Origin of the sequence: Agromyces archimandritae, assembly GCF_018024495.1 — a bacterium.
Classification (GTDB): Bacteria; Actinomycetota; Actinomycetes; order Actinomycetales; family Microbacteriaceae; genus Agromyces; species Agromyces archimandritae.
Genome location: NZ_CP071696.1, coordinates 1427135 through 1542477, shown reverse-complemented (window position 1 = coordinate 1542477; position 115343 = coordinate 1427135). Strand labels below are relative to the sequence as shown.

The window sequence follows — 115343 nt, the reverse complement described above, 5'->3', positions numbered from 1 at the left end:
CGACGAGGGCCGCCCACTCCGGCTGCGAGTAGATGTCGATGACCTTGATCGGCGAACCGTTCGACCGGGCCAGCAGGGCCGCCGATCCGGCCGTCGAACCGACATCCACCGCGCCGGCGCGCAGCGCCTCGTTCGCCTTGTTCGAGCCCGCCGACTGCACCCATTCGACCTCGAGGCCGGCGTCTTCGAGCCAACCCTGGTCCTTGATGATGAGGCTCAGCGGGTTGTAGGTCGCGAAGTCGATCGCGAGCGACTGGCCCTCGAGGCCGTCGCCGGGGTTCTCGGCGGCCGGCGCGTTCTCGCCGGCGACGCAGCCCGTGAGCAGCAGGGCGGATGCGGCGGCGCCGGCGGCGAGCGCCGTGCGGAAGGTCGTGCGGGACATGGGACTCCTCGTGCTGGTCTGGGCTGTTCTGCGGTGGGTACTCGGGTGGTGGTGCGCGGTCAGGAGGCGAGCCGGGCGTGCTCGGGTGCGGATGCCCCGGCGCGCCGCCCGCCGGAGGCGACGCCGCCTGTGCCGTGTTCATGCCGGTCGACGCCGAGCCCCTCGAGCAGTTCGGCGCGGAGCTCGGCGAGCTCGGCCGAACCCCGGTCGCGGGGCCTCGCGCCCGGCACCTCGACGATGCGGCGGATGCCGGCGCCCGCCCCGTCCTCGTTCGCGCCGCTCTTGCTCGCGCCGCTGTTGTTCGCACCGCTCTTGTTCGCGCCGCTTTCGTTCGCACCGAGCAGCACGACGCGGTCGGCCAGCTGCAGCGCTTCGTCGACGTCGTGCGTGACGAGCAGCACCGTCGTCGGTTCGGTGCGGTGCACGTCGAGCAGGAGGTCCTGCATGCGGAGGCGCGTCAGCGCATCCAGCGCCCCGAACGGCTCGTCGAGCAGCAGCACGGCGGGGGTGCGGGCGAGCGCCCGGGCGAGGGATGCCCGCTGCGCCATGCCGCCGGAAACCTCGCGCGGCCGGTGCCCGGCCGAATCGGCCAGGCCCACGAGCTCGAGCAGCCGCCCGACGATCGCCTCGGCGTCGCGCCGCGAGTGCGCGCCCCGCGGCAGCCCGAGCGCCACGTTGTCGGCCAGGGAACGCCACGGCAGCAGCCGCGGCTCCTGGAACCCGATCGCCGAACGGTCGTCGTAGGCGGCGACCGGGGTTCCGTCGATCGCGATGCGGCCCTCGCTCGGCTCGTCGAGCCCGCCGGCCAGGCGCAGCAGGGTCGACTTGCCGCATCCGCTCGGCCCGATGATCGCGACGATCTCGCCGGCGGCGACGTCGAGATCCACACCCCGCAGCACGACCCGTTCGCCGCCTGCGACCGTGAACGTGCGGCCCACGCCCGCGAACCCGATCGGTGCGGCCCGGCGCAGCGCATCGGCCGACGGCCGCGCCGCGGTGGATGACGATGCCATGACGGCTCCTCGGCGGTGGTGGTGTGGATGCCGGGACGAGCCCGACGGGGTTCCGACGCTAGCCAGGCGCACCGGCTCTTGTCAGCGCCCGCCGACCCGCGGCGTAACACTCCGGTGCGCAGGTGCGCGAAGATGGTGCGATGACGAGAACCGTGCGTGGCGCGAACGTGCTCATCACCGGCGCGGCTGCCGGAATGGGGCGGATGTACGCCGAACTCGCCGTCGAAGAGGCGGCGGCATCCGTCGTGCTGTGGGATCGGGACGCGGCCGCGCTCGCGCGCGTCGCCGACGAGCTCGGCGAGAAATCGCGGGGCCGCACCGGCATCCGCTCGTACGTCGTCGACGTCTCCGACCTCGGCGGCATCGCGAAGACCGCCCAGAAGACCCGCAAGGAAGTCGGCACCCCCGACATCCTCTTCAACAACGCCGGCATCGTGCGCGGCAACGCCTACTTCTGGGAGTCCGACTCGGGCGACGACACCCGCCCCACGATGCAGGTCAACGCGCTCGCGCCCATGTACATCGCCCGCGAGTTCCTGCCCGGCATGATCGCCTTGGGCCGCCCGTCGCGGATCGTCAACATCGCCTCGGCCGCCGGCACGCTCGGCAACCCCCGCATGGCCGTGTACGCCGCCTCGAAAGCGGCCCTCATCGGCTGGAGCGACTCGCTGCGCATCGAGCTCGAACAGGCCGGCCACGACCACGTGAAGGTCGTCACCGTCACGCCCAGTTACATCTCTACCGGCATGTTCGCCGGAGCCCGCGGCCCGATGCTGACGCCCATCCTCGAACCCGAGGTCGTCGTCGAACGCGTCTGGCAGGCCATGCTCGACGGCCGCCCCCTCGTCGAACTGCCCGCCTCGGTGCGCCTCGCACGCATCCTCCGGGCCGTCCTGCCGACCCGCGTCTTCGACCGCGTCGTCGGCGACGGCATGGGCGTCTACCGCTCCATGGAACGCTTCACCGGGCGGCCGGCGCAGCCGCCGGTCGCGTAGCGAGGAGGTCTCGATACGGCGCCGGCGCGCCTACTCGACCGACGGGGTGGCGCCCTGGCGCCGGTCGAGTAGCGAGCACAGCTCGCGTATCGAGACTCTCGACTGGTCTCGATACGGCGCCGGCGCGCCTCCTCGACCGACGGGTGGCGCCCTGACGCCGGTCGAGTAGCGAGCACAGCTCGCGTATCGAGACCCTCGACTGGTCTCGATACGGCGCTGGCGCGCCTACTCGACCGACGGGTGGCGCCCTGGCGCCGGTCGAGTAGCGAGCACAGCTCGCGTATCGAGACCCTCGACTGGTCTCGATACGGCGCTGGCGCGCCTACTCGACCGACGGGGTGGCGCTCTGGCGCCGGTCGAGTAGCGAGGCACGAGCGTATCGAGACCCTCCGCCGAGCCGGACTCCGGTCTCGCACCGGCGCTCGAGAGCGCCCGGCGAGGCGCCGCGAGCAGCGGCTACGGTGGGCGGATGGAGGACAGCCTCGGGCGGTTCGCGCCGTACGGAGACGCCGCCGGCCCGCATCCGGATGCCGCGCTCGCCGCGATCCTCGCGCGCCACGGCGTCCCCGGCGCCCAGATCGTGCACTCGCGGCCCGGCAGCACCGACGCCTTCGCGTTCGGCGTGCGCGACGCCGGAACCGGCGACCCCGTCACGCCGCGCACCCGTTTCGAGGCGGCATCGCTCACCAAGGTCGTAGCGGCATACCTCGTCCTCAGGCGAGTGGATGCCGGGCGCCTCGACCTCGACGAGACGCTGCACTCCCGGCATCCATCGCCCCGAACCGACGCCCGCGCCCGCCGCATCACCGCACGCCACGTGCTCGCGCACACGACCGGGCTGCCCGACTGGGCCGGGGATCCCGGCTCCGACGAGGCGCCGCTCACCCCCGCGTGGGAGCCCGGCGAGCGGTTCGGATACTCGGGCGACGGCTTCCAGGTGCTGCAACGCACCGTCGAGGCGATCGACGGGCGCCCGTTCGCGCGCTCCCTCGCCGAGGAGGTGTTCGGCCCCTTCGGCATGGCCGACACGAGCCTCGTGTTCCGGCTGCCCGACGCGGCGCACCTCGTCGCCGGGCACGACCGGGCCGGCCGGCCCGGCATCCCGAGCCGCTACACGCGCGGCAGCATCGCCTACACCCTGACGACGACCGCGACCGATTACGACCGCTTCGTGCGCCGCGCCCTCCTCGGCGGCGAGGGCCTCTCGCCGGCCGCGCACGCCGCCTGGCTCGCCCCGGCCTCCGACGCGCGCGGATGGCCGGCGGCCGCCGCCGCCGACACCGTCTCATGGGGTCTCGGCGTCGGCCTGGAGCACCGCGCCGACGGCGACTGGGCCTGGCACTGGGGCGATAACGGCATCCGCACGGCGTTCTTCGCCGCTTCCCCGGCGCGGGGCGAGGCCGTCGGCATGTTCTTCAATAGCTCCGAGGGTCTTCGCGCAGTGGATGCCGTCCTGCACCGCCTCCTCGGCGCCCCGCGCTTCGCCGCGCTCGATTGGCTCGGCCTCCCCGCCGCCCCGCGCCCCTGACGCCCCTCCCTGAAGTGCCGATCTCCCGCAGGAGTGCGGATCTCCCGAATAGCGACGCGGAGAAGTGCCGATCTCCCGCCGGAGTGCCGGGAAGCGGGCACTCCGGCGGGAGATCGGCACTCCTGCGTCGCCGGGCGCCGTACACCGGGCCGGGCGTGCGCCCGGCGGGGCGGTGACCCGCGGCATCCACTCTCGATGGAGGTCGTGTCTCCCGTTGGAGGTTCCGGATTCGCGACCTCCAACGGGAGCAGCGACCTCCAACGGGCGAGTCCGGGCAGTGGATGCCGCCCGCGCCGCTCGGCGGGCGGCAGCACTCGCAGGAGTGCGGATCTCCCGAATAGCGACGCGTAGGAGTGCCGATTTCCCGCCGGAGTGCCGGGAAGTGGGCACTCCTGCGTCGGCGGGCGCTGGACACCAGGCCCGGTGCGCGCCCGGCGGAGCAGCGACCCGCGGCAGTGGATCGCGCCCCGGCGGTGCTCGGCGGAGCGCCGCGCCGGCGCCGCTAGCGTGGGCGGATGGACGACAACCTCGGGGAGCTCGCGCCGCACGGAGACGATGCCGGGCCGGAACCGGCGCCGCACCCGGCAGGCACCGCGGTCGCGTTGCGGAGTCTGAAACGCATCCCGCGGCACGGCCTCGCGGTGAGCTTCGCCGTCGCGGGCATCGTGCTGCAGGACGACGCCGAGTTCGCGGTCGTCGCAACGCCGTCGGGTTCCGGGCGGGCATCGCGGGCGGGGCGTCGGACGGGGCCCCGCGGCCGCAACATCGCGGTGGATGACTGGGACGGTTCGTACGACCTCGCCGAGTGGGAGGGCGAGGCGGTCGTGCGCGTCCACCCGCGGGGGCGATGCTGGTCGCTGTGGCGGTGGCACGACGGCCGGGACTGGACGAGCGACTGGTACGGCAACCTCGAAGCACCGTGGCGGCGCACCCCGATCGGCTTCGACACCCGCGACTGGGCGCTCGACGTCGTCGCCGAGGGGCGGCCCGGCACACCGGGGTGGCGGGTGGGATTCAAGGATGAGGACGAACTGGCGTGGTTCACCGAACACGGCTTCTTCACCGCCGCCGAGGCGGCGCGCATCCGCCGAGCGGGTGACGAGCTCGCCGGGCTGCTGCGCGCGGGCGATGGGCCGGCCGCGATGGACTGGTCGCCGTGGGTGCCGCCGGCGGTGGGGCCGGTGCCGCTCCCGGAGGAGTGGGCGTCCGTCCACCCGGAGCGCCCGGCGGGTCGGTGACCTCGCGGGGAAGTGCCGATTTCCCGCCGGAGTGCCGGGAAGTGGGCACTCCTGCGGGAGATCGGCACTCCTATGTCCCGGCGGGTCGGTGACCCGCGGCATCCACTCGCGATGGAGGTCGACTCTCCCGTTGGAGGTCGCGAATCCGGAACCTCCAACGGGAGAGTCGACCTCTATCGAGTGGGAATCGAGCCGGGGGGCGAGCGCGGGCGCCTGTATGTGCGGGTTGGGCTGCGTCTTACCAACAGATAGAGCCCTATGTGTGGGTAGGCTCGGCGTATGCCCACAGATGGAACGAACGCGGACGAAGGACGCGTCGACGTGCCGGCGACCGGCACGTCGCGACACGAGTGGCGCCCCCGGCATCCCGAGATCTTCTCGCGCGCAGAAACGCTCCGGCAGACCGGGCCCTACGATTCCGCGGTGCCGTCCGCCATCTCCGCGTGGTCGCCCCGGTTCCCCGCCGCGCTGATCACCGACCTCGATGAAGCATCGCGGGCACTCCTGGAGTTCGACCGGTATGCGCTCGACCGCCTCGGCGCCGGCAACCCGGCGCTCGGCCCGATGTCCGCGATCCTGCTGCGCACCGAGAGCGCGTCGAGCAGCCAGATCGAGCAGCTCACGGCATCCGCACGCCAACTGGCCCTCGCCGAGATCGACGAGGGCGACCGCGCGAACGCCGGCGTCGTCGTCGCGAATGTGCGAGCGATGGAGGCGGCGCTCGCGCTCTCCGAACACCTCGACCTGGATTCCATCCTCGCCATGCACCGTGCGTTGCTCGCCCGCCAACCGGGCCTCGAGGGCGAAGCCGGGCGGCTCCGCACCGAACTCGTGTGGATCGGCGGGCGCGACAACGCAGGCCCGCGCGGTGCGGACTTCATCGCCTCGCAGCCTGGGCTGATCCGGCCCGCCCTCGACGACCTCGTCGCCTTCATCGACCGCGTCGACCTGCCGGTGCTCGCCCAGCTGGCGGTTGCGCACGCCCAGTTCGAGACCATCCATCCCTTCGTCGACGGCAACGGCCGCACCGGTCGCGCGCTCGCGCAGGCCATGCTGCGGAACAAGCGACTCGCGACCCACACGACCGTTCCCATTTCGGCGGGTCTGCTCATCGACACCCCGCGCTACTTCGACGCGCTCGGCGCGTATCGCGAGGGCGACGCGGGGCCGATCCTGCGGAGCTTCGCCGATGCGGCGCGGTTCGCCGCGGTATCGGGTCGCGGGCTCGTCGAAGCCCTCGCCGGGGTGCTCGACGAATCCCGTGCGAAGCTCGCCGGAGTCCGCTCGGTCTCGCGGGCGTGGGATGTGGTGCCGCATCTCATCGCCCAACCGGTCGTCAATACGCGGCACCTGCGCGAATCGCTCGGCCTGACCGAGATGACCGCGCTGCGCGCCGTCGAGACGCTCACCGAACGCGGGGTGCTCGTCGAGCGCACGGGTCGCGCGCGGAACCGGGTCTGGCAGCATCCGGGCGTGCTCGACGCCCTCGACGGGTACGCGGCCGAGATCCGCCGGTCGACCCGGCATCGATGAACGGCACACGGGTCGCCCGAAGATATGAAACATAACACCGGGTGCGGATGCCCGGCGGCATCCACACCGCCACGCGCGACCGGCCTATTGTGCCCGGTGTAACCGATGGGTAAATTCCTACGATAAGCGGCCGTCTCGACTTGACGCGGGGCCGCCTCGAACGCTGCACTGACACGAGCGCACTGCTCGTGTGACCCGTACTCACAGCGAAGGAAATGAATCGTATGGTCGTTCCACCCCGCACCAGTCCACGTTCGTGGCGGGCCCCGGCGGGCATCGTCGCCGCCGGGCTCGCCGCATGTCTCGCGCTCGTTCCGGCGTCGGCGTCGTTCGCGAACCCCGCCCAGGCGCAGGGCGTCGCCGCCGAAGCATCCGACGCCGCAGACCCGAGCATCTTCCGCATCGCCACGGCGGGCTTCGTCGACACCTTCAACCCGTTCATCTCGATCTACCTGACGCCGACGAACATCATCCGGTACATGTACGAGAGCCTCGTGCAGAACGCCTCCGAAGACGGCGAGCCGACCGCGGGCCTGGCCGAGGACTGGGAGTCGAGCGAAGACGGCACCGAGTGGACCTTCACCCTGCACGAGGGCCTCGAGTGGTCTGACGGCGAGCCCATCACCTCCGAGGACCCGAAGTGGACCTACGAGCAGATGATGCAGGATCCGGTGCTCGGCACCGCCAACGGCAGCCTCGTCAGCAACTTCGAGAGCCTCGAGGCGCCCGACGAGCGCACCCTCGTCATCCACCTGAAGTCGCCGCAGGCCTCCAACCCGGGCTTGGAGATCCCGGTCGTGCCGAAGCACGTATGGTCGGAGATCGACGACATCGCCGAGTATCCGAACGACGCCGATGTCGTCGGCTCGGGCCCGTACCTGCTGAAGAGCTATTCGGCGAACCAGTCGATCGAGCTCGTCGCGAACCCGAAGTTCTGGCGCGGCGGCCCGAAGATCGACGGCATCCAGTACATCTACTACACGAACCCCGACGCGCAGATCCAGGCGTTGCGGGCGGGCGAGGTCGACTTCGTCACGGGCCTCACGTCGACGCAGATGGAGGCGCTCGAGGGCACCGAGGGCATCACGACCCACGCGGGCCAGGGCCGCCGCTTCACCTCGATCAGCATCAACCCCGGCTCCGAGACGCCCGACGGCGTCGCCTACGGCACGGGCAGCGCGGCACTGAAGGAGGTCGAGGTTCGCCAGGCGCTCCGCCTCGGCATCGACGTCGAGACCCTGATGAACCAGGTGCTGGACGGTCAGGGCACGGTCGCGACGAGCTTCATCCCGGCCGCGTTCCCGACGTGGCACCTGCCCGACGACGACGAGGCGATCGTTTCGTACGATCCGGATGCCGCGACGGCGCTGCTGGACGGTGCCGGCTGGGTTCCGGGTGCCGACGGCATCCGCGAGAAGGACGGGCAGCGGCTCACGATCCGCCTGCTGGCCGACGCGGAGGACATCACGGAGACCGACGGCGCCGAGTACATCGCCGGCTGGCTGAAGGAGATCGGCGTCGAGATCGACGTCGAGGCCACCGACTCCGACACGATCGACGCCCGCACCTCGGTCGGCGACTACGACATGTACTTCTCGGGCTGGAGCGTGAACCCCGACCCCGACTACCAGCTCGGCATCAACCTGTGCTCGACCAGGCCCGACGCCGAGGGCAACGGCGGTACGAGCCAGGATGCCTGGTGCAACCCCGAGTTCGACCGGCTCTACGCCGAGCAGCACTCCGAGCTCGACGTCGACAAGCGCGCCGAACTCGTGCACGAGATGCTGCGCCTGCACTACACCGATGTCGCCCAGATCACCCTCTGGTACGGCAAGTCGCTCGAGGCGTACCGTTCCGACCGTTTCGACGGCTTCACGCTGATGCCGGAGCAGGACGGCATCATCGCCAACCAGGCCGGCTACTGGGGGTACCTGACGGTCGAACCGGTCGCCGAGGTCTCGGATGCGGCTGCGACCGGCGACGGCGGGATGACGGGGGTGTGGATCGGGATCGGTGCGGTCGTCGTGCTCGGTGCGGTCGCGGCGATCCTCATCGTCCGCCGCCGCAAGTCGGCCGACGAGCGGGAGTGATCGCGGCGCGATGACCGAATTGCTCACGCCCGAGGAGGCGGTGCGGGAGGAGGAGGACGGGCCCCGCGGGGGCTCGTCGTTCTGGCGGTATCTCGCGACGAAGATCGGCGGTTCGGCGATCAGCCTCGTCATGGTCGTCGTGCTCGGGTTCTTCGCGTTCCGGGTGCTGCCGGGCGACCCGGTGCGGAAGATCGCGCAGGAACGCCCGATGAGCCCCGAGCAGATGGATGAGCTCCGCCGCCAGTACGGCCTCGACAAGCCGCTCATCGCCCAGTTCTGGGACTACCTCGTGAACATCGTCACGGGCAACCTCGGCGAGAGCTACGTGTACCGCGAGTCGGTGAGCACCCTGATCGGCCAGTACCTGTGGCCGACGCTGCTGCTCACCGGCACCGCGGCGATCCTCGCGATCACGCTCGGCCTGTGGCTCGGGCAGCGGGCGGGCTGGAAGCACGGCTCGCTGTTCGACAAGATCGCCTCGGGCACCTCGCTCGTGCTGTGGTCGGTGCCGACGTTCTGGCTGGCGCTCATCCTGCTGATGGTGTTCGGGGGCACCTTGCGGTGGTTCCCGACGGGCGGCATGGTCACGCCCGGGATGCGGCCGGGCGATCCCGGCTATGTGCTCGACGTCGCCATGCATCTCGTGCTGCCGGTCGTCACGATGGTCGCGGTGGTGTTCGCCCAGTACCTCATGGTGATGCGGGCGTCCCTGCTCGACGAGAAGAGCGCCGACTACCTCACGACGGCCCGTGCGAAGGGCCTGCGCGACGACCTCGTGCGCCGCCGCCACGCCGTGCCGAACGCGCTGCTGCCGGCGGTGACGCTCGTGTTCATGCACATCGGCGGCCTCATCGCCGGGGCCGTCACGGTCGAGACGGTGTTCTCATGGCCGGGCCTCGGCAAGCTGACCTACGAGGCGATCTCGGGGCCGGATCTGCCGCTGCTGCAGGGCACCTTCGTCGTGTTCTCGGCGATCATCATCGTCTTCAACCTCATCGCCGACCTCATCTACCGGCAGCTCGACCCGAGAGTGAGGCGCGCATGAGCACCGCACCGGCATCCACTCGCAGCCTCGCCGCACGCCGCCGCCTCGAGGCGGCCGCCGGCGTCTGGAACGCGTTCCGCCGCAGCCGTTCGGGCATGATCGGCGCGGCGATCCTCGTCGTCATCATCCTCGTGGCGGTGTTCGCGCCGCTCATCGCGGACCGCTCGATGCTCGACCTCACGAAGCTCGTCGGCCAGCCGCGGTTCGCACCGCCCTCGTTCGAGCACCCCCTCGGCACCGACCACCAGGGCCGGGAGATCTGGGTGCGGATGGTGTGGGGCGCCCGCACGACCCTCATCGTCGGCGTCGCCGCGACGGCGATGTCGATGATCATCGGCACGATCATGGGCATGGCGGCCGGGCACTTCACGGGCTGGGCGGGCGGCGTCATCATGCGCTTCGTCGACTTCTTCCTCGTGCTGCCGTCGCTGGTGCTCGCGATCGTGCTGAGCGCGGCGCTGTCGCGCAGCATCTGGACGATCGTGATCGCGATCGGCCTGACCTCGTGGGCCGGCACCGCCCGGCTCGTGCGCGCGCAGACCCTGAGCGTCGAGGCGCGCCCCTACGTCGAACGTTCCCGGGTGCTGGGGGCGGGGCACTGGCACATCATCGGCAAGCACCTGTTCCCGGCGGTGCTGCCGCTCGTGCTGGCGAACACGACCCTCACGGTGGGCTCGGCGATCATCGCCGAGTCGACCCTCGCCTTCCTCGGTCTGGGGGCGGGGCAGCAGTCGTGGGGCACGATCCTGAAAGACGCCCTCGACGTGTCGGCGGCCACCAGCGGGTACTGGTGGTACGTCATCATCCCGGGCGTCGCGATCGTCGCCGTCGTGCTCGCCTTCACCCTCGTCGGCCGTGCCCTCGAGACCATCGCGAACCCGACCCTGAGGAGCCGCTGATGCCCGATCTCGTCTTCGAGGACGTCTCGATCACCTACCGCACGAGCGACCGCGACGATGTGGCGGCCGTCTCGCATGTGAGCCTCGATCTGCCCGCCGGCGGCACCCTCGGCATCGCCGGCGAGTCGGGTTCGGGCAAGTCGACGCTCGCGATGGGCGTGCTGCGCCTGCTGCCCGGCAACGCCCGGCTGGAGGGGCGCATCCTCGTCGGCGACGAGGATGTCGCCGGGCTCAGCTTCGGCCGCCTGCGGGCGTTGCGCTGGGCGGAGGCGTCGATCGTGTTCCAGGGGGCGATGCACTCGCTGAACCCGGTCCGCACGGTCGGCCAGCAGATCCTCGAGGCCCTCGAACTGCATGTGAAGGATGCGTGGAAGACGCCCGAGGCCCGCAAGCGCCGCCTGGCCGAGCTGCTCGGGCAGGTGGATCTGCCGCCCGAGAAGGCGAAGTCGTACCCGCACGAGCTCTCGGGCGGGCAGAAGCAGCGCATCATGATGGCGATGGCGCTGGCGTGCGAGCCCGACATCGTCATCGCCGACGAACCGACGACGGCGCTGGACGTCATCGTGCAGGGGCAGATCCTGGAGGTGCTGCGCGATCTCGTGACCCGGCGCGGCATCTCCCTGCTGATGATCTCGCACGACCTCTCGGTGCTCGCGACCGCGTGCGAGCGGATCGCGGTGATGCGGGGCGGATCCCTCGTCGAGGTCGGCCCGGCCGCGGAGGTGTGCAACACGCCGAAGGAGGCGTACACGAAGCAGCTCGCCGATGCGTTCCCGCGGATCGGCGACCCGGCATCCCGCCGCCGCCCGGTCTCGCGGAAGTCCGACCCGAACGCGCCGGCGACCGAGGCGATCGACTTCTCGGCCGCCGCGCCGATCCTCGAGGCGCGGAACCTCAGCGTGACCTATCGGGCTCGCGGCAAGACGGTGCAGGCCGTTCGCCGAGTGGATCTCGCGTGCCGGGAGGGCGAGATCGTCGCCCTGGTCGGCCAGTCGGGGTCGGGCAAGACGACGCTCGCGCGCACCCTGCTCGGGCTCGAACAGCCGGATGCGGGCGGCGAGGTCCGCTTCCACGGCGAACCGCTCGCGCGGAAGGGGACGGGGTTGCGGGCGTTCCGTTCGGAGGTGCAGCTCGTGCTGCAGGATCCGGCGGCGGCGCTGAACCCGAAGATCAGCGTGTACGAGTCGGTCGCCGAGGGCTTGCGCGTGCAGCGTTTCGCGGGCGACGAGCGGGCCCGCGTGTTCGAGAGCCTGGAGGCGGCGGAGCTGTCGCCGCCGGAGCGCTACATCCGTGCCATCCCGCAGGAACTGTCGGGTGGGCAGCGTCAGCGCGTCGTGATCGCCGGTGCCCTCGCCGTCGACCCGCGCATGATCATCGCCGACGAACCGGTCGCGTCGCTGGACGCTTCGGCGCGCGGCGAGATCCTCGCGCTCATCCTGCGGTTGCGCGATGAGCTCGGCCTGTCGGCGCTCGTCATCACGCACGACCTCGGCCTCGCCTGGAACATCGCCGACACCGTCGCGGTCATGTACCACGGCGAGATCGTCGAGCGCGGCACGGTCGAGGAGGTGCTGCTCGACCCGCAGCACGCATACACGAAGCGGCTGCTGGCGGCGGCGCCGAGCATCGCCGATGCGGGCATGGCCGAGGGTGCGGGTGCGGATGCCCGGGCGCGCGCCACGGCATCCGCACCCGGCCCGTCGGTCGGCGGAGCGGGCGACCCGGCTCCCGGCGACCCGGCCCCGGTCTCGGCCTCCGCCGAGGCGGCCCCGTGATCCACGAGAACGAGCCCGTCGCGGGCCTGGCCTGGACGGTGTTCGCCGGCGACCGCGAGACCGTCTTCCACGAGCTGGGTGCGCGCTTCGCCGCCGAGATCCGCGAGGCCCGCGAGCGGCCCGGCGGGCAGTGGGAGCGGCTCGTGGCCCGCACCGACGGCACGGCGGCGGGCGAGCGGGTGGATGCCGTGATCGCGGCGACCCGCCGGCACTGCCCCGTGGAGTCGGCCGAGCTCGACGCGATGGCGGCGGGCGCCGGCATCCGCACCCGGGAGCTCTGGACGTACAACCTGCGCGGCGACTTCGGCCGCGACGGCACGGGCTGCAGCGATCTCGTGCTCGGGGGAGTGGATGCCGCGGGCCGCCCGCGTCTCGTGCTCGGCCACAACGAGGACGGCGACGGCGACCTCGCCGGCACGGTGCGGCTCGTCACGCTCCGCATCGAGGGCGACCCCGATGTGACCGCGGTCTGGTACCCGGGTTTCGTGCCGGCGAACGCCTTCGTCGCGACGTCGGCGGGCGTCGTCTGGGGCATGGACCATCTGCCGGTCGTCGCCGCCGAGCTCGCCGGCGCGGGCCGGCATCTGCTCGCGCGGCATGCGCAACGGCAGCCGACGGGGGCGGCCGGGCTCGACGCGGTGCGGCGCATCCCGTGCGCGGGCGGGTTCGCGTTCAACGTCGCCGGCGCCGGGTTCGCGACGACGGTCGAGAACGCGGCGGGGGTCATCGGCGAGGCCGAATCCGCGAGTGGATGCCGGTGGCACACGAACCACCTGCGCTACGTCGGGGCGGGCGCCGCCGGCCTCGAACCCGGCGGCGACGACCCGTGGCTCGCCGAGAGCCGCACCCGGGGCGCGGCGCTCGCCACGGCGGCGGGGCACGCGGCATCCACACCCGAGGTGCTCTCGGCCCTGCGCTCGCCGGGCGTGCTGAACCGCTCGGCCGACATCTTCACCTTCGTCACGGCCGTCGCAGACCTCGTCGGCGACCGCATCGCCCTACAGGGCGAGGGTGCGGCGTGGACGGGCGAGCTCGGCGCCTTCGCGTCGGGGGAGGCGCGGGCCGCGTAGCCCGCGAGACAGGAGGAGACATGGAGTTCCCCGAACACGACGGCCTGGTGTGGTCGGCGACGGCGTTCGACCTGGACGACGGCGAGGTGCTGTTCGCGCACGAGACGGGCCGGGTGCTGAAGACGGCGAGCATCGGCAAGGTGTTCCTGCTGCACACGGTGCTCGAGGAGGAGCTCGCCGGCCGGCTGAGCCTCGACGAACCGGTCACGCGCCGCCCGAGCGACTGGATGGACGACTCCGGCCTCTGGTACCTCATGCAGGCATCCACCCTGTCGATCTACGACCTCTGCGCCCTCATCGGCGCCGTCAGCGACAACCATGCGACGAACACCCTCGTGCGCCGCGTCGGCATCGAGGCGGTGCAGGCCTCGACCGAGGCGCTCGGCTACCGCGATTCGGCGCTGCACGACATGATCCGCTGGCCGCGGCCGCCCGGCGCCCCGCAGACCCTCTCCTCGGGCACGGCGGCCGAGCTGTCGGACTTCGTCGCGCGCCTGGCCCGCAAGGAGCTGCTGACGCCGGAGGCGTGCGACATGTTCCGCCGCTGGCTCGGTGCGGGCATGGACTGCTCGATGGTGCCCTCCGGCTTCGGCCTCGACCCCCTCGCGCACGACTTCTTCGACCGCGGCCTGTGGGTGTGGAACAAGACCGGCACCATGTCGACCGTGCGCGCCGACATCGGCGTCGTCATGTCGCCGGAACGCCGCGTCGCCTACGCCGTGCTCGCCAACTGGGCGCCGGGGGAGGACCGCCGCGACGAGGCCCTCGCCGTCATGCGCGAGGCGGGCCTGGCGATCCGGGAGCACGTGCTCGCGTGAGGCATCGCTTCGACGCGGTGCGCGCGTTCGCGGGCGGCCGGCACGACGGCACGGCGGTGGATGCCGCGGGCGCCCTCGTCTTCGGTGCGACGCCCGCCCGGGAGTCGCGCACCGATCCGCTCGATCCCGACGCCCGCGTCCGCGAGCTCGACGTCGCCTGCTGGACGGGGCCGGTCGTGGAGCTCGGCTTCCCCGCGGCAGAGGCGATCCCCGGGTGACCCTGCTCGGCGCGGTCGCCTCCGAACCGCCCACCCAGGTGACTGGACAAGAATGCAGGGTTGCGGAGCCCCCGGACCCTGCATTCCTGTCCACTCACGGCTGGGCCGGGGAGATCGCGGTGCCGCGGTATGCGCAGTATCCGCACCGGGGCGAGTACCCCGAGTACGGCGGGGGCGGCGAGGCCTGGTGCTCGCCGAGCTCGGTCGCGATGGTGCGCGCCGCGTGGGGGCGTGCGCCGGGTGCGGCGGAGCTCGCCGGCATCCACGCCCCGAACGGGGATGCGCAGGTGCCGTACACGGCGATCCGCGCCTACGATCACGCCTATCGCGGCACGGGAAACTGGGCGTTCAGCGCGGCCGCGGCCGCCGGCGACGGGCTCGAGGCCTACGTCGACCGTTTCGCCGATCTCGCCGAGGCGGAGCGGATGCTCGCGGCCGGCATTCCGCTGATCGGCTCGGTGTCGTTCACCCGGGAGCAGTTGCCGGAGGCCGGCTATGCGACGGCCGGGCACCTGCTCGTCATCCGCGGCGTCACCGAGGCGGGCGACGTCATCGTGAACGACCCGGCGGCCGCCTCGAACGAGGGGGTGCGCCGTGTCTACCCGCGCGCCGCCTTCGAGGCCGCCTGGCGGCGCGGCAGCGGCGGCGTCGCCTACGTGGTGCGCCCCGCAGCGCCGGGCGTCAGCGGGCGAACAGGAGCGTGACGAGCGCGATGCGCTCCTCGAAGGAGGCGAGGCTCATGTGCTCGCCGGGTGCGTGCGCGCCGCCGCCGCGGGGGCCGAGGCCGTCGACGGTGGGCACGCCGGCCGCGCCGGTGAGGTTCGCGTCGCCGGCGCCTGCGGCGGGCCTGCCCCCGAGTGGATGCCCGAGCGCGCTGGCACAGGCCTCGAGCCCGGTCAGCAGTGCGCGGTCGGCATCCGTCGCCGCCCATGCCGGCCTGCGGCTCAGCGTCTCGACGTCGAGCCGGGCGCCCGCGCGCACGGGGGTGAGACCGGCGAGTGCGGTGAGCACGCGCTCCTCGGTGTCGCCGTCGAAGAAGCGCAGCCCGATCTCGGCGGCGGCCTCGTCGGGCACGACGTTCGCGCGGGTGCCGCCGGTGATCGTGCCGATGTTGCAGAGCACACGGCCGCCGGCGGCATGGGTGTCGTCGACGATGCGGCGCACGGCGAGCAGCTGGTCGACGAGTTCGTCGATCGCCGAGATGCCGGCTTCGGGGTCGAGGGCGGCGTGCGCGCTGCGACCGTGGACGGCCAGGCGCACCCGGGTGCTGCCGGCCCGCCCGACCTTCAGGGCGCCGTCGGGGTGCGGCGATTCGAAGGCGATGACGGCGGATGCGCGGCGGGCTTCGGCGACGACGAGCTCGGCCGAGCTCGGCGAGCCGATCTCCTCGTCGCAGTTCAGCACGAGGCGCACGGGGCGGCGGGGCCGGTCGGCGAGGAGTTCGAGCGCGGTGAGGGCGACGACGATGCCGCTCTTCATGTCGAAGACGCCGGGGCCGGTGACGGTGTCGCCGTCGACCGACCAGGGCAGTTCGCCGTCGAGGGTTCCGGCCGGCCACACGGTGTCGGTGTGGCCGACGACGAGCAGGGGCGCCTCGGTGGATGCCCCGGCGCGCCCGGCATCGGGTGCGGCGCCGGCCGACCCGGCGGCGCCCTCGGCTGCCGCGCCGGCATCCACCCCCGGCACGTCGATCACGAGGTGCACGCCCGCCTCGACCTCGATGCGCTGCACCTCGCCGAGCGGGGCGAACCAGTCGGCGATGAGCGCCGTGATGCGTTCGCTGGCGGCTCGGTCGCCGGTGGGCGACTCGATGCCGACGAGCGTGCGCACGCGCTCGAACGCGCTGGGCCGCGCCGCGGCGGCGAGGGTTGTCGCCTCTTCAGGGGTCACGGTTCCTCCCAATGATGTGCCGCAGATCATTCCACCAGATTTCGCACGAAACCGCACCGAGGCATCCATTGTGCGTAAAGATATGCGTCATATGATTGATCATGTGAGTGATGCCGAGCCCGCCCCCCACCGTGCCGAGGAGCTCGCCGATGCCGCCGATTTCGTCGCGGCCGGCGAGCTGTACCGTCGGGTGTTCGGGTACGACCCGGCGTCGTTCGCCCTGAACGCGAACCTGCTGAGCGCGCTCGTGCGCAACGGCGGCTCCGCCGTGGGCGTGCGGGACGCCGGCGGGCGGCTCATCGGCTTCGCCTACGGGTTCCCGGCGAGCGACGGGCACGGCGCGTACCACTACTCGCAGGCCGCCGTCATCGACCCCGCCCACCAGGGCCGCGGAATCGGCCGCCTGCTCAAGGAGCGGCAGCGGCTCGTCGCGCTCGCCTCCGGTGCCACCCGTATGCGCTGGGCCTTCGACCCGGCGCTCGCGCGCAACGCCCACTTCAACTTCGACGTGCTGGGCGCCCACGGCGCCGCCTTCGTCGAGGACTACTACCACCGCCCGGGCAGCGACCGCATCGTCGCCGAATGGCCGATCGCCGTGCCCGACCCCTACGCCGCCGTGCGCGCCGTCGAACCGCCCGCGGGGCTCGCCGCCGCCGAGGTCGCCGTGCCCGTCGAGATCGAGGGCCGGCGGTGGATGCCCGTTCCCGCCGACCCGGCCGTCGCCGCCGTGCCGCGGCTCGCCGAACGCGTGCGGGGCGGCATGCGCGCCCTCTACGAGGACGGCTTCGTGCTCGTCAGCTGCGTGCGGCTCGGCACGGCGACCTCCGCCTACCTCGCGGTGCCTGCGGCATCCGCACCCGCCGCTGCGGCCTCCGAACCCGGCCCCGACGCATCCACACCCGGCACCACGGCATCCACCCCCGGCACCACCCGGGCCGGCCACGGCCCGGCATCCACCCCCGGCGCGCAGCGCCCATCCACCCCGGGAGGCACCACGTGACCGAGAACCGCGCCCTCTCCTCCCCGCAGGCCCGCTACGGCGAACGGCTGCGGCGCAACGTCTCGGCGACGGCCCTGCAGGAACGGGTCATGGATGCCGAGACCGCATCGCTCGCGCACACCTTCGAGCGGCTGCGGGCCGATGCCGCGCTGCCCGATGCGGCCGCGATCCTGCTCGGCGCCCGCCGGAAGTACATCGCCGGCGAGGGCAAATCGGCCGCCTATGCGGCGCTGCTGAACGCCGACCTGGCCAGCACCGTGCCGAACGTGTACTTCGTCGACGGGCACGCGCTGACGACCCTCACCGTGCTGAGCGATGTGCGGCCGAGCGATGTGCTCGTGCTGTTCTCGATGCGCCGCTACCGGCGCGAGACGGTCACCCTCGGCCGCCTCTTCCACGAGGCCGGCGGCAGCCTCGTCGTCGTCACCGACCGCGAGGACGCGCCGCTTGCCGAATACGCCGACTCCCTCATCGTCGTCGACACCGGGTCGGCCTCCTACGCCGATTCGCCGACGGCGATCGCCGCCGTCTGCCACCTGCTGTCGGCGCTCACCACGGCGAGCGCGAAGGGCGCCCGCCGCCGCCTCGCCGTCCGCGACGAACTCCTCGACGACCTCGCCCTGTACGAATAAGGAACGCGCATGAGAATCACCCGCATCGAGCTCCACGAGGTGCGCCTGCCGCTCGTGCACGGCTTCGAGACCAGCTCGCACCGCAAGACGAGCCTGACGCACATCCTCGTCGAGGCCCACGACGCATCCGGCGTCGTCGGCTGGGGCGAGATCGCGAGCCCGAGCGGTCCGTACTTCACCTCGGAGACGAACGAGACGGCGTGGGAGGTCGGCAACCGCTATCTCGCGCCGGCCGTGCTCGGCACCGAGTGGGGCTACCCCGACGAGCTCGAGGCGGCGTGGGCGAAGATCCGCGGGCACGAATTCGCGAAGGCCGGCTTCGCCGGTGCCGCCTGGGATCTGTGGTCGCGTGCCGAGGGCGTGCCGCTCGCGCGGGCGCTCGGCGCGACCCGCACGGAGGTCGAGGCGGGCGTCTCGCTCGGCATCGAGCCGACGTTCGACGAGCTGCTGGCGCAGGTGCAGCGGCAGGTGGATGCCGGCTACGGCCGCGTCAAGCTGAAGATCGCCCCCGGGTGGGATGTCGAGCCGGTGCGTCTGGTGCGCGAGGCGTTCCCGGATCTCGTGCTGCACGTCGACGCGAACGGCGTGTACCGCTCCGACGACGAGACGATGGCGCATCTCTCCTCGCTCGACGCCGACGGCCTTGCGATGATCGAGCAGCCCTTCGCGCCGCGCGACTTCACGGGTCACGCCCGCTTCCAGTCCCGCATCGAGACGCCGGTCTGCCTCGACGAGTCGGTCGTCGCCCTCGACGATCTGCGCACGATGCTCGCCCTGGACGCCGGCCGGGTGCTGAACATCAAGGTCTCCCGCATGGGCGGCCCCGGCGTGGCGCGCGCTGCGCACGACCTCGCCCGCGATGCCGGCGTGCCGGTGTGGTGCGGCGGCATGCACGAGTTCGGCATCGGCCGTGCCGTGAACGTCGCCGTGTCGGCCCTGCCCGGTTTCTCGTACCCGTCCGACGTGTCGGGCTCCGACAAGTACTACGCGCGCGACATCGTCACGCCGCCGATCGTCGCCCACGGCGGCATCGTGCAGGTGCCGACGACGCCCGGCATCGGGCACGAGGTGGATGCCGGCTTCCTCGCCGAGCAGCGGCTGCGCCACGCGCGAGTGGATGCCGCGGGCGAGGCCGCGGCCGGCGCCGCCCCGGCGGCCGCGCCCACCGATGCCGCTGCCGCGGCCGCGCCCACCGATGGCGGCGCCGCCCCGGACGGGCGTCCCGCGGCATCCACCCCCCGCATCGTCGTCGTCATGGTCGACGACCTCGCCGAGGGCGTGCCGCCCGTCGCCGCCGAGTTCCGCGAGGTCGACCCGGCCGAGCCGCAGCTCTCGGTGCAGGACCTCGGGCCGACCCGCGGCGACGGCGTCTTCGAGACCGTCGGCGTGAAGGGCGGCCGCCTGTTCGCCCTCGGCCCGCACCTGGCGCGGTTCGCGAAATCGGCGCGGATGCTCGAGCTGCCCGCGCCGAAGCTCGAGGTGTGGGAGCGGGCGATCCGCCACGCCGTCGCGGCCCACGGCGGCGAGGACATCGCCGCGAAGTTCGTCATGACCCGCGGCATCGAGGGCACCGGCGTCCCGGTCGGCTGGGTGACCGTGTTCGAATCCGGCGACTTCGCCCGCCCCCGTACCGAGGGCGTCTCGGTCGTCACCCTCGACCGCGGCTACCGCAGCGACGTCGCCGAGACCTCGCCGTGGCTGCTGCAGGGTGCGAAATCCCTCTCGTACGCCGTCAACAAGGCGGTGCTGCGCGAAGCGGCCCGCCGCGACGCCGAAGACGTCATCTTCGTCTCGAGCGACGGATACGTGCTCGAAGGCCCCAGCTCGACCGTGCTCATGCGCTTCGGCGACGAGTTCGTGACGCCCGCTGCCCGGCAGGGCATCCTCGAGGGCACGACCCTCGGCACGGCGATCGCGTTCCTCGCCGGCGAGGGCTTCGAGGTGCGCCACGAGCAGGTGCCGGTGTCGCGGCTCGCGGATGCCGAGGGGCTCTGGTTGCTGTCGAGCACCCGCCGCGCGGCGCCGATCAACCGGCTCGACGGCGAGGCGCGGCCCGTCGACCGCGACCTCACCGAACGGCTGCAGTCCGCGCTCGCCGACGCACCGGAGGGCATCGGATGAGCCGAGCGATCGCGCCGCCCATTCGCCGCTCGAGTAGCGAGGCGCGGCGCTGGCGTGCTCGTTCGCCGGTCGAGTAGCGAGGCACGAGCGTATCGAGACCCTCTGCTGGTCTCGATACGGCGCTGGCGCGCCTACTCGACCGACGGTGGCGCTCCTTCGCCGGCCCGCAGGCATCCATGCGTCGCCGCGGGTGAAGAATGGTCTGAACCGCACGAGACGAGGAGCTCCGATGACCGACGCGATCCCCGTCTTCGACGGGCACAACGACCTGCCGTGGACGGCCCGCACCGAGCGCGGATACTCCGTCGAGGGCATCGACGACACTCGCCTCACGGTGCACACCGACATCCCGAAACTGCGCGCAGGCGGCGTCGCCGCGCAGTTCTGGTCGGCGTACGTGCACACCGACCTCAGCGGGCCCGGCGTCGTGACGGCGACCCTGGAGCAGATCGACTTCATCCACCGCATGGCCGCCCGCTACCCCGAGGCGTTCCGCATCGCGGCGACGGCGGATGCCGCCCGCGCCGCCATCGCCGACGGCCGCATCGCCTCGATGATCGGCGTCGAGGGCGGCCACCAGATCGACGACTCCCTCGCCGTGCTGCGCAGCTACGCCCGCCTCGGCGCCCGCTACCTGACGCTCACCTGGAACGCGCACACCTCCTGGGCCGACACGGCCGCCCTCCCGCCCGAGCACGGCGGACTCACCGGCTTCGGCCGCGAGGTCGTCGCCGAGATGAACCGCATCGGCATGCTCGTCGACCTCGCGCACGTCTCGACCGACACCGCCCGCGACGCCCTCGACGCATCCACCCTGCCCGTCATCGTCAGCCACTCCGGCGCCGCCGCCCTGAACCCCCACCCCCGCAACCAGCCCGACGACGTCATCGCCCGCGTCGCCGCCGGCGGCGGGGTGTACATGGTCGCGTTCGTGCCATCGTTCCTCACGGTCGAGCGTTACGAGTGGGTGCTCGCCGGCGAAGACGGGCCCGCGCCCGTCGTCACGATCGCCGACGTCGCCGACCACGTGGACCATGTCCGCGAGGTCGCCGGCATCGACGCCGTCGGCCTCGGCGCCGACTACGACGGAACCGACGCCATGCCCGAAGGCCTCGGTTCCGTCGCCGACTACCCGGCGCTCTTCGACGAGCTGCGCCGCCGCGGCTGGAGCGACGCCGAACTCGTCAAGCTCGGCAGCGGCAACGTGCTCCGCGTCATCGACGCCTCCGACGGCGCGTACCGAGCCTTCCTCGCGGAGGGGGCGGCGTGAGCGCGGGTGTGGATGCCGCGGGCGGCGCTGCCGCGGGCGCGGGCGCTTGCGCCGCAGCCTCGGAGGGGCGCGCCGCGGCATCCGCTGCGCCGCCCCGCGTGCTCGTCGTGCAGAACAGCCCGTCGAGCGGGCCGCGCCGCCTCGCCGGCTGGCTCGAAGAGGCCGGCCTCGACCTCGAGGTGCGGCACGGGGCCGACGGCCTGCCGGCATCCATCGCCGGGTATGCGGGCCTCGTCATGCTCGGCGGCGGATTCATGCCCGACGACCTCGCCCGCGCCCCCTGGCTCGCCGCGGAGCGTGCGCTCGCGGCCGAGGCGATCGCCGCCGACCTGCCGACGCTCGGCATCTGCCTCGGCGGGCAGCTCCTCGCCGACGTCGCCGGCGGGCAGGTGCGCGCCGCCCATGGCATGCCCGAGCGCGGCGCGACCGAGATCCGTGCGACGGATGCCGGTGCAGCCGACGCCGTGATCGGCGCCCTCGCGCCGGCCGCGCACGTCATCGAGAATCACCAGGACATGATCACCGCGCTGCCGGCGGGCGCCGTGCTGCTCGCATCGAGCGCGGCCTGCGAGGTCCAGGCGTTCCGGCTCGGGCGCCACGTGCGGGGCCTGCAGTTCCACCCGGAGGCCGGCGCCGAAGACCTGCTGCGCTGGGACGAGGCGGCGCTTTCCGCTGAGGGCATCTCCCGCGATTCCCTGGTGGATGCCGCCCGCGCCGTCGAACCCGACTCCGCCGCCCGCTGCGCCGCGCTCGCGGCGGCTTTCGCCGCCGAGGTCCGCGCCGCCTGAGGCGCACTGATATCATCATCGCCGTGGTGTGCATGATCATCGGCGAGACCCTCGCCCTGTTCGGATAGGCCGCTGGATGCGGGCCGAAGGGCGGCGACACCCCTGGAGACAGCGGCCTTTGATTGCTGCAAGCGCTGTTGCCCTAGCCGCCCTCGTTGTCACCGGTGGCGTCTGGTACGCCATTGGAAATCAAGAGCTGGTGCCACCCATCCTTATTGGCACGCCATCAAATGTGACTCCGCCTCCGAAAGAAGATCAGCTTCCGATTGGGTGTTCTGGAGGAGATTCGCGCGACGCCGCAATGGTACTCGCGGCCCAAGCCGAAGCACCCCGCACCGGTACCGGCGCAGTCGAGTTTGCGGCATCGTTCGGTCGCTGGGCTGAGCAATACCCGGTGCCGGCACCGGGTGAAGCACTGCAGCTGCAAGCAGCCGTGATCTCACCGGGATCGAGCTACGACCTTGTGTCGTATCTGGAGGGTGAACCCAATCTATCGGACGGGCTCGTGCCGAATGGGACGGAGTTCCATCTGTCGACTGTGCCCGGAGTCTGGAACCTTGAGTCGTACTCGTACGACGGGGCCGTGGTTTCGGTTGGCATGGGTATCGTGGTCGGGGGTGCTCTGCACTCGACTTTCCGCGTCTCATCGATGTACAGGCTCTCCTGGACCGACGACGGCTGGACGGTCGAGGACGCGATGCAGCCTCGTGCCGCTGAACAGCTGTTCTCGATGGGAACAGAGTTCACCGAGGGCTGTTGATACGGGCAGCGATTCCAGCGCGCGCACCTGCCTCATCGGAGCGGCTCGTCCCGGCACGGCAGTCAGCCATGCGTGGAACGATGACCTCGCGATCTCGGACAACCGCTCCGCGCCGTAGGCGTCCTTGTGGTCCTCGACAAACAGGAAGAGGTTCGCCAGTTCGTCTCCACGGCGGACTACCTCGCCACCTGGCGCTGATGGCGCTCACTGGTTTTCCGGCTCTTCGGATTTTAGGTGGGGGCGGGGGTATCGAGGCCGCCGGCGATGAGGAGCATTCTGAGTCTGTAGTTGTCGTAGTTGCGGAATCCGCGGGCGACCCGGCGGGCGAGCTCGATGAGTCCGTTCACGGCTTCGGTGCCACCGTTGGATGACCGGTTCGTCGCCCAGTACGCGAGGAATGCGTCACGCCACTGGTTCAGTGTCTTCCCGAGCCGGGCGATCTCCGGGATCGGGCACGAGGGGAATGATCCGAGAACGGCCAGCGCGATCTTGCGTCCCTCCGTGAGGTCTGGGTGCTTGTAGGCGTCGCGGAGTTGCTGAGCGGCGTGCCAGGCGACTTCGACCTCGATGTGCTCTTCCTGTCGGGCGAACGCGGTTTCGAGTCGGCTCCTTTGCTTGTCGGTGAGTCGGTCTCTTCCGGCGCGGAGGATGTTGCGGATCCCGTAGAGCGGGTCGCCCTTGCGGCCGCGGTGTCCGAGGGTGTCCTGCTGGACTCGGCGGCGGACCTCGTCAACCGCAGCGGTGCCGAGCTTGACGACGTGGAACGCATCCAGCACAGCGGTGGCATCGTCGAGCTCGTCGTCGAGGGCCTTCTTGTATCCGGCGAACGGGTCAAGAGCGGCGATCTTGACGCCGGTCCGGAACTCCGGCGTGCGTTCCTTGATCCAGTCGGCGTATGCCTTCGAGGACCGGCCCGGCACCAGATCGAGCAGCCGCGCCCTGACGTGACCGGACGCGTCGCGGGTGAGATCGACCATCCCGGTCAGTTCTTTCGGGCCTCGGCCGCCCTCGGCGACGGGCTTGGTGGAGACGTGGTGCCAGAGGTGCTCGTCCACGCCGAGCACCTCGACGCCATCGAACCGGCCCGGGTCTTTCTCGCGCCGCTGCAACTCGGCTTCCACGTGCGTCCAGACGGTGCCCCACGCGACCCGCAGCTGCCGAGCGACACCGCGCACCGACGCGTTCTCACGTCGCATCTGCGTCACCGCCCAGGCCACCGCGCGGGCCGTCAAGATCGCGTTCGGGGCGGCAACAGCCGGGTTCTGCTCCGTGAACGCGCGCACCTCGCATCCGTCCTGGCGACACCGCCAGCGGCGCTTTCGCCACCTCACCCGCACCGGCCGAGTGCCCATCGGGGCGTCCTTCAGAACAAGTGCCTTCCGTCCCGCCGATTCCGCGACCACCCCGCACCCCGGGCAGCCCACCGGCCCCGGCGGCGACTCGACATCGATGACGAGTACACCGTCACTGCGGTGCTCGACCCCGGTGACGCGGAGCCCGTCGAGCCCGACGAGCAGGTCGCAACGATCACAGTAAGCAGCAGAGGAACCTGGGCGCGCATCAGCGCAGTGGGTAGCATCGGGCACGGGTCGAGGTCTCCGGACAGACAGGCAGTTTGGTCGCTACCGATCCTCCGGACCTCGACCCGCCTCACCACGCCACAACACGCCCGCCAAACTCACCCGCCCCCACCCAGACTGCGCAGAGCCGGTTTTCCTCGTAGTTGCTCATCGAAGTTCCTCAGGTCGCGGGGTCACGTTAGCGCAGGTTGGTGTCGGTGGTGGCGTGGCGGAGTTCGTTTGCTGCGGTGGTGTGGTGGCGGAGCCGATAGGAGGCGCCGTCGAGGGTGATGACGACGCTGCGGTGTAGGAGTCGGTCGAGCATGGCTGCGGCGACGGTGGAGTCGCGAGGATCTCGCCCCATGCGATGCGTTCCGTGCGACGGTGCGGACGTCCGGGCCTCATCGCCCGTGGGCACCGCATCCGAGCCAACTGCCAGCAACGCACGCTCTTCGCAGGAGGCGAACTATGACATCCCCAGCACAGATAGCACAAGCCGCCCACTTTGGGGGGAGCGACTCTTTCAGGTTTGTTGCTAGTTTCAGGTTCAGACCTGAGCGAGACCCGTGCTCTAGCTAGTGTCGTGTTCCGGAAGTTGGTTGACGGTTGGCTTTCGTGAGGATCTGCTCGGAAGTCTTGGTCCAGACGAAGGGGTGTTTCCGGTCGTTCCAGCCGGTGATGAATTGCCGGATCTTCGCGTTGAGGTCCTTCACGGAGGTGAAGATGCCGCGGCGGATGGCCTGTTTGTCGATGATCCCGAACCAGACCTCGACGAGGTTCAGCCAGGATCCCGAGGTCGGCGTGAAATGGACATGGAACCGCGGGTGCTGGCGAAGCCAGGCCTTCACTTCCGGGGTCTTGTGGGTGGCGTAGTTGTCCATCACCAGGTGCAGCGGGACGTCGGGGTAGGCGCGGTCGATCTGCCGAAGAAACGATAGGAACTCTTGCCGGCGATGCTTCGGTTTCACCGCACCGGTGACGTGCCCGGTCGCGATCTCCAGCGCGGCGAACAGCGTCGTGGTGCCGTGGCGTTTGTAGTCGTGGGTGCGTTTCTCGGCATCCCCGATCCGCATCGGCAGCATCGGCGCGGTGCGGTCCAGTGCCTGGATCTGGGACTTCTCGTCCACGCAGAGCACGACCGCGTTCTCCGGCGGCGCCAGATAGAGCCCGACGACGTCGGTGACCTTGCCGACCAGCTCCGGGTCGGTGGAGAACTTGAACGTCTCCGACTTCCACGGCTGTACCCCGTACTCCCGCCACGCCCTGGCTACCGTCGCGTTCCCGACCTTCAAGTGCGACGCCAGCAACCGCGACGACCAGTGCGTCACACCGAGCTTCTTCGGTGGCGGAGTCAGCGTCGCCGCCACGATGTCCGCATGATCAAGACGACGCGGACGGCCAGTCCGCTCCGCATCACGCAAACCCGCCAGACCCTGCTCCGCGTACCGGCTACGCCATTTCAGCACCGTCACCACACTCGCGTCCGCGAGCTCGCTGATCCGAGTATTCGCAACGCCTTCAGAGGCCAGCAGCACGATCCGGGCCCGCTTCACAGCCCCCGCGGACACCGTCGTCGACCTGAGCCAGCCACGCAGCTTGGACTCATCGCCCTCGAAAAGACGCAACGCGGGAGCCGGAGAATTCGCCATACCCAATCCTCCCAACCAACCAACCAGTTAGGAACTAACGACACGCGACACTAGACCTGAATGGGAGAACGTCTTGAACCCGAAACGATTTGGCGTGAGCAAGGGTGCTCGCTTGCTGCGTCTGCCTGAGATATTCGCCGCAGCTGCAGCCCTGATTGTTCTAGGGATTCCCACCGCATCGGTGGCAACAGAGGTCGAATCGCATCCGGAAGTCAAGGACTCTCAGACCAGGGTGGTCGAGGTCAGCGACTTCACTCTGCCCGAGGGCCATCAAGTCGCCGACCTCAGCAAGTACCCCGACGACGGGATGACCACTGCCCAGAATGAGGCAATGAACCGACTCGTACTCTCGGAATTCAGTGATGAGATTGTGACTTTCCGGTGGAACAAGGACACGAAGCTCATCGAGGTCATCGCTGGAGGGAATCTGAAACCGATCGAGGCGGCGCTCGAGGTGCAGCTTCATGGAAATGGATACAAGATCGTGCCGAGCAGGTTCACTGGCGATGAGCTGCGCGCCGAAGCCACTCGTGTTGCCAAGGAAGGCGCCGGCAAAGGGGTCGGTTGGGCCGCTGCTGCAAATGACGGCTCTGGAATCGTTGTCGGCGTTACCGACGCCTCGACGGGAGAACAGGCGCGTCTGCGAGCGGCGCCTGTCGTTGATTCAGACTATCCGCTGACCTTCGAACCCTCTGGCGGTATTGAAGCCGCCTACACGCGCTACAATGGTAGCGATCCAGCGATGGGCGGGTCGGTCATCAACGGTGAGAACGATCAGACCTGTTCTGCTGCATTCTATGTCCTTCGGCCTGAAAATCCACCAACTTTCAGCAGGTCTCTGCTTACCGCCGAACATTGTGGGAATCCGGGAGAGCATTTCAGGGGCGGATGGGGATGGGAGCCAAACGGTAGCCGCGGAATCGCCAATAATACGAATGGCGCACACGACACAATGGTACTCACCCAGACGACTGGAAGCATCGGCCCCTATATGTTCCTCGGTGGCCCAATGACAAGCGACCTTGCGGCGATCAAGGGGTGGGCTTACGCGGCTCTCGGCAGTGAGGTCGTGCCGAGCGGCGCTTACTCCGGGGCGACCACATGGGGCACAGTGACCCAGAGCAACATCACGGTGTGTGTCCTGGGATATATGTGCTGGGAGAATCAAGTTCGAGTGAAGTCCTCGACGCCCGCCACTCAGGCGATCTATGGTCAGGGCGACAGTGGCGGGCCCGTCATCCGCATCGTCGATGGCCAGGCCCTGGCTACGGGAGTGATCAGCACGATAGATACGTCCAAATCATCAGCATGTATGGGGTACGACTGGTCGGGTCGCCAGTGCGCAACTGAAGGCACGTTCCAGACAGTCTCCAGCTGGTTGGCCGGCAACCCGACTTGGGCAGTCGCAACTGCGCCGTAGCTGTTGACTGACTGGGCAACGATATCGGTGCCCCCAGGCACTAGAAAGAGGCTTTTCGCGAACGATGAAGCGCCCTGGGTTCGGTGGAGGCTCTGATCTCACGGAGGAGATCCGCGCGACGGATGCTGGTGCCGTCGACGCCGTGATCGGCGCGTTCGCGCCGGCCGCGCACGTCATCGAGAACCACCAGGACATGATCACCGCGCTGCCGGCGGGCGCCGTGCTGCTCGCATCGAGCGCGGCCTGCGAGGTCCAGGCGTTCCGGCTCGGGCGCCACGTGCGGGGCCTGCAGTTCCACCCGGAGGCCGGCGCCGAAGACCTGCTGCGCTGGGACGAGGCGGCGCTTTCCGCTGAGGGCATCTCCCGCGATTCCCTGGTGGATGCCGCCCGCGCCGTCGAACCCGACTCCGCCGCCCGCTGCGCCGCGCTCGCGGCGGCCTTCGCCGCCGAGGTCCGCGCCGCCTGAGGCGCGGCCCTGCCGCGCCCGCCCGCGCCGCCACCATCCCGGTGATCGCCACGAATTCGGATGAATCCAGCTCTCTCCATCCGATTCCGTGGTTTTCTCCGAATCTATGGTGTCTCGCGAGTGGATGCCGCGCTGCCACCATCCCGGAGATCGCCACGAATTCGGATGAATCCGGCTCTCTCCATCCGATTCCGTGGTTTTCTCCGATTCCATGGCGTCTCATGACGATTCCATGGCGTCTCCTGAGTGGATGCCGCCGCGCGTTCCGATGGCGCCGCGCGGCCGAAGGCGCGCGGCCGCGCGCTCAGAGCGCGTTCGAACCCAGCCAGTCCGCGAGCACCGCGTCGAACTCGGTGCGCACCTCGAGGCTCGGCAGGTGCGCCGCACCGCCGAAGACGTACCCGGTCGCATTCGGCAGGTGCTCGACGAGCCAGCGCTGCTGGGCGAGCGGCGCCGTCAGGTCGTGCGCGCCGACCATTGCGAGCACGGGCATCTCGAGGGAGGCGGCGCGCTCGTAGGCGGGCGGGTCAGGGCGCGTCTCGGGGGCGTCGAAGGCGATGACGTCGAGATTGCCGCGATGCATGCGGCGCACCTCGTCGAGGAAGAGCGGGCTCACGGCATCCGCACCCCGCCCGAGCCCGACCGCCCACAGCTCGGCCTCGAGCTCGATGACCTGCGCCCAGTCGCCGGCCTCTTCGGCGTCGTCGATGCGTCGGTACGCCTCGACCTCGTACGGCGTCATCTCGACGTGCGGGAACCCGCCCGGCCCCGAACCGACCGTGACGAGCCCGGCGACGCGCTCCGGGGTTTCGACGGCGACATCGAGGGCGAGCTTGCCGCCGAAGCTCGCGCCGATGAACGTCGCCCGGGCGATACCGAGGTGGTCGAGCACCGCGCGGATGTCGTCGGCGTGCTCGAAGGGCGCATCGGGTTCGGCGCGCGTGTCGCCGAGCCCGCGATAGTCCATCCGCACCACGAAGTGCTCCTCGGCGAGCATTCCGAGCTGCGGATCCCACATCCCGAGATTCGTGATGCCCGCCGGCAGCATCATCAGCGCCGGCGCGCTGCTGCGCCCGTCGACCTCGAAGCGGAGCTCGGCACCGGGAACCGCGAGATGCGTCATGGCCCGAGCCTATGGCCGCGGGGCTGCGCCCGCACGTGTCGGTGTGCGGATGCCGACGGCGACGCGCCTGTGAGGGCTTCAGCTGAAGGCGGGCCGCGCTATCAACTGCCATCGTGCACGTCGCGACCTGCGTCGATGGCCCGTGCCGCTTCCGGTGCGACCGAGGGGCGTCCGCGCCGTCCGGACGCGTTCAGGGGACAGCAACTGCCCTGACCCCCAGCGCTGGATCAGACGTTCGCCGCGTGCGGCAATCAGGCTGCCGGAACATGAAAAATCCGCGTCTTCGTGCCGATCCACCTGCCCAACCTGTGCCCGGCAGTGGATCGGAGGCAGCCGGGACCGCGCCCCCAAAGCGAGGGCTTTGCACTGATCGGCACCTCTTTTTTACTCGACTGATTCATATGCTCATGCCTGCGGCCAGCATCGCCCCCTGCTGGCCGTTCTCGCACATCCAACTCGAGGAAAGGTAGTACGTGAAACGCCAGACGAATGCGCTCCTGACCGCTCTGCTCGGCGGAGGAATCGCCCTGCTCGGCGCGGCAGCCCCGGCCGTCGCAGCCGATGAACCTCAGGTGCAGGTCACCGATGACTGCACGCTCGAGCTCGCCCTCAGCGGCTACACCACCGACCCAGGCACGGAGGCCACCCGGGTTCTCGTCGAGGCTGCACAGCCGGCGATCAAACACTGGGACTGGGTGTATGTCCATACCGAGCTCTTCCCGTTCGAGGTGACTTACCACACCTCGCATGGCGGAGCCATGTTCGACCTGTTCGACGAATACACGTTCTCGCACGTGTCCTTCCACCGCGAGGCTGCCAAACCAGCCGTGTACGCCGACGTTCCGGCCATCCCGGGCGATGAGTCTCCGAACACGGTCAGCGTCCACGTCGACGGCGTCGAGGCGCTGAGCACCCAGTTCGGTCAGGCTCACGTTTCGTCTCACGATCTGGCCGGCGCCTCAACGTACCGAGTCTTCGTCGATGCTTTCGACCCCGAATCCTCCTTCGACACCGGCCCGGTCCAGTTCGAATGCGTCGACAGCACCGATCCCGGCGACGACGGTGAGAACCCGGGCGGCGGTGACGACGACGGTGAGAACCCGGGCGGCGGTGACGACGACGGTGAGAACCCGGGCGGCGGTGACGACGACGGTGAGAACCCGGGCGGCGGTGACGACGACGGTGAGAACCCGGGCGGCGGTGACGACGACGGTGAGAACCCGGGCGGCGGTGACGACGACGGTGAGAACCCGGGCGGCGGTGACGACGACGGTGAGAACCCCGGTGACGACGCCGCCGCCGTCAAGACCACCGGCAGTGATGATGGCAAGGCATCGGCAGGCGCCGGACAGCTCGCGCCGACCGACGGCACTCCGACGGCCAAGGCCACCACGGCTGCGGAAAAGAGCCTCGCCCACACCGGCGTCGACGTCGGCAGCACGGCGCTGATCGCGCTGGGTCTGATCGCGATCGCCGGAATCGGGATCTTCGGTGTCAGACTGGTGCGCTCGCGCCCCTGAGCGCTCTCTCGCGAATGGCCCCGCCTCGGCGGGGCCATTCGTGCGTACCGGGCCGAACGTCGAAGGATCGTCTCCGGCTCGGGGCGGGATGCGCTTGAACGCCCAGATGTGCGCCGAGCATGATGCGCCCGGCACGGCTACCTTCCCCGGGGTCAGGTCTCTGCCCGGTGCTCTGAGGGAACGGCCGGCTCGGCTGCCTCTTCGTCGGGGTCCGGGACCCGCGTTGATGCGAGCTTGTGCGGGTCGAGGAGGTATATACCGCTGCGAGGGTCAGGAATACGCCGCCGATGCCGAGGAGCCGGTTGCCGTTCTGGAGGAAGAGGGCGAGATGCCCCAGGCCCGGAACGTGGAATACGCTCCGCCAGACGTCGTCGACAGGGTAGGGCTCGGGGTCTGCGGTGCGGTTGCGTCGCCTTTCAACTCGAGGGTCGGCGAGTTTTCGACGGTGGTCTTGGCGATCACACGGTGGATGATCGCCGCTCGGCCTTCGTTGGGTGTCACCGTTCCGGGGTCCACCACCGGTCCTCGCAGGCGCCCCCTGACCGCGGTCGAAGCCGAGCCCGTTCCGGCCGGAGCGGCCGGGACCCGCGCGCCCGGACGGTGGGCGCAGAGGCGGTGGCTGCCGCACTCGGAGCCGGATCCGCGGCTCACGAGCCCGGAAGGTCGGCGTAGCGTCGTAGTCCTTGAAGAAAGGAAGCGAATGCAGTTCTTCGGTGACCAAGTCTCCTATCGTCCGGTGTTCTTCGTCCGGGCCCTGCGGGGCGGCCTCAGTCCGTACGTCCAGACGCACCTGCGCCGGCCGCGCCTCGGCCGGTCGCTGTGCGGGGTGCGTACCGATCCTGGCGGGCAGGGCGAGGCGCTGACCGATGTGGGGTCTGCCCTGGCCGAAGCCGAACTCGGCTGGCTCTGCCGGGCGTGTGTGGACATGGCCCAGGCGATCGCGGTCGACCGGAACCGGCGCCGGCCGCGAATACTCCAGCCGTGACTCGAAACGAGACTTCATCACGGCCGGGGTGACCGAAGAACGTACGCGCCGAATCCGCCGAAGGCACCGCCACCGGTTCACATGACACCCGACTCGAAGCAGGAGCACATGCCCATCGTCCTCACCCGCGGCATCCCCGGCAGCGGCAAGACCACTATGTCCACCGCCCTCGTCGCAGACCACTCCAACCGCTTCATGCGCATCAACCGCGACGATATCCGCCGGATGTGCTTCGGCGGCGACGTCTATGCCGACCCCGGCCGGGCCCGTGATGAGGGCGAACGGATGGTTTCCCTCATCGAAGTCGCCTCCGCCCGGTATGCCCTCGAGCAGGGCTTCATCCCGGTCATCGATGCGACGAGTCTGAACCCCGGCTACCTGGTCCGGTGGACGGGCATGGCCGGCCTCCTGCAGACCCCGCTGGTGGTCTGGGATTTCCCGATCGGCATCGAAGAGGCCATCCGCCGCGACGCGGCTCGCCCCCATCCGGTCGGTGCGGACGTCATCCGCGCCATTGCCGGCGCTCACCTCGATGAGGGAGGCGCCTTGCCGGCGGTGCCGGCGGGTGCCCTCCGGGCCTCCGGTATCGAAGAGGTCATGGCGCTGGTCTCCGACACGGTCGGCGAGCCGGTCTGACCGGACCGAAACCGGTGAGGTGCCGGCAGGCGGCCCGTACGTCCCCGCCTGCCGGCAGTCCGACGACCGATTCGCCGCAGATGCGGGCCCGGGCCGGCCGGCCGCCGAACATGAGCCCCCCGCTACCCGAAGATCATCGGGAGGTCGTCGTCGTCCTCGGAAAGGGCGAGTTCGACGAGCACGGGCACGTGGTCGCTGGGGGCGTCGCCCTTGCGCTCGTTGCGGTGGATGACGGCATCCGTCACCTGTTCGGCGAAGGCCGCCGAGCCGAGCACGAAGTCGATGCGCATGCCCTCGTTGCGGGGGAACTTCAGCTGCTTGTAGTCCCAGTACGTGTACCCGGCGGGCACGAGTGGGCGCACGACGTCGGTGACGCCGGCGTTCTCGAGGGCGAAGAACGCCTCGCGTTCTGGCGGGGAGACGTGGGTGGATGCGCCGGGCACGACGGCGGGGTCGCCGTTGTCCTCGTCGAGGGGGGCGATGTTGAAGTCGCCCATGAGGGCGAAGGGCACCTCGGGGCGGCTGCTCGTCTCGGTGCGGGTGTACTCGGTGAGGGCGGCGAGCCAGTCGAGTTTGTACGCGTAGTGGGGGTCGTCGAGGGATCGGCCGTTCGGCACGTACAGGCTCCAGACGCGCACGCCGTCGACGGTCGCGCCGATCGCGCGGGCCTCCTTCGGCAGGTCGGGGCCGTCGTGGCTCTTCAGGAAGCCGGGCATGCCGGGGAACTCGGTCTCGACGTCGAGGATGGGGCTGCGGGAGGCGATGGCGACGCCGTTCCACTGGTTCAGGCCGTGGATCGCGAGCTCGTACCCGGCCTCGTCGAACGCTTCGGCGGGGAACTGCTCTGGCTTGCACTTGACCTCCTGCATCGCGAGCACGTCGACGTCTTCGCGCACCAGGAAGTCGACGACGCGGCCGACGCGGGTGCGGATCGAGTTCACATTCCAGGTCGCGATGCGCATGCCTCAAGCCTACGGGCGACCCCCGACGCGGTGCCGCCGCTACAGAACGACCATCGCCAGCAGGAACAGCACGGCCAGCAGCACGATGCCCACGAGCGGCACCCAGAACGCGATGCGGCGGAACGCGAGCAGCGCGACGGCCGCGATCGAGCCGACGAGCGAGATGATGCCGGGCGCGATGAGCATGGTCGTGGTGATGCCGTCGGTGCCGAAGAGGCATTCGGCCGAGTCGGCGCAGCCGGTGCGCGCGAAGGCGATGTAGGGCGCGGCGAAGGTGATGAGGGCGGCGAGGGCGACCATGATGAGCAGCAGCACGATCGAGACGATGAGATCCCAGATGCGCATGGGGCGGCGAGCGGGTTCCTCCGGCACGCGCGCTTCGGCGATCTCCGACAGCGGACCGTAGTCGTCGGCTTCGTCCCTGGCCATGCGCCCCCCTGTTCCGAGTGTTCCAGGCCGGGGGTGGATGCCGCAACGCGCCCGGCCCGGCAGGATGGAGCCTATGGGACTCCAGCTCGGCTACGCCGCCATGCTCGCGCAGTTCCCGCCGGCGGAGGCGGTGGAGCTGTCGGCGTACGCCGAACGGCACGGGTTCGACGGGGTGATGGCGGCGGATCATTTCCAGCCGTGGCTGCCGCAGCAGGGGCAGGCGTCGTTCGTGTGGAGCGTGCTGCCGGCGATCGCGGCGGCGACCAGGGGCGATTTCGGGCCGGGCGTGACGGCGCCGACGTTCCGCTGGCATCCGGCGATGGTGGCGCAGGCGTCGGCGACGCTCGCGGCGATGCATCCGGGCAGGCATTGGCTGGGGCTGGGTTCGGGCGAGGCGCTGAACGAGCATGTGGTGGGCGAGTACTGGCCGGAGGCGCCGGAGCGGATCGCGCGCATGTTCGAGGCCGTCGAGGTCGTCAAGAAGCTGTTCCAGGCATCCCGTGCGGGTCGCGACGCGAAGCATGCGGGGCCGCATTTCCGGCTGGAGTCGTCGCGGCTGTGGACGATGCCGGCCGAGCCGCCGCCGATCTTCGTCGCGGCGGGCGGGCCGGTGACGGCGAAGCGGGCGGGTCGCACGGTGGACGGGCTGATCACGGTGGATGCGCCGCCCGAGCGCCTCGAGGTGCTGCTGCGCCGCTTCCACGAGGGTGCGCGTGAGGCGGGGCGGGATCCGTCGACCCTCACCAGGGTGCTGCAGGTGCATCTGTCGTGGGCGGCGACGGAGGAGGAGGCGATGCGGAACGCGTTGACCGAGTGGCCGATCGGGGCGATGCGCTTCCCGCGGGCCGACATCCGTTCCCCGTTCGAGGTGGAGCAGATCGCCCGGCATGTGCGGCCGGAGGATTTCGCGGGGCGGATGCTGGTCTCGGCCGACCCCGAGGTGCACCGCCGCGAGCTGCAGCGCTACGCCGATCTCGGCTTCGACCGCATCTACCTGCACAACGTGGGCCGCAACCAGCGGGAGTGGATCGACGTCTTCGCTCGCGAGGTGCTGCCGAAACTGGCAGGGTAGAGCCTGAGCGGAGGGGGTTCGGGTGAGGTTCAGCGTCGAAGGGGTCGAGGGCATCGGCGAGATCGCCGCGGGCGACGACCTCGCCGGGATCATCGGGGCCGCAGTGCAGGTCGAGGACGGCGACATCCTCGTCGTCACGTCGAAGATCGTCTCGAAGGCGGAGGGCCGTGCGGTCGTCGCCGCCGACCGCGAGCGGGCGATCACCGAGGAGACGGTGCGCATCGTCGCGAGCCGCGCCTACGAGGGCGGGGTGACGCGCATCGTCGAGAACCGCCAGGGCATCGTCGGGGCGGCGGCGGGGGTGGACGCCTCGAACACCCCCGACGGAACGGTGCTGCTGCTGCCGCTCGACCCCGACGCATCCGCCCGCGACCTCTGCCTCGGGCTGCGTTCGATCACGGGCCGGCAGGTGGGCGTCATCCTTTCCGACACCCTCGGCCGCCCGTGGCGCGAGGGCCAGACCGATATCGCGATCGGCGCGGCGGGCGTGCACGTCTTCGAGGATCTTCGCGGGGGTGTGGATGCCGGAGGGCGCCCCTTGCAGGTGACCCTGCCGTGCACGGCCGATGAGATCGCCGCCGCTGCGGAGCTCGTGAAGGGCAAGGCGGCCGGGGTGCCGGTGGCGCTCGTGCGCGGCCTCGACCGCTTCGTGGGCGACCTGGACCTGCCGGGGGCGCGCTCGATCGTGCGCCCGGCCGACCGCGACCTGTTCCGTCAGGGCAGCGACGAGGCGTTCAACGACGGGTATCGCGCCGGATTCGAGGAGGCGCAGTCGGAGGGGCCGATCGAGACGGGCCCGATCCGGGTGGCGCCGGGGGACTGACGACGCGCGCGCGGCGATCCTTGCGGCTGCATTCGGGGCACCGATAGCCTGCACGAAGAATCCTCGGGGGAGGGGTGTCTCGTGCGTGCGGTTTCGGGCAAGGGGTGGATGCGGCGGCGCGGTCTCGCCGGAGCGGGCGGGGCCGCAGCACTGGCGCTCGCGTTCGCGGGCGTTGCACCCGCGGCGGCGGACGAGCCGGACAGTGTGATTCCGGTCGGCGCGGGCGACGCAAGGTACGTCGCTCTGACCTCGGACGGGAGTCGCCTATTCATCGCTACATGGGGCAACGGATTCTATGCCGTCGACCCGTTCGACGGGCCTATCGTCGAAGCATTCGGGCCGATGGGGGCAGGATCGGTGTCAACAGGTGACGACCCTCAGACGGTCTTCACGCTCGCTGACACGGTCGGGGTGTCCCGGTACGAGCACCACGCCTCGGGGTTCGAGGAGGAGTGGGCGACGTCACTGACCTATTGGCTGGGAACCGAGATCAACGTTCTGGCGCCGGACGGCCAAGTCGTATACGTCGCATCCCAGGATGGTGACTACGTCAGCAGAGTTCATGCGATCGACGCATCGACCGGAGAGATCTTGTGGTCATCACAAGACTTCGGGCCGAACACTCTGACCCGTGGCGTCCTGGTGGGCCAAACCCTCTATCTGACGCAGAACGAGGGCAACCGGGTCATCGCACTCAGCACAGTCACGCATGAGGTGACCGCCACCTACGATGTCTCCCTCCCATTCGCCATCGCCGCCGCGCCGGATGGCTCTGCCTTGTACACGACGGGGGAGAGCGCACTGACGAGGATCGACTTGGTCACCGGTGCCATGCTGAGCGCACCGATCGCCTGGGGTCGCAACGTCCTGGCTACCCCGGACGGAGCGCGCATCATCGTATCTTCGCTCGCACCGGACGAACGGGACCTGGCGGTGCTCGATGCCGAAACCTTGAGGTTCATCGGCACCGTCGAAACCGAGGCCGTTGTGGGCGGAACTGCGATCTCACGGAACGGCTCGGCCGTCTACGCGGTCACAGGGGAGGGCCAGATCGACGCGTACCAGTTCCTGCGGCCGGTGGTCGCGGCGGCGGAGCCGTCGTCGACGGAGGCGCCGGTGGGGGAGCCGGTGACGTTGACGAGCGGTGTGACCGGCAACTCGTACGAGTCGTTGCAGTGGCAGTCGCGTGCTCCGGGTGGTGACTGGCTCGATATCGAGGGCGAGACGGGCGACACGCTGGATGTGCTGGTCGAGGCGGAGGCGGTCGAGTATCGCCTGGTGGCGCGTTCGCTGCTGTTCGGCGACGTCGGGGGCGAGCCGGCGGTGGTGTCGCCGGCGGCAGAGCCGACGCCCACGCCGACCCCTGGTCCGACGCCGACCCCGACCCCGTGTCCGACCCCGCCGACGCCGCATCCGACTCCGGCGCCCACGCCGCCCCCGACGGCGTGCCCGGGCCCGGCGGGCCTGCCCGAGACGGGCGCCGGCACGGCATCCGCCGACGTCGCCCTGGCCGCTCTGCTGGCCGGGGCCGCACTGCTCGGCGTCGCCCTACGTCGCCGCACCCGCGCTGCCCGCTGACGGCGCCCCGAACTCCCGCCTGGCGCTCGGAGCATACGCGTCGAGCGGGCCGAACGCGGGCGTGCTTCGGCTACTCGGCGTTGCCGCGTGCGAGGCGTCGACGGCCGAGGATCGCGCCGGCCGCGCCGGCCAGCAGGAGACCCGCGATGACCGCGATGGGCAGGACGTCCGGACCCGTCGAAGGCAGTGTCGCGGTGGGCGCTGCGGTCTGGGTCGGCGGCACGGGCCCGGGAGCCGGCGTCGGGGCGGGCGTGGGGGTCGGCGTCGGCACGGGGCCCGCGATCGTGAACGACACCGGATCGGACGGCGCTGCGGCATCCACGACGCACGTGCTCAGGGCGGTCGCCGTGTAGGCGCCTGCAGCCAGCTGGGGGATGGGGGTCGTCCAGGTCTCGGTCGTCGTGTCGTTCTCGATCAGGAGGCTGCTGACGATCTCGCCGGAGGCGTCGTGGATGTCGACGATGACGTCGCACCCCGGAGTCGTTCCGCCGAGGGTGGTGGCGTCATCTCCGAGTTCGATGGTCGCTGCCGGCGGCCGGAAAGCCAGGGGCACGACCGGCGAGCGGAATCCGCTGGACTGGAAGGCCGCGATCGCGGCGATGTAGATCGGTTGCTGCCACGGAGCGTCACCGACGAGGTCTTGGATGTCTGCGGCGAGCAGTTGCATGGTCCAGGTTCCGTCGTCTTCGGCTTCGACGGTGTCGACGATCGTGCCGACCTCGCCCGGCGTGACGAAGCCGGCCGGCCGCTGGATGTCGGAGAGCTCGAGGGACACCTCGTCGAATGCCAGTCCGCTGCCCTCGACGTCGAGGACTCCGCCGGGCAGGGTGCCGTCCTCGGAGACGACCGCGTATGTCTCACCCGGAGCCGGCACGGGGCTCGTGATGTGGATGGGATGCTCGGGCTCGGCGGCGAGCGCCGGGGTCACGGCACCCAACGACAGCGCGATGCTCGCGGCCAGCACTCCGGCGAGACCGAATGACGATCTACTCGACACGTTCACAGAACCCCCTCATGGTAGGGGTTCAGGCTGTCCCCCTAAGGCGGCAGTATAGCGAGCATTCGTCGGGTGCTGTATTCGCGCTGCCACGGGTGCCGGGTGGCGCCGGTTCAGCTCTGCTCGCTGACGAGCACCGCGAGGGTGCCGGGCGCCAGGGCCTCGAAGGTGTGCGGTTCGTCGCCGCGGTAGACGAGGTAGTCGCCGGGTTCGAGCTCGGCGGGCGTCTCGGTCGGCCCGGCGAGGGCGCGGCCGGAGGCGAGCACGAGGTGTTCGACCGTGCCGGTCGGGTGCGGCATCGAGGCGCGCGGGGTGCCCGGTTCGCCCTCGAGCAGGTAGAGGTCTCGGCGCACGCCGGGCGTCCCGGCCGAGAGCAGCGTCGCCGAGTATGCGGCGGTCGAGGAGGCGATGGGGCTGCGTTCGCCGCGGCGGACGAGCACCGAGTCCGACGGCGGCGGATCCACGAGCACCGAGAACGGCACGCCGAGCGCGGTCGCGAGCGCCCAGAGGGTTTCGACGCTCGGGTTGCCGGTGCCGGCCTCGAGCTGCGAGACGGTCGCTTTCGAGACGCCGGCCTGCCGGGCGAGCTCCGACAGGCTGATCCCGGCACGGTGGCGTTCGCGGTGGAGGGCGTGCGCGATCCGTTCGACGGGTGACGTCATGGCGGCTACTCTACAAGACGTCCGTTCGGGTTGACGAACGGTTCGAGCGAGCGCAGACTGTTCACTGTGTCAAACGATCGTTCGCCGGTGGATGCCGGGTCGCGCCGCATCCACCCCCGCGACCTGCGCGATGCCTCCGGCATCGGCCTGGCGGTCGCCCTCGTCGCCGTCTCGTACGGCGCGCTCGCCGCCGGAGCCGGCTTTCCGCTCTGGCTCGTCGTCATCGTCGCCGCATCGGTGCTCGCCGGCGCGAGCGAACTCCTCTTCGTATCGGTCGTCGCCGCCGGCGGGGCCCCGCTCGTGGCCGCCCTCGCCGGCATCCTCGTGAACGTCCGCAACGGCATCTACGCCTACTCGGCCGGCGCGTTCCTCCGCGGCGGGCCGAGCCTCGCGCTCGCCGCGCACGTCGTCAACGACGAATCCGTCGCCCTCGCCCAGCACCGCACCGGGGTGCCGCGCCGCCGGGCCGCGTTCTGGGCCGCGGGCCTCGCGATCCTCATCGTGTGGCCGCTCGGCGCGATCGCCGGAGCCCTCCTCGGCGCCGTCGTCGACCCGCACGTGCTCGGCCTCGACGCCGCCCTGCCCGCGATCCTCGTCGCCATGGTGCTGCCCGCCGCCCGCGACCGCCGCGCCCTCGCGGCAATGCTCGCCGGCGGCGCGATCGCCCTGGCCGCCACGCCCTTCGTCGCGCCCGGCGTCGCGTCGGTGCTCGCCCTCCTCGGGCTCGGGATGCCCTGGCTCGCCGCACTCATGCGTCGCCGCGCGGCCGCCGCCCGCGGCCCCGTGAACCGCGCCCCAGGGCCCCTCTCCATTGTTCCGGGGGTCGAATCCCGTCACGATTCCGCCGATTCGCGCGAGAAGTTGGCAGGAAACGACCCCCGGAACGCTTCGGATCGCCGCTCCGACGGGAGCGCGGATGCCTGACCCGATGCTCCTCGTCGGCGTCGCCATGCTCGCCGTCGGCACCTACGCCACCCGCCTCATCGGCCTGCTCGCCGGTCGGCGCCGTGCGAAGCGGCTCGCCGTGGGTGCGCAGGGCACGGCCCGAGGCGGGAGCGCACCGGCATCCACCGGCGATGCCGCCGCCGTTCCGGCGCCGCCCCTTCCCGGCGGCGCCCCGGCATCCGCGCCCGACCTGCGCGGCGGCGCTCCGGCATCCACCCCCGAGACCGACGCGACGCCCGCGCGGCTCCGGCGCAGCGACCTCGTGGTCGTCGTGCTGCTCGCCGCGGTCGCCCTCACCGGGGCGGTCTTCGACGGCGCCGAGCCCGCCGGGTGGGCCCGCATCGCGGGTGTCGCCGTCGGCGCCGTCTGCGCGATGCTCCGCTGGCCCCTCGCGATCGTCATCGTCGCCGCTGCGGCGACGACCGCGCTGCTCCGCCTCGCCGGGGTCGGCTGAGGCCGGGCATTGCAGCTCGCCGCATGCTGAGCCATTCGCTCGTGGGTGCATCCGGGCGCCGAGCCCGCCCTACGGCGCGAACGCGATGAGCGGGCGCCCGGTGATCGGGTGCGTCGTCACGGCGGCGCGCACCCCGTAGACGGCGCCGATGAGCTCGGGCGTCAGCACGGCATCCGGAGCCCCGGCCGCGACCACGCGGCCGTCGGCGAGCACGATGAGGTGGTCGGCGTAGGCGGCGGCGAGGTTCAGGTCGTGCAGTGCGGCGAGCACGGTGAGCCCGCCGCGGGCGAGCTCGGCGAGCACCTCGAGGGCGTCGAGCTGCGCCCGCACGTCGAGGTGATTGGTGGGTTCGTCGAGGAGCAGCAGCGCGGGTTCCTGCGCGAGGGCGCGGGCGAGCACGACCCGCTGGCGCTCGCCGCCCGAGAGGGTGCGGAACCGCCGCTCGGCGAACGGAGCCGCGCCCGCCGCCGCGAGGGACTGCGCGACGACGTCGTGATCGCGGGAAGACGGGGCGCCGAGCACCGGGATGTGCGGGGTGCGCCCGAGCAGCACGACCTCGCGCACGGTGAGGTCGACGTCGCCGTCGGTCTGCTGTTCGGCGATCGCGATGCGGCGGGCGCGCTCCCGCCGGCGCATGCGGCCCAGGGCGTCGCCGCCGAGCGAGAGCGCCCCGGCATCCGCCCGCTCGATGCCCGCGACGAGGTGCAGCAGCGTCGACTTGCCGGCGCCGTTCGGCCCGACGACCGCGCCGAACGCGCCCACCGGCACGGTCGCGTCGATGCCGTCGATGATGAGCCGCCCCTCACGGGCGAACGCGAGCCGGTCGATGCGCAGCCCGCCTGCGCTCCCGCTCGAACCGTTCCGGGGGTCGAATCCCGCCACGGTTCCGCGCGATTCCGCATTCTGATGGCGGGAAATGACCCCCGGAACGGAACCCGACTGCTCAGCCGGACGCCCGGCAGCACCGGGTCCCGCAGCATCCACCCCGGCAGCACCGGGTCCAGCGGCATCCACCCGGGCTGCGCCGCCCGCGGCATCCACTCCGCGCCGGCCGCCGTCGGCCCGCCCGCTCACGCGATCCTCCGGTTCCGCACGAGCAGCAGGGCGAACACCGGCCCGCCGATGAGCGCCGTGACGATGCCGACGGGCAGCTCCCTCGGGTCGAACACGCTGCGCGCGAGGGTGTCGGCCCAGACGAGGAACAGGGCGCCGGCGAGCGCCGCGAGCGGCAGCAGGGCGCGATGCCGCGCCCCGGTGACCGCGCGCACCGCGTGCGGCAGGATGAGCCCGACGAACCCGATCGACCCCGAGACGCTCACGAGCGCGCCGGTGAGCAGGGCGGTCGCCGCGAGCAGGATCCATCGCACCTGCGTCACCGGCACGCCGAGCGCGGTCGCCTGCCGGTCGCCGAACGCGAACGCGTCGAGCGTTCCGGCGCTGAACAGCAGCGGCACGCCGACGACGAGGAGCGCCCCGCCGGCGATCCACACCGCATCCCAGTGCGCGCCGGCGAGCGAACCGAGCAGCCAGCCGAGGATCTCGCGGTAGCTGTCGCCCGTCGCCGACCAGAAGATGATGAGGCTCGTGAGGGCGCCGAGCACGCTCGACACGGCGAGGCCGGCGAGGATCGTGCGGCTCGGAGTGATCTCCCCGAACGCGCTCGCGAGGCCGAGCGTCGCCGCGAGCGCGGCCAGCGCGCCGGCGAACGCGGCGAGCGGCAGCGCGACGGCCGCGCCCAGGATGATGACGATGACCGCTCCGACGGATGCGCCCGACGACAGCCCGAGCAGGTACGGGTCGGCGAGGGGGTTGCGCGTGAGCGCCTGCATGATCGCGCCGCACAGGGCGAGGCCGGCGCCGACCGCGGCGGCGGTGAGGATGCGCGGCAGCCGCAGCTCCCACACGATCGCCTCGCGCACGGTCGACAGGGGCGATTCGGCGAGCCCGAGGCGGGCCAGGAAGCTCTGCCATACCTCGCCGGGCGTGAGGTCGGCGGGGCCGATCGCGATCGCGACGACGACGCTCGCGGCGAGCAGCAGCGCGAGCACGCCGGCGACGAGCCCGACGCGCAGGCCGCGGCGGGGTGCGGATGCCGCGCCGCTTCGGGGTGTGGATGCCGCGGGTGCGCCGGCACGGGGTGCGGATGCCGCGGGTGCGCCGCTTCGGGGTGTGGATGCCCTGGCGCGCCCGCTCCCGCTCGCATCGCCGCTTCCCGCGCTCCCCCCGCTGTTCCGGGGGTCAAATCCCGCCACCGAATCACCGATTTGCCCGGAATTGTGGCGGGATTTGACCCCGGAACCGAAATCAGGGCGGGTGCGCTGGGGGCGGGGGCGGGTGCGGGTGCGGGTGCGCCGGGTGCGGGCGCGCCCGCCGCGGGGGCAGCGCCCCCCGGCATCCGCACCCGGCGCTCGACGGTCATCCGAGGTCGAGCTCTCCGAGCTGGTCGACGAGCGAGGCGACGGCTTCGACGTTGCGCACGCCCGCCTCGCCGGTGGGGAACGGCAGCACGAGGTAGCGCCCCTCCTGCACGGCCGGCAGGGCGGCGGTCGCCGGATTCGACTCGAGCTGGCCGATCTTGCGTTCGGTCGTGCCCCAGGCGGAATCGATGAGGATGATCACGTCGGGGTTCGCGTCGGCGACGGCCTCCCAGCTGTAGCCGGTCCAGGTGTCGTGCTCGTCGGCGGCGACGTTCTCGAGGCCGGCCGAGTCCATGATGAGCTGCGGGGCTCCGATGCCGGCGCCGACGAATGCGGAGTCGGTGCCGCTCGAGAACCACAGGGCGCTGAGGCCGCGGTCGTCAGGGCGGATCGCGTCGAGCTCGCCCTGCAGACGTTCGACGAGCCCGTCGGCGGCGTCGTCGGCGTCGAAGATCGAGCCGACCTCGCCGATCTCGTCCCACAGGTGCTCCCAGGTGAACGGGTCGGGCTGGTAACCCTCCTCCTGGCAGGCGGCCGGCGACACGTAGCTGGCGATGCCGAGGTCTGCGAGGTCGGCGCGTTCGCCGGCGCCTTCGGCCGAGAGGTTCGACTCCCAGCCGGCGTAGACGAGGTCGGGTTCGAGTTCGAGCGTCGCCTCCTGCCCGGGCACCTTGTCGGAGACCACGGGCAGTTTCGCGGCGGCGTCGGCCCACTCCTCGGCGGCCGGCCCGTCGGAGAACGCGGTGCCCACGATGCGGTCTTCGAGGCCGAGCGCGAGGAGCATCTCGATCGAGGTCGACTTGATCGCGAGGACCCGCTCGGGGGCGGCGTCGAAGCTCGCCTCGAACCCGCAGTTGTCGATCGTGAGCGGGCCGGCATCCGAAGCCTCGGGGGCGTCGGCGGTGGCGGGCGCACAGGCGGCGAGAGCGAGCACGGCGAGGCCGGCGACGGCGGCGGATGCGGTGCGGCGGCCGGCACGACGAGTGGATGCCGGGGCGCCCCGGAACATGACGGGGCGAATGGGACGACGGGTCAACGAGACCTCCGGAACGGGCGCGCCGGGCGATCCGGGCACGCGGAAAACGGACGGTATGCGTGACCTGCGGCCCAAATCCAGGCCGTCGCATCCGGTCAAATCCGACCGGCGGTCTCGTCCTGCCAGCCTACTCCGCGCGGTGCGCATCCACCCCGTCGCGCGAACCCGCCAGACTGGGCGCATGACGCAGAACCCCGCCGACCTCTCCGCCGATCTCGACGCCCGGGCCCGCGAGCTCGACGCGCACGTCTTCCACTCCTGGTCGGCGCAGGCGCAGCACCCCTCGCTCGTGATCGCCAGCGGCCGCGGCTGCCGCGTGTGGGATCACGCCGGCCGCGAGTGGCTCGACGTCTCGAGCCAGATGGTTAACACGAACATCGGTCACCAGCACCCCTCGGTCGTCTCCGCGATCCGCGAGCAGGCCGAACTGCTGACGACCGTCGCCCCGGCGACCGTGAACCTCGCCCGCGGCGAGGCGGCCCGCCGCATCGTCTCGCATGCGCCTGCCGGCTTCCAGAAGGTGTTCTTCACGAACGGGGGTGCGGATGCCGTCGAGAACGCGATCCGCATGGCCCGGCTCCACACGGGCCGCGACAAGATCCTCTCCACGTACCGCTCGTACCACGGCAACACGGGCGCCGCGATCGTCGCGACCGGCGACTGGCGGCGCATCCCGAACGAGTTCGCGCGCGGGCACGTGCACTTCTTCGGCCCCTACTTGTACCGCAGCGAGTTCTGGGCGACGAGCCCCGAGCAGGAGGCCGAGCGCGCCCTCAGGCACCTGTCGCGCGTGATCGAGGCGGAGGGCCCGGCATCCATCGCCGCCGTCCTCCTCGAGACCGTGCCGGGCACCGCGGGCATCCTCGTGCCGCCGCCCGGCTATCTCGCCGGCGTCCGGGAGCTCTGCGACCGGCACGGCATCCTCCTCATCCTCGACGAGGTCATGTGCGGCTTCGGCCGCACCGGCCGCTGGCTCGCCCTCGACGGCTACGACGTGCGCCCCGACCTCATCACCTTCGCGAAGGGCGTGAACTCGGGGTACGTGCCGGTGGGCGGCGTGATCGTGTCGGAGCAGGTCGCGGCGACGTTCGACGAGCGCGTGTTCCCGGGCGGGCTGACGTACTCGGGGCATCCGCTCGCGATGGCCTCGATCGTCGCCGCCCTCGACGCGATGGAATCGGAGGGCATCGTCGACAACGCCCGCCGCATCGGCGCCGAGGCCATCGCGCCCGGCCTCGCGGCGCTCGCCGACCGCCACGCCGTCATCGGGGAGGTGCGCGGCGAGGGCGTGTTCTGGGCCATCGAGTTCGTCGTCGACCGCGCCACCCGCGAACCGGTGCCGGCATCGACGATCGCCCGCATCAAGGCGGCCCTCGTCGACCGCGGCGTGCTGCCCTTCACCGCCGAGAACCGCATCCACTTCGTGCCGCCGTGCATCGTCACCGCCGAGGAGGTCGACGAGGCGATCGCCGTGTTCGACGAGGTGCTCGGATCCACCGACTGGGCGCGTGCGTAGCGACCGAAATTTGTGAGATTCGGGCTCCGAAATTTGTGAGGTTCAGATACCGAAATTTGTTAGATAGAAAGTCCGAAATTTGTTAGGTTGAGACTGTGGCCTACCAGCGAAGGATCCTCGACGGCACGCTCGACGAGCTGTTCCCCGACCTTGCCGCGATTGCCTTGGAGGGAGCAAAGGGCGTCGGGAAGACCGCGACCGGGCGTGCGCGAGCCGAGACGACCTTCGCCTTGGATCGCCCTCGCGAACTCGAACTCGTGGAAGCGGATCTCGACCTTGTCGATGTCGCCACGCCACCGGTCTTCATCGACGAGTGGCAGCTCCTCCCGCCGGTGTGGGACCAAGTGCGCCGCGCTGTCGACGCAGACCGCACCGGTGGGCGCTTCCTGCTCGCCGGGTCGTCCACGGTCGCACCGGGCACCCGCATCCACTCGGGAGCAGGTCGCATCGTGCGACTCGTCATGCGTCCTCTCGCGTTCTCCGAACGCGCACTCGAGACTCCCGTCGTATCCGTTCGAGAGTTACTCGGAGGCGGACGCCCGGAAATACGGGGAAGCACGAACCTCACCCTGGCCGACTATACGGAGGAGATCGTTCGCTCCGGCTTCCCGGGCATCCGCGACCTCCCCGAGCGTGCGAGGACGATACAGCTCGACAGCTATCTCGCACGCATCGTCGATCGCGACCTTCCCGACAACGGGATGGCGGTCCGCCTCCCCGCGACACTGATGAAATGGCTCGCCGCGTACGGAGCGGCAACGTCGACCGATGCCTCATACACGGCGATTCTCGACGCGGCGACGGCAGGAGACGTCGAGAAACCCGCTCGCCAGACCGTCGACCAGTACCGCGACTACTTGCAGCGCATCTTCGTGCTCGATCCCGTACCGGCGTGGCTTCCCTCGTTCTCGCCTCTCCGGCGGCTCGCGAAGCGCCCGAAACACCACTTGGTCGATCCGGCGCTCGCCGCACGATCTGCCGACATCGATGCCGCCGATCTCCTCCGGGGTGCGGGGGAGCGTGTCGGGGCGACCGGAACCTGGCTCGGAGCCCTGTTCGAGTCATTGGTGACCCAGTCGGTGCGCGTCTATGCGGACGCCTGCGACGCCTCGGTCGGTCACCTGCGTTTGCACGACACTTCGCGTGAGATCGATCTCATCGTGGAGGGGCGGGGGAGGCGGGTCCTTGCGATCGAGGTCAAGCTCGCGGCGACGGTCTCGGATCAGGATGTGCGGCATCTGAATTGGTTGCAGGAGCAGCTGGGCGATCGTGTCGTCGACCGGGTCGTGGTCACGACGGGCGAGTACGCGTATCGCCGCAGAGACGGCGTGGCCGTCGTTCCGCTCGCGCTTCTCGGCCCGTGAAGTGGATGCCGCGGCCTATCGCGCCCGCCGGTACTCGGTGACGAGCACGCCGTCGCCGTAGACGGTGCTCGTCTCCAGCGACCAGGCGCTCATGTCGGGCGTCTCGGTCCAGAGGCGGCGGCCGTGGCCGAGGATGACGGGGAACGTCATGAGGTGCAGCCCGTCGACGAGGTCGGCGGCGATCAGGGCCTGTGCGAGCGAGATGCTGCCGGCGACCTGGATCTCGCCGTCGATCTCGGCGCGGACGCGTGCGACGCTCGTGGCGAGCCCGCCGCCGAGGACGGTCGTGTTGTTCCAGGCGGGTTCCGCGAGGGTGGACGAGACGACGTACTTCGGCATGCCGTTGTACTTGTCGGCGAGTTCGCCCTCGTACTGCGGCCAGGCCTCGGCGAAACCCTCGTAGGTGGTGCGGCCGAGCAGCAGTGCGGCCGAGCCGAGCGCTTCCTCTTCCTTGTAGCGTTCACCCTCCTCGCCGCGGTCGAAGCGGAAGCTCCAGTCGGGGTATTCGAAGTCCTCCCCGCCGGGCGCCTCGACGACGCCGTCGAGCGAGATGAACTCGGTGATGACGATGCTGCCCATGATCAGGCCTCCCCGGGCGTGGAACGGATGAAGTCGCGAAGCGCCCCGGCGAGCACCTCGGCGTCGGCGCTGTGGTTCTCGCCCGGCACGAGCTGCAGGGTGGCCGTCGGCACGTGCTCGGCGACGGCGCGGGCGCCGGCGGCCATGACGGGCCAGGTATCGGCGCCGTGCATGACGAGCACGGGCACGTCGACCCGGTTCCAGCGATCGGCCGCGAGCGGGCGGCCCGACATGGCGTCGCCGACGTTGCGGGCGTCGTAGGCGAGCGTCGGGGCGATCGCCTCGAGCACGGCCCAGCCCTCCGTGTCGGAGCGGATGCCGGCGACCATGTCCTCCGGCAGCCCGACGGCGACCGTGAGGAAGGTCGTGACGGCGTCGCCCGGGCGGCCGTCGGCGACGGCCTGTTCGAGGCGTTCCGTGTAGTCGTCCGGGAACGGCGGCCGCAGCGCGTCGTCGACGAGCGCGTTCGGTTCGAAGAGCGCGAGGCGCGCGACGGGCACGGCGCCGGCCTGCACGGCGTTCAGGGCGAGATTGCCGCCCGACGACCACGCGAACACGGTCGCGGGTCGCCCGCCGCCACCGTGCTCGATGACGGCGGCAAGGTCTTCGAACTCGCGCTCGACCGCGTACGGGGCGGTGTCGCCGCTCCCGCCGCGGCCGCGGCGGTCGTAGGAGATCACGCGGAAGCCGTCGGCGAGCAGCCGCGAGATCTCGGCGTCCTCGGCGGTGATGGCGCGGTATGCGGTCGCGCCGTCGACGATGACGATCGGCTCCCCGTCGCCCGTCGCGGTGTATGCGATGGCGGTGCCGTCTGCTGAGGTGGCGGTGTGTTCGGTCATGTCCTCAGGCTAGGAAGCGGACGGTCCGTCGGGCTTGTACAGGAGCGACAGGGCGCTCTGCTGCCCGTCGCGAAGCGGCTCGCCGGCCGCGGCCCCGCTCGCCGTGGCCTGCAGCTGCGTCGCCGTGCGCCCGATGAAGCGCAGCAGCGACCGCGCGAGATGCGGCTGGTCGTAGTAGCCGAGGCGGTGCGCGACGTCGAGGGGCGCCGCGCCGTCCGCGATCAGCACGGCCGCCTCGCGGGCGCGCTGGATCTGCCGGATCGACCCCTGCGTGAGCCCCGTCGACGCGGCGACGCGCCGCTGCACCGAACGCGATCCGACCCGGGCGATGCCGCCCCAGACGACCTCGTCGACGAGCGGATCCCGCACGAGCGTCCCCGCCCGCACCAGCCGCCGCACGAAGGCCTCGGCGTCGTCCGGCTCCGGGATCTCCCACTCCTCGCCGCCGAGCTCGAAGCTGCGGCCGGCCACGCGCGGGCTCTCGATCTCATCGTCCACGAGCCGGGCGACCGGCAGGTGCGGCATCGAGGCGCCGTGCGCGAAGGCGATGCCGAACGACTCTCCGTCGCCCGAGATCTCCGCGGTGGATGCTGCGGTCTCCGGCCCCCGAAGCGCGACGTGCCGGGTGCCGCCCTCCTCCCAGAAGACGAGTTCCCAACTCGTGCTCGCCACCGAGGTCATGCGGGTCTCGCCCGTCGTGCGGCCGCGCCACACACGCGCGATGTACGGCGAATCCGAGGCGCGATGCTCGCTCTCGATGGGCACGGATCCCTCCCGGCTGCTCGGGTTCACACGCTACGTCGCGCCCCGCACGGCCTCAACGGGTGGGTGCCGTTCGTCACGCCGCCGGCCGCGGCCCCGGGGCCGGCGTGCTCCGAACGCAGGCCGCACCGCCCAGGGGCGGTCGATTCGGCCTGCGTTCGGTGCCGCCCGGTCGATCCGGCCTGCTTCCGCGACGCCGCGGCGGGGCGGGAGCCGTCAGCGGCGCGAGCGCGCGGCGAAGGCCGCGATGCGCGCCTCGGCGTCGGGCGTGACGAAGGCTGCGCCGATGGTGCGCGCCTCGTCGTCGAGCGAGGCCTGGAAGTCGCGTGCGGCGCCGGCGTGCACGAGGCGCTTGGTCTGGCCGTAGGCGGCGGATGCCCCGCTCGTCCACACCGCGGCGAGCTCTTCGGTGCGCGCGGCGAGCGACTCGGGGGCGACGACCTCGGCGACGAGGCCCCAGTCGAGCGCGGTCGCCGCGTCGAGCATGCGGGGAGTGAGCAGCAGCTCGAGCCCACGGCGGATGCCGACGGCCTCCGGCACGAGGGTCGATACGCCGCAGTCCGGGGTGAGCCCGATGTCGGCGTACTTGCCGGCGAAGCTCGCGGCTTCCGAGGCGATGACGACGTCGGCGACGAGCATGAAGCCGAGCCCGCCGCCGGCGACCGGCCCCTGCACGGCGGCGACGATGGGCACGCTCGATTCCCGCAGCAGCCGGTGGCCGTCGTGGATCGCATCGGCGAGCCCGGCGACGATCTGCCGGGCGTCGCCTTCGAGCGCCGACATCGCGACGACGTCGCCGCCGGCGCAGAATGCGCGACCCGCGGCATCCAGGATCACCGCGCGGATGTCGTCGCGGCCGGCGACCTCGGCGCCGATCTCGCGCCAGCGGTGCGCGGCGGCGGGATCGATCGCGTTCAGCCGTTCGGGCCGGTTCAGGGTGATGCGGGCGAGGCCGTCGGTGACGTCGAAGAGGATGGGGTCGCTCATGCGCCGAGTCTAGGTGCGCCTACCCATCCGCGTGGGCGGCGGCGATGCGTTCGGCGCGGGCGACGATGACGTCGAGCACGGTGCGCACGGCGAGGCGTTCGGCGGCGTCGGGCCGCATGAGGGCGACGACCTGCCTGGCCGAGGTGACGCCGCGCAGGGGGCGGAGCACGACGCCGGGGCTGGCGGATCCGGTCGTGTACCGGGGGATGAAGGCGATGCCGTGCCCGGCTTCGACGAAGGCTTCGATCATGCGCATGTCGGAGAGGCGCTGGCCGACGCGGATGCGCCGACCGGCGGCCTGTTCGATCGAGTGCAGGATGCGTTCGAACGGAAAGCCGCTGGGTACGGCGATCCAGGTCTCGTCGACGACGTCTTCGGGGGTGAGGGCGGCTTTGGCGGCGAGCGGATGCCCGGCCGGCACCCCGATGTCGAGGGGTTCGACCATGAGCGGCACGGCCTTCAGGCCCCGGCCGCCCCAGGGCAGTTCGCCGGGCATCTGGTGGGCGAGGACGATGTCGTAGTCGGCGGTGAGGGCCGGGAATTCGGCGAGTTCGGGGTCGAGGTCGGTGCAGCGCACGACGAGCCCTGTGACCTCGGAGAGTTCGGTGATGACGCCGGGCAGGAGGGTGGCGCCGGCGGTGGGGAAGGTGAGCACGGTGACCTCGCCGCTCGGGTGGTTGCGGAACTCGTCCCAGACGGCGGATGCGCGTTCGAGGGCGACGGCGACGTCGGTGGCGGCGCGGGCGAGGGCGAAGCCGGCGCTGGTGAGGGCGAGGCCGCGGCCGCTGCGCTCGGTGAGGGGCACGCCGGCTTCGCGTTCGAGCACTTTCAGCTGCTGCGAGACGGCCGAGGGGGATCGGCCGACGGCGTCGGCCACGGCGGTCACGCTGCCGCGTTCGGAGAGTTCGCGGAGCAGGTCGAGACGCTTCACATCCATGAAGAAAGTCTACAAAGACAATGAAGGAGCATGAGATTGTGCTGAATGGTTTTTCGCGTCAGAATGGAAGCACATCGGCACGGAACCGGCCGGAAACCCCCACGCAAGATCCTGAAAGGAGCCACGCATGATCGCATTGCTCATCGTGCTCGGAGCGCTCGCCGCATCCGCCGCAGCCGGCACCCTCGTGGTCACCGCGCGCGACGGGTACCGCCGGACGCCGAAGGCGGACTTCGCCCGCGTCTGATCGCCGGGCGAGATCGGGTTCGACCCGATCGAAGAGCCGTCGCGCGGGGGAGGGACACCCCGCACGGCGGCTCTTCCCTTTTGCACGCGTGACGCGCTAGCGTGACGTTTGGGGCGTCTCGTCGGGGGCGGGCGCGCCGCTGGGGAGGGACCATGGCGCACGTGGTGGCGACCGGGGCGGGCAAGGCCATGATGGCCAGGCGCAACGACCCGACGCACGATTACATCCTGAAGCTCACGGGCAAGGACCGCCCGCGCGTGCTGTTCCTCGGCACGGCGACGGGCGACGAGGCCGACTACATCGTGAGCTTCTACGGCACCTACGACTCGGATCGGTGCGCGCCGCACCATCTGCGGCTGTTCCATCGCGAGCTCGACGACATCGAGACCTTCGTGAGGGGGTTCGACGTCATCCACGTCGGCGGCGGCAACACGGCCAACATGCTCGACGTGTGGAAGCGGCAGGGCCTCGACGACATCCTGCGGTCGATGTGGGCCGACGAGTCGTCGAACACGGTCTTCACGGGCGGGTCGGCCGGCGGCATCTGCTGGTTCGAGGGCGGCACCACCGACAGTTACGGGCCGACGCTGCAGATCCTGCCCGAGGGGCTGGGCTTCCTGCACGGCAGCTTCTGCCCCCACTACGACGCCGAAGACCAGCGGAAGCCCATCTTCCACCGTGCCCTGCTCGACGGAACGCTGAGCGAGGGCTTCGCCGTCGGCAACCTGCAGTCGCTCCATTTCGAGAACGGCGAGTTCGTGACGGCCATCAGCCCGGTCGAGGACCCGCTCGCTCTGCAGGTCGAGGCCGTCGACGGCCGCATCGTCGAGTCGGCGCTGCCGACCGTCATCCTCTCGGGCACGGGCCCGATCGCGAAGGGACCGAGCGCATGAACGACAACATCTGGCTCCTCATCGCCGAACTCCTCGTGGTCGTGCTCGCCATCTACATGGGCACGCGCACCTCCGGCATCGGCCTCGGCGTCTGGGGTCTCGTCGGCGTCGCGGTGCTCGTCTTCGGCTTCAGCGTGGAGCCCGGCGATGCCCCGGTGGATGCCGTGTTCATCGTCATCACGGTGATCACCGCCGCATCGGTGATGCAGGCGGCCGGCGGCATCGACTGGATGGTCTCGGTCGCCTCGAAGGTGATCCGCTCGAGGCCCAAGAGCATCGTGTTCCTGGCTCCGGCGATGTCGTTCCTGTTCACGGTCGGCGCCGGCACGGGCAACATCTACTACCCGCTGCTTCCGGTCATCTACGACGTCGCCTACCAGCAGAAGATCCGCCCGGAGCGGCCGCTGGCGATCGCGGCCGTCGCCAGCCAGGTCGGCATCCTGTGTTCGCCGGTGTCGGCGGCGACGGCGTCGATGGTCGTGCTGCTTTCACCGAGCGGGGTGGATCTCGGCAAGCTCCTGCTCATCATGTGGCCGGCCTCGATCATCGGCCTGTTCGTCGCGGCCCTCTTCATGCTGCGCCGCCACAAGGATCTCGACGAGGACCCGGAGTACCAGCACCGTCTCGAGGAGGGCCTCATCAAGCCCCCGCAGGAGGATGTGCACGCCAAGAAGCTGCCGAAGTCGAGCGTGATCTCGGCGGCGATCTTCCTGGCCGGGGTGGCGTTCATCGTCGTCATGGGCCTGTTCGAACAGATCCGCCCGGTCGTCGGCACCGATGACGACGGCAACCCGGTGCGCGTCTCGGTCGTGATGATCATCCAGGTCACGATGGGTGTGATCGCGGCCCTCATCTTCATCATCTGCAAGGTGAAGGCGAAGGACGTGCCGGCGCAGTCGACGTTCCCTGCGGGCATCGTGGGTGCGATCGCCCTGTTCGGCATCGCGTGGCTGGCGAACACCTTCGTCGCCGAGAACAACACCCTCATCGTCGGCGGCCTCGGCCACTTCGTCGAGGGCGGCACGGCGTTCGTGGGCGCGCTGCTGTTCGCGCTGGCGATGTTCCTGGTCGCCACCCTCACGACGAGCCAGTCGTCGGCGACGAACGCGATCGTGCCGATCGGCCTCACGATCGGCCTGCCGGCCTCGCTCATGGTGGGTCTGTGGCCGAGCGCGATGGGCATCTACACGCTGCCCGCAAACGGCAGCCAGGTGGCGACGGTCGCGTTCGACCAGACGGGGTCGACCCGCATGGGCAAGTTCGTGCTCGACCACTCCTTCCAGCTGCCGAACCTGATCTACATGGGCGTGGCGATGGTCGTGGGGGTGCTCCTCTCGCTCGTCATCGTGGCGTGAGGGCGGTGCGGATGCCGGGCCGCGCCGGACCGGGGGTGCCGCGCTGATGGCCGAACCCGTCGATCGCGCGGTGCTGCGCCGATTCCTCCTCGGATTGGCCGAGGGGATGAACGCGGCGCGCGCCTCGGTCGAGCAGACGCGCGAGACGATGGGCCGGGTCGCACGCGCCTACGGCGAGGGCGGCACCGACTTCGTGGTGCTGCCGACGCTCATCCTGGTCCAGACGGGCGACGGAGACGAGCGGCGCCTGAGCATGCGCTCGGCGACCACGGCGAACTTCCGCTTCGACCAGGTCGACGCGCTGTACCGGCTCATCGCCTCCGCCGAACGGGGCGGCATAGACCCGGCGGCCGGCATCCGCCGCCTGAACGAGATCGGTGCGATGCGCCCGCACTTCGGCTGGGTGCTGCGCACGCTCGGGCATGCGATCCTCACCGCGGGGCTCGCCCTCATGCTCGTGCCTTCGTGGCAGTCGCTGGCGATCGCCGCGGTGCTCGGCGGGCTGCTCGGCGCCCTGAAGCTCGTGCGTTCGCAGGCGCTGCAGCTCGTGCTGCCCGTGGTCGCGGCGTTCGTGAGCGCCCTGGCGGTATTCCTGATCGCCCTGCATTTCCCGGTGGGCGATCCGATCCGCGTGCTCATCGCGCCGCTGGCGACCTTCCTGCCCGGCGCGTTGCTCACGACCGGCACGATGGAACTCGCCGAGAAGCAGATGGTCGCCGGCGCCTCGCGGCTCATGATGGGTCTCGTGCAGCTCGCCCTGCTCGCGTTCGGGATCATCGCGGCCGGCACGATCGTCGGCGTCGCCGACGACAGCTATGAGCCGGCGAAAGGCGCCGCGCAGCTGCCGTGGTGGGTGCCGGTGATCGGCGTCGTGCTGTACGCCGTCGGCACCTACTTGCACCATTCGGCGCCGGCGCGCACCTTCGGCTGGGTGCTGCTCGTCCTGCTCGTCGCGTATGCGGCGCAGACTCTCGGCTCACTCGCGGGCGCCGCGGTGAGCGGCTTCGTGGGGGCGTTGGCGATGACGCCGCTCGTGCTGTGGATCTCGGGGCTGCCGCGGGGGGTGCCGTCGCAGCTGACGTTCCTGCCCGGCTTCTCGCTGCTCGTGCCGGGCTCCGCCGGCGTCATCGGGCTGACGTCGGCGGTCGGCGCCGCGGGCGGCCTCGGCGACTTCGCGGCCGCGATGGTGTCGGTGATGTCGATCGCGCTCGGCGTGCTCATCGGTACCGCCCTGTTCCGGGTGGCACGCACCGGCGCCGAGGAGCTCTTCCACATCGACATGCCGGCCGAAGGGCCGCCGCACCCGTGGCAGCGCCTCGCCACCGCATTCTCCCGGCCCTTCCTCGGGCGCCGTAGGCGGCGTCGGCTGCGACTGATCGGGAATTCACAGCAAGGCCGGAGCGGATCCGCACCGAGCGGCGCGCCGCCCGCCGATTCCGAGGGCGCGGCGCCGGCAGCGGGCCCCGGCATCCACTCGCCCGAAGACGCTCGCTGAAACCGACCCCTCGACTCCCGGGCTTCCGCACGTAGAGTATTGGGCGTGACGGACACCCGAACCGAGCTCATCGCCGCCATCGCCCGCGACGCGGTCTTCCACGGCGATTTCACGCTCACGAGCGGCAAGCAGGCCAGTTTCTACGTGGACCTGCGAAAAGTGGCGCTCGATCATCGGGTGGCCCCGCTCATCGGACAGGTCATGCTCGACCTCATCGCCGACGTGCCCGACGTCGACGCGGTGGGCGGCATGACGATGGGCGCGGATCCGATCGCGGCGGCGATCCTGCACCAGGGCGCCGCACGCGGTCTCGCCTACGACGCCTTCGTCGTGCGCAAGGAGCCCAAGGACCACGGCCGCGGCCGCCAGGTCGAAGGCCCCGAGCTCGCAGGCAAGCGCGTCATCGTGCTCGAGGACACCTCGACGACGGGCGGCTCGCCGCTCAAGGCGATCGAGGCGCTGAAGAAGGTCGGCGCCGAGATCGCAGCCGTCGCGGTCGTCGTCGACCGCGACACCGGAGCCCGCGAGACCATCGAGGCCGCCGGCTACCCGTATCTGTACGCGATCGGGCTCGAGGATCTGGGATTGGCTTGAGATGACACACGACGACGAGCGCGGAACGGGGGCGGACTGGCTGCTCGGGCAGCTCGGCGGGGGCGACCCCGCCGGGGCTCCGCCCGCAGGTCGCCCGGCAGCACGCCCGGCCGAACCGAGGGCGCATCGGCACGAAGAAGTGCTCGACTGGTTCTCGGTCGCCGACGAGGCGCCCCGGCGCGAGGCGCCGTCGTTCCCGCCCGTCGGCCGCGGGGAGGCCCGCCGCGCCGAACGCGGCACACCCATCCCGCCGCCGCCCGGCGCGCCGGATGCGACACGGGCCGTGCCGACGGGCCCCGCCGAGCCGCAGCGGCGCGCTCCGGCGCGACCCGGCTTCCCGGCCGGCGGTCCGTCTTCCGCCGCCGCGGCCGGTGCGCCCGCCGCGTCCGGCTCGCAGTCCGGCTTCCCGGGCGTCGTTCCCGCCGACCGGGCGCAGCCCGGCCCCGCCGCCGATCCCACCTCGCCCGAGCCGATCCGCGGCCGTCGTCAGCAGGAGGCTCCCGCCGAACGCGGGCGCCGCGCCGAAGCCCCAGCCCGAGGCCAGGGCGGCCCCGGCTCGCCGTTGCGACCCGAGTGGGCCGAGCCCCGCACGCCGAGTGCCGGCCGGCCGGGCTCCGCTCCGGGGGCCGCCCCCGCCGCGGGGGCTGCCGCACCGGGCTTCGCCGCACCGGGTGCCCCGGCTGCGAGCGCCTCAGTTGCGGGCTCCGCCGCTGCGCACGGCGCCGCCGCATCCACTCCCGCACCGCCGCCGCCCGCCGGCCGAGCCGAAGCCCGGCAGACCCCGCCGGCCTGGCCCGACTGGGCGCGCGACGCGGCCTCGGCTGCCGCTCCTCCTGCGGCCGATGCCGAAGCCATGTTCCGGCCGGGGGATCGCCGGCAGGCCGTGAGCCGCGCAGAGGCGCGCCGCACGGCCGAGACGAGCGAACCCGCGCAGACGCAGTCGATCCCGACGCAGCGCCCCGGGCGCCGCGCAGCCGGCGAGGGCGAACGCCCCGCCCCCGTCGTGCCTCCCACTTGGAACCCGCCGGCCGCGTCGGCTCCCGTGGCCCCTGCCGCCGCGCCGGCTCCCGCCTGGAACGATGCCCCGAGCATCCCGGATCGTCCCGCCCCGACCCCGGCTGCGACGGGCGGATCCGGGTTCGACGACGAGCTCTGGGCGGCCTTCGCGGAGGCGGACGAGGCTCCCGCGGCGTACGAGGCCCCTACGGCGTACGAGCCCCCGAAGCCCGACCCGAAAGACGACATCTGGGCGATGTTCAGCGGTGATCCGGCCGAGGCCGAACCGCAGGTGCGCCGCAGCAGCTACGAGACGGCGGATGAGCCGGCCGTCGAGGCCGACCCGCGCTCCGCGTTCGGATACGCGAACCAGGAGCCGGCGTCCGCTTCGCCGTACGGCGCCCCGGTCGACCGTTTCGCCGACGACCCCTTCCGCACGGATGCATACGGCGCGCAGGACGGCTACGGCGCCGGGCAGCAGTTCGGCACCGACGGGTACGACACCGGGCAGCACGCCGAGCAGTTCGGCACCGACGGATACGACACCGGGCAGCAGCTCGGTACCGAGCAGTTCGCGTCCGGGCAGTTCGGCACGCAGCAGTTCCCGGCACCCGGGTATGCGCCGGCGCAGGACGCGGCCGGCGGTTCGTCCGACCCGTACGGCCGGGCCGACGGGTCCGCGGAGCAGCCGTGGAACGCGCAGGGCGGCGAGGATCCCTTCTCGGCGCTCGCCGGATGGGGCGATGAGGCCGTCGCCGATCCTTCCGCCGGCGACCAGTACCGACGCGCCGAGCAGTGGGCCGAAGAGGCCGCCGAGACGCGGATGATCCCGACCGTGCGGCCCGAGCCGGCGGTCGAGGAGCCGCCCGTCGAGCCGATCCGTCGTGCGTGGTCCGAGCCGGTGGCCGAGGAGCCGCCGGCCGAACCGATCCGACGCGCCTGGTCCGAACCGCGATACGACGACGGCGACCCGTCGGTGTCGGAGTACGGCGCATTCGGCGGTGCGCCCGCCCCGAGCCCCGCGGAGGCGCCGGCCGCCGATCCCGGGTTCAGCTGGGGCATCGTGCCCGACCCGAACGCCGGCGACCCGCTCGCCGATCAGCCCGACGGCGGAGACCGCTGGGCCCGGTACTCGGGGGCTGCGCCGGATGCGCGCGGCTGGACCCCTGAGACGCCCGAGCCCGCGGACGACGCCGGGTGGCGCGAACCGCAGGCGTGGGGCGACGCGCCGGCGGAGCAGCCGGTCGACGGCGCCGCATGGAACGAAGGCGCCGCCTGGGATGACGGCACTGCCTGGAACGACGGCACGGACGCCGGCTGGAACGCCGGAGCACCCGCGGACGAAGACGCCGCCTGGAACGACGGCACGGCGCAGAACGATGACTCTGCCTGGAACGATGACGCCCCCTGGGGCTCCGCGACCGAGCCGAACACCGGCGGTGCGTGGGACGACGCCCAGCAGGGCTGGGCGCAGCAGGCCGACCCGCAGCAGGCGGGCTGGGACGACCGGCAGGGCGACCCGCAGACGTGGAACGACCAGGGCTGGCAGGACGAGCAGGGCGGAGACGCCCAGGGCTGGCAGGGCGCCCAGGGCCCGCAGGGCTGGCAGGACGCCCCGGGCTGGCCGGACGAGCAGACCCGGCAGGGCTGGCAGGACGAGACGGGCCGGCAGGCCGAACGCGGCTGGCCGGCCGGCAACGAGCCGCAGCAGGACTGGCAGGCCGAGCAGGACTGGCAGATCGAGCAGCCGTGGCGCCCCGAGGACCCGGACGCGCCGACCGCGGGCTTCGAGATCCCCGGCCGCGACCGGCCGCTGCAGGACCCCTTCGCGCATCTGCCGGCCGATGACGGCTTCGGCGACGACGCGCGCACGCGTGCGATGCCCGCGTACTCGGGGTCGGCCGCCGCAGCGTTCGACGGATACGACGCGGCCCCGGCCGGCGGAGCATACGGCGCGGCCCACGGCAGCCCGGCCCGAGACGAGCCCGTTGCCGGCGGTCTCTTCGACTCCCTGTTCGCCGACACCGGCGTCAACAAGATCGTGAGCCCCGCCGAGTCCGGGTACCCGGCATCCGACCGCGTGAACGCACCGGGCGGCCGTGGGAACGGATTCGGCGCCTCGGGCGGCGACGGCGGGTACGGCGACGGCGGCTACGGCCAGGCGGGCGGATACGGCGAACCGAGCGGCGGCGGAGCCGCCGACGGCTTCGACTTCCTCATGAGCGGCGGTGCGGGAGGCGACGGCGCGTCCGGCGGCTACGGCGGCGCCCCCGGCGGCTACGGCGGCGCCCCCGGCGGCCGCGGCGGATTCGGCGCCCAGCGCGGCTCCGGCGGCGGAGGGTACGACCAGGGCGGCTACGGCGGTCAGGGCGGCAACGGCGGCCGCGGCGGATACACCGGCGGCCCCGGCGGCGGCCCCGGCGGTTCCGGCGACGACGGCGACGGCAAGCGCACGCAGAAGATCCTGCTGTGGGTGGCCGGCGGCCTCGTCGGCATCCTCGTGCTCGTCGGCCTGTTCTGGCTCGGCTCGACCCTGGCCGGCGGCGGCAAGGCGCCCGCGAGCGACGCTGCGAGCTCCGAGGACGCCGGGCCCGCACCCGAGCCCACGGAGCCGCTCGGCGAGGGCGAGCACGCCTGGGACGAGTTCTTCGGCGGCGAGTGCGTGGATCCGTACACCGACGCGTGGGCGGCCAGCTTCACGGTCGTCGCCTGCGATCAGCCGCACGCCGCGCAGCTCGTCTACCGCGGCACCGTCAGCGACGACCCCGAGGCCGCCTACCCGGGCGACGAGGAGCTGCGGGGCCAGATCAGCGGCCTGTGCACGGCCGAGGGCGTGCTCGACGTGAACGCGATCGCCGGCATGGAGGACCTGCAGGTGCAGGGCAGCTACCCGGCGAAGGCCGAGCAGTGGGATGCCGGGGAGCGCGACTACTACTGCTTCGCGAACCGTTCGAGCGGCGAACCCCTGACGGCGAGCATCGCCGGCCCCGGCCCCGCCGCCCCCTGATCGGCGCACTGCCGCTCCTCGGCGGCCGTGCCCCGATCGGATGCCGGCGGGTGCGGGCGCGCCCCGGCATCCACTCGGGGAAGATGCTCAGTCGCCCTCGACGAGTTCGGAGACCCCAGAGAGCACCTCGTCGGGGCGGAACGGGTATTTCTCGATCTCGGATTCGTCGCTGATGCCGGTGAGCACGAGCAGGGTGTGCAGGCCGGCCTCGATGCCGGCGACGATGTCGGTGTCCATGCGGTCGCCGATCATGGCGGTGTTCTCGGAGTGCGCGCCGATCTTGTTCAGCGCCGAACGGAACATCATCGGGTTCGGCTTGCCGACGACGTAGGGCTCGCGCCCGGTGGCCTTCGTGATGAGGGCGGCGATGGCGCCCGTCGCCGGCAGCGGCCCGTCGGGGCTCGGCCCGGTCGCGTCGGGGTTCGTGACGATGAAGCGCGCGCCGCGGTCGATGAGGCGGATCGCCTTCGTGATGGCCTCGAAGGAGTAGTTGCGGGTCTCGCCGACCACGACGAAGTCGGGCTTCGTCTCGGTCATGATGTAGCCGGCCTCGTGCAGGGCGGTGAGGATGCCGGCTTCGCCGATGACGAACGCGGAGCCGCCGGGCACCTGCTGCTTCAGGAAGTCGGCGGTCGCGAGCGCCGACGTCCAGATGCGCTGCTCGGGCACGTTCAGACCGGATGCGCGCAGCCTGGCCGAGAGGTCACGGGCGGTGAAGATCGAGTTGTTCGTCAGCACCAGGTAGGGCGTACCCGCCTCCTCCCACTGCTGCAGCAGCTCGGCGGCGCCCGGCAGGGCGTGGTTCTCGTGCACGAGCACGCCGTCCATGTCGGTCAGCCAGGCTTCGACCTCGTCGCGTCGTCCCATGACCCCAGCCTATGGCGCGGGCCGTGGGCCGTCAGCGGTGGATGCGTCGGGTGCGGTGGTGTTCACGCAGCGTTCGCCCGGCGAACGCGAGCAGTGCGAAGCCGGCGGCGATCATCGCCGGCGGAATGAGTTCCCCGAGCACCATGTCTTCCCCCATGCGGCCGCACCCCCCCGGTGCGTCGCCCGCGCCCCCAGCCTATCGGCGCGCGGGCCGGTCGAACAGAGGAGATCAGTCGGCCGGGACGAGCCAGATGACGGCCGCCGCCGCGGCGTCGAGGGTGAGCGTGCGGTCGCCGGCGAGCGCGACGGTGCGGGTGCCCGCGGCATCCGCACCCGTGACCGAGAGCACCACGTCGGGGCCGATCGACTCGTGCTCGAGGCGGCGGAGCAGCTCCGGGTCGCGGTCGCTGATGCGGATGACGCGACCGGTCGCGCCGATCTGCAGCTCGGCGAGGGTGGCCGCCGGCACCTCGGGCACACGGCCGTCGGCGGTGGGGATCGCGTCGCCGTGCGGGTCGCGTTCGGGGCGGCCGAGCCGCGAGTCGAGGGCGTCGAGCAGGCGGTCGCTGATGGCATGCTCGAGGATCTCGGCCTCATCGTGCACCTCGTCCCACGCGTAGCCCATCTCGCGCACGAGCCACGTCTCGATGAGGCGGTGCCGGCGCGTCACGGCGAGCGCCCGCTCACGGCCGGCATCGGTCAGGCGGATCGCCCCGTACGGCACATGCGAGACGAGGCCCGCCGCGGCCATCTTCTTCACCATCTCGGTCACCGAGGACGGCGCGACGCCGAGCTTGCCGGCGAGCACCTTGGGCGTCACCGGATCCGGCTGCCACTCGGTGTGCGCATAGACGGTCTTCAGGTAGTCCTCGATCGCAGGACTCGTCTGAGGCATGCGCCCAGCCTACGGCGTCGCCGCCCCGGCGCCGGCGTCCGTGCCGTGCTCGCCGACGGCGCCGAGGTAGCGCTCGGGCACGTAGAGTGCGCGGGGCGGGCTGATACCTTCGGGGCGGGATGCCGCGAGAGCGATCGAGCGGCGGGCGCGCGCTTCGGCGGCGCGGTCGGCTGCGCCGAGGAACAAGCCGGCGGTCGTAAGCGGCGCCGCGTCCTCGCGGGTGTCGATCTCGTCGGCCGCGGAGATGACGTCGACCCCGAGCGCCCGGGCGCGGTCGAGCGCGGTGAGGATGCCTCGCGCACTCGGTCCGAGCACGTGCAGCGCCGCGACGGCGATCGCATCGCCCGGCGCCGCGGCGTCGATGAGCGCCGTCACGGCATCCACCCACGCCCCGTCGCTCGCCGGCGCGAGCACGACGACCTCGCCGGCCTCGCCGACCGCCTCGCGCTGTTCGTCGAGCGGCGCGAAACCCCCCATGTCGATCACGATGCCGCGGATCATCGTCCCTCCAGCTCGTGCCCCCGCACGCTTCCGATGCCTCTTCTGCCTCTTCGCGAGCCTACCCCGCGCACCCGGCCACCCCGGCTACTCCGCGTATCCCGGCCGCGCACCGTCTCACGCTCCGGGGGTCATATCCCGCCACCTTTCCGCGGAATTCCGCATTCCTGTGGCAGGAAATGACCCCCGGAACGATGGGAGGGCGCCGGGGACGGCTCGGTTCACCGGGACGTGGGGAGCGCTGGCGGAGGGCGCGGTTCACCCGGCCCCGGTGAACACGAGCCAGAGCAGCACGGCGTTCAGCGCGATGAGGAACACGGACGCGGCGACGCCGGCAGCGGTCGTCCCCCAATGGTTGCGCCAACGTCCGAGGACCTCGCCGCGGGCCGTCAGCCGGACGAGCGGCACGAGCGCGAAGGGGATGCCGAACGAGAGCACGACCTGGCTGAGCACGAGCGACACGGTCGGATCGAAGCCCGCCGCGAGCAGCGCGATCGCCGGCGCGAGCGAGATGAGGCGGCGCAGCAGCAGCGGGATCCGCACACGCAGCAGTCCGTGCATGATCTCGGCGCCCGCGTACGCGCCGACCGAGGTCGAGGCGAGCCCCGAGGCGAGCAGCCCGATCGCGAAGAGGGCGGCGATGACCGGGCCGAGGGCGTGCTCGAGCGCGGCGTGCGCGCCTTCGAGGCTGTCGGTTCCATCGACGCCGGAGAGGTTCACCGCCGCCAGCAGCAGCATGCAGAGGTTCACGGTTCCGGCGATCGCCATCGCGACGGTGACGTCGACGCGCGTCGCCCGCAGCAGGCGGTCGGTGGGCAGGCGGGTCGCGGTGCCGGGCAGCATCCGCGTGGTGGATGCCCCGGGGCGCTCGCCCGAGGCTGCGCCCGCCGCGGCCGCCCCGCCGCCGGTGCCCGCACGGCCGCCTTCGGCCGGCCCGGCGAAGCGGTCGCGGGAGAGCGCCGAGTGGGCGTAGATCGCATGCGGCATGATCGTCGCGCCGAGGATGGATGCGGCCAGCAGCACGGAGTTCGTGTCGACGAAGCGCGGCACGAGCCCGTCGAGCATGCCGCCCGGGTCGGGCGGGGCGATGAAGACGCCGACCGTGAAGCCGACGGCGATGATCGCGAGCAGCCCGATGATGACGAACTCGAAGGTGCGCGGCCCCCGCCGCGATTGCACTGCGAGCAGCACCATCGACACGGCTCCGGTGATGAGGCCGCCCCAGATGAGCGGGATGCCGAAGAGCAGGTTCAGTGCGACGGCACCGCCGATGATCTCGGCGAGGTCGGTGGCCATCGCGACGAGTTCGGCCTGCAGCCAGTATGCGCGCCGGCCCCAGGCGTTGCGGATGCGCGAGCCCAGCATTTCGGGCAGGCTCCGCCCGGTGACGATGCCGAGCTTGGCCGAGAGGTACTGGATGAGCCAGGCCATGATGTTGCCGAGCACGACGACCCAGACGAGCAGGTACCCGTACTGGGCGCCCGCGGTCATGTTGCTCGCGACGTTGCCCGGGTCGAGGTAGGCGACCCCGGCGACGAGGGCGGGGCCGATGAGCCAGGCGGCGCGGGCGGTCGTCACGGGCTTCGGCGCGCGGCGGCGTCGGGTGCGGATGCCGTTGCTCCCGGCATCCACGGCGTCGTCGATAGTTTTCGGCATGCCTAAATCATACGGATCGCGCGCTCGCATCGCGCCCCGGCATCCGCCGCCGCCGCCACCGCGCGCTCGCCCTCGCCCCTGTCTGCTCGCCCTCGCCCCTGTCTGCTCGCCCTCGCCCCTGTCTGCTCGCCCTCGCCCGGCCCCGTCTCTGCGCAATGCAGGAACTCCTTCGGCGTGTCGCCCGCGTGAGTGGGCGCGCGGGGCCGCGACACGTGCGCACTCCTGCATTGCGCAGAAGGGAGGTCGTCGTCGCGCACGAGCCAGGAGAGGAGGTCTGCATTGCGCAGGAGGGGAGGTCCGTTCGAACGCGGCGGGGTGCCCGCGGCGATACGCTCGGGGGGTGAGTGCTGCATCCGCCCGGGCCCAGCTCGAAGGGCTCATCGGCGACCGCACGATCTTCGACCGCTGGCCCGAGCGCACCGCCGGCGGCGAACGGCCCGCCGCCGTCCTCGTCCTCTTCGGCGTGCTCGACGGGCATCCGGCCGACCGCGACGCCCAGGCCCGCGCCGTCTCGCGCGACCTCGATGTGCTGCTGCTCGCCCGCGCTGCGACCCTCAGCACCCACGCCGGGCAGGTCGCATTCCCCGGCGGCCGCCTCGAACCGGCCGACCGTGGGCCCGTCGACGCCGCCCTCCGCGAGGCGAACGAGGAGACCGGGCTCGACCCCGAGGGCGTCGAGGTGCTCGGCATGCTTCCGGAACTGCCGATGCCGTACTCGCGGCACATCGTCACGCCGGTGCTCGGCTGGTGGGCGTCGCAGTCGCCCGTTCGCGCGGTGGATGCCGCGGAGTCGGCCGCCGTGTTCCGCACCCCCGTCGCCGAACTCCTCGACCCCGACAACCGCTATACCTCCGTGCTCCGCCGCGGCGGGCGCACCATGCGCGGGCCGGCCTGGCTCGTCGGGCCCGAGTCGCGGCACGTGTTGTGGGGCTTCACCGCCGGCATCCTGGATGCCGTCTTCGACCGGCTCGGCTGGGCCGAGGACTGGGACCGCACGCGCGAGCTCGACCTCGAAGGCTGACGCCCCGCCGGTCGAGTAGGCCGCTTCGCGGCCGTATCGAGACCCGGTGCAGGGTCTCGATACGCTCGCTGCGCTCGCTCCTCGACCGGCGGTCCCGTCGGTCGAGTAAGCCGCCCACGGCGGCCGTATCGAGACCCGCTGCCACGGCCCGCCGGTCGAGTAGGCCGCTTCGCGGCCGTATCGAGACCCCGTGCCACGGCGGATACCCTTGAGGGATGCAGCAGGGCCCCGCGGATCCGGCCGGAGAACCGGCATCCACCCCGGTCTCGGCAGGCGTCGGCCCCTGGCCCGGAGGCCCGGACGCCTGGCCTGCCGACCCGCACTACGACCCGGAGCTGCTGGAGCACGGCGACCGCCGCAACGTCGTCGACCGCTACCGTTACTGGCGCATGGACGCGATCGTCGCCGACCTCGACCGCACCCGCCACCCCTTCCACGTCGCCATCGAGAACTGGCAGCACGACATGAACATCGGCTCGATCGTGCGCAGCGCCAACGCCTTCGCCGCCGACACCGTGCACATCATCGGCCGCCGCCGCTGGAACAAACGCGGCGCCATGGTCACCGACCGCTACCAGCACGTCGCGCACCACGACGACGTCGCCGGCTTCGCCGCCTGGGCGCGGGATGCCGCGCTGCCCGTCATCGCCGTCGACAACGTGCCCGGCGCCGTGCCCATCGAAGCCTTCGCATGGCCCGAACGCTGCGTGCTGCTGTTCGGGCAGGAGGGGCCGGGGCTCTCGCCCGAGGCGGTGGATGCCGCGAGCGCCGTCGTCGAGATCACCCAGTTCGGCTCGACCCGCTCGATCAACGCCTCGGCGGCCGCCGCCGTCGCGATGCACTCGTGGGTCCTCTCCCACGCGGAGCTGCCCGGCCGGTAACGTGACCGGCATGACCGAGATCACCGACGATCTGCCCGCGCGGCTGCTGCAGCAGGGGCCCTGGGGTCGAGCGACTCGATAGAGTCACCGCTAGCTGTACTTCCCTGACAGGTTGTGAACGGCTGAGGTAGTGAAGACCTCCGGGGCAGGATGTGGGTTACCACACTCACCGTCCTGACCACGGAGGTCTTCGTGACTCACGCTAACGCGCCCTTGACGCCGGAGGGGCGTCGACGTCTTGCCGTTCTGATCGTCGATGACGGTTGGACTGTCCGCCGTGCGGCCGAACGCTTTCAGTGTTCGCCGGCGACGGCATCTCGGTGGGCTCGCCGGTACCGCGCCGGCCTGCCGCTGACCGACCGTAGTTCGAGGCCTCACTCGTCACCGGGCCGGCTGCCGCGCAAGACAGAACGGCGAATCCTCGCGTTGCGGTTCGTCCGTCGGTGGGGGCCGCACCGGATCGCGTATCACCTGGGGCTGCACCGTTCCACGGTCGGCCGGGTGCTCGCACGGTATCGGATGCCGAAGCTGGCGAACATCGACCAGGCCACAGGGCTGCCCGTCCGCAAGCCCAAGCCGGTGCGTTACGAAGTCGCCAAACCGGGTCAGTTGGTGCATGTGGACATCAAGAAGCAAGGCCGGATCCCCGACGGCGGCGGCTGGCGCGTCCACGGCCGCGGGTCCGCCCAGGACCGCCACGCTGGCCTCGCCCGCGACAAAGCCGCCCGGGCCGGCGCGGCAGGTTCACGCGGCTACCGCTACCTGCACCACGCCGTGGACGACTACTCACGGGTCGCGTACTCGGAGATCCTCGACGACGAACGCAAAGAGACCGCCGCCGGGTTCTGGAACCGCGCGAACGCGTTCTTCACCGGCCTCGGGGTGACAGTGACCGCGGTGATGACCGACAACGGTGCCTGCTACCGCTCCCACGCCTTCGCCGACGCCCTCGGCGAGAACGTGAAGCACAAGTGGACCAAGCCCTACCGGCCCCAGACCAACGGCAAAGTCGAACGGTTCAACCGAACCCTCGCCGCCGAATGGGCCTACGCGAAGCCCTACACCAGCGAAGCCGAACGAACCGCCGCCTACGACACCTGGCTCCATGACTACAATCACCACAGACCCCACACCGGCATCGGCGGCCAAACACCCTCACAACGCGTTCACAACGTCACGGGGAAGTACAGCTAGCCCGGCAGTGGGCATTGGGGCGACCGACGAAGGGGTGCTGGGTGCTCGAAGCGGATGTGAAACGGTTCGGGTATCGTCGTGGCGAATGCCAGCTGGCGGAAGTAGCGGTGTCGCTCGCGGGCGGGCGCGCGGTGCTCTTGGGCCCGAACGGAGCCGGCAAGACGACCTTGCTGCGAGTGCTCGCCGGGGTGCACGGCTACGACGGCACGCTCCGCCTCGACGGTGAGACGGTGCGCCCGAACCGATCGCGGCCACGCCGGTATCGCGCCGCCGTCGGCTGGTTGCCGCAACATGTGACCCCCTTCCCGGGGCTGACGGCTCGCGAACACGTCTCTTACATTGGGTGGTTGAAGGGCCTAACGCCGCGCGCTGCAGCCAGCCGGGCACTCAGTGCCCTGACGCAGGTCGGCCTGGAGGGCAAAGCGAACGAACGGGCCGAGCGGCTCTCCGGTGGGCAGATGCGCCGCCTTGGCATCGCCGGGGTACTTGTGCATGACGCACGCTACCTTCTCCTTGACGAACCGACTGCCGGCTTGGATCCGCGCGAGCGCGACCGACTCGTCGCCGTTCTCCGCGACATTGAACGTACTCGATCCGTGTTGGTGTCAACACACGACACTGCCGCGCTCATCGAACCCAGCTCTCGCGTCCTCCTCCTACACGACGGTCGACTGCGTTTCGACGGTACGGCCGATCAGTTCACCGAGCGACATCACCACGGCACGCCCGCCGCACGTCTCCAAGCCGCCTATTCCTCGTTCGTGCCAGAGGAGTGAATATGCCAGTCCCCTTCCGCCGACGCGCCGTGCTTTGGCTCGTGCCCCCCGCGCTGGTGCTGCTATTCGTCGTGAACAACGCCTCACAGACCGGTACCCCGTTGACCGGCTACTGGACGTGGACGGTAGCCCACTCGGTGCTCCTGCTCATTGTGCCCGCCGCGGTCGCCGCCACCGGCGCCGCGCTCGAAGGGGCACGTCTCCGCACGCGCGCCATCGAGAATCGCACCAACTTACGCAACCCCCTCGCAGTGCTGTGGGACGCGATATGGACGAATTACACGGCCGCCCTCATCGTGCAGGCTTTCGCGATCGGTCTCGTCGCCGCCGACGCCTGGGGTGGCCGAAGCCGTATGCCGTGGGAACTGCTCATCGCGATCGCGGCCATGCTGCTCTTCCACAGCTCGGCTGGTTTGCTGCTCGGGTCACTCTTGCGACCGATGCTCGGCGTGCCCATCGCCCTCGCTTTCAGCTATGCCTGGCTTGGTTTCACAGGAACCGTCCCGTGGTTCGCACCGCGTCACCTCGCCGGGCTCGTCCTCGAAACCTGCTGCTTCTACGACCAACAGCCCGATCCCCGATCGGTGCTCGCCGCGAGCGTGTTCGCGATCCTCGCCTCCGCCGGGTTCGTCGCGGGTGCTGCACGTGCTCTCCACCTCATCCCTGGAGGTTGGATGCCGCGAATCGCCGCCCCCGCGCTGCTCACCGCCGCTGTTGTCGTGGGCCTCGCCATCGCTGCCGGGCTGACGAGCACCGCCGCAACCGAGCGAACGGATGCAGAACTGCGCTGCACCCCTGGACGCACCGAAGTCTGCCTTTACCCGGAGCAAGCCGCCGCCGGCCTCGGGAGCGACCCGACCGCCGATATCCAACAGATGGTCGACCACGTTATGGCACTTGGCGTCACCATGCCTGATCGGGTCGTTGCCGGCTCCGTTGACGGCAGCGTGAGCACGGCGACTGCAGGCGAACTGCACCTGCGCTACCTGCCCGGCATGACTGTCGAACAACTCGCCGGCTCCCTGGCGAGCGGATTTCAGGGTGAACTGGCCCTGACTTGTGCAGCAGAGTCCGTCGAACGGACCATCACCCGGCAAGAGGCCGCAGACACGGCCAGGAGCTGGCTGGCGCTGCAATTCGCGATGGCCATCCGCGATACGGGCCCCGGTTTTGAGCCGCAGGGGCCGGTCGCGACTCTGGTACAGGCCTCTGCCGCAGAACAAGCCGACTGGGTCGGCGCTGCGTTGGCGTCTATGCAAGCCTGCAACGCCGAACCCCCGACGCTGCCGTGAGACTCGCCTATCGCACGCACCGCCTCGGCCCACTGCTTGCCCTCGAGACGCTGCTCGCCGTGCTTGGCACTCTGCTCGGGCACACCACCGTCCAGCTGCCGTCATTCTCCGGGCTCGGTGCGATGCCTCTCTATGTGCTCGCCGCGCTCGTCGGGGCTGTCGTACTCGCCTTCCCATTGAACGCAGCCTGGCCTGCCACACGCACGATCGTCGTCCGCCGGTCAGCGGTCATCGCGGCCGTCGTGCTCATCACAGCACTCGCGCCCGCCCTTATCGTCGGGGCGCTCGCCGCCCAGCTGCTGCCTACTGCAACAGGCTTCGCCTATCTCGGAGTGCTCGCCTGGCTGCTCGCGATGCAACTCGTAACCGGTGTGCTCGTAAACGGCACCTATCAGGCGATGGCCCCCGTCGCCTACGTGCTGCTCTGCGCTTTGCTCGGGAGAGCGGGCGGCGTTGTGCATCCGTGGGCGTGGCCTCTCGCCGACGCCCCAGCCGCCGCGCTCTGGGTTGGGGCGAGCGCGCTCGCCGCTGCGCTCACACTCTTCATTGCTCTCGGGCTGCATCGCGAGCACGGGTGAACACCACCAGGCGGGCCTTCTAGCGTTCATTGTGCAATCAAGGATCCGCGACACCCACGCACCTGCGTTGCGGAGCGCGGGGCACGGCCGAGCGGGCTAGCGTGGGCACATGACCGAGATCACCGACGATCTGCCCGCGCGGCTGCTGCAGCAGGAGCATGAGGGGTGGCGCGCCATCCTCGGCGGGCGCGGCGGGGAGCATTACCGGCGCACCATGACCCGCGACGGACTCATGATCGTCGAGGGGGCGGTGCTGGGCCGCGAGGCGATCCTGGGCGCCTTCGACGGTGTGCCACCGTGGGATGACTACGAGATCCGCGAGCCCGCCGTCATCCGGCTCGGGGACCGGGAGGACGCCGGCATCCTCGTCTACCGGGCGGTCGCCCGCCGCGGCGACGACGTGGCGCGCCTCAGGATGTCGACGACGTACGTGCTCGACGACGGCGCCTGGCGGATCGCGCTGCACCAGCAGACGCCCGCCTGAGCGCGGCGCGCCCGCGCCGGGTGCGCGTCAGTCGGTGCCGAGGTCGAAGGCGGCGGCCTCGTTGACCGCGTCGGTGGCGGCGTCGAGGGGGGTTTCGGCGGCGCCCGCGGCGATCTCGGCGGACTCGCCCGACTCGAGGTCGCCGACGAGCTTCGCGGTGTCGCCGCCGACGATGCCCTGCTTCGCGTACTGCTCGAGGCGGGCGCGCGAGTCGGCGATGTCGAGGTTGCGCATCGTGAGCTGGCCGATGCGGTCGAGCGGGCCGAAGGCGGCGTCGCCGACGCGCTCCATCGAGAGCTTGTCGGGGTGGTAGCTGAGCGCGGGCCCGACCGTGTCGAGGATCGAGTAGTCGTCGCCGCGGCGCAGCTTCAGCGTCACCGTTCCGGTGATGGCCGAACCCACCCACTTCTGGATCGACTCGCGGAGCATCAGCGACTGCGGGTCGAGCCAGCGCCCCTCGTACATGAGGCGGCCGAGGCGGCGGCCCTCCTGGTGGTAGCTGGCGACCGTGTCTTCGTTGTGGATCGCGTTCAGCAGCCGCTCGTAAGCGATGTGCAGCAGCGCCATGCCCGGCGCCTCGTAGATGCCGCGCGACTTCGCCTCGATGATGCGGTTCTCGATCTGGTCGCTCATGCCGAGGCCGTGGCGGCCGCCGATGCGGTTGGCCTCCAGCACCAGGTCGACCGGGTCGGAGTACTCCACACCGTTCAGGGCGACCGGGCGGCCCGCCTCGAAGGTCACCTCGACCTCTTCGGCGGCGATGTCGACGTCCTCGCGCCAGAACGGCACGCCCATGATGGGTTCGACGAGCTCGACGCCGGCGTTCAGGTGCTCGAGGCTCTTCGCCTCGTGCGTCGCACCCCAGATGTTCGCGTCGGTCGAGTACGCCTTCTCGGCGGAGGCGCGGTACGGGAGGTTGCGTGCCTGCATCCACTCGCTCATCTCCTGCCGGCCGCCGAGCTCGGTGACGAACGCCTCGTCGAGCCACGGCTTGTAGATGCGCAGGCGGGGGTTGGCGAGCAGGCCGTAGCGGTAGAACCGCTCGATGTCGTTGCCCTTGTAGGTGGAGCCGTCGCCCCAGATCTCGACGTCGTCCTCACGCATCGCACGCACGAGCAGGGTGCCGGTGACGGCACGGCCGAGGGGCGTCGTGTTGAAGTACGTCTTGCCGCCCGAGCGGATGTGGAACGCACCGCAGGCCAGGGCGACGAAGCCCTCTTCGACGAGGGCCGAACGGCAGTCGACGAGGCGGGAGACCTCGGCGCCGTACTCCTTCGCGCGGCCGGGGACGGCCTCCACGTCCGGCTCGTCGGGCTGCCCGAGGTCGCCCGTATAGGTGCAGGGCACCGCGCCCTTCTCGCGCATCCACGCGACCGCGACGGAGGTGTCGAGGCCACCGGAGAAGGCGATGCCGACGCGCTCGCCGACGGGAAGGCTGGTCAGGACTTTGGACATGCCCTCAAGCCTACGTGAGCGGCGGGCGGATGCCGGTGCGGGAGCCGCCAGGGGCGGCTCACACCTCGGGTTCGAGCGACTCGATGAAGGCGCGGGTGATCGCGATGTCGTCGTCGCCGAGCCCGCGGGCGACGAGTTCGGTGAAAGCGGCGAGGGTCGTGGAGGTCTGCGGAAGCGCGGTGGCGGTGCGCCGGGCTTCGGCGAGCGCGAATCCGAGGTCCTTCACCATGTACTTCGCGGGGCCGGCGACGCGATAGTCGCGTCGCACGATGCGCTCCCCCCGGGTCTCGAGCACGCGGCTGCCGGCGTAGCCGCCGGCGAGGAGCCCGAAGAGCGCCTCGACGTCGAGCCCGGAGCGTTCGGCGAGGACGGCGGCCTCGCCGAGCGCGAGGACGGTGGCCGCGACGATGGCCTGATTGCACGCCTTCGCGACCTGGCCCGAGCCGAGCGGGCCGAGGTGGACGGCGGTGCCGAGCGCGTCGAGGACGGGCCGGACATCGGCGACGTCGGCGTCGTCCCCGCCGACCATGATCGAGAGCGTTCCGGCGGTCGCGCCTTCGGTGCCCCCGGAAACGGGGGCGTCGATGACGCGCAGCAACCCGCCGGTTCGCCGGGCGGCCTGCTCGCCGAACCACCGGACGCCGTCGGGGGACGATGTCGACCCGATCGCGAGGACGGTCCGCGTGCGTACGGCGTCGGCGAGGCAGCCGGAGCCGAAGACGATCGGCTCGAGCTGCTCGAGGTCGGGCAGCATCGACAGGATCACATCGGCCCCGGCGAGGCCCGCCGGGGCACCCGCCCAGCGCGCGCCCCGGCCCATGAGGGGTTCGGCCTTCTCGGGGGAGCGGCCGTGGAGAAGGAACGTGCCGCCGGCGGCGGCGGATGCGCGCAGGAGGTGGTCGGCCATGGGGAGGCCCATGTTGCCGAGGCCCGTGATGGCGACGGTGGAGGGGAACGGGGAGCTCTGCGACACGCGTCCATCATAGAGAACTGAGTTCTATACTATGAACTGCTTTAGGATCGAGGGGCTGACACCCGATTCCATTCCGTCGCGATGAGGAGCCGCTTCGATGCCCGCAGAACTGACCGTCGGTGTGGCGACTCCGCTGCCAGCCGAGCTCCGTGGAGAGGTGCTCCGTCGCGAACCGCGGATCCGCTTCCTCGTCGAGGACGAGCTCCTGCCTCCGATGCGCTTCCCCGCCGACTTCCACGGAGACCCCGACTACCGCCGCTCGCCGGCGCAGCAATCGAGGTTCGAACGGCTCCTCGCCGGGGCCGACGCGCTCTACGGCATCCCCGACGCTTCGCCGGCCGCGCTGAAGCGTGCGGTCGACGCGAATCCCGAACTGCGCTGGGTGCAGACCATGGCCGCCGGCGGCGGCAGCCAGATCGCGGCGGCGGGGCTCAGCTCGGCGCAACTCGAACGGGTGGCATTCACGACCTCGGCCGGCGTGCACGGCAGACCGCTCGCCGAGTTCGCGCTCTTCGGTCTCCTCGCCGCGGCCAAGCGGCTGCCCCGCCTCCAGGCCGACCAGCGGAGGCACGTCTGGCCCGCTCACCGGCGGCCGATGGCGCAGCTCGGCGACTGGACCGTGCTCGTCATCGGACTCGGCGGCGTCGGCAGCGAAGTGGCGCGGATGCTCGCGGCGCTCGGCGCGAATGTCATCGGGATGAGCCGTCGCCTCCGGGCCGGCCTCGAACTGTCCGAGTGGGTGCCGCCGGAGCGCCTGCTCGAGGTCGTCGGGCGGGTGGATGCGATCGTGTCGACCCTGCCGGGCACGGAGCGGACCGCCGGGCTGATCGGCGCCGAGGTCTTCGAGCGCATCCAGGCCGGGCTCACCTTCGTGAACGTCGGGCGCGGATCCGTCGTCGATGAGCGCGCGCTTCTCGAAGCCCTCGACGACGGTTGGGTCGGCTTCGCCGCGCTCGACGTCTTCGCGACCGAGCCGCTGCCGGCCGGCAGCCCCCTGTGGGAGCACCCGAACGTGCTCGTGAGCCCGCACACCGCGGCCCTCGACCCCGGGGAGGAGTTCCGCATCGCCGGGCTCTTCGCCGACAATGCGACCCGACTGCTCGACGGGCGGCGGCTGCGCAACCTCGTGGATACCCTTGAGTTCTACTGACCCCGGACGGAGAGAACGTGCCCCCTACGCAGAGCCGTGAGAACCGCGACCAGGTTCCGGCCCTCGCCAGGGCGATCCGCATCGTCGACCTGCTCGCCGACGCCCGAGGCGTCGCCGTGCCGATGAGCGATATCGCACGCGCGATCGGGGCCGCCAAGTCGTCGACGTCGTACCTCTGCGCCGCGTTGGAGGATGCCCGGATCATCCGCCGCGTCGAGACGGGGTACACGCTCGGGCCGCGCACGGCCGAGTTCGGCGGGGCGTACATCGACGGGTTCAACGAGGTGCGCGAGTTCTACCGGTTCTGCTCCACGGCACCCCTGCTCTCGCAGGAGGTGGCGCAGATCGCGATGCTCGACGGCACCGACGTCGTCTATCTCGCCCGGCACGAGGGCACGGCGCCGCTGAGGCTCACGGCCAATATCGGCGATCGCCTCCCGGCCGCCCCGACCGCCGTCGGGAACGCCCTGCTCGCGGCTCTGCCGCCCGAGGAGATCGCGGTGCGCTTCGGGACGCCGGGGGCGCTGCCGCGACGTACCGAGCAGAGCGTGGCATCGGTCGTGGAGCTCTTGCGCAAGCTCGCCGAGGTGCGCGAGCGGGGCTACGCCGTCGACGAGAACGAGGTGCACCCGGGCATCTCCGGGATCGCGGTCCGCATCCCTCCGCGCACGACCGCCGCCCCGGCCCTCGCGATCGGCTGCTCCTTCATCACCGAGGGGGGCCGGAGAGGTGTGGCGCGAAGCCATCGTGGCCGAGCTGCGCCAGCTGCAGCACCTCCTGACGAATCCCATGCTGCCCTTCCCCGGCTGAGCCGGGCCGCCGCCCGCACGCGCCCCCGCCGGTCGCCCGGCGGGGGCGTCGTCGTCCTGGCGCTGTGCCTCCGATGAGGGGAGTGATTTGACGTCGCCCATTTGTTCCGTATGCTGAACGGCGTTCGGTCAGGTGAAACGTCTGCCGACTCGGAAGTGGTCGAAGGAGAGGCACTGTGGGCGACGTGGCGATCGGCGCGGGGCGGGACGCCGAGGAATGGTCGGGCATCGCGCCGATCGTGATCATGGGTGCCTCCGGTGCCGGGAAGACGACGGTCGGTCGAATCCTCGCATCGCGCCTCGGCCTCCCCTTCGTGGATGCCGACGAAATTCATCCGGAAATCAACCGCGCCAAGATGGCCGCCGGCATCCCGCTCGGCGACGACGACCGGGCGCCATGGCTCGACGAGGTCGGCAGCGTCGCCGCGGCGGCCGATGACGGGGTCATCGTCGCCTGCTCGGCGCTGAAGCGGGAATACCGGGACCGCCTCCGATCCCACGTGCCCGATCTCTTCGTCATCGAACTGGAGAGCGACCGCGACGTGCTCGCATCGCGACTCGCCCGGCGCATGCGCCATTTCATGCCGCCGTCGCTCCTCGACTCGCAGCTCGAGATCCTCGAGCCGCTCGAGGACGACGAGCCCGGCATCCGCATCGACGTCGCCTCGTACACGCCGCCGTTCGTCGCGGAGCTCCTCGTGCAGTCGCTCTGCGCCGTCGACGGAGCGGCATGATGGCCGGCCCCTTCGACCTCGACGGCCGGGTCGCCCTCATCTCCGGATCCAGCCGCGGGATCGGCAAGGCGCTCGCCGCGGCCCTCGCCGAAGCAGGCGCGACCGTCGTGCTCAACGGGGTCGACCCGGATCGGCTCGCGGGCGCCGAACGCGAGCTCGCCGGCCGCTTCGGCGATCGGATCCGCTCCGCCGCCTTCGACGTCACCGACGAGTCCGCCGTCCGAGACGGAGTCGCCGACGTCGAAGGCCGCGTCGGTCCGATCGACGTCCTCGTCAACAACGCCGGCGTGCAGCACCGAGTGCCCCTCCTCGAGCTCGAGCTCGCCGATTGGGAGCGCGTCGTCCGCATCGACCTCACGAGCGCCTTCATCCTCGGCCGTGCGGTCGCCGCCGGCATGGTCGCCCGGGGCAGCGGCAAGATCATCAATATCTGCTCCGTGCAATCCGAACTCGGCCGCCCCTCGATCGGGGCGTACACGGCGGCCAAGGGCGGATTGCGGAACCTCACCCGTGCGATGACCGCCGAATGGGCGTCCGCCGGCATCCAGATCAACGGGCTCGCCCCCGGATACATCCACAGCGACATGACCCAGGCCCTCGTCGACGACCCCGACTTCGACGCCTGGCTGCGCGCGCGAACCCCCGCGGGGCGCTGGGGGACGCCGGCCGACCTCGGCGGCCCGGCCGTCTGGCTCGCCTCGTCGGCCTCCGACTACGTGAACGGCCAGGTCATCCTCGTCGACGGGGGGATGACCGTTGTCGTCTGAGCCCCGCACCGTCCCCTCGCTCGCGGTCGTCGCCCACGCAGCCGGCGACCTCCGCATCGAATCGATCGCCACGCCGGCGCCGGCACCCGACGAAGCCGTCGTGCGCATCGCCTACGGCGGCATCTGCGGCAGCGACCTGCACTACTGGCAGCACGGCGCCGCCGGCGACTCCGTGCTGCGCGAGCCCATGATCCTCGGCCATGAGATCGTCGGGACCGTCGTGCGGCCCGCCGCCGACGGCAGCGGCCCGCCGGAGGGTGCGAACGTCGCGGTGCACCCGGGTACCCCGCACGATACGGGCGAACCGTACCCGGCCGAGCGGCCGAACCTGGCACCCGGCGGCACCTACCTCGGCAGCGCCGCCCGGCATCCGCACACCGACGGCGCCTTCCGCCGCGAAGCCGTGCTGCCCGCCCGCATGCTGCGGGAACTCCCCGACGGGCTCACCCTGCGCACCGCCGCGATCGCCGAGCCCGCCGCCGTCGCCTGGCATGCGGTCTCCCGGGCCGGCGGCGTCGCCGGCCGGCGGGTGCTCGTGATCGGTGCGGGCCCCATCGGGGCGCTCGTCGTGGCCGTGCTGCGCCGGGCCGGTGCGGCCGTGATCATCGCCACCGATCTCGCGGAACGCCCCCTCCGCGTCGCGCGCGGACTGGGCGCCGATCGCACCCTCGCCGCCGCGGATCCGGCCGTCGCCGATCTCGCCGCCGATGTCGTCTTCGAGACCTCGGGTTCGCATCACGGGCTCGGCGCGGCGCTCCGCGGAGCCCGGAGGGGCGGGCGCATCGTCATGGTGGGCCTCCTGCCCTCGGGCGAGCAGCCCGTTCCGATCTCGCTCGCCATCACGCGCGAACTCGAGCTCGTCGGCGCCTTCCGCTTCAACGACGAACTCGACGAGGTCCTCGCGGCGCTCGCCGACGGCTCGCTGCAGACCGAATCGGTCGTGTCGCACGTCTTTCCGGCGGCGAACGCCCTCACGGCGTTCTGCGTGGCGGCGGATGCGGCGCGCAGCGGCAAGGTGCTCCTCGATTTCGGTGAGGACGCCGTGGAGGAGGAGCCCCGATGAACCGCGACGCCCGCGCGCCGCACTCGTACGCGCGCACGCCCGGCGAGTCCGAACCGCCGCTGCTCCGCGTGAGCGGCCTCGAGAAATCCTTCTACGCGACCAGGGCCGTCGACGATGTCGACTTCGACGTGCACCAGGGGGAGATCGTGGCTCTCCTGGGCGAGAACGGCGCCGGCAAATCGACCGTCATCAAGATGCTCGCCGGCGTCTACCGGGCGGATGCCGGGGAGATGCTGCTCGCCGGCGCCGCACTCGACGGCGGCGCCCGCAAGCGGATCTCGTTCATCCACCAGAACCTCGGGCTCGTCGAGTGGATGACGGTCGCCGAGAACATCGCGCAGGGACTCGGCTACCCGCGCAACGCGCTCGGCCTCATCAGCCGGCGACGCATGAACGCGCAGGCCCTCCGCGTGCTGGAGAGCATCGGCGGCGGGATCGACCCCGAGACGCGCGTGTTCGATCTGCCGCGCACCGAGCGCAGCCTGCTGGCGATCGCTCGCGGGCTCGTGAGCGATCCGAAGCTGCTCGTCCTCGACGAGCCGACCGCCTCGCTGCCCGCATCCGACGTCGAACGGCTCTTCGGCGTGCTGCGCCGCCTGCGAGACACGGGCGTCGGCATGATCTACGTCTCCCACAGGCTCGACGAGATCTACGAAATCGCGCGTCGGGCCGTCGTCATGCGCAACGGGCGCGTCGTCGCCGACCGCGCCGTCTCCGAGATCGCACCGCGCGAACTCGTCGAACTCATCGTCGGCCGCAGCACCGAGACGCCCGCGTTCGCCCCGCCTTCTGCGGAGCGGCGACTCGAACTGCGTCGTGTGCGCGTCGGCGGCGGCCCGCCCGTGAGCCTCGACGTGCGCCGGGGCGAGATCCTCGCGGTCTGCGGGCTCCGCGGGGCCGGCCAGGAGCTCCTCGGCCGAGCCATCGCCGGCGCCGCCCGCCTCGACGGCGGGCGCATGATCCTCGACGGGGCGCGGTACGCGCCGGCATCGCCGGCCGCCGCGGTCTCCGCAGGCGTCGCGTTCGCGACCTCCAACCGCGAATCCGAGTCCGTCGCCGCCGGGCTGACCGTGCGCGAGAACCTGTTCCTCAATCCGAGGGTCTGGGGGCGTCGGGCATGGTCGGCATGCACGGTGCGCCGCGAGCGGATCCAAGCCCACGCCGTGCTCGCCCCGTTCGGCGTGCGGCCCGCCGACCCGGAGCTCTCGCTGGACACCCTCTCGGGCGGCAACCAGCAGAAGGTGATCCTCGCCCGCTGCTTCGGGCGAGGTCGCGAAGCCGTCGTGCTCGAGGAGCCCACGATGGGCGTCGACGTCGGCGCGAAGGCCGAGATCTACGGCCTGCTCGGCGAGCTCGCGGCCGCAGGCACGGCCGTCGTCGTCGTCTCGACCGACATGGAGGAGGTCGCCAAGATCGCCCACCGCGCGATCGTCATGGGCCGGGGCCGCATCGTCGCCGAACTCACCGGCGCCGATCTCACGATCCCCGGGCTCATCGCCGCCGCATCCGACCTCGACCGCACCGCCGCCTGAACCCCGAACCGAATCGAGCCCCACCATGACCATGAACACCTCGGTCGCATCGACCGCTCTCGAACCGGGCCCCGGGGCGAGCTTCTGGTCGAAGCTGACCAGCAACTACGGGATGGTGCTGCTCACGGTCGTACTGTTCGCCGTGTTCGCACTGCTGCGGCCGGACACGTTCGCGTCGCTGCTGAACTTCCAGCTGCTCGCCTCGAGCAAGTCGGTGCTGCTCATCCTCGCGCTCGCGGTGACGATTCCGATGATCGCCGGCAAGATGGACCTCTCGATCGGGTACGGCGTGGGCCTGTGGCAGGTGATGGCGCTGTCGTGGCAGATCCAGGGCCTCGACTATCGTCTCGTCATCCTGCTCGTACTGGTCGGCGGCGGCGTGGTCGGGCTCTTGAACGCCCTGCTCGTCGAACTCGCCCAGGTGGATGCATTCATCGCGACGCTCGCGACGGGCCAGGTCATCTACGCCGTCACCTATTGGTACACGGGCGGCCGACAGGTCACCGATTCCGGCGGGATGCGCGCGAGCGCCTTCGACGCGATCTCGCGCTGGTCGCTCGGTCCGATCCCCGGCCCCTTCGTCATCGCGCTGGCGATCGGCGTCGTGCTCTGGCTCGTCCTCGACTACCTGCCCGTCGGGCGCTACCTCTACGCGGTCGGGGCGAACCCCGCCGCGGCGGCCCTCAGCGGCATCCCGCGCCGCCGCTACGTCGTGGGCGCCATGGTCGCATCGGGCATGCTGACCGGCGTCGCCGGAATCCTCCTCGCTTCCCGACAGGCGGGAGTCGCCCAGGCCAACATCGGCCCCGAATACCTGCTTCCGGCGCTGGCAGCCGCGTTCCTCGGCTCGACGACGATCCGCCCGGGGCGGGTGAATGCGCTCGGCACGATCCTCGGCGTGGCCATCGCAGCGATCGGCATCTCGGGCCTCCAGCAGCTGCTGCCGGGCCAGTTCTACCTCGAGCCCCTGTTCAACGGGCTCACCCTCGTCGCGGCGATCACCATCGCCTCGCTCGCGACGCGACGACGGGTCGCGAGGGCGGACGAGGTGCCGGTGGATGCCGGATCGTCGGCCGATCCCGGCAAGCCCGCCGCCGCACCCGACGCACCCGACGCACCATCCGCACCATCCGCACCATCCGCACCGCAGCATCCCACCCGGAAGGAATACCGATGAGCACCGCACCACGCACCCCGCGCCGCCGCACGATCCTGGCCGCGCTCGCCGCCCCGGCGGCCCTCGCCCTCGCCCTCACCGGCTGCACGAGCGACGCCGTCGGCGACGCCGGCCCGACCGCCGTCGAGGAGGCCGGCACCGACTTCTCGTCGATCCTTCCGAGCGGCGACGCCGTCGAGTTCTCGAAGGCGCTCGTCGAGGCGAGCCTGACCGCCTCGGAAGGCTTCACCCCGCCTGCCGCAGGCCCTGCGGCGCAGCAGGCCGGCGCCCACATCGCCTTCGTCGGCAGCGACCTCACCAACGGCGGCATCAACACCGTCGCCGAGGGCGTCGCCGAGGCCGCCGGCGTCATCGGCTGGGTCGTCGACTCCTACGACGGCAAGGCGACCGCGCAGGGGCGCTCCGACGCCATGGACCAGGCGATCGCGGCCGGGCCGGCGGCGATCGTCGTCGGCGGTTTCGACCCGACGGAGCAGGCGAGCTCGATCGCGCAGGCGACCGATGCCGGCATCCCCGTCATCGGCTGGCACGCCGGAGCCGCCGCCGGCCCTGGCAACGGGCTCTTCACGAACGTCTCCACCGAACCGCTGCAGGTCTCGCAGCTCGCCGGCGCCTACGCCGTCGCCGAGTCCGGCGGCACCGCGGGCGTCGCGATCTTCACCGACGGCCAGTACGACATCGCGGTGCTGAAGGCCGAGGCGATGAAGGCGTACATCGAGGCCTGCGAGGGCTGCACGGTGCTGTCGTATCAGGACTCGCCGATCGCCGAAGCCGGGCAGCGGATGCCCGGTATCATCTCGAACCTCCTGCAGGAGCACGGCGACGGCCTGAGCCACCTGCTCGCGATCAACGGCAACTACTTCGGCGGCGCCCAGGAGGCGCTCCGGGCGGCCGGCAAAGACCCGGCGGGCGAGCCCGCCTCGGTCGCGGCAGGCGACGGCGATGCCGCCGAGTTCCAGCGCATCCGCAACGTGGACTACCAGGCCGCGACGGTCGCCGAACCCCTGCTGCTGCAGGGCTGGCAGCTGATCGACGAGGTCAACCGCGCGCTCGCGGGCGAGGGCGACTCCGGCTTCGCCGCGGCCCCGGCCCTCGTGACCGCCGCGAACGTGCCGGACGGCGACGTCTACGACCCCGACAGCGGCTACCGCGACGTGTACCGGAAGGCCTGGGGCAAGTGACCTCGCGCACGGTCCGGCCGACGGAGCCCGTCACGGTCGCCGAGTTCGACCGGCTCTACGACTCCCTGAAGGCCTGGGATGCCTGGGACGATCGCGGCCGAGGCGCCTGGAACCGGCTCACCCCGGCGACGACCGCGGCGGCGGCCGGACTCGTGCGCACCGGCCGGAGCGTGCCGACGGCGCTGCCGTGGAACACCGAGGCCGAGGTCGACAACCGGCGCCCGGCGCTGCACTACATGACCGACCTCGGCGTTCGGGAGGCACCTGAGCCTGCGACGAACAAGGACTTCCTCGCCGTCGATTTCCACGGCAAGTCGGTCACCCACCTCGATGCCCTCTCGCACATCGCGTACCGCGGCGAGCTCTTCGGCGGCGTGGCGAGCGCAGCCGCGGTGGATGCCGCGGGCGCCCGCTTCGGAACCGTCGCCGAACTCGGGCACTTCGTCGGCCGGGGCGTGCTCCTCGACCTGCCGGCCGTGCTCGGGGTGCCCTGGCTCGAGCCGGGCGAGGCCGTGTACCCGGAACAGATCCTCGAGGCCGAAGCGCGCCTCGGCATCCGCATCGGGGAGGCCGACGCGGTGCTGCTCCGCACCGGCCACAAGCGCCGGCGCGACGAACTCGGCCCGTGGGACTCCTCGGAGCTCAGCGCGGGTTTCCACACGAGCGCCATGCCGCTCCTCGCCGAGCGGGGCATCGCGCTGCTCGGCTCGGACGGCGACAGCGACGTGCGACCGTCGCCGACCCCCGGCATCCACTCGCCGATCCACATCCTCGCCCTCACAGCCCTCGGAGTGCCCTTGCTCGACAACCTCGACCTGGAGGCGCTCGCCCTGACCGCCTCGGAAACCGGTCGCTACGAATTCCTGTTCGCGGTCGCGCCGCTCGACGTACCCGCCGGTACCGGATCGCCCGTCAACCCGATCGCGGTGTTCTGATGAGCGGGTCGACGATCGCGCCGGGTTTCACCCGCCCCATCGGGGTCTCGCGCGACTTCCTCGGTGCAGACGGCCGGAACGTCTGGGGCGACATCGGCCTCGACGGCTTCGAGCAGCACGGCCTCGCCTGGGAATACCTGGAGCAGGACGTCACACGCCTGCGCCCGGCGGATCTCGACGGGCGTCCCGCGGTCGTCTTCGCCGAACCGGCCGTGACCGCCGCCAGCCTCGCGGGCGTCGCGAACCCGCCGCTCGTGCTCGCCCGCTTCGGCGTCGGCTACGACGCCGTCGACGTCGCGGCCTGCAGCCGTGCCGGAATCGCGGTGACGATCACTCCGGACGGCGCACAGCGCCCCGTCGCGACCGCGGCGCTCGCGCTGCTGCTCGGAGCGATGCTGAACCTCGGCGCCAAGGACCGGCTCGTCCGGCGCGGCACCTGGGGCGACCGTACCGCCTGGATGGGCCGAGGCCTCACCGGCGCAACGGTCGGCATCATCGGCTTCGGCAGCACCGCGACGGACTTCGCCAGGCTCCTCGCGCCGTTCAAGGTCACCTTGCTCGCCTCCGACCCGTACTGCCCGCCCGAGCGGGCCGCCGCAGCCGGCGCCGAGCTCGTGAGCCCGGGTGACCTCGCACGCCGCTCCGACGCGGTCGTCGTCATGGCGCTGCTCACCGAGGAGACCCGGCACCTCGTCGACGCCGGATTCCTCGCAGCCATGAAAGCCGGCGCGACCCTCGTCAACGTCGCCCGCGGCCCCATCGTCGACGAGGCTGCGCTCGCGGCCGCACTGGCGTCGGGCTCGATCCGTGCTGCGGCGCTCGACGTGTTCGAGACGGAGCCGTTGCCGATGCGGAGCCCGCTCGTCGCCCAGGAGCGGGTGCTGCTCAGCCCGCACTCGGCAGCCTGGACCGACGAGATGTCGCTCGGCAACGGGCGCAGTGCCGTGCGGGCCGTGCTCGATGCGCTCGCGGGCCGTACGCCGCGCTTCACCGTCGACCGCGCGTTCGCCTCGTCGCCCGCGTGGAACGCGCGCCTCGCGGCACGGAGGCCCCCGGAATGGGGTGTTGCGCAGAACCTGGCGTCATGAGGAAATCTCCATAGAGGCCGCCGGAAGACGGCCTCGAAAGACCCCGCCCGACAGCACCGCGGACGCCGTCAACGGCAGATGCGCGGGCGGAGCGCCCAACCTCCATGCGGGCGCCGGGCCGTTGCGCGGTGGGGGCCGCGCGACGGCCCACTCGGGTGCGCGGCGTCGGGGCCGCGCACCCGGGCATACCGCCGGGCGGCATGTCCCCGCGTGACCCCCGAACGCGGGGCGTCGAAGAGCCCGGGATAAGATCGAGTGTGACCGCAGACGAATCATCTCCCGAGACCGAGGCGTCACTCCCAGACGAACCCGAAGTGCGGCAGGCGCTCGCCGAGGTCGACCGCGCATCCATCCCCGGAGTCGTCGCGCACCACCCCGATTCGCCGCTCGCCTGGACCGAACTCGCCGATCTCGCCGACTCCGAAGGCCGCACCCTCGAGGCCTACGCCTTCGCCAGCGTCGCCGCCGAGCGATCCCGCGAACAGCTCGCCGAAGCCGGCTGGCGGCCGGGCGACGGGGTGCCCTGGTCCGAGGAGGCCAACCGGGCATACCTCCGAGCGCTCGACACGCAGCGCCGCGCCGCCGGCGCCCTCGGCCTGACGGGCCGTGCCGAGCGCCTCGAGGCCGAGCTCGCCGCCGCCGACGGGGTCGCGCAGGCGCGCATCGCCAGCGAGTTCACCCCGACCCAGGTGCTCACCGTCGTGCGCCCCGCCGAGGCGGTCGTCGTCCCGGCATCCACACCCGAGGCATCCACGCCCGCCGACGCGCCCGCGCCCGAGGCGGAGGGCCCCGAAACCCCCGAACCCGACCGCGACCCCGCCGGGGACGCAGAGCCAGCCGCGGCCGACGCGGCACGAGAGGACTGACATGCCCGCAGCCGTCCTGATCGGTGCGCAGTGGGGCGACGAAGGCAAGGGCAAGGCAACCGACCTGCTCGCCTCGCGCCTCGACTACGTCGTCAAGTTCAACGGCGGCAACAACGCCGGCCACACCGTCGTCATCGGCGACGAGAAGTACGCCCTGCACCTGCTGCCATCCGGCATCCTCACCCCGGGCGTCACGCCCGTCATCGCCAACGGCGTCGTCGTCGACATCGACGTGCTGTTCGAGGAGCTCGAGGCCCTCGCCTCGCGCGGCATCGACGTGTCGCGGCTGCAGGTCTCGGCGAACGCGCACGTCATCACGCAGTACCACCGCACCCTCGACAAGGTCACCGAGCGTTTCCTCGGCAAGCGGCAGATCGGCACGACCGGCCGCGGCATCGGCCCCGCCTACGCCGACAAGATCAACCGCGTCGGCATCCGCATGCAGGACCTCTTCGACGAGAACATCCTGCGGCAGAAGGTCGAGGGCGCCCTCGACCAGAAGAACCACCTGCTCGTGAAGGTCTACAACCGGCGTGCGTTCAGCGTCGACGAGATCGTCGACGAACTGCTCGCGCACGTCGAGCGGCTTCGGCCCATGGTCAGCGACACGGGCCTGCTGCTGCACCGCGCCCTCGAGGCCGGCGAGACCGTGCTGTTCGAGGGCGGGCAGGCGACGATGCTCGACGTCGACCACGGCACCTACCCGTTCGTGACCTCCTCGAACGCGACGAGCGGCGGGGCGATCACCGGCTCCGGCATCGCCCCCGGGCGCATCGACCGGGTCATCGCCGTCGTCAAGGCGTACACGACGCGCGTGGGCGCCGGGCCGTTCCCGACCGAGCTCTTCGACGAATGGGGCACCTGGCTCGCCGAACGCGGCCACGAGTACGGCACGACCACCGGGCGTCTGCGCCGCACCGGCTGGTACGACGCGCCGATCGCCCGCTACGCGGCCCGCGTCAACGGCGTCACCGACTTCGTGCTCACCAAGCTCGACGTGCTCACCGGCCTCGAACGCATCCCCGTCTGCGTCGCCTACGACGTCGACGGGCAGCGCGTCGACGAGGTGCCCGTCTCGCAGTCCGACTTCCACCACGCCGTGCCGATCTACGAGGAGTTCCCCGGCTGGAGCGAAGACATCTCGGGGGCCCGCACGCTCGAGGATCTGCCCGCCAACGCCCGGGCGTACGTGCGCGAGCTCGAGGCGATCTCGGGCTCGCGCATCTCGGCGATCGGCGTCGGCCCCGGCCGTGACGAGATCGTGCAGGTGCACGACCTCCTCGACTGAGCATGTCAGTGGGCGCTGCCACCGGCGATGAGGAGGTCTGCCGGCTCACGGCCGAACTCATCCGCATCGACACGACGAACCGCGGCGGCGGCGACGCCGAAGGCGAGCGGGCCGCCGCCGACCGCATCGAGGCGCTTCTCGCCGAAGCGGGCATCCATTGCCGCCGTTACGAACGCGAACCCGGCCGCACGAACCTCATCGCCCGCTGGGCCGGCACCGATCCGTCCCTGCCGGCCATCGTGCTGCACGGTCACCTCGACGTCGTGCCCGCCGACCCGGCCGGCTGGAGCGTCGACCCCTTCGGCGGGGTGATCCGCGACGGGATGCTGTGGGGCCGCGGCGCCGTCGACATGAAGAACATGGTCGCGATGATCGTGACCGCCGTCCGCACCCTCGCCGCCGCCGGCTTCGTGCCGCGACGCGACGTGATCCTCGCGTTCCTCGCCGACGAGGAGGACAACTCGCGCGTCGGCGCCCGCTGGCTCGCCGAGGCGCATCCCGACGCCTTCGCCGGCGCCGACACCGCCGTCAGCGAGGTCGGCGGCTTCTCGGCCGAGCTCGCCGGCCGGCCCGTCTTCTTCCTGCAGACGGGGGAGAAGGGCATCCTGTGGCTCCGGCTCACCGCCCGCGGCCGGGCCTCGCACGCCTCGCAACGGAACCCCGACAACCCCGTGCACCGGCTCGCGCGGGCCCTCGCCAGGATCGCCGACGAAGACTGGCCGCTCACCGGATCGGCCACGAGCCGCGCCCTCGACGCGGGCCTCCGCGAGGTGCTCGGCGAGGCGGCACCGGCCGATCCGCTCGACCTCATCGGGCTCGCCGGGCCCGCGGCCGCGTTCATCGCGCCGGGTCTCGCGAACGTCGCCAACGCGACGATCGTGGATGCCGGGGCGAACGCCAATGTGGTGCCCGCCACGGCATCCGCCATCGTCGACGTGCGCTTCGTGCCCGGGGGCCGGGATGCCGCCCTCGCCCGCATCCGGGAACTCGCCGGCCCCGACGTCGACGTCGAGATCGCCGACGAGGCGCCCGCCGTCGAAGCGCCCGCGACCGGCCCCGTCGTGGATGCGATGCGGGCCGCCATCCGCGCCCACCGGCCCGACGCGGCCGTCGTGCCGTACCTGCTGCCGGCCGGCACCGACAATGCGATGCTCGCGGGCCTCGGCATCCGCGGCTACGGATTCGTGCCGATGCTGCTGCCGGCCGGCTACGACTTCCCGGCGATGTTCCACGGCGTCGACGAGCGGGTGCCGCTCGACGCCCTCGTCTTCGGCGAGGCGGTGCTGCGCGAGTTCATCCGCGCGCTGTGAACCGTCGCCGCCCGCCGCCGGCCGCCGTGCACGGCGGATTCGCAGCAACGGGGCATCGCGCACCGGGCTTTTCGGGGTGAGAATGGCCGCAACGGCGGCGAAACATGCATCGCCTACCGTGAGCGGATGCCGGACCGCCGGCCGGAAGGGGGTGCACGTGACCACCATCACCGATCCGGGCGAGGCCGCCGAGCCCACCGAATACCGTGAGCGCCGCCGCCGCGCCGCCGCCGAAGCCGCCGCACGCGGGCTCGCCGCCCTCATCGTCACCGACCCGGCGAACCTCTACTACCTCACCGGGTACAACGCCTGGTCGTTCTACGTGCCGCAGGCGATGCTCATCGCCGCCGACGACGCATCCACCCTGCTCGTCCTGCGCGGCATGGACGCGCACGGCGCCCACCGCACCGCCGAACTCGACCGCGAGGAGATCGTCGGCTACCCCGAATGGGCGGTGCACCGCCCCGAACTGCACCCCTTCGACTGGGTCGCCGACGAACTGCGGCGGCGCGGCTGGGCGGCGCGGCTGGCGGGCGGCACCGTCGGCATCGACACCGACGCCGACCACTTCTCGGTGCGCTCGTACCACGCGTTGCAGGGCGGCCTGCCCGAGTGGAACCTCACCGGCGACCGCGGCCTCGTCAACTGGCAGCGGGTCGTGAAGTCGGATGCCGAGATCGCCCTCATGCGCAAAGCCGGCCTGATCGCCTCGAACGCGATGCGGGTCGCCGCCGACGCCATCGCCGCCGGCGTGCCGCAGCACGAAGCCGCCGCCGCGATCGCGCACGCGCAGGCGAGCGGGGTCGACGGCGCCGACGGCGACTACCCGGCGATCATGCCGCTGCTGGCGACCGGCGAAGCCGCCGACACCCCGCACCTGACCTGGTCGGCCAGACGTTTCGTCGAGGGCGAATCGGTCACCGTCGAACTCGCCGGCGTGCACCGCCGCTACCACGCGCCGCTCGCGCGCACCGTCGCCGTCGGCCGGGTGCCGGCGGCCGTCGAAGAGCTCGCCGCGATCACCGCGGAGGGCCTCACCCGCACGATCGAGGCGATCGCACCCGGCCGCACCTCCGGCGACGTCGCCGAAGTGTACTGGCGCTTCCTCGAACGCCACGGCCTCGCCAAGGAGTCGCGCCTCGGCTACTCGATCGGCATCGGCTTCCCGCCCGACTGGGGCGAGCGCACCGTCAGCATCCGCCGCGGCGACGACACGGTGCTGCGGCCCAACATGACCTTCCACGTGATCGCCGGCATGTGGCTCGACGGCATCGGCTGCGAGTTCAGCGAATCGCTGCGCGTCGCCGAGCACGGCGCCGAGCTGTTCACCGACGCACCGCGCGAACTCATCCGGCGCCCCGCCGGCTCGGGCGGGTTGCGCGCGGTCTAGGGTTCGTCGGCGCGCGCGTGCGCCCGGCGGGCGTGCGGGTGCGGGGCCGCGCGCCGGGGCATCCACCGGTGGATGCCGGGTCGCAGCCCCGCACGCCGCGCGCCGCTACTCGTTGCCGATGTGCTTGTCGACGTTCTCGCGGGCGTCGTCGATCTGCTCGTCGAACTTGCCGCCCGTGACCTTCTTGGCCGCGCCGGCGACGCCGTCCATGATCTTGTCGCTGATGTCTTCGGCCTGCTCGCTCTTCAGCGCGTCCTGCACCTTGTCCTTGTTCTCCTCGACGAAGTCCTGAGCCTTCTTCGTCGCATCGTCAAGAGCACCCATAGCCCCCACGCCCCCTCGTCGGCCGAATCTCGGCCGTTTCGCTCATCGTAAGCCGGGCGGCGCATGCCGGGAACCCCGTTCGGGTCGCACGGCACCGCCGGGACGCGGGCGGACCGGGGCCGCACGCGTGCCTGCGAGAATCGACGGATGACCGCCACCCGCCCCGCCGTGCGCGCGCTCGCCGGCACCCGCGTCCGCCTCGCCCCGCTCACCGCCGACGAGCTGCCCGAACTCTGGACGGCGATCGGCCGACCCGAGGTGTTCGCCGGCGGATACGGCGGCGGGCCGTCGGGGCTGCCGGCCGACCTCGACGGGTTCCGGCGCTTCGCGAGCGGGTACTACCGCGACGACGAGACCGGCACCTCGTGGGGGATCCGCCTCGTCGGCGGCCCGGATGACGGTGCGCTCGTCGGCACCAGCACCCTCGGCGACTTCGACCTCGCGAACGAGGGTGCCCACATCGGCTGGACCGCCTACGATCCGCGCGTCTGGGGCACCGTCGTGAACGCCGAGACGAAACTGCTCCTGCTCGGGGCCGCCTTCGATCACGGCTTCGAACGGGTGAAGATCCAGGCCGACTCGATCAACGAGCGTTCCCGGGCGGCGATCGCGAAGCTCGGCGCCCGGTTCGAGGGCGTGATCCGCCACGAGCGGCGCCGCCCGGACGGCTCGTGGCGCGACACCGCGATCTACTCCGTGCTCTCCGAAGAATGGCCCGCGGTGCGCGCCGGCCTCGACGCGCGCCTGGCCGCCTGGGGCGATCGGCCCGTCGCACTCGGGTAGCGCGCGCTCGCTCTCGCGCGCTCGCATCTCGCGCGATCGCATCTCGCGCGCTCGCATCTCGCGCGCTGAGCGCGCTCGTATCTCGTTCCGGGGGTCATTTCCCGCCACGAATACGCGGAATCCCGGCAGAAAGTGGCGGGATATGACCCCCGGAAGCGTGAGGGGGTGCGCGCGGAGGGAGTGTGCGCGGAGGGAATGCGCGCGGAGGGGAAGGGGTGCGCGGAGGGAATGCGCGCGGAGGGGAAGGGGTGCGCGGAGGAGCAGGGGGTGCGCGGAGGAGAGGGGTGCGCGGAAGAGGGGTGCGCGGAGAGGGGTGCGCGGAGAGGGGCCCACGCGCGGCGGCGCGCCGCGGCATCCACTCGGGGAAAGCGGGGAAAGCGGGGAAAGCGGGGAAAGCGGGGAAGCGGATCAGGAGAGGACGGCGAGCAGGCCGTCGACGAGGGCCGCGATGCCGCCGAGATAGGCGATCGCGATGACCGAGATGCGTGCGATGCGCGGGCTGATGCGCCGCTGCAGCAGTTCGCCGATGCCGATGCCGATGAGCATCGCCACGAGGATGAACGGCCACGCGACCGGATCGAGCTCGGGCAGCGCCCAGCCGGTCGCTGCGAACTTCGCGATGAGCGAAGACCCGCTGACGATGATGAAGTACGGCTGCAGGGTCGCCGCGAAGCCGAGCTGCGGCCACCGGCTCGCGACCGCGTACACGCTGACGGCCGGGCCGCCGACCCCGGCGGTCGCATTCATGAACCCCGAGGCGAGGCCGGCGGCGATCGCCGGCGCCGCACCCGTCACCGGTTCGGCCGTGCGCATCGCGAAGAGCGTCGAGGTGAGCGCGATGACGACGAGGGCGCCGATGCCGATCTGCATCGCCGGCCCCGGCACATGCGCGGCGACCCACGCGCCCGTCGCGGTGCCGACGACGGCCGGCACGGCGAGGCGCACGAGACGGCCCCATTCCACGTCGCGCCAGACGCGCGGCAGGATGATGAGCGACGACAGCACGGCGCATGCGTTCACGACGAGCACGCCGTCGAACGGGCCGAGCAGCACCACGAGGAACGGCGACACGACGAGGGCGAACCCCATCCCCGTGATCCGCTGCGCGAAGGCGCCGGCGAGAATCGCGACGGACAGCAGGGGGAGCACCGGTACACCTTAGGCCAGTTCACGGCGCGGCCCGAATCGGGGGCGGGCCTTCCTTCGGCGTCGGCTGTGCCGATAGGGTCGGGGTGGATCCGCCGCCGCAAGTGCGGGTCCGACGCGGTCGGGGGGCCGGGTCATCAGGGGGTGGATGCGGGTGTTCCGTCGATGGTTCGCGGCGCTGTTCGCCGTGGTGCTCGCGGTCGGGCTGGCCGCGCCCGCGTCGACGCCGGCGGTCGCGGCGCCGGACGACGCCGAGTTTTTGATCGCGAAGAGCGATGCGACGGGCCAGTCGCCGTACGGCCCGGGCGCGCAGTTCAGCTACCGGGTCGAGTTGACGTGCAACAGCTCGATCGTGGACACCTGCGTCGGGGCGCAGCTGACCGACACCCTGCCGGAACCGCTCGTCTTCGACGCGAGCGTCGAACACGCGGTCGTCGTGGCGGGCGGCGGCACGAGCCAGGTCACCAGCGAAGGAACCTCGTTCACCGTCGACTTCTCGACGCCGGGCGTCTCGGGCGTCGGCCTGCCGACCGGGAACAAGGCCGACATCACCGTCTACGTGCAGGTCCCGCCGGACCTCGGCGCCGACTACAACGGCGACATCGTGAACACGGCCTTCGCGACCGCCGAGAACGCCCTGGACGTGGATGCCTCGGCGACGGTCGCGATCGACGTGCCCGAGGTGCTCGACACGACCGTGCAGAAAACGGTCGACGACCATCAGGCGCCGGGCTCGCCCGGCATCCCGGCCCTGCCCGGGCAGCCGGTCGATTACACGATCGGCGGCGGCAGCGTCTCGAACCGTTCGGTCGACGCCCTCGTCGTCCAGGATCCGGCCGACGGCGTCGCGAGCCCCTTCGAGGGCTCCCTCGACTTCACCGGGCTCACCTCGCTGACCCCGCCGAACGGCGCGGACCGGGTCGCGGTCGCCTGGCGGGACGCCGCCGGCGTCTGGCACGACGACTACACGGGCGAGATCCCGAGCGACCTCACGGGGATCCCCGCCGTCGATCCGCACTCCGAGGTGAAGGGTCTGCGGTTCACCTTCACCTCTTCGACCGGGCGGCTGCCGGCCGGCGGGGAGGAGGCATCCATCGGCTTCGCCGCCGAGACGAACGACACCGTGCTCGACATCCCCGTCGGCCAGGCGGTGGACGTGCCGAACACGGCCTCGTCGTCGGTCACCGTGCAGGGCCGCACGAGCACGCCGAACACCGCGGACGGCACCGTCTTCATCACGAACGAGGGCCCGACGGTGGTCGCCGGCAAGAGCTTCGCGAACCCGAACCTGCTCGCGGGCGATCAGACGACGGCGACGCTCACCGCCACCGTCGGCTACCGGCCCGTCGCCGAGCTCGTGATCGACGAGCCGAGTCCGGGGCAGCCGGACCTCGCCGCGCAGGGCCTCGACTTCGACGGGTTCACCGACGGCGTGCTCTGGCCGGCGGGCGCGACCGGCGCGAGCATCGAGTACCGCTACGCGGGCGGCGGAAGCGAGACGCTCACCGCCGACGAGACCGACACCCTGCCGCCGCCGTCCGAAGACGGCGTCGTGGGCTTCACGGCGACCTTCACAGGGCCGATCATCCAGCATGCGAGCGCGACCCTGCCGTTCACGGTCACGGCCCAGCCGGTCGACGAAGACACCACGAGCACGAACACGATCACGACCGCCGTCACCGACGCGGCCGGGTTGACGGGGAGCGACTCCGCCGCGGCAGATCTCACCCGCCAGCCCGGGCGCGTGTCGACGACGATCGACAAATCGGTCGCCCGCGACTGGCTCTGGGCCGTTCCGGGCACCACGACGGATGTGTCGTTCCGGGCCGATGTCAACGACGACGGGCCCAACGCATCCACCGTCGGCTCCGAGTACCTCATCGTGAGCGACCCGCCCGACCCGCAACCCGGCGACCCCGTCGATGCGTTCTGGAACGCCTTCGACCTCAGCCGCATCGTCGCCGGGGTGCCGACCGTGGCCGACCTGCAGGTGCAGGTCTGGGACGGGCAGGCGTGGACGGACCTGCCCGGCGGGCAGCTCGACGGGCCGGGAGACCTCGTCGTGGCGGTCCCGGCGGCGCAGCGCGAGAGCATCCAGGGCATGCGGTTCGTGTACACGCCGAAGGACGGGCAGCTGCTGCAGCCCGGCTTCCAGGTCGCGCCGTCGTTCTCGGTCGTCACGCGCGAGGAGTTCCGCGATGGATCGGGATCGGTCGCCGACGCCGCCGAGGCCGCCGACCCGCTGATCGTGCCCAACACGGGCGGCTCCGAGGTGTACAGCCCGAACGACTCGACGCCCGACGACGACACCGCCACCGCCGCCGACGAGACGGAGCTGCACTGGCTCGACCCCGACGGCGACGGCCCCGACCTCTTCGACAAGACCTGGCTCGTCGACCCGGAAGTGCCCCTGTACGCCTTCAGCGGGGTCGCGCGCGTCGCCCATCTCGCCTGGTCGACCGAGGGTCTGCCGTTCGACTCGGTCGCCTTCACCGACGACCCGACCGCCGGGCCGTTGTACGGCGACGGCGTCATCGGCGCATCGGCGTACGACGCCTGGGACCTCGTCGAGATCGCCCCGATCGACGGCGATCTCGACCCGTGGATGCAGTACGACCGGGTCGCCTCCGTCGAGCTCTTCGATGCGGGCGTCGGGGACTGGGTCGATGTCACGGCGGACGCGTGCGGCGCCGACGGGTCGGCATGCGACGGGGCATTCCCGGGCTACCCCCTGAGCGCCGAGCAGACGGCATCCACCCGCGCCGTCCGCCTCGTCTTCGAGGAGGGCAGCGGCCGAGACGGCGAGACCGGCCCCGAGCCCGGCTCGGGAGTGGCCGCCTCCTACGACCACGACCGTGGCATCGACCTCGTGTTCGAACTCCGATACGAGAAGCGCAGCGACGGCGGCCCGGTCACCGGGTCCCTGCACGACGAGTCGTACAACTCCGGCGCCGCCGGTGTCGTGAAGAACACCGCCGGCATCGTCGCCGACGGCGAACGCCCCGTCGCGCAGAGCGACGACGACCTCATCTCGATCCTCGATGCGGCCGCGGATGTGCAGGTGTCGAAGGAGTTCGATCAGGAGGCCCTGCCGATTCCGCCCGCCTCGGCCGGGCAGGCCACGTATCCGCTCGCGACGGCGACGATCGTCGCCACGAACGCGACCCAGGCCTCCGTCTCCACGATGGACGTCTCCGACCCGGCGCCGGGCGCGACGGAATCGATGTACGAGTATCTGAACCTGTACCGCATCGACGCGATCTCCGTTCCGGTCGACGCGACCGAGTCGAGCGTCGTCCTCACCCGCGAGGGCGGGGCGGATCCGCCGATCTCGATCGAAGACGCGCTCGAACTCGCACCGGCCGACCTCGCCGACGTCATCGGCATCGACGTCCACCATGAGACCCCCGGTACGGTCTCGATCCGCTCCGGCTCCGCGAGCACCGTCGTGCTCACCTACCAACTGCGGGAGACCGGCCGCGCGAGCGGACTTCCGCCGACGGCGGCGGACACCGCCGTCAACGTCGCCGGGGCCGAGGTCGCACGCCCGGGCGGCCTGCCGGACCTCGACATCGCCACGGGCACCGCGAGCGACACGCTCGCCTTCGACGCCGCCGACTACGACGTCTTCGCCGGGAAGACGATCACCCCCGACTCTCGCTTCGAGGACGAGCCTCGCGAGGGGTACCGCGTGGATCTCACCGGGCAGCCCGGCGGCAACGTGCGCACCACCGTGCTCTCGGTCACCGACGACGAGGCGACGTTCTGGAACGCGTTCACGTTCGCCGGCTTCCCCGATGCGACCCTTCCGGCGAACCTGCACCAGCTGCGCGTGCAGGTGCTCACCGGCGTCGACTACGCCCTCGATGAGGGGAGCGGCGACATCGTCGTCACCTGCGGCGGGTCCGTCGTGCTCGACGGCTGCTGGGTCCCCGGCCCCTGGCAGGACACGGACGCGAATTCGACCGTCACCCCCGCACTGCCGAGCGGGGTCGACCCGGTCGACGTCCTCGGCATCCGCTTCGACGTGCGCGCCGACGCCGACGAGTCGAACTGGGAGAGCCCGTTCAACCCGATCGTCGAGCTCGCGTTCACCGCCGACCGGCTCGGGAACCTCCGCATCGGCCCGGGCGGGGAGATCGACAGCGTGCCGGTGCCCTCGACCCGACCGGATCTCGACCCGGCCCCGGGTGAGACGAGTGCCGGGACGATCACCGATGTCGTCGACGTGCACGGTATCGGCGCGTGGGAGGTCGACACCGGCACCCGGTGGACGGCGGACGACTCCGTGCCGGCGACGACGGTGCTGCGCCATCTGCCGAACGGGATCGAGGTCGAGAAGCTCCCGGGCAACGGCCAGGACGGTGCGGACTCGCAGCAGTTCCCGCCCGCGAGCGAGATCCCGTACCGCATGACGATCACGAACACCGGTTCGTGGCCGATCGAGGGGCTTGTGCTCGAAGACCGCATCCAGGCGGACGGTTCCGGCTCGATGCTCGTGCCGCGCCCCGGCGCCGACCCCGTCTTCGAGTTCTTGCTCGATGGAGCGGCGGCCGAGGGCTTCGATGCGGCCCTCGACCCCGACACGGGCGTGGTCGCGGTCACGGTGCCGGACGGGTTCGTGTTGCAGCCGGCCGGTGTGCTGGAGATCAGGGCGCATCTGCAGTTCCGCGACGCTCTGCCGCCCGGCACACCCGTCGCCAACACGATCACCGCGACGAGCGACCGGATGTTCGACACCTGCGACTCGACCTCGTTCGGGACGGTGACGAACCCGACCGTGAGCGACGTCGACGACTGCACGGCGAACACGACCGTGAACCCGACCGCGGCTGCCCCGATCAGCCTCGAGAAGGGGGTGCGCGGAGTCGCGGCCGGTGTGCCGGGTGCGGATGCCGGTGACGCGAACTACGACGACCTCGGTGTGCTGAGCACCACCGGCTCGCCCGAGGATTGCGCCGAGCCGAACGCGACGGGCGGCAACTACCGGAACATCTGCGTGCCGATCACCAGGCCCGGCGGCGTCGAACGGTGGCGGCTGGCGTTCACGAACCTCGGCAATGTGCCGTCGCAGGCCATCGCCGGTATCGACGTGCTGCCCGCCGTCGGCGACACGGGCGTCACCGTGCCGAACGCGCGCGGCTCGCAGTGGTCGCCGATCTTCCTCGGCGGCGTCCGACCCGAAGGGCGGGCGACGACGGCGACGGTGACGAACTTCTACACGACGACGGTGCCAAGCGTCGCGTGCAATGCGACCGATATCGAGTACTCCTCGCGCGGCGAAGAGGTGCCGCCGGGGAACGCGTGCGCGAGCGACATCGCCGCTCGCGACTGGATCGCGTACGACGCGACGACGCCCCCCGAGGAGCTCGCCCGGGCCAAGGCGCTGAAGACGGTCGCCGTCTGGCCCGAGGGCGACGGCCTCGCACCCGGCACCTCGGGGGCGATCACCTTCGACACCCGCACGCCGGCCTGGATCCCGGATGCCTACGAGGGGGGTCTGCCGATCGCCTGGAACTCGGTCGCGGCGGGGTCCCTGGCGCTGCACGACGGCGGCGAGATCTACCAGGGCCCGGTCGAGCCGGTCCGCGCCGGCGTCGCCGCGCCGACGGGGACGTTCGAGTTGCAGAAGGAGGTCGTGACGGATCCCGTCGACTGGCCCGCACCGCTTCCCGATGCCTACGAGGCGAACGTGCAGTGCACCTCGGACGGGGAGGAGGGCACGATCACCCCCGACCCGGCCCCCGTCGACGTGCCCGCCGGCGGCACCGTCGTGCTGATCGGGGAGGGCACGAACCTGCCCATGTATGCCGACTGCCGGGTGCAGGAGCTCCCCGCGCAGGGCGCCGCCGTCGGCTACGATCCGGCGGGCACCGACGGCTGGTCGGGTACCGTCTCGGCGCAGCGCGACCTCACCGCGCGCGATGACATCCACCACCCGGCCCCCGCGTCCGAGGAGTCGGATCTCATCACGATGCGGAACGAGTACGAGCTCGGCGGCTTCACGGTGTCGAAGGCGATCGTGCCCGGCGGCGCGGAGGATCAGGAGGGCGACCTCATCGAGTTCCACCCGACGTTCGGGTTCGAGACGAGCTGCACCTTCCTCGGCGAGGAGGTGCTCGGCGAGGAGTTCGAACTGCAGGACGGCGAGCAGGCGGAGTTCGGCGGTGTGCCCGTCGGCGCCGAATGCACCGTCACCGAGACCGACGATGCGGGCGCGACGACGACGAGTATCGTCGTCACCGAGAGCGGGGTGCCGGGCGAGCCGGTCGACGGGGCGTCCGTCGACTTCACCGTGCTGCCGGACGTCGATGACACGCACGCGACCGCGGTCGCCGTGACGAACACGTACACCGTCGGCGGCATCGAGATCACGAAGAGGGTCATCGGCGACGGCACGCCGGTGCACGGGTTCACGGTCACCCTCGTCTGCACCTGGGATCAGGCCGACGAGAACCCCGTGTTCCACGATGCCTGGACCTTCCCGGTCGCGGGCGGCACCTGGAGCGTCGGGCTGCTGCCGACGGGCGCCGAGTGTGACATCGACGAGTCCGACGACGGGGGCGCGACCGAGGCGACGATCACCCCTGAGCAGGTCGCCATCGGGATCGACGGCACCCCGGGCGACCCGGTCCTGGTCGACGTGCAGAACGACTTCCGCGTCGGCGGCTTCGAGGTCGAGAAGACGGTCGCCGGCTCCGGCATCGGCTTCAGCGCGGGCGCCGTCTTCGTGTTCGGCTACCGCTGCGAGTATCTCGGCGAGACCGTCGGCGAGGGCGAACTCACGATCACCGGCGACGGCACGGCCGGGCCGTTCACCTCGGAGGCCGTCACGGGGCTGCCCGTCGGGGCGGACTGCGCCATCACCGAGACCGCGAACGGGGGAGCGGATGCCACGCCGCCGCCCGTGGACGTCGTGATCCCCGACGAGGACGACGGCGTCGCAACGGTCGTCACCGCACCGTTCGAGAACCGTTTCTCGGCCGCAGGCCTGCAGGTGACGAAAGCCCTCGACGGCGCGGGCGCGACAGACCCGGCCGTGGTGGATGCCGCGTACACCGTGCTCGTGACCTGCGCCCTCACCGAAGACGCCGACCCCCTCTTCGCAGGCGAGGTCGAGGTCACCGGCAACGAGACCGTGACCGTCACGGACGGCGGTGCGCCGCTCATCCTGCCCGTCGGCACCCACTGCTGGGGCGAGGAGACCGATGCGGCCGGCGCCACGGCATCCACCGTCGACCACGACTCCTTCGAGAACGCCGTCGTCGTCGTGCCGATCGACGAAGACGACCCGGCCGTGCTCGAGATCACCGCGACGAACACCTTCGACCTCGCAGACCTCACGATCGCCAAGGAGCTCGCCGGCGGCGCCGCCGAATACGCCGAGGACACCGAGTTCGAGATCCTCGTCACCTGCACTCTCGACCGCGGCGGCAACAACGACCCGATCGTGAGCTACGACGATGAATCCGTCGTCCTGCGGGGCGGCGGGCGGGACACGCTCGGCGATATCCCCGTCGGCTCCACCTGCTACGCCGAGGAGCCCGACGGGCAGGGCGCCTGGGAGATCGAGATCAGCGCGACCGAGGACGACCCGGTCGTCGTCGGCGGCGACGAACCCGTCACGATCACGGTGACGAACGTGTTCCCCGACGCCGGCTTCACGGTCGCCAAGGAGGTCGACAACGGCGGCGCCGTCGACCAGAGCGGCCAGCCCGTCGAGTACTCGTACGTGTACCGCTTCATCGTCGTCTGCGGCTTCGAGGGCGAGACCGTGCTCGACGAGATCTTCGAGCTCGGCGACGGCGAGACGCGCAGCTTCACCGAGCTGCCCGCCGGCAGCGACTGCACCGTCGACGAGATCGTCCAGCAGGATGCCCGCACGACCGTCGTCCTCGCGCAGGGCGGCGTCGACGACGACCTCGGCGAGACCACGACCGCGACCTTCGAGCTCCAGCCCGATGACGACGCCGGGCGGCCGACGACGCTCATGACGGTCACGAACCACTACCCGGTCGGCTCGATCGAGATCGCCAAGTCCGTCACCGGCACGGGGGCCGACACCTGGGCCGGCGCATTCGGCGACTTCGAGGTGCGCCTGCACTGCGTGCATGACGCCGTCGACGCCGACGTGTACGACGACACGCATACGCTGACGGTAGATGCCCCGGGCGACGTCTGGCTCGTCGACCACCTGCCGACGGGCGCCCGCTGCGCCGTGACCGAGGTGGATGCCGCCGGCGCCACCGAGTCGAACGCGACCCCGGCATCCACCGTCATCGACGACGACGAACTCGCCGACCCGGTGCGCGTCGACGTCGTCAACGACTTCCGCACCGGCGCCCTCGACGTGCTGAAGGACGCCGCCGGGCCGGGCGCCCCCGACTTCTCCGCCCGCTACGTCTTCGAAGCCGTCTGCACCTACGAGGGGCAGGAGGTCGTGCACCGCGAACTCGTCGTCCTCGACGACGGCAGCGGCGGCCCGTTCCGCAGCGAGACCGTCACCGGCATCCCGGTCGGCGCCGAATGCGTCGTCACCGAGACCGATCCGGGCGGCGCAGACGCGCCCGCACCGCCCGTGACCGTCGTCATCCCCGACCAGGAGGAGCCCGGCGTCGAGTCCGTCGTCACGGCCGGCTTCGTCAACGAGTTCTCCGTCGGCACCGTCGCGCTCGCCAAGGAGGTGACGGGCGACGCGGTGGATGCCGCGGCCGGCGCCGTCTTCACCGTGCAGCTGACCTGTCAGCTCGTCCGCGACGGCGAACCCGTCACCCTCTACGAGGCGCCCACCCGCATCGAGGCCGGCGAGACGGTGCCGGTCGCGGGGCCCGGCGGGGGGCCGCTCCGCCTGCCGATCGGCACGCACTGCTGGGCCGTCGAACCCGACGCCGCCGGCGCCTCCGATGTCTCGATCGACTTCGGGTCCTTCGACGATGCGGCCGTCGTCGGCCGGTCCGCCGAGGAGCAGCACCTCACGATCACCGCGACGAACACCTACGAGGCCGGGTCGCTGCGTCTCGAGAAGACCGTCAGCGGCGCCGTCGACCAGGCCGCCGGGCGCTCCTTCGTCATCGAGGTGAGTTGCGTGCTGGGCCGCGGCGACAACGATCCCTTCGTCGCGATGGATGCCGAACGCATCGTCATCGGCCCCGGTGAGACGCGCACCTTCGACGGGCTGCCCGTCGGCGCCGCCTGCTCGGCCGAGGAAGTGGATGCCGGAGGCGCCGCATCCTCCACGGTCAGCGCGACCGTCGCTGATCCCGTCGTGATCACGGCCGACGCCGCCGTCACGATCACCGTCGACAACCGCTTCGACCCGCCGCTGCCGCGGACCGGCGTCGACGGCGGCGCCCTGCTCGCCGCACTCGGCTGGGCGGTGCTGCTCCTCGGCGGCGGCGGGGCTGCGCTCGCCGCCGGCCTCTCCCGTCGGCGCCGCGCCCGCGCGTGAGCGGCCGCGCCCGCCGCCGCGCCGCGGCGGTCACGGTGGCGGTGTGCTCCCGCATCCACCGCGGCACCTACCGGCTGAGCACAGGACCGGCTGTCTCTTCTGCGCAATGCAGGAACGCGCTCGGCGTGTCGCACTCGCCATGCGGGAGAACGCCCCGCGACACGCGCGCGGTCCTGCATTGCGCAGGGGAGGGTGCTTGGGGGAGGGGGAGGAGGGAGCGGGGACAGAGGGGTGCGGGGTGGGGAGAGAGCGGGGTGCGGCGGCGTGGCTAGCCGTAGCGCTCGCGGAAGCGGCGGCGGGCGGCGGGGTGGAGGGGATCGGGGCGGTGTCGATGAGGCTCGACGAGGTGAGGTACTGCAGGCCGATCGAGGGCTGCGGCACGAGGCGCGGCGCCTCTTCGAGGAGGAGGTCGACGAACGCCCGGGCGAGCTCGCCGGGCAGTTCGGGGCGGGCGAGCAGGAAGTTCGAGACGCCGATCGCCGGGACGGCTTCGGTGAGTCCGTAGGTGCCGGCGGGCACCGCGGTGATCGCGTAGGCGTCGCCGAAGTCGCGGTTCATCGCCGGCACGGCGGCGGTGAGGTCGAGCAGGCGCACGCGGGTGATGCCGTCGAGGCGCGAGAGCTCCGGCAGCGGGATGCCGCCCGACCACATGACGGCGTCGATGTCGCCGGTCGCGAGGGCGCCCACGGCATCCGCGAGGCCGAGTTCGAGCAGGACCGCGGTGCCGGGTGCGGATGCCGCGGCGCCCTGCACGCCGCCCGTCACGCCGGGTGCGGATGCCGCGGCGCCCTGCCCTGCGCCGGCGGCGATCCGCGCGCCGTCCGCGCCGCCCGTCTCGCCCGCGCCGCCTGCGGGGGCGAGCCCCAGCGCGGCGAAGGCGCGCAGCGACATGGTCGCCGTCCCGGAACCGGGCGCCCCGATCGACACGCGCCGCCCGGCGAGCCCGGCGGGGGCGGCGATGCCGGAATCCTCGCGCACGATGCACTGCAGGTAGTTCTGGTAGACGCGGCCGATCGCGACGATCCCGTCGGCCCGGGCGGCGGCGGTGTCGGCGAGGGCGATGGCGAGCTCGGCCTCGCCGGAGCGCAGCAGTTCGACGTTCTCGACGCTGCCCTCGGTGGGCAGGGCCCGCATGTCGGCGGCGATGCCGGCATCCACCGCCGCGCGCGCCAGCAGCTGCCCGAAGCGGATGTACGTGCCGCCCGGTTCGCCGCACGCCATGCGGATCCGCCGCGCCGCCGGGGCCGGCGCGCAGCCGGCGAGGGCCGCGGCCAGGCTCGTCGCGAGGCCCGCGGCACCGAGGGCGAGCACGGCGCGGCGGCTCGGGTGGATGCCCCGGCGCGCCGACCCGGCCGGGTGCAGCTTCGGGTGGATGCCCCGGCGCGCCGGCCCGGCCGGGTGCATGCTCCGGCGGTCGCCCCCGCCCTCGCTCGCGCTCATGCGAGCACCCCGAACTCGGCGCGCACGCGGAGGCCCCCTTCGGGGGCGCGGTCGATGGTGAGGCGGCCGGCGTTCGCGCGCACGAGTTCGCCGACGATCGCGAGACCGAGGCCGGTGCCTGGCACCTGGCGGTGCTGCGAGGCCCGCCAGAAGCGGGCGCCGACGCGGGCGAGCTCCTCGTCGCCGAGGCCCGGCCCGTCGTCGGCGATCTCGAGCACGGCGGTGCCCGCCGCGGCGGCGAACGATTCGCTGCCGGGAGGGCCGGCATCCGCACCCGAGCGCGCGAGCCGCACCCGCACGGTCGCACCCGCCCCCGCGTACTTGCGGGTGTTGTCGAGCACGGTCGCGACGATCTCCTCGAGGTCGCTGCGGCGGCAGGCGAGGCGCAGCTCCTCCGCGCCGGTGACGACGAGGTGCTGGTCGGCGGCGTCCATGAGCGCCCGGAAGGGTTCGGCGAGCGCCGCCGCCGACGGCACGGTGTGGTCGCGGCGGGAGTCGCGGGCGAAGCCGGTGCGGGATCCGCTCGCCTCGGCGGTCGCGCGATGCTCGGCGTTGGCGAGGGCGAGCATGCGATCCACGGTGCGTTCGAGGCGGTCGAGGTCGGCGTCGATGAGCGCGAGCTCGTCCGCGGCGCCCCCAGGGCCCGAGGAGCCGCTCGCAGCCGCCGAGACATCGCCCGAGACGGCTCCCGGCGCGTCGCCCCCAGTCCCGGTTCCGACCGGGGCCTCGCGCACGGCATCCACGCGCAGCCGGATCGCCGCGAGCGGATTCCGCAGCTGATGCGAGGCGTCGGCGACGAGGGCCCGCTGCTGCTCGAGGGTGTCGTGCATGCCGCCGGCCATGCGTGTGAAGCTCGCCTCGAGGCGGCGGAGCTCGGGCGGGCCGGCCTGGGCGAGGGGCATCAGGTCGCGGCGTTCGGCGAAGGCGTTCGCGGCGTCGTCGAGGGCTTTGACGGGGCGCAGCACCCAGTGCGCGAAGCGGTGCGCGAGCAGGGCGAGGCCTGCGAGCAGGGTGGCAGCGGCTCCGGCGAGCACGAGCCACTGCGCGCCGATGTCGCCGGTCGCCCGGCTCGCATCGGCTTCGAGGACGACGGCGCCGAGGCTCGACTCGCCGACACCGGGCACGGGTTCGGAGATGAGCGCGACCGGGCTCGACCAGGGCCGGAGCGTCGGCAGGGTGCGCTGCGGCAGCGCCCGCACGGCGGCCTGCACATGCCGGTCGACGTCGGCGCGGTGCGGGTCGAGGTCGCCGGCGATGACGGTGCCCGCAGCATCCACCACCAGCACGTGTTCGCCCGTGACCTCGCGGAAGCGGTCCAGGTAGGCGGTCAGCCCCGAGCGGTCGCCGGTCGCGATCGACCCCTCGGCCAGCTGCACGAGATGCCCGAGCGCCGCCGAACGGGTGATCGTGAGCTGCTGGGTGCGGGCGGCCGCGAGGGCCTCGCCGGCAGGCAGCACGAGCGCGAGCACCGCGACGACCCCGACGAGCAGGATCGGCAGCAGCACCCGGGTGAGCATCAGCCGGCCTCGAGGCGGTACCCGTACCCGCGGATCGTGGTGATGAGGCCGCCCGGCAGCTTCTGCCGGAGCTGGGCGAGGTGCACGTCGAACGCGCGGGAACTGGCCGCGTACGCGTCGCCCCACACCTCGTCGAGGATCTGCTCGCGGCTGACGGCGGCCCCGACGCGGGCCGCGAGCGCGGCGAGCACCTCGAACTCGGTGCGGGTGAGGGGCAGCTCTGCGCCGTCGACGCTCGCACGCCGGGCGCGCAGCTCGACCTCCAGGGGTCCGGCGTGCACGGCTTCGGGGCGGTCGGGGCCGGGCCTGCGCCGCACGGCGACCTCCATGCGGGCGAGCAGCTCGCGCACGCGCACCGGCTTCACGAGGTAGTCGTCGGCGCCGAGGCGCAGCGCCCGCACGGTGGATCGTTCGTCACCGCGGGCGGTGACGACGAGCACGGGCACCTCGCTGACCATCCGGAGCCTGCGCAGCACCTCGAAGCCGTCGGTGTCTTCGAGGCCGAGGTCGAGCATGACGAGTTCGGCGCGCTGGTGGGCGAGCAGCACGTCGCCGCCGCGGGCGGTGCGGGCCACCCGGTGCCCGGCGCGCTCGAGCACGCCCGTGAGGGCTGCGGCGACGGAGTCGTCGTCCTCGGCGATGAGCACGCGCATGGCGGCAAGCATAGGGCGCGAGCGGATGCCGTGGCACACCGGCGTGGCCCCCGGTGGTGCCCCGAGTGGATGCCGGGGGCCACGGCATCCACCCGTGCCGGTTGATTCAGCTCTTCGGTTTACGCCTTTGCTCCGCATCACCTGAGCCAGCGTGATTCAGGTCTATGCGGCCTGAGGTGCTCCGCCGCCTGACCGCGGCGAAAACTAGCATGGCTGACATGGCAACGCAGAAAACGATCAGAGCGACGAGGGCCCCCAGGTGAAGGGGTCGGGCGGTGAGCGCGGCCAGGATGAGGAGCGCTGCCATCCCGAGGACAAACACGGCAGCTGTTCCGGCCCATAGGGCAGCGATCTTAGCGTTCATGCCATACCTCCTCAGTTGATTATCTCTGCTGCGACCGAGAAGTCTCGGACTGACCTGATCAGGCTACTGCCCACCAGCGCTCTTGGTGACGCCACAGCCCGAAGTAACCGTGATCTCGACCCAAAGATTCGATGAGCCAGGGACAAGAAGGTTCTGGAAATGCGCATTTCGGAAGGTCGTGTGCGACGTCCGGGCGCCATTGAAGTAGTCCTGAGATCCAGCAAGGCCAGTGAAGGACTCGCCGATGGTCGAGTTAGCGTCCACTGAATAGGAGGTGCTGAGGACTCGGAACGAGTCGCTGCCGCACGCGAAGTCCTTGTAGACGATGAGCTGACGCACAACATGGCCGAAGATGTTTGTGACGGTTCGATCGTGCACGGTATTCATCATTGTGAGCGGCACGAACCCGTGCTCGGCACTCTCCCCGAGGTCACCGGCGGTCGGTGCACGCTCGGTCTTCGTCGTGACGGTCTCGGACTGAACACCTACCGCAGACATGAGACGCTCGTCGCCCCAGACCTCCTCAGCTTTGTCGTCAGTGAGGCCTCCCACCTCGACGGCTGCCGCGATGAACAGGTCCTTGTCCCAGCCGTTGATCGAGCCGTCTTCGGCGTGAGCGGCCGAAGTCACGGGCGCGAAGACGAGAAGAACCGCAACGAGGGCGGACGTGGTCATGAATCGCGCCTTAGGCACCTTGAGGATCATGACGAGATCTCCTTTTCTGGCTCCGTTGCCGTCCAGCATCGTGATTCAGGGAACATGACGCAACCGTATTGCGAATGTATGAAGAACATTCGGCAAACATACAGAATTTATGAAGATTCTCCATCGCATGCTCCGTCAGTATCCTTCGACGCTCAGCGGAATCATCCAAGGCCATGGGGTTACTCGAACCTCAAGATCGTGCAAAGAAACCGGGGGTGAGCCGCGCGCGGCCCATATCGTGGCGGCATGCCAGACGATGGAGTCACCGGTATCGCCCGAGCCGAAGCCGCGCCGCCCCCTGAGCCGCCTGCGCCCGAACGGCGAGCCGGGGGCGGCGCATCGGAGCCGCCCGGCGCATCCACCCGGCCCGGCGCGTCCACCACCCCCGACGCATCCGCCACCGCCACCGCGACCGCCCCCGGAACCGCCGAGCGCAGCACCGACGACCTCATCGCCGAGTTCGACGAGGAGCGCGCCGCACGCCGCCTGCCGCGACGCCTCGACCTCATCGTCACCGCGTACTGCTTCGCAGTCACCGTCTTCGTGCTCTACCAGGTGTTCTTCCCGCTGCGGCAGGGACAGCAGTACTGGCTCATCGTGTTCCTCGGGCTCACCCTGCCGCTCGCGTTCCTGCTCTACCGGGCCCGCTCGAAGCCGGGCGCGGCCACACAGCCCACCTGGTGGGACTGGACGCTCACCATCGCCGGCTTCCTCGTCTGTTTCTACCCGCTGCTGCCCGTGGCGATCGGCGACGGAGGCGGCGGCTTCAACGCCTTCCTCGACCGGCAGGGATCCCTCGGCACCGTCGACATCGTCGCCGGCACCGTCCTCACCGTCCTCATCCTCGAAGCCGCCCGCCGCACCACCGGCCTCGTGCTGCCGATCTTCTGCCTCGTCTTCTTCGCCTTCGCCTACTACGGCGGCTACCTGCCGATGGACTGGGCGATCAGCCACGCCGGCGTCGACTTCGACCAGATCATCAACGGCTTCTTCAACGACCAGTCCGGCTTCTACGGCACCCCCCTGTCGGTCGCGGCCAGCTACATCGTGCTGTTCATCATCTACGGCGCCGTGCTGCAGGCCACCGGCGCCGGCCGCTTCTTCATCGACTTCTCGTTCTCGCTGTTCCGCTCCTCGCGGTCGGCGGCCGGCCGCACCGTCGTCACCAGCGGGTTCCTGCTCGGCACCGTCTCCGGCTCCGGCACGGCGACGGCCGTCACCCTCGGCTCCCTCGCCTGGCCGGTGCTGAAGCGCGCCGGGTACCCGGCGAACCCCGCCGGCGGGGTGCTCGCCGCCGCCGGAATCGGCGCGATCCTCTCCCCGCCGACGCTCGGCGCCGCCGCGTTCATCATCGCCGAGTACCTCTCCGTGTCGTACCTCGACGTCATGATCTGGGCGATCGTGCCGACCATCCTCTACTACGTCGGCATCTTCATCGCCGTCGAGATCGACGCCCGCCGCTTCGGCGCCAACGCCATCGACATGCCCCGCAAACGCACCGGATGGCTGCTGGCGCGCTTCGGGTACCACTTCCTCTCCCTCGGCGTCATCGTCTTCTTCCTCGCCGTCGGCCTGCCGCCGTTCCGCGCGATCGTGTACGCCACCGGCGTCGCCGCCGTCTTCGGCCTCATCGAACGGATCGTCTCGCGCCGCGACCCCCTCGACGACGACGCCGTCACGCAGCCCCTCGGGCGGGCGCTCGCCGACTACGCCCGCGAACTCTTCATCTCGCTGTCCACCGGCATCCGCTCGGCGATCCCCGTCGTCGCCGTCTGCGCGGCCGCCGGCATCATCACGAGCGTCATCGTCAAGACCGGCGTCGGCCTCACCTTCGCCCGCATGCTCGTCGGCGTCGCCGAATCCCTCGCCTCCGACCCGCGCGCGATCCTCGCGATCACCGCCGTGCTGGCCGCCGTCGCGATCATCCTGCTCGGCCTCGCCGTGCCGGTGACGGCCTCGTTCATCATCTCCTGGGTGATCATCGGGCCCGCCCTCATCACCCTCGGCGTCGAACGCCCCGAAGCGGCGATGTTCATCTTCTACTACGCCGTGCTCTCCGAGGTGTCGCCGCCGACCGCGCTCGCCGCCGTCGCCTCGGCCGCGATCACCGGCGGCGACACGATGCGCACCATGTGGCAGGCGACGAAGTACACCCTGCCCGCCTTCCTCGCCCCGCTCGCCTTCGTCCTGACGCCCGCCGGCGGCAGCCTGCTGCTGCAGGGCGATCTGCTGACGACGCTCTGGGCGGGGGCCGTGTCGGTCGTCGCGGTCGCAGCCCTCGCCGGCGCCACCGGTGGATGGGTGTTCGCCCGCGCCACCTGGGTCGAACGCGTGCTGCTGCTCGTCGGCGCCATCGCCTGCCTCTACCTCGAACCCGTCTCGATCGCCGCCGGCCTCGCGTTCCTCGTCGCCGCGGCGCTGCTGAACGGCATCCGCACCCGATTCGGCCGGAACGACCCAGACCCTGCACCGCACGCACCGATCACATCCCAGGAAGGAACCAGCGCATGACCACCACCACGAAACGCGCGATCGGCTTCACCGCCGCCGCGCTCGCCACCGCCCTCGCCCTCACCGGCTGCGGCGGGCAGCAGCAGCGGGCCGCCGAGAGCCCCGAGGCCGGCTCCGGCGACGGCTGCACCGCACCCGCCGCGCAGCTGACGATCGCGACCGGCAACTCGACCGGCGTCTACTACGTGCTCGGCGGCGCGATCGCCGACCTGCTCTCCAGCGACACCGAACTACGCGTCACCGCCGCCGAAACCGGCGCCTCGGTGCAGAACATCGAGCAGCTGGTCGCCGGCGACTACGACATCGCGTTCTCGCTCGCCGACACCGCCGCCGACGCCATCCAGGGCACCGGCTCCTTCAGCGAGGAGCAGCCGATCGCGGCCCTCGGCCGCATCCACACGAACTCGACGCAGGTCATCGTCCGCAAGGATGCCGGCATCGCGAGCGTCGAGGACATGAAGGGCAAGACGGTTTCGACCGGCTCGCCGAAGTCGGGCACCGAGGTCATCGCGAACCGCCTGCTCGAGGCCGCCGGCCTCGACCCCGCCGCCGACGTCTCCGCACAGCGCCTCGACCTCTCCTCGAGCGTCGACGGCCTGCGCAACGGCAACATCGACGCGATCTTCTGGTCGGGCGGCCTGCCCACGCCGAACATCACGGAACTGTTCACCACCGACGCCGGCAGCGTCGAGTTCATCGACATCACCCCGCTGCTGGACGGCATGCACGAGTTCAGCCCCGTCTACGAGGAGGGCACGATCCCGGCCGACACCTACGGGCTCGACGGCGATGTGAAGACCATCATCGTGCCGAACATGCTCCTCGTCCGCGACGACATGGACGATGCGACCGCGTGCGGTATCGACACCGCCATCTGGGGCAACATCGACCGCCTCGAGCAGGTGCACGCCTCCGCGGGCGAGTTCGACCCGGAGACGGCGCAGCAGACCGACCCGGTGCCCCTGAACAAGGGCGCGGAGGAAGCGCTGAAAGAGCTCGCCGAGTAGTTCGTCGAGAGCTGCTCCATCCGGCGGAACCGGGTCTCGATACGGCCGCGGGCGGCCTACTCGACCGACGGGAGTTCGCCGGTCGAGTAGCGAGGAACGAGCGTATCGAGACCCGGCTTCGGCGGAACCGGGTCTCGATACGGCCGCGGGCGGCCTACTCGACCGACGGGAGTTCGCCGGTCGAGTAGCGAGGAACGAGCGTATCGAGACCCGGCTTCGGCGGAACCGGGTCTCGATACGGCCGCGGGCGGCCTACTCGACCGACGGGAGTTCGCCGGTCGAGTAGCGAGGAACGAGCGTATCGAGACCCTCCCATGAAGTGGGCGGAAGGGGCGCCTACCGCGCCTCCGGCACGTGTACCCGCACGAGGAACGCGTCCGCGCCCCGCGGCACGCCGCGCGGGTCGGCGCGCGAGACGGCGACGGTCACGAGCACGGCCAGCGGCACCGTCCACGCCGCCGGTTGCTCCAGGAAGCCGCGCAGCACGGGTGCGTGCGCCCAGATCGCGGGGCCGGCGAGGATCGCGAGCCCCGACAGCGACCCCCCGGTGAGCATGCCGGCGATCGCGCCGCGGGCGGTGAGGCCCCGCCACCAGATGCCGAGGATCAGCACGGGCGCGAGGGTGGATGCCGTGAACGCGAACACCAGGCCGACGCCGGCGGCGAGCCCGCTCGACTCCGTCACGAGCGACACGGCGAGCGGCACGAGCGAGCTGGCGACGGCGGCGATGCGGAATCCGCGGATGGATCCGCCGAGCACGTCCTGGCTGATGACCCCGGCGAGCGAGACCACGAGCCCCGAAGACGTCGACAGGAACGCGCCGAACGCGCCGGCGATGACGAACGCGGTCAGCAGGTCGCCCCACGGCCCGGGTACGAGGCGCCCCGGCAGCAGCAGGGTGAGGGCGTCGGCGTCGCCGGGGGTGGCGAGGTCGGGTGCGAACGCGCGGCCGAGGAGACCGAACGCGGTGGGGAAGAGGTAGAACACCGACAGCAGGCACAGGACGATGACGGTGGTGCGGCGGGCGGCGACGCCGTCGGGGTTCGTGTAGAAGCGGACGAGCACGTGCGGCAGTCCGAGGGTTCCGAGGAGCAGGGCGACCATGAGCGAGACGGTGCGGTAGACGTCCATGCCGGCCGGCCCGGCCTCGGGCGCGAAGGCGAGCGCGGGCGGAAGCGACACGGCCCCGCCGCCGGTGCCGGTGACGATGAGGATGAACACGACGGGCACCGCGAGCGCGCTGAGCTTCAGCCAGAACTGGAACGCCTGCACGAAGGTGATGGATCGCATGCCGCCGGCGGCGACGACGATCGCGACGATGACGGCGACGGCGAGGGAGCCGGCCCACGACGGCAGCCCGGTCGCGATCCGCACGGTGAGGGCGGCGCCCTGCAGCTGCGGCACGATGTAGAACCAGCCGATGACGATGACGAGGCCGCTGGTGACGAGGCGGGCCGGACGCGAGCCGAGCCTGGCCTCGGTGAAGTCGGGGATCGTGTAGGCGCCGCTTCGTCGGAGGGGCGCGGCGACGAAGAGCAGCAGCATGAGGTATCCGGCCGTGTAGCCGATGGGGAACCACATGGCATCCGCCCCGGTCAGCAGGATGAGACCGGCGATGCCGAGGAACGAGGCCGCCGAGAGGTATTCGCCGCCGATCGCCGACGCGTTCCACCAGGGCCGGACGGTGCGGCTGGCGACGTAGAAGTCGCCGGTGGTGCGCGAGACCCGCAGCCCGTAGAAGCCGATGAGGGCGGTCGCGACGGCGACGAGGGCGATCGCCGCATACCCGATCCCGGCGTTCATGCGTCCTCCGAGAGGGCCCGGTACCTCGCCTCGTTGCGGTTCGCGAGCCGCACGTACAGCCAGCCGACGGTGATGACGAGGGGGTAGACCCCGAAGCCGAGCAGCAGCCACGAGATCGGTACGCCGGCGAGGTAGCTGTGGCCGAGATCGGGCACGAGCACGATGCCGGTCACGAACAGGGCCGTGGCCACGACGAAGCCGATCGCGAAGACGAGCGCGAGGCGCAGCTGCGAGCGGATGAGCGAGCGCACGAAGATGCCCTGCACATCGCTGGAGTCGGGGCCGATGGATGCCGAGGCCGGGCCGTACGGGACGGGCGCGGGCCGCTGCCTGGGTGCGGTGATGCGGACGCGAGTGGATGCCGGAGCGCGCTGCCGCCCGGCATCCGCACCCGAAGCATCCGCACCCCCGGTGCCCGGCCCGGCGCCCGCGCCGGCATCCGCGCCCGCCCCGCCGCTCATGACCGCGGGCGGATCGTGGCCGAGCCGAGCCGCTCCCGCAGCCCCGGCAGCAGGCGCCGGCTCACCGGCAGTTCGACCTGCCCGACGACGAGGCACGCGCGTTCGCCCGTGAGCCGGAGCCGTGACACGGCCGCCAGCGAGACGAGGTATGAGCGGTGCACGCGCACGAAGCCGGCGTCGGCCCACTGCCGTTCGAGGTCGGAGATCGGAATGCGCACGAGGTAGCTGGCGTCGTCGGTGTGCAGGCGGGTGTAGTCGCCCTGCGCTTGCGCGTAGCGCACCTCGTCGCGCCGGATCATGCGCACCGTGCCGCCGAGGGTGACGGCGATCATGTCGTTCGGCGCGGGCGGTTCGGCCCGGGCGGGCTGGCCGAGCGATTCGACGATGCGCGTCACGGAGCGTTCGAGGCGTTCGGCGCGCACGGGCTTCAGCAGGTAGTCGACGGCGGCGAGGTCGAACGCTTCGAGGGCGCCCTCTTCGTCGGCGGTGACGAAGACGAGCGCGGGGCGCTGCTCGAAGCGCTGCAGCGCCCGGGCGAGGTCGAAGCCCGACAGGCCGGGCATGTGGATGTCGAGGAAGGCCGCGTCGACGGGTTCGCGGGTGAGCAGGCGCACCGCTTCGGCGCCGCTCGGGGCCTGGTGGATCGTGCCGATCCGTGCGTCGTGGCCGAGCAGGTACGCGAGCTCGTCGATCGCGGGCTGCTCGTCGTCGGCGATGAGGACGGAGATCATGCGCATCAGTCTCGCATTCGCCGCACCGGGCCGGTGGATGCTTCGGAGGCGCGTGCCGGGTGGGCCTTCGGCACTCGCATCCGCACGAGGGTGCCGGCGCCGAGGTTGGTCTCGACGACGAGGCCGTGCTCGTCGCCGTAGACCTGCCGGAGCCGGGCGTCGACGTTGCGGAGGCCGACGTGCTCGCCGGGGGATCCGCCGGCCAGCACCCGTTCGGCGATGTCGGGGTCGATGCCGACGCCGTCGTCCTCGACGCTGATGTGGGCGAACGCGGCCGCGTCCTCTGCGGTGATCGTGATGCGGCCGCCGCCCTCCTTGGCCTCGAGGCCGTGGCGTACGGCGTTCTCGACGAGGGGCTGGATCGACAGGAATGGGATGACGGTCGAGAGCACTTCGGGCGCGATCTGGAGGGTGACCCGCAGCCGGTCGCCGAAACGGGCCCGTTCCAGGCGCAGGTAGCTGTCGATGGATCGCAGCTCTTCGGCGACGGTCGTGAAGTCGCCCTGCCGGCGGAACGAGTACCGGGTGAAATCCGCGAATTCGAGGACGAGCTCGCGGGCCTTCGCCGGGTCGGTGATGATGAACGAGGCGATGGCGTTCAGCGAGTTGTAGATGAAGTGCGGGCTGATCTGCGAGCGCAGCGCGCGCAGTTCGGCTTCGGCGAGGGCGGCCCGGTTCGCGTCGAGCTCGGCGAGTTCGACCTGGGCGGCGACCCAGTCGGCGACCTCGCCGGTCGCCCTGACGAGGCCGGCCCGAACGGGGGAGGCGAACGCGATGATCGCTCCGACGGTCCGCTGGCCCGCGAACACGGGGGCGGCGACGGCGTCGGTCTCGCCGTGGGGGGTGGGGATGCGCCGATCCACCCGCTGCTTGCCGCTTGCGACGATGTCGCGTGCCAGGCGGGTCGCCGCCGCCCGGAGGGCCTCGTCGCCGTCGATGGTGACGACCCCCTCGGCGTCGGCGATGGCGAGGGTCTCGGCCTCGAGCAGGGTGCGGAGGTGCCGGCTCGCGCGGGCGGCGTCGGCGCCGGCGAGGCCGCCGCGCAGGTGCTTCGCGGCGCGGGATGCGAGGTGCAGCGTCTGGTAGGTGGCCTGCTCGGCCTCGGTGCCGAGATCCTTCGAAGCCAGCACGATGCGCCGAAGCAGCAGCACGAGCCCGACCGCGGCCGCACCGGCGGCGACGCCGATGGCGGCGGCGAGCATCATCGACTCGGGCATGGTGACCACGGTAGCCGTTCGCTTCGACCCGTGCGCCCGACCGTTCGTCGCACGATGGATGCCGTTCACCGAACGACGAGCGGCGAACGGTTCACACGCGCCCTCCGACGCGCCAGAGTGGGGCGCGCAGTGAACAGCGACGGCGGGCCCTGCCGTCCGTCGGTATCCCCAACACCCCTTCGAAGGAGACGTCATGGGCAATGAAGCCCTGAGCGCGGAGGAGACCGAGTCGGTCGACTTCGGCGCCGTCCAGAAATCCGAGGAGTTCCAGACCCTGCGGAGCCGCCACCGGAAGTTCGTCTTCCCCGTGCTCGCCGTGTGCCTGGTCTGGTACCTCCTCTACGTGGTCCTCGCCGGGTGGGCGACCGACTTCATGTCGACCCCCGTCTTCGGCCACGTGAACATCGGCATCATCCTCGGCCTGGCCCAGGTCGTCACGACCTTCGCCGTGACGATGTGGTACGTGAGCTACGCGAACAAGAAGCTCGACCCGATCGCCGCTGACATCCGCAACGAGATCGAGGACGAGATCGAACAGGAGGCGGGTCGATGACGTTCCACTTCGAGGCGGCCACGACCGCCGGCAACCCGTGGCTGAACATCGGCATCTTCGCCGCGTTCGTCGCGATCACCCTGGTGATCGTGTTCCGGGCGAGCCGCAACAACAAGACCGCGAGCGACTACTACGCAGCCGGCCGCTCCTTCACGGGCGGCCAGAACGGCATGGCGATCTCGGGCGACTATCTCTCCGCGGCGTCGTTCCTCGGCATCTGCGGTGCGATCGCCGTCAACGGCTACGACGGCTTCCTGTACTCGATCGGCTTCCTCGTGGCCTGGCTCGTCGCGCTCCTGCTCGTCGCCGAGCTGCTGCGCAACACGGGCAAGTTCACGATGGCCGACGTCCTGTCGTTCCGTCTGAAGCAGCGTCCGGTGCGCATCGCCGCGGCCCTGTCGACGCTCGTCGTCTGCTTCTTCTACCTGCTCGCGCAGATGGCGGGAGCCGGCGGTCTGGTTTCGCTGCTGCTCGGCATCAACGAAAAGGTCGGCCAGGGCGTCGTCATCGCCGTCGTCGGCGGCCTGATGATCCTCTACGTGCTCATCGGCGGCATGAAGGGCACCACCTGGGTGCAGATCATCAAGGCCTGCCTGCTGGTGGCCGGTGCGGCTGTCATGACCGTGTGGGTGCTCGCCCTGAACGGCTTCAACTTCTCCGAGCTCCTGGAGCGCGCGGTCGAGACGGCGAACAACCCCGCCGTGCTGAACCCGGGCCTGCAGTACGGCCTGAGCGATATCACGAAGGTCGACTTCCTCTCGCTGGGCCTCGCCCTCGTGCTCGGCACCGCGGCGCTGCCGCACGTGCTCATGCGCTTCTATACGGTGCCGACGGCCAAGGAGGCCCGCAAGTCGGTCGTGTGGGCGATCTGGATCATCGGCATCTTCTACGTGTTCACCCTCGTGCTCGGCTACGGCGCGGCGGCCCTCATCGGCGCCGAGAAGATCAAGGCGGCGCCCGGCGGTGCGAACTCGGCGGCACCGCTGCTCGCGTTCGAGCTCGGCGGCCCGTTCCTGCTCGGCCTGATCTCGGCGATCGCCTTCGCGACGATCCTCGCGGTCGTCGCCGGCCTCACGATCACCGCCGCGGCGAGCTTCTCGCACGACATCTATGCGAGCGTCGTGAAGAAGGGCAAGCCCGCTCCGGGCGCCGAGGTCAAGGTCGCCCGCCGCACGGTCGTCGTCATCGGCATCGTCGCGATCATCGGCGGCATCGGCGCGAACGGGCAGAACATCGCCTTCCTCGTGGCCCTCGCCTTCGCGGTGGCGGCCTCGGCGAACCTGCCGACGATCATCTACTCGCTGTTCTGGAAGCGCTTCACCACCCGCGGCGCGCTCTGGAGCATCTACGGCGGACTGATCTCGGCGATCGTGCTCATCGCGTTCTCGCCGGTCGTCTCCGGCGGCGCATCGTCGATGATCCCCGGCGTCGACTTCCACTTCGTGCCGCTGTCGAACCCGGGCATCATCTCGATCCCGCTGGCGTTCTTCCTCGGCTGGCTCGGAACCGTCACCGACAAGACGAAGGAAGACCCCGAGAAGCAGGCCGAGATGGAGGTCCGCTCCCTCACGGGCGTCGGCGCCGAGAAGGCGACCGACCACTAAAGGCCGCGGCGCGGTCGGAACGCCTGCCCCGACCGCGCCGTCGAACCGACGGGGGCGGATGCCGTGAGGCATCCGCCCCCGTTCTGCTGCGCTCGCGGCATCCGTTCGCCGTCGCTTGTGCTGCGCCCGCGGCATCCGTTCGCCTCCGCTTGTGCTGCGCTCGCGGCATCCGCCCGCCGTCCCGCTGTGTCGCCCCCCGTACGGGGCGCGGATGTGGTTGAATCGCGCTCGACGGGCACCGACGACGCTGGGGGGCGTGCGATGAACCCTGATTTCCCGTTCTGGCTGCGGGCGACGCATCTCATCAACTTCCTGCTCATCGGCATGCTGCTGCGTTCCGGGTGGGAGATCCTCGCATCGCTGCCGAGGCTCTGGTGGCGGAAGGATTCGGCGCCGGGCACCGAATGGCTGCGGTTCACCCGCCGCAAGCTGCCGAAAGAGGAGGGCGTCTACACCTCCCTCATGGACGAGAAGTCCCTCTCCCCGCTCATCGGACTGCCGGGCCGCGGCAATGTGGGCCTCGGGCGGCACTGGCACGGCCTGTCGGTCATGCTGTGGGTGCTGAACGGCGTCGTCTACGTCGTGCTGCTGTTCGCGACCGGGCTGTGGCGGCGGATCATCCCGACCTCGTGGGATGTGATCCCCGAGGCGTGGGACTCCTTCGTGATCTACCTCGGCTTCGGCGTCCCGTCGATCGAGCACTTCCAGCCCTACGACGCGTTGCAGATGCTCGGCTACTCCTTCGTGATCTTCATCCTGGCGCCGTTCATGATGCTCACCGGGCTCGCGATGTCGCCGGCGATCCGCTCCCGCTACCCCTGGTATGTGAAGTTCTGGGGCGGGCATCAGGGGGCCAGGTCGCTGCATTTCATCGCGATGGTGCTGATGTGCGGCTTCATCGTCATGCATGTGAGCCTCGTGTTCCTCGTGCATCGCGAGCACAACGTGGTGCACATGGTCTTCGGCGACGTCGACACGGCCAGGTACGCGCAGGCGCTCGTCATCATGATCGGCACGATCGTCGCGGTCGTGGTGGTGTGGATCGCGCTCAGCTATCTGACGCTCGCCGACCGTGTGCGCACGCATCATTTCCTCGCCTGGTTCACCGAGCTCGGCCGCAAGGTGTTCCTGAACCGGATGCGCCCGCGCCTCGACGCGCAGAAGAGCTACACGGACGCCGACATCTCGGAGTTCCATTGGACGAACGGCCTGCCGCCGACGGCCGAGGAGTCCGAGGAGTGGATCGCCGCGCGCGACCGCGACTGGGAGGGGTACACGGTCACGATCGGCGACGACACCGGCAGCGGTGCGTCGAAGACCCTCACGCTCGACGATCTCCGCGCCTTGCCGCAGGCCTCGTACATCGCCACGCACAGCTGCATGCAGGGCTGGTCGGCGACGTCGCGGTGGACGGGCGTGCGGTTGCGCGACCTCCTCGCCCTGCTCGGGCCGAAGCCGGAGGCTGCGCGGTACGTGCTGGTCGATTCGTACGGCCTCGCGCAGAAGATGATCGACAACCGCCCGCGCGAGCCGTTCTATGCGGCGATCGACCTCGACACGGCGTTCGAGGACGACACGATCCTCGCCTACGAGCGCAACGGCGCCCCCATCGACCTGTACCTCGGTGCACCGGCGCGCCTCAGGGTCGAGTCGAACCACGGCTACAAGCACGTCAAATGGGTGCGTTCGATCCGCTGGATCGCGGACTACGCCGACTACGGCGACGGCCGCGGCGGTACGCGCGAGGATTCGGCGCTGCAGGTGTTCAACGGAAGGATCTGAGGTGCCCGATCACGTCACGACGACCAGGCTGCAGGTGTCGGGCATCCGCACCGACGACGAGGTCA

General features: G+C 71.4%; 98 protein-coding genes and 2 pseudogenes (2 of these 100 running past the window's edge). 64 read left to right on the top strand and 36 right to left on the bottom strand.

What is annotated here, in order from left to right:
- Nucleotides 1–382: the beginning of an aliphatic sulfonate ABC transporter substrate-binding protein gene (locus G127AT_RS06970; RefSeq protein ID WP_210901373.1), read on the bottom strand. It extends 635 nt beyond the left edge of the window; 382 of the gene's 1017 nt are visible here — the first part of the coding sequence; the start codon lies at nucleotides 380–382; its stop codon lies off the left edge, out of view.
- Between the two features lie 59 nt (nucleotides 383–441).
- Nucleotides 442–1395: an ABC transporter ATP-binding protein gene (locus tag G127AT_RS06965; protein ID WP_210901371.1), complete on the bottom strand. Its 954-nt coding sequence runs from the start codon at nucleotides 1393–1395 to the stop codon at nucleotides 442–444.
- A gap of 140 nt (nucleotides 1396–1535) precedes the next feature.
- Between G127AT_RS06965 and G127AT_RS06960 the strand changes: the two genes are divergently transcribed.
- From G127AT_RS06960 to G127AT_RS06905, 12 genes are all read left to right on the top strand, one after another.
- Nucleotides 1536–2390 (top strand): SDR family NAD(P)-dependent oxidoreductase, encoded by an 855-nt coding sequence (locus G127AT_RS06960; protein ID WP_210901369.1) that lies wholly within the window; start codon nucleotides 1536–1538, stop codon nucleotides 2388–2390.
- 469 nt (nucleotides 2391–2859) lie between these two features.
- The gene (locus G127AT_RS06955; RefSeq protein ID WP_210901367.1) at nucleotides 2860–3918 is read left to right on the top strand and encodes a serine hydrolase domain-containing protein; all 1059 of its coding nucleotides are present in this window, start codon (nucleotides 2860–2862) and stop codon (nucleotides 3916–3918) included.
- 515 nt (nucleotides 3919–4433) lie between these two features.
- Nucleotides 4434–5156, top strand: coding sequence for a ribonuclease FAU-1 family protein (locus tag G127AT_RS06950; RefSeq protein ID WP_210901365.1), 723 nt, complete (start codon nucleotides 4434–4436; stop codon nucleotides 5154–5156).
- 279 nt (nucleotides 5157–5435) lie between these two features.
- On the top strand, nucleotides 5436–6689 hold the full coding sequence (locus G127AT_RS06945; RefSeq protein WP_210901363.1) for a Fic family protein: 1254 nt from the start codon (nucleotides 5436–5438) through the stop codon (nucleotides 6687–6689).
- A 224-nt stretch (nucleotides 6690–6913) separates the two neighbouring features.
- Complete coding sequence (locus tag G127AT_RS06940) at nucleotides 6914–8779, top strand: ABC transporter substrate-binding protein (RefSeq protein ID WP_210901361.1); 1866 nt, start codon at nucleotides 6914–6916, stop codon at nucleotides 8777–8779.
- 10 nt (nucleotides 8780–8789) lie between these two features.
- On the top strand, nucleotides 8790–9824 hold the full coding sequence (locus G127AT_RS06935; RefSeq protein ID WP_210901359.1) for an ABC transporter permease: 1035 nt from the start codon (nucleotides 8790–8792) through the stop codon (nucleotides 9822–9824).
- Entirely contained in the window at nucleotides 9821–10723 is a 903-nt protein-coding gene (locus G127AT_RS06930; RefSeq protein ID WP_210901357.1) for an ABC transporter permease, read from the top strand. Before G127AT_RS06935 ends, G127AT_RS06930 begins: the two co-directional genes overlap by 4 nt.
- Nucleotides 10723–12498: an ATP-binding cassette domain-containing protein gene (locus G127AT_RS06925; protein ID WP_210901355.1), complete on the top strand. Its 1776-nt coding sequence runs from the start codon at nucleotides 10723–10725 to the stop codon at nucleotides 12496–12498. The genes G127AT_RS06930 and G127AT_RS06925 overlap by 1 nt, the downstream gene beginning before the upstream one ends.
- Entirely contained in the window at nucleotides 12495–13568 is a 1074-nt protein-coding gene (locus G127AT_RS06920; protein ID WP_210901353.1) for a C45 family autoproteolytic acyltransferase/hydrolase, read from the top strand. Before G127AT_RS06925 ends, G127AT_RS06920 begins: the two co-directional genes overlap by 4 nt.
- A gap of 20 nt (nucleotides 13569–13588) precedes the next feature.
- A complete protein-coding gene (locus G127AT_RS06915; RefSeq protein ID WP_210901351.1) occupies nucleotides 13589–14386 on the top strand; it encodes a serine hydrolase in 798 nt (265 codons plus the stop codon).
- Nucleotides 14383–14604: a hypothetical protein gene (locus G127AT_RS06910; RefSeq protein WP_210901349.1), complete on the top strand. Its 222-nt coding sequence runs from the start codon at nucleotides 14383–14385 to the stop codon at nucleotides 14602–14604. Before G127AT_RS06915 ends, G127AT_RS06910 begins: the two co-directional genes overlap by 4 nt.
- A gap of 119 nt (nucleotides 14605–14723) precedes the next feature.
- Nucleotides 14724–15308 (top strand): C39 family peptidase, encoded by a 585-nt coding sequence (locus G127AT_RS06905; RefSeq protein WP_210901347.1) that lies wholly within the window; start codon nucleotides 14724–14726, stop codon nucleotides 15306–15308.
- On the opposite strand, the gene G127AT_RS06900 is transcribed toward G127AT_RS06905, so the two are convergent.
- Nucleotides 15286–16494: a M20/M25/M40 family metallo-hydrolase gene (locus tag G127AT_RS06900; RefSeq protein ID WP_244857810.1), complete on the bottom strand. Its 1209-nt coding sequence runs from the start codon at nucleotides 16492–16494 to the stop codon at nucleotides 15286–15288. The two genes, G127AT_RS06905 and G127AT_RS06900, sit on opposite strands and share 23 nt — an antisense overlap.
- A gap of 103 nt (nucleotides 16495–16597) precedes the next feature.
- Here G127AT_RS06900 and G127AT_RS16065 point away from each other — a divergent pair, with 103 nt between their 5' ends.
- The 6 genes from G127AT_RS16065 (at nucleotide 16598) to G127AT_RS06875 (ending at nucleotide 23065) form a co-directional block, all read left to right on the top strand.
- Nucleotides 16598–17494, top strand: coding sequence for a GNAT family N-acetyltransferase (locus G127AT_RS16065; RefSeq protein WP_244857808.1), 897 nt, complete (start codon nucleotides 16598–16600; stop codon nucleotides 17492–17494).
- Nucleotides 17491–18126, top strand: a complete 636-nt coding sequence (locus G127AT_RS16060) for a MurR/RpiR family transcriptional regulator (protein WP_244857806.1) — start codon at nucleotides 17491–17493, stop codon at nucleotides 18124–18126. The genes G127AT_RS16065 and G127AT_RS16060 overlap by 4 nt, the downstream gene beginning before the upstream one ends.
- A 9-nt stretch (nucleotides 18127–18135) precedes the next feature.
- Nucleotides 18136–20247: an o-succinylbenzoate synthase gene (gene menC, locus G127AT_RS06890; protein WP_210901340.1), complete on the top strand. Its 2112-nt coding sequence runs from the start codon at nucleotides 18136–18138 to the stop codon at nucleotides 20245–20247.
- A 229-nt stretch (nucleotides 20248–20476) separates the two neighbouring features.
- Nucleotides 20477–21517, top strand: a complete 1041-nt coding sequence (locus G127AT_RS06885; protein ID WP_210901338.1) for a dipeptidase — start codon at nucleotides 20477–20479, stop codon at nucleotides 21515–21517.
- Nucleotides 21514–22305: a type 1 glutamine amidotransferase gene (locus tag G127AT_RS06880; RefSeq protein ID WP_244857804.1), complete on the top strand. Its 792-nt coding sequence runs from the start codon at nucleotides 21514–21516 to the stop codon at nucleotides 22303–22305. Before G127AT_RS06885 ends, G127AT_RS06880 begins: the two co-directional genes overlap by 4 nt.
- 118 nt (nucleotides 22306–22423) lie before the next feature.
- Entirely contained in the window at nucleotides 22424–23065 is a 642-nt protein-coding gene (locus G127AT_RS06875; protein WP_210901336.1) for a hypothetical protein, read from the top strand.
- A 230-nt stretch (nucleotides 23066–23295) separates the two neighbouring features.
- Here G127AT_RS06875 and G127AT_RS06870 read toward each other — a convergent pair whose 3' ends face one another.
- The 3 genes and pseudogenes from G127AT_RS06870 to G127AT_RS06860 all read right to left on the bottom strand — a co-directional run bounded on the left by G127AT_RS06870 (nucleotide 23296) and on the right by G127AT_RS06860 (nucleotide 26273).
- The gene (locus G127AT_RS06870) at nucleotides 23296–24651 is read right to left on the bottom strand and encodes an ISL3 family transposase (RefSeq protein ID WP_425305876.1); all 1356 of its coding nucleotides are present in this window, start codon (nucleotides 24649–24651) and stop codon (nucleotides 23296–23298) included.
- Nucleotides 24652–24823: 172 nt separating this feature from the next.
- Nucleotides 24824–24990: pseudogene (locus G127AT_RS06865) on the bottom strand (ATP-binding protein); the annotation flags it as partial.
- Between the two features lie 209 nt (nucleotides 24991–25199).
- Nucleotides 25200–26273, bottom strand: a complete 1074-nt coding sequence (locus tag G127AT_RS06860; RefSeq protein ID WP_244857802.1) for an IS630 family transposase — start codon at nucleotides 26271–26273, stop codon at nucleotides 25200–25202.
- A 94-nt stretch (nucleotides 26274–26367) separates the two neighbouring features.
- On the opposite strand from G127AT_RS06860, the gene G127AT_RS06855 reads away from it, so the two are divergent.
- The gene (locus tag G127AT_RS06855; RefSeq protein WP_210901334.1) at nucleotides 26368–27693 is read left to right on the top strand and encodes a chymotrypsin family serine protease; all 1326 of its coding nucleotides are present in this window, start codon (nucleotides 26368–26370) and stop codon (nucleotides 27691–27693) included.
- Nucleotides 27694–27757: 64 nt separating this feature from the next.
- Complete coding sequence (locus G127AT_RS06850) at nucleotides 27758–28159, top strand: glutamine amidotransferase-related protein (RefSeq protein ID WP_210901332.1); 402 nt, start codon at nucleotides 27758–27760, stop codon at nucleotides 28157–28159.
- 304 nt (nucleotides 28160–28463) lie between these two features.
- Here the strand turns inward: G127AT_RS06850 and G127AT_RS06845 are convergent, their stop codons facing one another.
- Nucleotides 28464–29282, bottom strand: coding sequence for an alpha/beta fold hydrolase (locus tag G127AT_RS06845; RefSeq protein ID WP_210901330.1), 819 nt, complete (start codon nucleotides 29280–29282; stop codon nucleotides 28464–28466).
- A 473-nt stretch (nucleotides 29283–29755) separates the two neighbouring features.
- On the opposite strand from G127AT_RS06845, the gene G127AT_RS06840 reads away from it, so the two are divergent.
- The 3 genes from G127AT_RS06840 (at nucleotide 29756) to G127AT_RS06830 (ending at nucleotide 32423) form a co-directional block, all read left to right on the top strand.
- On the top strand, nucleotides 29756–30802 hold the full coding sequence (locus tag G127AT_RS06840; RefSeq protein ID WP_210901328.1) for a hypothetical protein: 1047 nt from the start codon (nucleotides 29756–29758) through the stop codon (nucleotides 30800–30802).
- A 700-nt stretch (nucleotides 30803–31502) separates the two neighbouring features.
- Nucleotides 31503–31787, top strand: a complete 285-nt coding sequence (locus G127AT_RS06835) for a hypothetical protein (RefSeq protein ID WP_210901326.1) — start codon at nucleotides 31503–31505, stop codon at nucleotides 31785–31787.
- An 81-nt stretch (nucleotides 31788–31868) separates the two neighbouring features.
- Entirely contained in the window at nucleotides 31869–32423 is a 555-nt protein-coding gene (locus G127AT_RS06830; RefSeq protein WP_425305890.1) for an AAA family ATPase, read from the top strand.
- A gap of 122 nt (nucleotides 32424–32545) precedes the next feature.
- On the opposite strand, the gene G127AT_RS06825 is transcribed toward G127AT_RS06830, so the two are convergent.
- Both G127AT_RS06825 and G127AT_RS06820 read right to left on the bottom strand, forming a co-directional pair.
- Nucleotides 32546–33385, bottom strand: a complete 840-nt coding sequence (locus G127AT_RS06825) for an exodeoxyribonuclease III (protein ID WP_210901322.1) — start codon at nucleotides 33383–33385, stop codon at nucleotides 32546–32548.
- Between the two features lie 39 nt (nucleotides 33386–33424).
- On the bottom strand, nucleotides 33425–33814 hold the full coding sequence (locus G127AT_RS06820; RefSeq protein ID WP_210901320.1) for a hypothetical protein: 390 nt from the start codon (nucleotides 33812–33814) through the stop codon (nucleotides 33425–33427).
- A gap of 73 nt (nucleotides 33815–33887) precedes the next feature.
- Between G127AT_RS06820 and G127AT_RS06815 the strand changes: the two genes are divergently transcribed.
- The 3 genes from G127AT_RS06815 (at nucleotide 33888) to G127AT_RS06805 (ending at nucleotide 37287) form a co-directional block, all read left to right on the top strand.
- Entirely contained in the window at nucleotides 33888–34886 is a 999-nt protein-coding gene (locus G127AT_RS06815) for a TIGR03557 family F420-dependent LLM class oxidoreductase (RefSeq protein ID WP_210901319.1), read from the top strand.
- 22 nt (nucleotides 34887–34908) lie between these two features.
- On the top strand, nucleotides 34909–35709 hold the full coding sequence (gene cofE, locus G127AT_RS06810) for a coenzyme F420-0:L-glutamate ligase (RefSeq protein WP_210901317.1): 801 nt from the start codon (nucleotides 34909–34911) through the stop codon (nucleotides 35707–35709).
- 81 nt (nucleotides 35710–35790) lie between these two features.
- On the top strand, nucleotides 35791–37287 hold the full coding sequence (locus G127AT_RS06805; RefSeq protein WP_210901307.1) for a YncE family protein: 1497 nt from the start codon (nucleotides 35791–35793) through the stop codon (nucleotides 37285–37287).
- Nucleotides 37288–37357: 70 nt separating this feature from the next.
- On the opposite strand, the gene G127AT_RS06800 is transcribed toward G127AT_RS06805, so the two are convergent.
- Nucleotides 37358–38290 carry an LPXTG cell wall anchor domain-containing protein gene (locus G127AT_RS06800; RefSeq protein ID WP_210901306.1) on the bottom strand — a complete coding sequence of 311 codons (933 nt, stop codon included), beginning with the start codon at nucleotides 38288–38290 and terminating at the stop codon, nucleotides 37358–37360.
- 107 nt (nucleotides 38291–38397) lie between these two features.
- Nucleotides 38398–38946 (bottom strand): helix-turn-helix domain-containing protein, encoded by a 549-nt coding sequence (locus G127AT_RS06795; protein ID WP_210901304.1) that lies wholly within the window; start codon nucleotides 38944–38946, stop codon nucleotides 38398–38400.
- A 66-nt stretch (nucleotides 38947–39012) separates the two neighbouring features.
- On the opposite strand from G127AT_RS06795, the gene G127AT_RS06790 reads away from it, so the two are divergent.
- Together G127AT_RS06790 and G127AT_RS06785 are read left to right on the top strand one after the other, a co-directional pair.
- Nucleotides 39013–39870 carry an AzlC family ABC transporter permease gene (locus tag G127AT_RS06790; protein ID WP_210901302.1) on the top strand — a complete coding sequence of 286 codons (858 nt, stop codon included), beginning with the start codon at nucleotides 39013–39015 and terminating at the stop codon, nucleotides 39868–39870.
- Nucleotides 39863–40345 (top strand): AzlD domain-containing protein, encoded by a 483-nt coding sequence (locus G127AT_RS06785; protein WP_210901299.1) that lies wholly within the window; start codon nucleotides 39863–39865, stop codon nucleotides 40343–40345. The genes G127AT_RS06790 and G127AT_RS06785 overlap by 8 nt, the downstream gene beginning before the upstream one ends.
- 69 nt (nucleotides 40346–40414) lie before the next feature.
- Here the strand turns inward: G127AT_RS06785 and G127AT_RS06780 are convergent, their stop codons facing one another.
- The 3 genes from G127AT_RS06780 to G127AT_RS06770 all read right to left on the bottom strand — a co-directional run bounded on the left by G127AT_RS06780 (nucleotide 40415) and on the right by G127AT_RS06770 (nucleotide 43771).
- Nucleotides 40415–41227, bottom strand: a complete 813-nt coding sequence (locus G127AT_RS06780) for an ABC transporter ATP-binding protein (RefSeq protein ID WP_244857798.1) — start codon at nucleotides 41225–41227, stop codon at nucleotides 40415–40417.
- Between the two features lie 188 nt (nucleotides 41228–41415).
- Nucleotides 41416–42417 carry a putative F420-0 ABC transporter permease subunit gene (locus G127AT_RS06775; RefSeq protein ID WP_210901898.1) on the bottom strand — a complete coding sequence of 334 codons (1002 nt, stop codon included), beginning with the start codon at nucleotides 42415–42417 and terminating at the stop codon, nucleotides 41416–41418.
- Nucleotides 42418–42760: 343 nt separating this feature from the next.
- The gene (locus G127AT_RS06770; RefSeq protein ID WP_210901296.1) at nucleotides 42761–43771 is read right to left on the bottom strand and encodes a putative F420-0 ABC transporter substrate-binding protein; all 1011 of its coding nucleotides are present in this window, start codon (nucleotides 43769–43771) and stop codon (nucleotides 42761–42763) included.
- 208 nt (nucleotides 43772–43979) lie between these two features.
- Here G127AT_RS06770 and G127AT_RS06765 point away from each other — a divergent pair, with 208 nt between their 5' ends.
- Entirely contained in the window at nucleotides 43980–45314 is a 1335-nt protein-coding gene (locus G127AT_RS06765; RefSeq protein WP_210901294.1) for an aspartate aminotransferase family protein, read from the top strand.
- Between the two features lie 95 nt (nucleotides 45315–45409).
- Nucleotides 45410–46678 carry an ATP-binding protein gene (locus G127AT_RS06760; RefSeq protein WP_210901292.1) on the top strand — a complete coding sequence of 423 codons (1269 nt, stop codon included), beginning with the start codon at nucleotides 45410–45412 and terminating at the stop codon, nucleotides 46676–46678.
- Between the two features lie 15 nt (nucleotides 46679–46693).
- Here the strand turns inward: G127AT_RS06760 and G127AT_RS06755 are convergent, their stop codons facing one another.
- From G127AT_RS06755 to G127AT_RS06735, 5 genes are all read right to left on the bottom strand, one after another.
- Nucleotides 46694–47257, bottom strand: coding sequence for a dihydrofolate reductase family protein (locus G127AT_RS06755; RefSeq protein WP_210901290.1), 564 nt, complete (start codon nucleotides 47255–47257; stop codon nucleotides 46694–46696).
- A 2-nt stretch (nucleotides 47258–47259) separates the two neighbouring features.
- Complete coding sequence (locus tag G127AT_RS06750; RefSeq protein WP_210901288.1) at nucleotides 47260–48096, bottom strand: alpha/beta fold hydrolase; 837 nt, start codon at nucleotides 48094–48096, stop codon at nucleotides 47260–47262.
- Nucleotides 48097–48105: 9 nt separating this feature from the next.
- Nucleotides 48106–48861, bottom strand: a complete 756-nt coding sequence (locus tag G127AT_RS06745) for a helix-turn-helix domain-containing protein (protein WP_210901286.1) — start codon at nucleotides 48859–48861, stop codon at nucleotides 48106–48108.
- 213 nt (nucleotides 48862–49074) lie between these two features.
- A complete protein-coding gene (locus tag G127AT_RS06740) occupies nucleotides 49075–49845 on the bottom strand; it encodes an enoyl-CoA hydratase/isomerase family protein (protein WP_210901284.1) in 771 nt (256 codons plus the stop codon).
- A gap of 19 nt (nucleotides 49846–49864) precedes the next feature.
- Nucleotides 49865–50782: a LysR family transcriptional regulator gene (locus tag G127AT_RS06735; protein ID WP_210901282.1), complete on the bottom strand. Its 918-nt coding sequence runs from the start codon at nucleotides 50780–50782 to the stop codon at nucleotides 49865–49867.
- 399 nt (nucleotides 50783–51181) lie between these two features.
- Between G127AT_RS06735 and G127AT_RS06730 the strand changes: the two genes are divergently transcribed.
- Genes G127AT_RS06730 through G127AT_RS06710 form a run of 5 tightly spaced genes read left to right on the top strand, consistent with a single transcriptional unit; the run spans nucleotide 51182 to nucleotide 59369 of the window.
- Nucleotides 51182–51922, top strand: a complete 741-nt coding sequence (locus tag G127AT_RS06730) for a Type 1 glutamine amidotransferase-like domain-containing protein (protein WP_210901280.1) — start codon at nucleotides 51182–51184, stop codon at nucleotides 51920–51922.
- The gene (locus G127AT_RS06725; protein ID WP_210901279.1) at nucleotides 51919–53277 is read left to right on the top strand and encodes an anaerobic C4-dicarboxylate transporter family protein; all 1359 of its coding nucleotides are present in this window, start codon (nucleotides 51919–51921) and stop codon (nucleotides 53275–53277) included. The genes G127AT_RS06730 and G127AT_RS06725 overlap by 4 nt, the downstream gene beginning before the upstream one ends.
- Before the next feature lie 46 nt (nucleotides 53278–53323).
- Complete coding sequence (locus G127AT_RS06720; protein ID WP_210901277.1) at nucleotides 53324–54772, top strand: threonine/serine exporter family protein; 1449 nt, start codon at nucleotides 53324–53326, stop codon at nucleotides 54770–54772.
- 45 nt (nucleotides 54773–54817) lie between these two features.
- Nucleotides 54818–55366, top strand: coding sequence for an orotate phosphoribosyltransferase (pyrE, locus tag G127AT_RS06715; RefSeq protein WP_210901275.1), 549 nt, complete (start codon nucleotides 54818–54820; stop codon nucleotides 55364–55366).
- Between the two features lies 1 nt (nucleotide 55367).
- Nucleotides 55368–59369 carry a septum formation family protein gene (locus G127AT_RS06710; RefSeq protein WP_210901273.1) on the top strand — a complete coding sequence of 1334 codons (4002 nt, stop codon included), beginning with the start codon at nucleotides 55368–55370 and terminating at the stop codon, nucleotides 59367–59369.
- An 87-nt stretch (nucleotides 59370–59456) separates the two neighbouring features.
- On the opposite strand, the gene G127AT_RS06705 is transcribed toward G127AT_RS06710, so the two are convergent.
- From G127AT_RS06705 to G127AT_RS06690, 5 genes are all read right to left on the bottom strand, one after another.
- Complete coding sequence (locus G127AT_RS06705; protein WP_210901271.1) at nucleotides 59457–60236, bottom strand: HAD-IIA family hydrolase; 780 nt, start codon at nucleotides 60234–60236, stop codon at nucleotides 59457–59459.
- A gap of 31 nt (nucleotides 60237–60267) precedes the next feature.
- Entirely contained in the window at nucleotides 60268–60393 is a 126-nt protein-coding gene (locus G127AT_RS16240; protein WP_280527609.1) for a hypothetical protein, read from the bottom strand.
- Between the two features lie 72 nt (nucleotides 60394–60465).
- Entirely contained in the window at nucleotides 60466–61131 is a 666-nt protein-coding gene (locus tag G127AT_RS06700) for a metal-dependent transcriptional regulator (protein ID WP_210901269.1), read from the bottom strand.
- Between the two features lie 9 nt (nucleotides 61132–61140).
- The gene (locus G127AT_RS06695; RefSeq protein WP_210901267.1) at nucleotides 61141–61632 is read right to left on the bottom strand and encodes a recombinase family protein; all 492 of its coding nucleotides are present in this window, start codon (nucleotides 61630–61632) and stop codon (nucleotides 61141–61143) included.
- Between the two features lie 255 nt (nucleotides 61633–61887).
- On the bottom strand, nucleotides 61888–63285 hold the full coding sequence (locus tag G127AT_RS06690; protein ID WP_210901265.1) for an Nramp family divalent metal transporter: 1398 nt from the start codon (nucleotides 63283–63285) through the stop codon (nucleotides 61888–61890).
- Nucleotides 63286–63625: 340 nt separating this feature from the next.
- On the opposite strand from G127AT_RS06690, the gene G127AT_RS16055 reads away from it, so the two are divergent.
- The 7 genes and pseudogenes from G127AT_RS16055 (at nucleotide 63626) to G127AT_RS06655 (ending at nucleotide 69511) form a co-directional block, all read left to right on the top strand.
- On the top strand, nucleotides 63626–64306 hold the full coding sequence (locus tag G127AT_RS16055) for an NUDIX hydrolase (RefSeq protein ID WP_425305889.1): 681 nt from the start codon (nucleotides 63626–63628) through the stop codon (nucleotides 64304–64306).
- A 215-nt stretch (nucleotides 64307–64521) separates the two neighbouring features.
- Entirely contained in the window at nucleotides 64522–65187 is a 666-nt protein-coding gene (locus G127AT_RS06680) for a TrmH family RNA methyltransferase (protein ID WP_210901261.1), read from the top strand.
- A gap of 192 nt (nucleotides 65188–65379) precedes the next feature.
- Complete coding sequence (locus G127AT_RS06675; RefSeq protein WP_210898326.1) at nucleotides 65380–66381, top strand: IS481 family transposase; 1002 nt, start codon at nucleotides 65380–65382, stop codon at nucleotides 66379–66381.
- 119 nt (nucleotides 66382–66500) lie between these two features.
- A pseudogene (locus G127AT_RS06670) lies at nucleotides 66501–67157 on the top strand (ABC transporter ATP-binding protein); the annotation flags it as partial.
- A 2-nt stretch (nucleotides 67158–67159) separates the two neighbouring features.
- Complete coding sequence (locus G127AT_RS06665) at nucleotides 67160–68449, top strand: DUF7224 domain-containing protein (protein WP_210901257.1); 1290 nt, start codon at nucleotides 67160–67162, stop codon at nucleotides 68447–68449.
- Nucleotides 68446–69027 carry a hypothetical protein gene (locus tag G127AT_RS06660; RefSeq protein ID WP_210901255.1) on the top strand — a complete coding sequence of 194 codons (582 nt, stop codon included), beginning with the start codon at nucleotides 68446–68448 and terminating at the stop codon, nucleotides 69025–69027. The genes G127AT_RS06665 and G127AT_RS06660 overlap by 4 nt, the downstream gene beginning before the upstream one ends.
- Before the next feature lie 109 nt (nucleotides 69028–69136).
- On the top strand, nucleotides 69137–69511 hold the full coding sequence (locus G127AT_RS06655; RefSeq protein ID WP_210901253.1) for a nuclear transport factor 2 family protein: 375 nt from the start codon (nucleotides 69137–69139) through the stop codon (nucleotides 69509–69511).
- 27 nt (nucleotides 69512–69538) lie between these two features.
- On the opposite strand, the gene argG is transcribed toward G127AT_RS06655, so the two are convergent.
- Both argG and G127AT_RS06645 read right to left on the bottom strand, forming a co-directional pair.
- Nucleotides 69539–70966, bottom strand: coding sequence for an argininosuccinate synthase (gene argG, locus G127AT_RS06650; RefSeq protein WP_210901251.1), 1428 nt, complete (start codon nucleotides 70964–70966; stop codon nucleotides 69539–69541).
- Nucleotides 70967–71024: 58 nt separating this feature from the next.
- Nucleotides 71025–71939 carry an NAD(P)-dependent oxidoreductase gene (locus G127AT_RS06645; protein ID WP_244857796.1) on the bottom strand — a complete coding sequence of 305 codons (915 nt, stop codon included), beginning with the start codon at nucleotides 71937–71939 and terminating at the stop codon, nucleotides 71025–71027.
- A gap of 97 nt (nucleotides 71940–72036) precedes the next feature.
- Here G127AT_RS06645 and G127AT_RS06640 point away from each other — a divergent pair, with 97 nt between their 5' ends.
- From G127AT_RS06640 to G127AT_RS06575, 14 genes are all read left to right on the top strand, one after another.
- Nucleotides 72037–73089 (top strand): D-2-hydroxyacid dehydrogenase, encoded by a 1053-nt coding sequence (locus G127AT_RS06640; protein ID WP_244857794.1) that lies wholly within the window; start codon nucleotides 72037–72039, stop codon nucleotides 73087–73089.
- A gap of 17 nt (nucleotides 73090–73106) precedes the next feature.
- A complete protein-coding gene (locus tag G127AT_RS06635) occupies nucleotides 73107–73976 on the top strand; it encodes an IclR family transcriptional regulator (RefSeq protein ID WP_210901249.1) in 870 nt (289 codons plus the stop codon).
- 98 nt (nucleotides 73977–74074) lie between these two features.
- Nucleotides 74075–74632 carry a gluconokinase gene (locus G127AT_RS06630; RefSeq protein ID WP_244857792.1) on the top strand — a complete coding sequence of 186 codons (558 nt, stop codon included), beginning with the start codon at nucleotides 74075–74077 and terminating at the stop codon, nucleotides 74630–74632.
- The gene (locus G127AT_RS06625) at nucleotides 74632–75399 is read left to right on the top strand and encodes an SDR family oxidoreductase (RefSeq protein ID WP_210901890.1); all 768 of its coding nucleotides are present in this window, start codon (nucleotides 74632–74634) and stop codon (nucleotides 75397–75399) included. Before G127AT_RS06630 ends, G127AT_RS06625 begins: the two co-directional genes overlap by 1 nt.
- Complete coding sequence (locus G127AT_RS06620) at nucleotides 75389–76462, top strand: L-idonate 5-dehydrogenase (protein ID WP_210901247.1); 1074 nt, start codon at nucleotides 75389–75391, stop codon at nucleotides 76460–76462. Before G127AT_RS06625 ends, G127AT_RS06620 begins: the two co-directional genes overlap by 11 nt.
- Nucleotides 76459–77994: a sugar ABC transporter ATP-binding protein gene (locus tag G127AT_RS06615; protein WP_210901245.1), complete on the top strand. Its 1536-nt coding sequence runs from the start codon at nucleotides 76459–76461 to the stop codon at nucleotides 77992–77994. Before G127AT_RS06620 ends, G127AT_RS06615 begins: the two co-directional genes overlap by 4 nt.
- A 25-nt stretch (nucleotides 77995–78019) precedes the next feature.
- Nucleotides 78020–79171, top strand: a complete 1152-nt coding sequence (locus G127AT_RS06610; protein WP_210901243.1) for an ABC transporter permease — start codon at nucleotides 78020–78022, stop codon at nucleotides 79169–79171.
- Complete coding sequence (locus G127AT_RS06605) at nucleotides 79168–80352, top strand: substrate-binding domain-containing protein (RefSeq protein WP_210901241.1); 1185 nt, start codon at nucleotides 79168–79170, stop codon at nucleotides 80350–80352. Before G127AT_RS06610 ends, G127AT_RS06605 begins: the two co-directional genes overlap by 4 nt.
- Complete coding sequence (locus G127AT_RS06600) at nucleotides 80349–81287, top strand: cyclase family protein (protein ID WP_244857791.1); 939 nt, start codon at nucleotides 80349–80351, stop codon at nucleotides 81285–81287. Before G127AT_RS06605 ends, G127AT_RS06600 begins: the two co-directional genes overlap by 4 nt.
- On the top strand, nucleotides 81287–82375 hold the full coding sequence (locus tag G127AT_RS06595; protein ID WP_210901239.1) for an NAD(P)-dependent oxidoreductase: 1089 nt from the start codon (nucleotides 81287–81289) through the stop codon (nucleotides 82373–82375). Before G127AT_RS06600 ends, G127AT_RS06595 begins: the two co-directional genes overlap by 1 nt.
- Nucleotides 82376–82632: 257 nt before the next feature.
- On the top strand, nucleotides 82633–83241 hold the full coding sequence (locus tag G127AT_RS06590; protein ID WP_244857789.1) for a DUF3151 family protein: 609 nt from the start codon (nucleotides 82633–82635) through the stop codon (nucleotides 83239–83241).
- Between the two features lies 1 nt (nucleotide 83242).
- Nucleotides 83243–84529 (top strand): adenylosuccinate synthase, encoded by a 1287-nt coding sequence (locus tag G127AT_RS06585; RefSeq protein ID WP_210901235.1) that lies wholly within the window; start codon nucleotides 83243–83245, stop codon nucleotides 84527–84529.
- Nucleotides 84530–84531: 2 nt separating this feature from the next.
- A complete protein-coding gene (locus G127AT_RS06580) occupies nucleotides 84532–85839 on the top strand; it encodes a M20/M25/M40 family metallo-hydrolase (protein WP_210901233.1) in 1308 nt (435 codons plus the stop codon).
- Nucleotides 85840–85996: 157 nt separating this feature from the next.
- A complete protein-coding gene (locus G127AT_RS06575; protein WP_210901231.1) occupies nucleotides 85997–87229 on the top strand; it encodes a M24 family metallopeptidase in 1233 nt (410 codons plus the stop codon).
- Nucleotides 87230–87334: 105 nt separating this feature from the next.
- Here the strand turns inward: G127AT_RS06575 and G127AT_RS06570 are convergent, their stop codons facing one another.
- Nucleotides 87335–87553 (bottom strand): Rv0909 family putative TA system antitoxin, encoded by a 219-nt coding sequence (locus G127AT_RS06570; protein ID WP_210901229.1) that lies wholly within the window; start codon nucleotides 87551–87553, stop codon nucleotides 87335–87337.
- Nucleotides 87554–87700: 147 nt separating this feature from the next.
- Here G127AT_RS06570 and G127AT_RS06565 point away from each other — a divergent pair, with 147 nt between their 5' ends.
- On the top strand, nucleotides 87701–88336 hold the full coding sequence (locus tag G127AT_RS06565) for a GNAT family N-acetyltransferase (RefSeq protein ID WP_210901227.1): 636 nt from the start codon (nucleotides 87701–87703) through the stop codon (nucleotides 88334–88336).
- 408 nt (nucleotides 88337–88744) lie between these two features.
- Here G127AT_RS06565 and G127AT_RS06560 read toward each other — a convergent pair whose 3' ends face one another.
- Nucleotides 88745–89485 (bottom strand): sulfite exporter TauE/SafE family protein, encoded by a 741-nt coding sequence (locus tag G127AT_RS06560; protein ID WP_210901225.1) that lies wholly within the window; start codon nucleotides 89483–89485, stop codon nucleotides 88745–88747.
- Nucleotides 89486–89636: 151 nt separating this feature from the next.
- On the opposite strand from G127AT_RS06560, the gene G127AT_RS06555 reads away from it, so the two are divergent.
- Nucleotides 89637–98930: a DUF5979 domain-containing protein gene (locus G127AT_RS06555; protein WP_210901223.1), complete on the top strand. Its 9294-nt coding sequence runs from the start codon at nucleotides 89637–89639 to the stop codon at nucleotides 98928–98930.
- A 30-nt stretch (nucleotides 98931–98960) separates the two neighbouring features.
- On the opposite strand, the gene G127AT_RS06550 is transcribed toward G127AT_RS06555, so the two are convergent.
- The 4 genes from G127AT_RS06550 to G127AT_RS06535 form a co-directional block, all read right to left on the bottom strand.
- On the bottom strand, nucleotides 98961–100370 hold the full coding sequence (locus G127AT_RS06550; RefSeq protein ID WP_210901221.1) for a TAXI family TRAP transporter solute-binding subunit: 1410 nt from the start codon (nucleotides 100368–100370) through the stop codon (nucleotides 98961–98963).
- Nucleotides 100367–101887 carry a sensor histidine kinase gene (locus tag G127AT_RS06545; protein WP_210901220.1) on the bottom strand — a complete coding sequence of 507 codons (1521 nt, stop codon included), beginning with the start codon at nucleotides 101885–101887 and terminating at the stop codon, nucleotides 100367–100369. The genes G127AT_RS06550 and G127AT_RS06545 overlap by 4 nt, the downstream gene beginning before the upstream one ends.
- Complete coding sequence (locus tag G127AT_RS06540; RefSeq protein WP_210901219.1) at nucleotides 101887–102540, bottom strand: response regulator transcription factor; 654 nt, start codon at nucleotides 102538–102540, stop codon at nucleotides 101887–101889. The genes G127AT_RS06545 and G127AT_RS06540 overlap by 1 nt, the downstream gene beginning before the upstream one ends.
- A 427-nt stretch (nucleotides 102541–102967) precedes the next feature.
- Nucleotides 102968–103609: a hypothetical protein gene (locus G127AT_RS06535; protein ID WP_210901218.1), complete on the bottom strand. Its 642-nt coding sequence runs from the start codon at nucleotides 103607–103609 to the stop codon at nucleotides 102968–102970.
- 246 nt (nucleotides 103610–103855) lie between these two features.
- Between G127AT_RS06535 and G127AT_RS06530 the strand changes: the two genes are divergently transcribed.
- Together G127AT_RS06530 and G127AT_RS06525 are read left to right on the top strand one after the other, a co-directional pair.
- The gene (locus tag G127AT_RS06530) at nucleotides 103856–106120 is read left to right on the top strand and encodes a TRAP transporter permease (protein ID WP_210901217.1); all 2265 of its coding nucleotides are present in this window, start codon (nucleotides 103856–103858) and stop codon (nucleotides 106118–106120) included.
- The gene (locus G127AT_RS06525; RefSeq protein ID WP_210901216.1) at nucleotides 106117–107127 is read left to right on the top strand and encodes a TAXI family TRAP transporter solute-binding subunit; all 1011 of its coding nucleotides are present in this window, start codon (nucleotides 106117–106119) and stop codon (nucleotides 107125–107127) included. The genes G127AT_RS06530 and G127AT_RS06525 overlap by 4 nt, the downstream gene beginning before the upstream one ends.
- A gap of 336 nt (nucleotides 107128–107463) precedes the next feature.
- On the opposite strand, the gene G127AT_RS06520 is transcribed toward G127AT_RS06525, so the two are convergent.
- From G127AT_RS06520 to G127AT_RS06505, 4 genes are read right to left on the bottom strand one after another with little or no spacing between them, the layout of a single operon-like run.
- Nucleotides 107464–108930 (bottom strand): sodium/solute symporter, encoded by a 1467-nt coding sequence (locus G127AT_RS06520; protein ID WP_210901215.1) that lies wholly within the window; start codon nucleotides 108928–108930, stop codon nucleotides 107464–107466.
- The gene (locus G127AT_RS06515) at nucleotides 108927–109391 is read right to left on the bottom strand and encodes a DUF485 domain-containing protein (protein ID WP_244857787.1); all 465 of its coding nucleotides are present in this window, start codon (nucleotides 109389–109391) and stop codon (nucleotides 108927–108929) included. The genes G127AT_RS06520 and G127AT_RS06515 overlap by 4 nt, the downstream gene beginning before the upstream one ends.
- Nucleotides 109388–110122, bottom strand: coding sequence for a LytR/AlgR family response regulator transcription factor (locus tag G127AT_RS06510; protein ID WP_210901213.1), 735 nt, complete (start codon nucleotides 110120–110122; stop codon nucleotides 109388–109390). Before G127AT_RS06510 ends, G127AT_RS06515 begins: the two co-directional genes overlap by 4 nt.
- Before the next feature lie 5 nt (nucleotides 110123–110127).
- Nucleotides 110128–111339, bottom strand: a complete 1212-nt coding sequence (locus G127AT_RS06505; protein WP_210901211.1) for a sensor histidine kinase — start codon at nucleotides 111337–111339, stop codon at nucleotides 110128–110130.
- A gap of 193 nt (nucleotides 111340–111532) precedes the next feature.
- On the opposite strand from G127AT_RS06505, the gene G127AT_RS06500 reads away from it, so the two are divergent.
- The 4 genes from G127AT_RS06500 to G127AT_RS06485 all read left to right on the top strand — a co-directional run.
- The gene (locus tag G127AT_RS06500) at nucleotides 111533–111892 is read left to right on the top strand and encodes a DUF485 domain-containing protein (RefSeq protein ID WP_210901209.1); all 360 of its coding nucleotides are present in this window, start codon (nucleotides 111533–111535) and stop codon (nucleotides 111890–111892) included.
- Nucleotides 111889–113496 carry a solute symporter family protein gene (locus tag G127AT_RS06495; RefSeq protein WP_210901207.1) on the top strand — a complete coding sequence of 536 codons (1608 nt, stop codon included), beginning with the start codon at nucleotides 111889–111891 and terminating at the stop codon, nucleotides 113494–113496. The genes G127AT_RS06500 and G127AT_RS06495 overlap by 4 nt, the downstream gene beginning before the upstream one ends.
- A 261-nt stretch (nucleotides 113497–113757) precedes the next feature.
- Nucleotides 113758–115278 carry a molybdopterin-dependent oxidoreductase gene (locus tag G127AT_RS06490; RefSeq protein WP_210901205.1) on the top strand — a complete coding sequence of 507 codons (1521 nt, stop codon included), beginning with the start codon at nucleotides 113758–113760 and terminating at the stop codon, nucleotides 115276–115278.
- 1 nt (nucleotide 115279) lies between these two features.
- On the top strand, nucleotides 115280–115343 hold the 5' portion of the coding sequence (locus tag G127AT_RS06485) for a hypothetical protein (protein WP_210901203.1). 182 nt of this gene lie beyond the right edge of the window; the window shows 64 of its 246 coding nt (coding positions 1–64); its start codon is at nucleotides 115280–115282; its stop codon lies beyond the right edge, outside the window.

Bases quoted from the DNA above. Each gene is read 5' to 3' on its own strand.
- G127AT_RS06725 (WP_210901279.1), top strand. From the start codon at position 51,919: ATGAACGACAACATCTGGCTCCTCATCGCCGAACTCCTCGTGGTCGTG.
- G127AT_RS06530 (WP_210901217.1), top strand. From the start codon at position 103,856: ATGCCAGACGATGGAGTCACCGGTATCGCCCGAGCCGAAGCCGCGCCG.
- G127AT_RS06710 (WP_210901273.1), top strand. From the start codon at position 55,368: ATGACACACGACGACGAGCGCGGAACGGGGGCGGACTGGCTGCTCGGG.
- G127AT_RS06550 (WP_210901221.1), bottom strand. From the start codon at position 100,370: ATGAGCGCGAGCGAGGGCGGGGGCGACCGCCGGAGCATGCACCCGGCC.
- argG (WP_210901251.1), bottom strand. From the start codon at position 70,966: ATGTCCAAAGTCCTGACCAGCCTTCCCGTCGGCGAGCGCGTCGGCATC.
- G127AT_RS06525 (WP_210901216.1), top strand. From the start codon at position 106,117: ATGACCACCACCACGAAACGCGCGATCGGCTTCACCGCCGCCGCGCTC.
- G127AT_RS06850 (WP_210901332.1), top strand. From the start codon at position 27,758: ATGAAGCGCCCTGGGTTCGGTGGAGGCTCTGATCTCACGGAGGAGATC.
- G127AT_RS06720 (WP_210901277.1), top strand. From the start codon at position 53,324: ATGGCCGAACCCGTCGATCGCGCGGTGCTGCGCCGATTCCTCCTCGGA.
- G127AT_RS06625 (WP_210901890.1), top strand. From the start codon at position 74,632: ATGGCCGGCCCCTTCGACCTCGACGGCCGGGTCGCCCTCATCTCCGGA.
- G127AT_RS06510 (WP_210901213.1), bottom strand. From the start codon at position 110,122: ATGATCTCCGTCCTCATCGCCGACGACGAGCAGCCCGCGATCGACGAG.
- G127AT_RS06705 (WP_210901271.1), bottom strand. From the start codon at position 60,236: ATGGGACGACGCGACGAGGTCGAAGCCTGGCTGACCGACATGGACGGC.
- G127AT_RS06940 (WP_210901361.1), top strand. From the start codon at position 6,914: ATGGTCGTTCCACCCCGCACCAGTCCACGTTCGTGGCGGGCCCCGGCG.
- G127AT_RS06535 (WP_210901218.1), bottom strand. From the start codon at position 103,609: ATGATCCTCAAGGTGCCTAAGGCGCGATTCATGACCACGTCCGCCCTC.
- G127AT_RS06955 (WP_210901367.1), top strand. From the start codon at position 2,860: ATGGAGGACAGCCTCGGGCGGTTCGCGCCGTACGGAGACGCCGCCGGC.
- G127AT_RS06495 (WP_210901207.1), top strand. From the start codon at position 111,889: ATGACGTTCCACTTCGAGGCGGCCACGACCGCCGGCAACCCGTGGCTG.
- G127AT_RS06505 (WP_210901211.1), bottom strand. From the start codon at position 111,339: ATGCCCGAGTCGATGATGCTCGCCGCCGCCATCGGCGTCGCCGCCGGT.
- G127AT_RS06500 (WP_210901209.1), top strand. From the start codon at position 111,533: ATGGGCAATGAAGCCCTGAGCGCGGAGGAGACCGAGTCGGTCGACTTC.
- G127AT_RS16240 (WP_280527609.1), bottom strand. From the start codon at position 60,393: ATGGGGGAAGACATGGTGCTCGGGGAACTCATTCCGCCGGCGATGATC.
- G127AT_RS06820 (WP_210901320.1), bottom strand. From the start codon at position 33,814: ATGGCCAGGGACGAAGCCGACGACTACGGTCCGCTGTCGGAGATCGCC.
- G127AT_RS06845 (WP_210901330.1), bottom strand. From the start codon at position 29,282: ATGACGCATCTCGCGGTTCCCGGTGCCGAGCTCCGCTTCGAGGTCGAC.
- G127AT_RS06665 (WP_210901257.1), top strand. From the start codon at position 67,160: ATGCCAGTCCCCTTCCGCCGACGCGCCGTGCTTTGGCTCGTGCCCCCC.
- G127AT_RS06615 (WP_210901245.1), top strand. From the start codon at position 76,459: ATGAACCGCGACGCCCGCGCGCCGCACTCGTACGCGCGCACGCCCGGC.
- G127AT_RS06520 (WP_210901215.1), bottom strand. From the start codon at position 108,930: ATGAACGCCGGGATCGGGTATGCGGCGATCGCCCTCGTCGCCGTCGCG.
- G127AT_RS06695 (WP_210901267.1), bottom strand. From the start codon at position 61,632: ATGATCCGCGGCATCGTGATCGACATGGGGGGTTTCGCGCCGCTCGAC.
- G127AT_RS06740 (WP_210901284.1), bottom strand. From the start codon at position 49,845: ATGAGCGACCCCATCCTCTTCGACGTCACCGACGGCCTCGCCCGCATC.
- G127AT_RS06605 (WP_210901241.1), top strand. From the start codon at position 79,168: ATGAGCACCGCACCACGCACCCCGCGCCGCCGCACGATCCTGGCCGCG.
- G127AT_RS06585 (WP_210901235.1), top strand. From the start codon at position 83,243: ATGCCCGCAGCCGTCCTGATCGGTGCGCAGTGGGGCGACGAAGGCAAG.
- G127AT_RS06640 (WP_244857794.1), top strand. From the start codon at position 72,037: ATGCCCGCAGAACTGACCGTCGGTGTGGCGACTCCGCTGCCAGCCGAG.
- G127AT_RS06965 (WP_210901371.1), bottom strand. From the start codon at position 1,395: ATGGCATCGTCATCCACCGCGGCGCGGCCGTCGGCCGATGCGCTGCGC.
- G127AT_RS06795 (WP_210901304.1), bottom strand. From the start codon at position 38,946: ATGACGTCACCCGTCGAACGGATCGCGCACGCCCTCCACCGCGAACGC.
- menC (WP_210901340.1), top strand. From the start codon at position 18,136: ATGAGAATCACCCGCATCGAGCTCCACGAGGTGCGCCTGCCGCTCGTG.
- G127AT_RS06825 (WP_210901322.1), bottom strand. From the start codon at position 33,385: ATGCGCATCGCGACCTGGAATGTGAACTCGATCCGCACCCGCGTCGGC.
- G127AT_RS06545 (WP_210901220.1), bottom strand. From the start codon at position 101,887: ATGCTCACCCGGGTGCTGCTGCCGATCCTGCTCGTCGGGGTCGTCGCG.
- G127AT_RS06830 (WP_425305890.1), top strand. From the start codon at position 31,869: ATGACACCCGACTCGAAGCAGGAGCACATGCCCATCGTCCTCACCCGC.
- G127AT_RS06915 (WP_210901351.1), top strand. From the start codon at position 13,589: ATGGAGTTCCCCGAACACGACGGCCTGGTGTGGTCGGCGACGGCGTTC.
- G127AT_RS06785 (WP_210901299.1), top strand. From the start codon at position 39,863: ATGCCTGACCCGATGCTCCTCGTCGGCGTCGCCATGCTCGCCGTCGGC.
- G127AT_RS06815 (WP_210901319.1), top strand. From the start codon at position 33,888: ATGGGACTCCAGCTCGGCTACGCCGCCATGCTCGCGCAGTTCCCGCCG.
- G127AT_RS06885 (WP_210901338.1), top strand. From the start codon at position 20,477: ATGACCGACGCGATCCCCGTCTTCGACGGGCACAACGACCTGCCGTGG.
- G127AT_RS06610 (WP_210901243.1), top strand. From the start codon at position 78,020: ATGACCATGAACACCTCGGTCGCATCGACCGCTCTCGAACCGGGCCCC.
- G127AT_RS06770 (WP_210901296.1), bottom strand. From the start codon at position 43,771: ATGTTCCGGGGCGCCCCGGCATCCACTCGTCGTGCCGGCCGCCGCACC.
- G127AT_RS06835 (WP_210901326.1), top strand. From the start codon at position 31,503: ATGCAGTTCTTCGGTGACCAAGTCTCCTATCGTCCGGTGTTCTTCGTC.
- G127AT_RS06580 (WP_210901233.1), top strand. From the start codon at position 84,532: ATGTCAGTGGGCGCTGCCACCGGCGATGAGGAGGTCTGCCGGCTCACG.
- G127AT_RS06700 (WP_210901269.1), bottom strand. From the start codon at position 61,131: ATGCCTCAGACGAGTCCTGCGATCGAGGACTACCTGAAGACCGTCTAT.
- G127AT_RS06925 (WP_210901355.1), top strand. From the start codon at position 10,723: ATGCCCGATCTCGTCTTCGAGGACGTCTCGATCACCTACCGCACGAGC.
- G127AT_RS06750 (WP_210901288.1), bottom strand. From the start codon at position 48,096: ATGACCGAACACACCGCCACCTCAGCAGACGGCACCGCCATCGCATAC.
- G127AT_RS06515 (WP_244857787.1), bottom strand. From the start codon at position 109,391: ATGAGCGGCGGGGCGGGCGCGGATGCCGGCGCGGGCGCCGGGCCGGGC.
- G127AT_RS06690 (WP_210901265.1), bottom strand. From the start codon at position 63,285: ATGCCGAAAACTATCGACGACGCCGTGGATGCCGGGAGCAACGGCATC.
- G127AT_RS06960 (WP_210901369.1), top strand. From the start codon at position 1,536: ATGACGAGAACCGTGCGTGGCGCGAACGTGCTCATCACCGGCGCGGCT.
- G127AT_RS06490 (WP_210901205.1), top strand. From the start codon at position 113,758: ATGAACCCTGATTTCCCGTTCTGGCTGCGGGCGACGCATCTCATCAAC.
- G127AT_RS06765 (WP_210901294.1), top strand. From the start codon at position 43,980: ATGACGCAGAACCCCGCCGACCTCTCCGCCGATCTCGACGCCCGGGCC.
- G127AT_RS06930 (WP_210901357.1), top strand. From the start codon at position 9,821: ATGAGCACCGCACCGGCATCCACTCGCAGCCTCGCCGCACGCCGCCGC.
- G127AT_RS06595 (WP_210901239.1), top strand. From the start codon at position 81,287: ATGAGCGGGTCGACGATCGCGCCGGGTTTCACCCGCCCCATCGGGGTC.
- G127AT_RS06755 (WP_210901290.1), bottom strand. From the start codon at position 47,257: ATGGGCAGCATCGTCATCACCGAGTTCATCTCGCTCGACGGCGTCGTC.
- G127AT_RS06860 (WP_244857802.1), bottom strand. From the start codon at position 26,273: ATGGCGAATTCTCCGGCTCCCGCGTTGCGTCTTTTCGAGGGCGATGAG.
- G127AT_RS06540 (WP_210901219.1), bottom strand. From the start codon at position 102,540: ATGCGCGTGCTCATCGCCGAGGACGACGACTCCGTCGCCGCAGCCCTC.
- G127AT_RS06945 (WP_210901363.1), top strand. From the start codon at position 5,436: ATGCCCACAGATGGAACGAACGCGGACGAAGGACGCGTCGACGTGCCG.
- G127AT_RS06935 (WP_210901359.1), top strand. From the start codon at position 8,790: ATGACCGAATTGCTCACGCCCGAGGAGGCGGTGCGGGAGGAGGAGGAC.
- G127AT_RS06565 (WP_210901227.1), top strand. From the start codon at position 87,701: ATGACCGCCACCCGCCCCGCCGTGCGCGCGCTCGCCGGCACCCGCGTC.
- G127AT_RS06730 (WP_210901280.1), top strand. From the start codon at position 51,182: ATGGCGCACGTGGTGGCGACCGGGGCGGGCAAGGCCATGATGGCCAGG.
- G127AT_RS06735 (WP_210901282.1), bottom strand. From the start codon at position 50,782: ATGGATGTGAAGCGTCTCGACCTGCTCCGCGAACTCTCCGAACGCGGC.
- G127AT_RS06655 (WP_210901253.1), top strand. From the start codon at position 69,137: ATGACCGAGATCACCGACGATCTGCCCGCGCGGCTGCTGCAGCAGGAG.
- G127AT_RS06950 (WP_210901365.1), top strand. From the start codon at position 4,434: ATGGACGACAACCTCGGGGAGCTCGCGCCGCACGGAGACGATGCCGGG.
- G127AT_RS06680 (WP_210901261.1), top strand. From the start codon at position 64,522: ATGCAGCAGGGCCCCGCGGATCCGGCCGGAGAACCGGCATCCACCCCG.
- G127AT_RS06570 (WP_210901229.1), bottom strand. From the start codon at position 87,553: ATGGGTGCTCTTGACGATGCGACGAAGAAGGCTCAGGACTTCGTCGAG.